The organism is Nostoc sp. (assembly GCF_036917235.1).
GTDB lineage: Bacteria > Cyanobacteriota > Cyanobacteriia > Cyanobacteriales > Nostocaceae > Nostoc.
This window is the reverse complement of the sequence record NZ_JBALDU010000028.1, coordinates 1-87,221: the sequence shown is the minus strand read 5'-3', so window position 1 is coordinate 87,221 and position 87,221 is coordinate 1. Positions and strand designations below refer to the sequence as shown.

General features: G+C 41.1%; 80 protein-coding genes, 1 tRNA gene and 3 pseudogenes. 57 read left to right on the top strand and 27 right to left on the bottom strand.

Going from position 1 to position 87,221, the window contains the following annotated elements; translation table 11 throughout:
- The coding region (locus V7K44_RS08915; RefSeq protein WP_334930635.1) for a tetratricopeptide repeat-containing protein at positions 1 to 399 on the top strand (399 nt) is incomplete at its 5' end.
- A gap of 770 nt (positions 400 to 1,169) precedes the next feature.
- On the opposite strand, the gene V7K44_RS08910 is transcribed toward V7K44_RS08915, so the two are convergent.
- Positions 1,170 to 2,933 (bottom strand): Rieske (2Fe-2S) protein, encoded by a 1,764-nt coding sequence (locus V7K44_RS08910; protein WP_334930633.1) that lies wholly within the window; start codon positions 2,931 to 2,933, stop codon positions 1,170 to 1,172.
- Positions 2,934 to 3,560: 627 nt separating this feature from the next.
- Here V7K44_RS08910 and V7K44_RS08905 point away from each other — a divergent pair.
- Entirely contained in the window at positions 3,561 to 5,216 is a 1,656-nt protein-coding gene (locus V7K44_RS08905; protein ID WP_334930630.1) for a metallophosphoesterase family protein, read from the top strand.
- A 196-nt stretch (positions 5,217 to 5,412) separates the two neighbouring features.
- On the opposite strand, the gene V7K44_RS08900 is transcribed toward V7K44_RS08905, so the two are convergent.
- Complete coding sequence (locus V7K44_RS08900) at positions 5,413 to 6,345, bottom strand: serine hydrolase (protein ID WP_334930628.1); 933 nt, start codon at positions 6,343 to 6,345, stop codon at positions 5,413 to 5,415.
- A gap of 9 nt (positions 6,346 to 6,354) precedes the next feature.
- Between V7K44_RS08900 and V7K44_RS08895 the strand changes: the two genes are divergently transcribed.
- The 3 genes from V7K44_RS08895 (at position 6,355) to V7K44_RS08885 (ending at position 9,617) form a co-directional block, all read left to right on the top strand.
- Positions 6,355 to 7,059 carry a C40 family peptidase gene (locus tag V7K44_RS08895; RefSeq protein ID WP_334930626.1) on the top strand — a complete coding sequence of 235 codons (705 nt, stop codon included), beginning with the start codon at positions 6,355 to 6,357 and terminating at the stop codon, positions 7,057 to 7,059.
- Positions 7,060 to 7,073: 14 nt separating this feature from the next.
- Positions 7,074 to 8,087, top strand: coding sequence for a glycosyltransferase family 2 protein (locus V7K44_RS08890; RefSeq protein WP_099103749.1), 1,014 nt, complete (start codon positions 7,074 to 7,076; stop codon positions 8,085 to 8,087).
- Between the two features lie 255 nt (positions 8,088 to 8,342).
- Positions 8,343 to 9,617: an MFS transporter gene (locus V7K44_RS08885; RefSeq protein WP_334930624.1), complete on the top strand. Its 1,275-nt coding sequence runs from the start codon at positions 8,343 to 8,345 to the stop codon at positions 9,615 to 9,617.
- Positions 9,618 to 9,656: 39 nt separating this feature from the next.
- On the opposite strand, the gene V7K44_RS08880 is transcribed toward V7K44_RS08885, so the two are convergent.
- Positions 9,657 to 9,730: transfer RNA gene (locus tag V7K44_RS08880), tRNA-Arg, on the bottom strand.
- A gap of 34 nt (positions 9,731 to 9,764) precedes the next feature.
- Between V7K44_RS08880 and moaC the strand changes: the two genes are divergently transcribed.
- The gene (moaC, locus tag V7K44_RS08875; protein WP_334930622.1) at positions 9,765 to 10,274 is read left to right on the top strand and encodes a cyclic pyranopterin monophosphate synthase MoaC; all 510 of its coding nucleotides are present in this window, start codon (positions 9,765 to 9,767) and stop codon (positions 10,272 to 10,274) included.
- Positions 10,275 to 10,376: 102 nt separating this feature from the next.
- On the opposite strand, the gene V7K44_RS08870 is transcribed toward moaC, so the two are convergent.
- Positions 10,377 to 11,090 (bottom strand): Uma2 family endonuclease, encoded by a 714-nt coding sequence (locus V7K44_RS08870; protein WP_334930620.1) that lies wholly within the window; start codon positions 11,088 to 11,090, stop codon positions 10,377 to 10,379.
- Positions 11,091 to 11,214: 124 nt separating this feature from the next.
- On the opposite strand from V7K44_RS08870, the gene V7K44_RS08865 reads away from it, so the two are divergent.
- The 3 genes from V7K44_RS08865 to V7K44_RS08855 all read left to right on the top strand — a co-directional run bounded on the left by V7K44_RS08865 (position 11,215) and on the right by V7K44_RS08855 (position 12,395).
- Positions 11,215 to 11,472: a hypothetical protein gene (locus V7K44_RS08865; protein ID WP_292731724.1), complete on the top strand. Its 258-nt coding sequence runs from the start codon at positions 11,215 to 11,217 to the stop codon at positions 11,470 to 11,472.
- 119 nt (positions 11,473 to 11,591) lie between these two features.
- Positions 11,592 to 11,900, top strand: coding sequence for a DUF3181 family protein (locus V7K44_RS08860; RefSeq protein WP_334930618.1), 309 nt, complete (start codon positions 11,592 to 11,594; stop codon positions 11,898 to 11,900).
- Between the two features lie 279 nt (positions 11,901 to 12,179).
- Positions 12,180 to 12,395 (top strand): acetyltransferase, encoded by a 216-nt coding sequence (locus tag V7K44_RS08855; RefSeq protein WP_334930616.1) that lies wholly within the window; start codon positions 12,180 to 12,182, stop codon positions 12,393 to 12,395.
- Positions 12,396 to 12,679: 284 nt separating this feature from the next.
- Here the strand turns inward: V7K44_RS08855 and V7K44_RS08850 are convergent, their stop codons facing one another.
- Positions 12,680 to 13,162 (bottom strand): ABA4-like family protein, encoded by a 483-nt coding sequence (locus tag V7K44_RS08850; RefSeq protein WP_334930614.1) that lies wholly within the window; start codon positions 13,160 to 13,162, stop codon positions 12,680 to 12,682.
- Positions 13,163 to 13,272: 110 nt separating this feature from the next.
- On the bottom strand, positions 13,273 to 14,313 hold the full coding sequence (cobW, locus tag V7K44_RS08845; RefSeq protein ID WP_334930612.1) for a cobalamin biosynthesis protein CobW: 1,041 nt from the start codon (positions 14,311 to 14,313) through the stop codon (positions 13,273 to 13,275).
- A gap of 107 nt (positions 14,314 to 14,420) precedes the next feature.
- Here cobW and V7K44_RS08840 point away from each other — a divergent pair, with 107 nt between their 5' ends.
- Both V7K44_RS08840 and V7K44_RS08835 read left to right on the top strand, forming a co-directional pair.
- The gene (locus V7K44_RS08840) at positions 14,421 to 14,849 is read left to right on the top strand and encodes a tetratricopeptide repeat protein (protein ID WP_334930610.1); all 429 of its coding nucleotides are present in this window, start codon (positions 14,421 to 14,423) and stop codon (positions 14,847 to 14,849) included.
- An 8-nt stretch (positions 14,850 to 14,857) separates the two neighbouring features.
- Positions 14,858 to 15,694, top strand: coding sequence for a tetratricopeptide repeat protein (locus V7K44_RS08835; protein WP_334930608.1), 837 nt, complete (start codon positions 14,858 to 14,860; stop codon positions 15,692 to 15,694).
- Between the two features lie 180 nt (positions 15,695 to 15,874).
- On the opposite strand, the gene V7K44_RS08830 is transcribed toward V7K44_RS08835, so the two are convergent.
- Positions 15,875 to 16,591, bottom strand: a complete 717-nt coding sequence (locus V7K44_RS08830) for a biliverdin-producing heme oxygenase (protein WP_334930606.1) — start codon at positions 16,589 to 16,591, stop codon at positions 15,875 to 15,877.
- Positions 16,592 to 17,162: 571 nt separating this feature from the next.
- On the opposite strand from V7K44_RS08830, the gene glmM reads away from it, so the two are divergent.
- The 3 genes from glmM to pnuC all read left to right on the top strand — a co-directional run bounded on the left by glmM (position 17,163) and on the right by pnuC (position 20,596).
- Positions 17,163 to 18,635: a phosphoglucosamine mutase gene (gene glmM / locus V7K44_RS08825; RefSeq protein WP_334930604.1), complete on the top strand. Its 1,473-nt coding sequence runs from the start codon at positions 17,163 to 17,165 to the stop codon at positions 18,633 to 18,635.
- A gap of 273 nt (positions 18,636 to 18,908) precedes the next feature.
- Entirely contained in the window at positions 18,909 to 19,937 is a 1,029-nt protein-coding gene (locus tag V7K44_RS08820; protein WP_334930602.1) for an AAA family ATPase, read from the top strand.
- 11 nt (positions 19,938 to 19,948) lie between these two features.
- Positions 19,949 to 20,596 carry a nicotinamide riboside transporter PnuC gene (gene pnuC, locus V7K44_RS08815; protein WP_334930600.1) on the top strand — a complete coding sequence of 216 codons (648 nt, stop codon included), beginning with the start codon at positions 19,949 to 19,951 and terminating at the stop codon, positions 20,594 to 20,596.
- A gap of 273 nt (positions 20,597 to 20,869) precedes the next feature.
- Here pnuC and fdhD read toward each other — a convergent pair whose 3' ends face one another.
- Entirely contained in the window at positions 20,870 to 21,709 is an 840-nt protein-coding gene (fdhD, locus tag V7K44_RS08810) for a formate dehydrogenase accessory sulfurtransferase FdhD (RefSeq protein WP_334930598.1), read from the bottom strand.
- A 143-nt stretch (positions 21,710 to 21,852) separates the two neighbouring features.
- On the opposite strand from fdhD, the gene V7K44_RS08805 reads away from it, so the two are divergent.
- Both V7K44_RS08805 and V7K44_RS08800 read left to right on the top strand, forming a co-directional pair.
- Complete coding sequence (locus V7K44_RS08805) at positions 21,853 to 23,034, top strand: serine hydrolase domain-containing protein (RefSeq protein ID WP_334930596.1); 1,182 nt, start codon at positions 21,853 to 21,855, stop codon at positions 23,032 to 23,034.
- Between the two features lie 276 nt (positions 23,035 to 23,310).
- Positions 23,311 to 23,760 (top strand): orange carotenoid protein N-terminal domain-containing protein, encoded by a 450-nt coding sequence (locus tag V7K44_RS08800; protein WP_334930595.1) that lies wholly within the window; start codon positions 23,311 to 23,313, stop codon positions 23,758 to 23,760.
- A gap of 303 nt (positions 23,761 to 24,063) precedes the next feature.
- On the opposite strand, the gene V7K44_RS08795 is transcribed toward V7K44_RS08800, so the two are convergent.
- The 5 genes from V7K44_RS08795 to V7K44_RS08775 form a co-directional block, all read right to left on the bottom strand.
- The gene (locus V7K44_RS08795) at positions 24,064 to 26,286 is read right to left on the bottom strand and encodes an FdhF/YdeP family oxidoreductase (protein ID WP_334930593.1); all 2,223 of its coding nucleotides are present in this window, start codon (positions 26,284 to 26,286) and stop codon (positions 24,064 to 24,066) included.
- Positions 26,287 to 26,888: 602 nt separating this feature from the next.
- Positions 26,889 to 27,194 carry a hypothetical protein gene (locus V7K44_RS08790; protein ID WP_094352832.1) on the bottom strand — a complete coding sequence of 102 codons (306 nt, stop codon included), beginning with the start codon at positions 27,192 to 27,194 and terminating at the stop codon, positions 26,889 to 26,891.
- A gap of 287 nt (positions 27,195 to 27,481) precedes the next feature.
- Positions 27,482 to 29,701 carry a CHASE2 domain-containing protein gene (locus V7K44_RS08785; RefSeq protein ID WP_334930591.1) on the bottom strand — a complete coding sequence of 740 codons (2,220 nt, stop codon included), beginning with the start codon at positions 29,699 to 29,701 and terminating at the stop codon, positions 27,482 to 27,484.
- Between the two features lie 112 nt (positions 29,702 to 29,813).
- Positions 29,814 to 30,563, bottom strand: a complete 750-nt coding sequence (locus tag V7K44_RS08780; protein ID WP_334930589.1) for a DUF928 domain-containing protein — start codon at positions 30,561 to 30,563, stop codon at positions 29,814 to 29,816.
- Between the two features lie 245 nt (positions 30,564 to 30,808).
- Complete coding sequence (locus V7K44_RS08775) at positions 30,809 to 31,486, bottom strand: Mo-dependent nitrogenase C-terminal domain-containing protein (RefSeq protein ID WP_334930587.1); 678 nt, start codon at positions 31,484 to 31,486, stop codon at positions 30,809 to 30,811.
- 230 nt (positions 31,487 to 31,716) lie between these two features.
- On the opposite strand from V7K44_RS08775, the gene V7K44_RS08770 reads away from it, so the two are divergent.
- The 7 genes and pseudogenes from V7K44_RS08770 to V7K44_RS08740 all read left to right on the top strand — a co-directional run bounded on the left by V7K44_RS08770 (position 31,717) and on the right by V7K44_RS08740 (position 36,109).
- A complete protein-coding gene (locus V7K44_RS08770; RefSeq protein WP_334930585.1) occupies positions 31,717 to 31,848 on the top strand; it encodes a hypothetical protein in 132 nt (43 codons plus the stop codon).
- Between the two features lie 24 nt (positions 31,849 to 31,872).
- Entirely contained in the window at positions 31,873 to 32,973 is a 1,101-nt protein-coding gene (locus tag V7K44_RS08765) for a glutamate-cysteine ligase family protein (protein ID WP_334930583.1), read from the top strand.
- A 537-nt stretch (positions 32,974 to 33,510) separates the two neighbouring features.
- Positions 33,511 to 33,867 carry a hypothetical protein gene (locus tag V7K44_RS08760; protein WP_334930581.1) on the top strand — a complete coding sequence of 119 codons (357 nt, stop codon included), beginning with the start codon at positions 33,511 to 33,513 and terminating at the stop codon, positions 33,865 to 33,867.
- A 398-nt stretch (positions 33,868 to 34,265) separates the two neighbouring features.
- Positions 34,266 to 34,805, top strand: coding sequence for a Dps family protein (locus V7K44_RS08755; protein WP_334930579.1), 540 nt, complete (start codon positions 34,266 to 34,268; stop codon positions 34,803 to 34,805).
- 313 nt (positions 34,806 to 35,118) lie between these two features.
- Positions 35,119 to 35,236 (top strand): annotated as a pseudogene (locus V7K44_RS33150) (ChaB family protein); the annotation flags it as partial.
- A 365-nt stretch (positions 35,237 to 35,601) separates the two neighbouring features.
- Positions 35,602 to 35,835, top strand: coding sequence for a hypothetical protein (locus tag V7K44_RS08745; RefSeq protein ID WP_094352841.1), 234 nt, complete (start codon positions 35,602 to 35,604; stop codon positions 35,833 to 35,835).
- Positions 35,828 to 36,109 (top strand): hypothetical protein, encoded by a 282-nt coding sequence (locus tag V7K44_RS08740; RefSeq protein WP_334930577.1) that lies wholly within the window; start codon positions 35,828 to 35,830, stop codon positions 36,107 to 36,109. The genes V7K44_RS08745 and V7K44_RS08740 overlap by 8 nt, the downstream gene beginning before the upstream one ends.
- Positions 36,110 to 36,377: 268 nt before the next feature.
- Here V7K44_RS08740 and V7K44_RS08735 read toward each other — a convergent pair whose 3' ends face one another.
- The 5 genes from V7K44_RS08735 to V7K44_RS08715 form a co-directional block, all read right to left on the bottom strand.
- Positions 36,378 to 37,595: a glycosyltransferase family 4 protein gene (locus tag V7K44_RS08735; protein ID WP_334930574.1), complete on the bottom strand. Its 1,218-nt coding sequence runs from the start codon at positions 37,593 to 37,595 to the stop codon at positions 36,378 to 36,380.
- A 93-nt stretch (positions 37,596 to 37,688) separates the two neighbouring features.
- Positions 37,689 to 39,245, bottom strand: coding sequence for a hybrid sensor histidine kinase/response regulator (locus V7K44_RS08730; RefSeq protein WP_334930572.1), 1,557 nt, complete (start codon positions 39,243 to 39,245; stop codon positions 37,689 to 37,691).
- Positions 39,245 to 45,226 carry a hybrid sensor histidine kinase/response regulator gene (locus tag V7K44_RS08725; RefSeq protein ID WP_334930570.1) on the bottom strand — a complete coding sequence of 1,994 codons (5,982 nt, stop codon included), beginning with the start codon at positions 45,224 to 45,226 and terminating at the stop codon, positions 39,245 to 39,247. The genes V7K44_RS08730 and V7K44_RS08725 overlap by 1 nt, the downstream gene beginning before the upstream one ends.
- A 451-nt stretch (positions 45,227 to 45,677) precedes the next feature.
- A complete protein-coding gene (locus tag V7K44_RS08720) occupies positions 45,678 to 46,313 on the bottom strand; it encodes a response regulator transcription factor (protein ID WP_334930568.1) in 636 nt (211 codons plus the stop codon).
- Positions 46,310 to 47,146 (bottom strand): S1C family serine protease, encoded by an 837-nt coding sequence (locus V7K44_RS08715; protein WP_334930566.1) that lies wholly within the window; start codon positions 47,144 to 47,146, stop codon positions 46,310 to 46,312. The genes V7K44_RS08720 and V7K44_RS08715 overlap by 4 nt, the downstream gene beginning before the upstream one ends.
- A 56-nt stretch (positions 47,147 to 47,202) precedes the next feature.
- On the opposite strand from V7K44_RS08715, the gene V7K44_RS08710 reads away from it, so the two are divergent.
- Positions 47,203 to 47,502 carry a hypothetical protein gene (locus tag V7K44_RS08710; RefSeq protein WP_334930564.1) on the top strand — a complete coding sequence of 100 codons (300 nt, stop codon included), beginning with the start codon at positions 47,203 to 47,205 and terminating at the stop codon, positions 47,500 to 47,502.
- A 38-nt stretch (positions 47,503 to 47,540) separates the two neighbouring features.
- Here the strand turns inward: V7K44_RS08710 and V7K44_RS08705 are convergent, their stop codons facing one another.
- Positions 47,541 to 48,452, bottom strand: coding sequence for a S1C family serine protease (locus tag V7K44_RS08705; protein ID WP_334930562.1), 912 nt, complete (start codon positions 48,450 to 48,452; stop codon positions 47,541 to 47,543).
- 138 nt (positions 48,453 to 48,590) lie between these two features.
- On the opposite strand from V7K44_RS08705, the pseudogene V7K44_RS33145 reads away from it, so the two are divergent.
- The 8 genes and pseudogenes from V7K44_RS33145 to V7K44_RS08670 form a co-directional block, all read left to right on the top strand.
- Positions 48,591 to 48,653: pseudogene (locus V7K44_RS33145) on the top strand (pentapeptide repeat-containing protein); the annotation flags it as partial.
- A 106-nt stretch (positions 48,654 to 48,759) separates the two neighbouring features.
- A complete protein-coding gene (locus tag V7K44_RS08700) occupies positions 48,760 to 49,608 on the top strand; it encodes a uroporphyrinogen-III synthase (protein ID WP_334930561.1) in 849 nt (282 codons plus the stop codon).
- A gap of 109 nt (positions 49,609 to 49,717) precedes the next feature.
- Complete coding sequence (locus tag V7K44_RS08695; protein WP_334930559.1) at positions 49,718 to 50,029, top strand: ferredoxin; 312 nt, start codon at positions 49,718 to 49,720, stop codon at positions 50,027 to 50,029.
- Between the two features lie 25 nt (positions 50,030 to 50,054).
- The gene (locus V7K44_RS08690) at positions 50,055 to 50,258 is read left to right on the top strand and encodes a hypothetical protein (RefSeq protein WP_334930557.1); all 204 of its coding nucleotides are present in this window, start codon (positions 50,055 to 50,057) and stop codon (positions 50,256 to 50,258) included.
- A gap of 81 nt (positions 50,259 to 50,339) precedes the next feature.
- Positions 50,340 to 50,846 carry an endonuclease domain-containing protein gene (locus tag V7K44_RS08685; RefSeq protein WP_334930555.1) on the top strand — a complete coding sequence of 169 codons (507 nt, stop codon included), beginning with the start codon at positions 50,340 to 50,342 and terminating at the stop codon, positions 50,844 to 50,846.
- 60 nt (positions 50,847 to 50,906) lie between these two features.
- Positions 50,907 to 51,596, top strand: coding sequence for an SDR family NAD(P)-dependent oxidoreductase (locus V7K44_RS08680; protein WP_334930553.1), 690 nt, complete (start codon positions 50,907 to 50,909; stop codon positions 51,594 to 51,596).
- A gap of 34 nt (positions 51,597 to 51,630) precedes the next feature.
- On the top strand, positions 51,631 to 52,407 hold the full coding sequence (locus tag V7K44_RS08675) for a class I SAM-dependent methyltransferase (protein WP_334930551.1): 777 nt from the start codon (positions 51,631 to 51,633) through the stop codon (positions 52,405 to 52,407).
- 106 nt (positions 52,408 to 52,513) lie between these two features.
- Positions 52,514 to 53,212, top strand: a complete 699-nt coding sequence (locus V7K44_RS08670) for a glutathione binding-like protein (RefSeq protein WP_334930549.1) — start codon at positions 52,514 to 52,516, stop codon at positions 53,210 to 53,212.
- A gap of 146 nt (positions 53,213 to 53,358) precedes the next feature.
- Here V7K44_RS08670 and V7K44_RS08665 read toward each other — a convergent pair whose 3' ends face one another.
- Complete coding sequence (locus V7K44_RS08665) at positions 53,359 to 53,580, bottom strand: hypothetical protein (protein WP_334930547.1); 222 nt, start codon at positions 53,578 to 53,580, stop codon at positions 53,359 to 53,361.
- Between the two features lie 44 nt (positions 53,581 to 53,624).
- Here V7K44_RS08665 and V7K44_RS08660 point away from each other — a divergent pair, with 44 nt between their 5' ends.
- From V7K44_RS08660 to V7K44_RS08635, 6 genes are all read left to right on the top strand, one after another.
- A complete protein-coding gene (locus V7K44_RS08660; protein ID WP_334930545.1) occupies positions 53,625 to 54,929 on the top strand; it encodes an O-acetylhomoserine aminocarboxypropyltransferase/cysteine synthase family protein in 1,305 nt (434 codons plus the stop codon).
- A gap of 109 nt (positions 54,930 to 55,038) precedes the next feature.
- Entirely contained in the window at positions 55,039 to 56,118 is a 1,080-nt protein-coding gene (gene metX, locus V7K44_RS08655) for a homoserine O-acetyltransferase MetX (protein WP_334930543.1), read from the top strand.
- A gap of 445 nt (positions 56,119 to 56,563) precedes the next feature.
- On the top strand, positions 56,564 to 57,853 hold the full coding sequence (locus tag V7K44_RS08650) for a glycosyltransferase (protein ID WP_334930541.1): 1,290 nt from the start codon (positions 56,564 to 56,566) through the stop codon (positions 57,851 to 57,853).
- 542 nt (positions 57,854 to 58,395) lie between these two features.
- On the top strand, positions 58,396 to 58,656 hold the full coding sequence (locus V7K44_RS08645; RefSeq protein ID WP_334930539.1) for a hypothetical protein: 261 nt from the start codon (positions 58,396 to 58,398) through the stop codon (positions 58,654 to 58,656).
- Positions 58,649 to 59,068: a retroviral-like aspartic protease gene (locus tag V7K44_RS08640; protein WP_334930537.1), complete on the top strand. Its 420-nt coding sequence runs from the start codon at positions 58,649 to 58,651 to the stop codon at positions 59,066 to 59,068. Before V7K44_RS08645 ends, V7K44_RS08640 begins: the two co-directional genes overlap by 8 nt.
- A gap of 21 nt (positions 59,069 to 59,089) precedes the next feature.
- Positions 59,090 to 60,796: an N-acyl-D-amino-acid deacylase family protein gene (locus V7K44_RS08635; protein ID WP_334930535.1), complete on the top strand. Its 1,707-nt coding sequence runs from the start codon at positions 59,090 to 59,092 to the stop codon at positions 60,794 to 60,796.
- Positions 60,797 to 60,852: 56 nt separating this feature from the next.
- Here the strand turns inward: V7K44_RS08635 and V7K44_RS08630 are convergent, their stop codons facing one another.
- Both V7K44_RS08630 and V7K44_RS08625 read right to left on the bottom strand, forming a co-directional pair.
- Positions 60,853 to 61,167 (bottom strand): helix-turn-helix domain-containing protein, encoded by a 315-nt coding sequence (locus V7K44_RS08630; protein ID WP_334930533.1) that lies wholly within the window; start codon positions 61,165 to 61,167, stop codon positions 60,853 to 60,855.
- A gap of 4 nt (positions 61,168 to 61,171) precedes the next feature.
- Positions 61,172 to 61,513 (bottom strand): type II toxin-antitoxin system RelE/ParE family toxin, encoded by a 342-nt coding sequence (locus tag V7K44_RS08625; RefSeq protein ID WP_334930531.1) that lies wholly within the window; start codon positions 61,511 to 61,513, stop codon positions 61,172 to 61,174.
- 330 nt (positions 61,514 to 61,843) lie between these two features.
- Here V7K44_RS08625 and V7K44_RS08620 point away from each other — a divergent pair, with 330 nt between their 5' ends.
- The 13 genes and pseudogenes from V7K44_RS08620 to V7K44_RS08560 all read left to right on the top strand — a co-directional run.
- Positions 61,844 to 62,947 (top strand): hypothetical protein, encoded by a 1,104-nt coding sequence (locus V7K44_RS08620; protein WP_334930529.1) that lies wholly within the window; start codon positions 61,844 to 61,846, stop codon positions 62,945 to 62,947.
- Positions 62,948 to 63,393: 446 nt separating this feature from the next.
- Positions 63,394 to 63,699, top strand: coding sequence for a hypothetical protein (locus V7K44_RS08615; RefSeq protein ID WP_334930527.1), 306 nt, complete (start codon positions 63,394 to 63,396; stop codon positions 63,697 to 63,699).
- A gap of 343 nt (positions 63,700 to 64,042) precedes the next feature.
- Positions 64,043 to 64,465 carry an Mpo1-like protein gene (locus V7K44_RS08610; RefSeq protein WP_334930525.1) on the top strand — a complete coding sequence of 141 codons (423 nt, stop codon included), beginning with the start codon at positions 64,043 to 64,045 and terminating at the stop codon, positions 64,463 to 64,465.
- Positions 64,449 to 65,453: an aromatic ring-hydroxylating dioxygenase subunit alpha gene (locus tag V7K44_RS08605; RefSeq protein ID WP_334930523.1), complete on the top strand. Its 1,005-nt coding sequence runs from the start codon at positions 64,449 to 64,451 to the stop codon at positions 65,451 to 65,453. The genes V7K44_RS08610 and V7K44_RS08605 overlap by 17 nt, the downstream gene beginning before the upstream one ends.
- 261 nt (positions 65,454 to 65,714) lie before the next feature.
- Positions 65,715 to 66,455, top strand: a complete 741-nt coding sequence (locus tag V7K44_RS08600) for a hypothetical protein (protein ID WP_334930521.1) — start codon at positions 65,715 to 65,717, stop codon at positions 66,453 to 66,455.
- Between the two features lie 5 nt (positions 66,456 to 66,460).
- Positions 66,461 to 67,513, top strand: a complete 1,053-nt coding sequence (locus V7K44_RS08595) for an aromatic ring-hydroxylating dioxygenase subunit alpha (RefSeq protein ID WP_334930519.1) — start codon at positions 66,461 to 66,463, stop codon at positions 67,511 to 67,513.
- Between the two features lie 176 nt (positions 67,514 to 67,689).
- The gene (locus tag V7K44_RS08590) at positions 67,690 to 68,595 is read left to right on the top strand and encodes a ferritin-like domain-containing protein (RefSeq protein WP_334930517.1); all 906 of its coding nucleotides are present in this window, start codon (positions 67,690 to 67,692) and stop codon (positions 68,593 to 68,595) included.
- Positions 68,596 to 68,642: 47 nt separating this feature from the next.
- On the top strand, positions 68,643 to 69,848 hold the full coding sequence (locus tag V7K44_RS08585; RefSeq protein ID WP_334930515.1) for a P-aminobenzoate N-oxygenase AurF: 1,206 nt from the start codon (positions 68,643 to 68,645) through the stop codon (positions 69,846 to 69,848).
- An 18-nt stretch (positions 69,849 to 69,866) separates the two neighbouring features.
- Positions 69,867 to 70,151 carry a 2Fe-2S iron-sulfur cluster-binding protein gene (locus V7K44_RS08580; protein WP_334930513.1) on the top strand — a complete coding sequence of 95 codons (285 nt, stop codon included), beginning with the start codon at positions 69,867 to 69,869 and terminating at the stop codon, positions 70,149 to 70,151.
- Between the two features lie 32 nt (positions 70,152 to 70,183).
- On the top strand, positions 70,184 to 70,576 hold the full coding sequence (locus tag V7K44_RS08575; RefSeq protein WP_334930511.1) for a deaminase domain-containing protein: 393 nt from the start codon (positions 70,184 to 70,186) through the stop codon (positions 70,574 to 70,576).
- A gap of 14 nt (positions 70,577 to 70,590) precedes the next feature.
- A complete protein-coding gene (locus tag V7K44_RS08570; protein ID WP_334930509.1) occupies positions 70,591 to 71,055 on the top strand; it encodes an SMI1/KNR4 family protein in 465 nt (154 codons plus the stop codon).
- A gap of 162 nt (positions 71,056 to 71,217) precedes the next feature.
- Positions 71,218 to 71,463 carry a type II toxin-antitoxin system Phd/YefM family antitoxin gene (locus V7K44_RS08565; protein ID WP_334930507.1) on the top strand — a complete coding sequence of 82 codons (246 nt, stop codon included), beginning with the start codon at positions 71,218 to 71,220 and terminating at the stop codon, positions 71,461 to 71,463.
- Positions 71,460 to 71,581, top strand: a pseudogene (locus V7K44_RS08560) (type II toxin-antitoxin system VapC family toxin); the annotation flags it as partial. The gene V7K44_RS08565 and the pseudogene V7K44_RS08560, both read left to right, overlap by 4 nt.
- 26 nt (positions 71,582 to 71,607) lie before the next feature.
- On the opposite strand, the gene V7K44_RS08555 reads toward V7K44_RS08560, so the two are convergent.
- Positions 71,608 to 72,900: a hypothetical protein gene (locus V7K44_RS08555; protein WP_334930505.1), complete on the bottom strand. Its 1,293-nt coding sequence runs from the start codon at positions 72,898 to 72,900 to the stop codon at positions 71,608 to 71,610.
- A 131-nt stretch (positions 72,901 to 73,031) separates the two neighbouring features.
- On the opposite strand from V7K44_RS08555, the gene V7K44_RS08550 reads away from it, so the two are divergent.
- The 4 genes from V7K44_RS08550 (at position 73,032) to V7K44_RS08535 (ending at position 77,296) form a co-directional block, all read left to right on the top strand.
- A complete protein-coding gene (locus tag V7K44_RS08550; protein WP_334930503.1) occupies positions 73,032 to 74,066 on the top strand; it encodes an aromatic ring-hydroxylating dioxygenase subunit alpha in 1,035 nt (344 codons plus the stop codon).
- Between the two features lie 352 nt (positions 74,067 to 74,418).
- Positions 74,419 to 75,171 (top strand): sterol desaturase family protein, encoded by a 753-nt coding sequence (locus tag V7K44_RS08545; RefSeq protein WP_334930502.1) that lies wholly within the window; start codon positions 74,419 to 74,421, stop codon positions 75,169 to 75,171.
- Complete coding sequence (locus V7K44_RS08540; protein ID WP_334930500.1) at positions 75,168 to 75,776, top strand: acyl transferase; 609 nt, start codon at positions 75,168 to 75,170, stop codon at positions 75,774 to 75,776. The genes V7K44_RS08545 and V7K44_RS08540 overlap by 4 nt, the downstream gene beginning before the upstream one ends.
- Complete coding sequence (locus V7K44_RS08535; RefSeq protein ID WP_334930498.1) at positions 75,776 to 77,296, top strand: GH3 family domain-containing protein; 1,521 nt, start codon at positions 75,776 to 75,778, stop codon at positions 77,294 to 77,296. The genes V7K44_RS08540 and V7K44_RS08535 overlap by 1 nt, the downstream gene beginning before the upstream one ends.
- A 113-nt stretch (positions 77,297 to 77,409) precedes the next feature.
- Here the strand turns inward: V7K44_RS08535 and V7K44_RS08530 are convergent, their stop codons facing one another.
- Positions 77,410 to 77,757, bottom strand: a complete 348-nt coding sequence (locus tag V7K44_RS08530) for a hypothetical protein (protein WP_334930496.1) — start codon at positions 77,755 to 77,757, stop codon at positions 77,410 to 77,412.
- Between the two features lie 80 nt (positions 77,758 to 77,837).
- Positions 77,838 to 79,322: a CIA30 family protein gene (locus tag V7K44_RS08525; protein ID WP_334930494.1), complete on the bottom strand. Its 1,485-nt coding sequence runs from the start codon at positions 79,320 to 79,322 to the stop codon at positions 77,838 to 77,840.
- 229 nt (positions 79,323 to 79,551) lie between these two features.
- Here V7K44_RS08525 and V7K44_RS08520 point away from each other — a divergent pair, with 229 nt between their 5' ends.
- Positions 79,552 to 80,352: an RMD1 family protein gene (locus tag V7K44_RS08520; RefSeq protein ID WP_334930492.1), complete on the top strand. Its 801-nt coding sequence runs from the start codon at positions 79,552 to 79,554 to the stop codon at positions 80,350 to 80,352.
- A 48-nt stretch (positions 80,353 to 80,400) separates the two neighbouring features.
- Positions 80,401 to 80,559, top strand: a complete 159-nt coding sequence (locus tag V7K44_RS08515) for a hypothetical protein (RefSeq protein WP_334930490.1) — start codon at positions 80,401 to 80,403, stop codon at positions 80,557 to 80,559.
- On the opposite strand, the gene V7K44_RS08510 is transcribed toward V7K44_RS08515, so the two are convergent.
- Both V7K44_RS08510 and V7K44_RS08505 read right to left on the bottom strand, forming a co-directional pair.
- Positions 80,532 to 86,000 carry a trifunctional serine/threonine-protein kinase/ATP-binding protein/sensor histidine kinase gene (locus V7K44_RS08510; RefSeq protein ID WP_334930488.1) on the bottom strand — a complete coding sequence of 1,823 codons (5,469 nt, stop codon included), beginning with the start codon at positions 85,998 to 86,000 and terminating at the stop codon, positions 80,532 to 80,534. The genes V7K44_RS08515 and V7K44_RS08510 overlap by 28 nt on opposite strands.
- A gap of 285 nt (positions 86,001 to 86,285) precedes the next feature.
- Positions 86,286 to 87,221 (bottom strand): WD40 repeat domain-containing protein (locus V7K44_RS08505; protein WP_334930486.1); only part of this gene is annotated, 936 nt, incomplete at its 5' end.

Sequence of the window (87,221 nt, the reverse complement as noted above, 5' to 3'; positions counted from 1 at the left end):
TCCCAAGGCAGATACAGCGAAGCCGAACCCCTTTTAATCCAAGCTTTGGCACTCTGGCGCAAGCTGCTGGGTGAAGAACATCCATCTGTCGCAACTAGTCTTAACAACCTAGCGGGACTCTACCGTTCCCAAGGCAGATACAGCGAAGCCGAACCCCTTTTAATCCAAGCTTTGGCACTCTGGCGCAAGCTACTGGGTGAAGAACATCCAGATGTCGCAACTAGTCTCAACAACCTAGCGGGACTCTACGACTCCCAAGGCAGATACAGCGAAGCCGAACTCCTTTACATCCAAGCTTTAGATATTTTGAAGCGACAGTTAGGGGTGAATCATCCCAATACTCTTGCTTGTCGTGAAAATTTAGCAAATTTGCGCGATCGCCTCCCCCCACCACAGTAAAATTTGACTTTTCGGCAAAGCGTACCATGTTAAAAATTAGATTTGCGTAGGCGTAGCCCGCCGCAGGCATCGCCTAAATTCGACGCTTCGTTTTCTAAAACTGATCCCTCTCCTAAAACTGATTAAACTACATCAAGAGCGATCGCTTCTTGGCAAATCTTTAAGGTATTACTGATAGAAAATGTCCCAGCTTTAACCCAAGTAAAATCCAGTCTTCCAGCGTTGGGCGTAATTCATCCTCGAATAGACTACAGAGGGATACAAATTTACAGGTTTTGTGCTAACTATACCGTGATAAAACTGAAAAGCGCGTTAGCGTTCGTGTACCGTTCCAAAGAAAAGGTATCGCTTAGACTGAAATTCATCTTGAATTAAGTAAAAATGCTTGATTACTTATTCAAAAGCAGCTTTTACTTTCTCAAAAGCAGCTTTTAATCTCGCATTTTAGTGTTTTCCACAAACAAAAGCAGGTTTTAATCTCGCATTTTAGTGTTTTCCACAAGCAAAAGCAGCTTTTACTTCTTCAAAAGCAGGTTTTAATCTCGCATTTTAGTGTTTTCCACAAACAAAAGCTGCTTTTGCTTTCTCATTTTAGTGTTTTCCGCAAGCAAAAGCAGCTTTTACTTTCTCAAACCCCAGTTTGCTTACTCATTAGAGTAATTCACGCATTCATTTTGGTATATCATTGAGCCGAAAGAAAAGCGTAGGCGTAGCCCGTCGTAGACATCGCTCTAGAAAATAGGATACAGTTCAAATTCTCCACTATCCGGTCACGATTCTTCAAATAAGCGATCGCCCTGATGTAAACGTTCCGCAATTTGATAAGTTTGTCCTTGAGATCGCATTGTCGGAGAATGAGCGGCTAAATACCGAGATGCAGCCACTAGTATATGAATTCCAGCCGAAGTTTTACCGAGGAAAGAATACTGACGAAAAGCAGCTTCCATTTCTTGAATGACATGAAAATCACGGTTTTCTCGCAGCATCAATTTTCCCAGTTTTGCCATCAGTTTTTCAGCACTACCACCACTGTATAAATAATTAGCAACTAATTGCCCTGTCTGGTTTACTTGCTGCTGACGGTTTAATAAATCTGGTAGCTGCTGGAGTAATTGTTCGGGATTTTCTACGATTTCTTTGGGTTCTGGTAGCCGTGCTGGTGGGACATTCAAAAAACGATTTAAATATACACTCATCGCCGCATCAAACACTCCTCTTAGTAGTTCGACTGTTGGTACTCTTCGTAAAGCTTGATGTACGGCATTGGCAAACGTAAATGGATGATGGGCTGAATTCCAATCTCCAAAGTCATTATTAGTGTGGAAACGAGCTACTCGTAATGCTGCTGTATAAGTAACTACACCAGCTAATTGTTCCTCAGTACAACCTGCTTTCAGTGCATTCAATAGCGAATCTGCGATCGCTTGTGGGTCTTCACCTAATAAAATTGGTATTAGTTCATCTGCTTGCGACCAACTTCCTTGTCGAGATTTTCCCACACTTAATACAGTCGGTAATTGCTCAAATGCTGACTCTAATATTGCCACCAAATCTACAGGGTAACGCCAAGAGTTGGATTCTTCCATCCGAGAGGCATTGGCTAAACCCGAAACTAGGCTAGCCAGAATTGATTCTGCTGCTTGCCAATTTATAGTATCAAGTGCTTCTAATGCTTTATTGATAAAATCAACCGTATGCCCAACATCAAGATAGCGACGATCTGTAGCAGCACAGAAAAGCATATCTGCTATTTGCCTTGAATTAGCTCCTGAACGAACAGCAGATACTAAACATCTTTGTGCCGCTTCCGCATCCCGTACCTGAATAAATTGGCGAAACCAGCTTTTGAGAGTCGCCAAATCTACTTTCGAGTTGGGTAATGGGTGAACAACAAACTCTGGTGGCGCACCCGCACTATCATTAGCTACTGCTGACAGTCCGTGGAATAAAGCACGAGGTTTGTCTTCTACATCAAGATAAGGTAGTAGATTCATCATACAGGTATGGATAGTCAAACCTGTACTCCAACCCGCTTTGTTATAACGAGTGCCAAATTCTAGCCCCATGAGAAATGGTTCTGTCGGGTTCACTCCTATATCTAAAAGTGCCAGCGTTGATTTTGCAATCACTAAAGAAATATTCTGCTCTAAACCGTCTTGCAGACGTTGGCGATGGTGAGTATGAGGGTTAAGTGGTGGTGCTAAATTTACCCAAACTTCACCATCACGGATTTCTACCGGGAAACAAGGAACATCATCTGCCCACGAGTCAAAGGTTCCACCACTAGCAAGGTCAAAGCGGGCATAATGCCAAGGACAGGTAACAATACCATCTTTGCAAGTGCTTCCTTGTAAAGGAAAACCCATGTGAGGACAACGGTTATCAATTGCGTAAACTGTATTATTTGAGTAAAACAAAGCAATCGTATGTTTTTCCTTATGGACTAATAAACTGCCTGCTGCCTGAACTTCTGCGAGTTGAGCAACACGGATATAATCGTCTGTTTTCTTCGCACCTTCAAATATTTGAGTCATCTAATTGCACGTAGGTAAATGTCAAAACCCTTATTTCTACTCTGGCAAAGTTTTTCAAATTTGAGCATTTATGCATTCTAATTTTTGTTAACTTATACCAATTCTAAAAATAAACATTTTTTGGAATTGGTATAAGTCGCTATTCCTCAGAGGATGTCTGAGAAGTATCAAATATTTCTTGATCCCCCCTAACCCCCCTTAAAAAAGGGGGGAATAAGAGTCTTAAAGTCCCCCTTTTTAAGGGGGATTTAGGGGGATCTCCAAAAGTTAGATGTATACAAAAAAACTTTTCATCTCATGTCCGCTTGATTACTTACTAAACCCCAAGAACCCCACCCCGCCAAAACTATGCTTTGTCTCCCCTCCCGAAGAGCGGGGAGGGGCTGGGGGTGGGGTGCAATGACTATGGGAATCACAACTAATTACCCGAACATGATATCAGACATCCTCTCAAGGGTTTTCGGCACATTTCTTATAATAAAATGCCTTCAATCGGTGAATACCCTAAAATTTGGTATGTTACTCATGCTCAGACGCTTACACAGCCGTAAAATTTTCTCAGTAGTTATGCTTGTGCTTGTTATATGCTTTACTCTGGTAAGTGTGCGTTCATTTGGGCAAACAATTATGACATCAGCACCCCAACTACTCACCGACCCATTTTTGCAATTGCCAACAGCAACTTCAGTGCAAGTAGTTTGGTTTACTGAATTTGCTGGTGTTAATCACACAGTAGCCTACGGTGAAAATCTCAAACAAACTGCTAGGGCAAGTACTACCAAACTCAGTCGCACGCGTGAAGACCAACAATCAAGAGTTGCAAACCAAACCGAAGACGGACAACTTTATCAAAAGCCTGTCCAACGTGACATTTGGCGACATGAGGCTGAGGTAACTGGGTTAACTCCTGGTGTGCGGGTTAACTATCGTGTCACGAGTGTGCAAGAAGACGGCAAAAGTGTTGACAGTGATGTTTTCAGCCTTGCAGCTACCCCCAAATTAGATACACCACTAAAAATTCTACTTACCTCAGATCATCAATTAAAACCGATGACAGTAGCAAATCTGCAAAAGGTGGTAGAAACAGTTGGACGAGTTGATGGCGTGTGGTTTGCCGGTGATTTGGTCAATGTTAGCGATCGCGCCTCAGAATGGTTTGATGATAATGTTGGTGGTGCTTTGTTTCCTGGTTTACAAGGTCGTGCTAAATATGAAATAGCCCAGGATGGTGTTAAAACAACCTACACAGGTGGACAAATAATTCAACACGCACCCATGTTTACTTGTATTGGCAATCATGAGGTGATGGGGCGCTTTGCCAGGACGGGAAGTTTAAATGATGAATTTGATGATACAATCCCCCGTGTCGTTGCTCAAAAAATTTACCCAGATAAATCTTTAATCGATAATTCTTTTAATACTAATACCTACGAAGAGATTTTCTCTTTACCAAAAAGTAAAGAGGGTGGAAAAAGGTATTATGCAGTTAGTTTTGGTGATACGCGTTTGGTGGTACTGTACGCTACCAATATGTGGCGGACTCCCAAGTTAAATGCAAAGCATAAGGGTAGATATCTAGAAGCTGAAAAGGATTTAAATAATCCTGAAAATTGGGGTTATGGACAGGTAATTTATGAGCCAATTGCTAAAGGCAGCAAGCAATATAATTGGCTAGAGTCGGAACTTAACAGCCCTGAGTTTCAACAAGCAAAATACAAAGTTGTGATGTTCCATCACCCACCCCATACTTTGGGTGATAATATAGTTCCTGCTTATACAGAGCCAGTACAGATAATTGAACGGGATAGCAACAATATCAAAGCAGTGCGTTACGAGTATCCCAAAGACGCAGATTATATTATCCGCGATGTTGTCCCAATACTTGAAGCAGCTAACGTGCAATTGGTATTTTATGGGCATTCCCATTTGTGGAACCGCTTTATTAGTCCCAGTGGAATGCACTTTCTGGAAACATCTAATGTAGGTAATACTTACGGCGCTGCTTGGGGTGATAGAAAGCGAGAAGTACCAATTGGATATCAAGAGGACTATGTTAAGCTTGGCGATCCCAATGGGTTAGAACCGATAGTGCCAACAATTGCCCCCTTGCTGGGTGAAGATGGAAAGCCGATGCCTTATATTGCGAGTAATGATATTACGGTTTTTAGTATCTTTGATACTGGGACAGGTACGATAAGTAGTTACCGTTTTGATACTCGCAAGCCTGATTCGGAAGTCTTGAAGTTTGATGAATTTAAGTTGAAATATAGCAATCCTATTTGATTTGTGAAAATAGTTAGCTTTAGATCCCCGACTTATTAAAAAAGTTGGGGATCTTGTTGTTCAAGACGGTTCAGTTAAGGCTAAATTTATTAAAGTCCATTTTTTAACGAACCGCAGTAGACGCTTTGCGGCTTCCCGCAGGGTGGCGCAGAGAAAGCAGAGAGAAGAAAGAAAGGCTTAATCTAAGTAGTATGGATTATAAATTGCTTATAGCTTCGGCAACTAGTTTAGAAACAAAGGGTAAAATATCCCGACTCTTAGCTTGGGCTTTCCCTTCAGTAAATACCACTAAGAGGTAAGGGCGCTGTTCTGGTAATTCAATATACGCGGCATCATGGTGAACTTGACTTGTCCAACCTGCCTTTGACCAAATTTGAGCATTTTTAGGGAGTCCACCGCCTAAAAAACCTGCTACCTGATCTTCGTCTCTGTCAGTGGGCAAATCGTTGAGAGGACGTTTGAGTAAAGCCATCATGGCTTGCGATCGCGCACTTGAAACGGCCACTCCACCTACAATACTATGCAGTAACCTAGCGATCGCATTTGTGGTCAACATATTGCGATTTTCTAGTAACTCCCCCACAAATGCCCGTTCTCGTCCATAAGGGCCCTCACTCCAAGTTTTTTGACAGACGTTAATCGTCTCCATTTCTTCCCAACCCAAAGATTGGTAATAGCGGTTAACAATATTACGCTGATATTTCCAGGTTTCAAAGGGGCCGGTTGGTAATTGTGGCCCTGATGTGGTGCCACTCAAAATATCCACAACCAAGCTGGTAGCATCATTACCAGAATCGACAATCATATCCCGCAAAGCTCGCTCCAACTCCTTGGAGGTTTGACTCATGCCTTTTTCTAACCATTCATTTACCGCCACCAAGTAAAATAGCTTGACTACACTGGCGGGATAAATCCGCTCAACACCCCGATAAGTGAAACCACGAACTGGGTGATCCCAAAAAGCGTTGGGAGTCAGCGCCCCACCAGTATTTACTCGCACTGGTGGATCGTAAACAACCCAAGTCAAGGCAATTTGGTTACGTGCTAAGGTCGGAAATGCTGCCCAAGTTGCATCTAAAATGCCATTACCAAGATTTTCGAGTTGTTCGTCTTTATTAAAAAAAATCATTCTCTAATAATGTCCTTTAATCTAAAATCCAAAATCCAAAATCCACAATCAGGGGAGTATCAGTGTTTAGCTGACCTGAATTTATATGATTCTCCTGAATGTACGCGTTTAGCAACTCAAGCTGCATCTGGGAGACATTTGTGGGTAACATCAAATCATCAAAATTCGGCGGTTGAGGTGTATTTATGTGAAGATGACTATCTGGGATGGGTATCTGTTTCAGATTTTGATTCATTACAATCTGCTACTGTACCTTATCAGGCTGCAACATTTTCTGAATCGGAGATTAAAAAACTCCCAGCAGAGATTATCGCCTTTACCCAAAATGCGATGCAACAATCAAATTATTACCTTTGGGGTGGTACAGTTGGGCCAAATTATGACTGTTCTGGGTTGATGCAAGCGGCGTTTGCTTCGGTGGGTATTTGGCTACCTAGAGATGCCTATCAACAGGAAGGATTCACTCAACCAATTACAATTGCAGAATTAGCAGCCGGGAATCTGGTATTTTTTGGAACTAGCCAAAAAGCCACCCACGTCGGGCTTTATTTGGCGGATGGTTATTATATCCATAGTTCTGGGAAAGAGCAGGGACGGAATGGGATCGGCATTGATATTCTCTCGGAACAGGGAGATGCGGTTAGTCAGTCGTACTATCAGCAGCTGCGAGGTGCTGGTAGAGTTTTTAAGAGTTACGAACCACAGAGACGCTGAGGGCGCTGAAACTTATGAGGAGTGGGTTGATTTCCGAAAGGAGTAGTGAGGAAAATGGGGCGATTTCAGCAATTGTCCCAGATGTTTCAGTGGTAGTACCAATACATGACGAGGTGGAGAGTTTGCCACTTTTACTAGAAGCGATCGCCTCTACTTTATCTTCTAGTCAGGTAAATTATGAAATCATTTGTGTGGATGATGGTTCTACAGATGGTTCTGGGGATTTTCTCAAAGAACAGGCGCAAATCCGCACTGATTTAAAAGCGGTGATTTTGCGTCGCAACTACGGACAAACTGCGGCGATGGCTGCTGGATTTTATTATGCAGTCGGTAAAGCGATCGTGACTTTAGATGCCGATCTCCAGAACGATCCGGCTGATATCCCCATGTTATTAGCAAAGCTGGATGATGGTTACGATTTGGTGAGTGGCTGGCGGCAAAAACGCCAAGATGGGGCTGTAAATCGGTTACTTCCTTCCAAAATTGCCAATTGGCTAATTCGCCGCACCACTAGCGTGAATATTCATGATTATGGTTGTTCGCTGAAAGCCTATCGTGCAGAACTGCTAGCAGATATGAACCTCTACGGAGAATTACATCGATTTTTACCCGCTTTGGCGTACATCGAAGGAGCTAGAATTACCGAAATACCTGTACGTCATCATGCCCGTCGCTTTGGTCGTAGTAAATATGGAATTTGGCGGACATTCCGGGTATTGATGGATTTGTTAACCATTCTGTTTATGAAAAAATTCCTCACCCGTCCGATGCACGTTTTTGGACTGTTGGGCTTGATTTCAATGTTTTCGGGCACTGCGATCGGAATTTACTTGACTTTCGTCAAATTAGCTTTAGGTGAGATGATTGGCAATCGCCCCCTGCTGATTTTAGCAGTTCTGCTGCTACTAACGGGAGTGCAGCTGTTTTGCTTCGGACTTTTAGCAGAATTGCTCATGCGTACATACCACGAATCCCAAGGACGGCCTATCTATCGAGTGCGAGAGGTGGTAGCAAAAAATGTTAAGTAACGTAACAATAGTAGTCATTGGTCATTGGTCATTAGTCATTGGTCATTAGTAAATAATTAAGAGTAGACCTCTTGCATAAATCAAAAATAAGAAAGAACCCCACCCCCAACCCCTCCCCGCAAGCGGGGAGGGGTTGGGGGTGGGGTGTTAGGGACTTTTGCAAGAGGTCTAGTAAATACTGGTTGGCTCTAGACAAATGACAAAGGACAAATGACAAAAGACAAATGACAAAAAACTAGTTAAATTGCATCTACCTTGAAAGCATTTAATACCTTTGACGCCCAACTGCGGCGCAGCCTGCTGATTTTATTTACAGCAGGTTTATTATTCTGGTCGAGCATATCTTCGCTTTTACCAACTCTACCGCTTTACATTGATGATGTGGGCGCAAGCAAGCAAGAAATTGGTCTTGTTATGGGCAGTTTCGCCATTGGGTTATTGCTATCTCGCCCAATGCTGGGACGATTAGCCGATGAACGTGGTCGCAAAATTGTCTTGTTGATTGGTACGATCGTAGCGGCGATCGCACCCTTTGGTTACTTGGCAACCCGATCTATTGGGTTATTAATCCTGGTGCGGATTTTTCACGGCATTAGTGTTGCTGCTTTTGCCACTGGCTACAGTGCCTTAGTCGCAGATTTAGCGCCTACTGAAACTCGTGGTGAAATCATTGGGTACATGACCCTAGCAACTCCCCTTGGTTTAGCAATTGGCCCAGCCTTGGGAGGGTATTTAGAAGCTACAAGTGGTTACGGAATATTATTTCTGTTATCCACCGAATTGGGTTTTGTCGCCTTCTTAGGGATTTTACAAGTTACGAATCCGCCAGTGCAAACGCAGGAGCAAACAGAGGGAGAGGATGTCTACGACGGGCTACGCCTACGCAACTTTTGGCAAATTTTGGCCAGTCCACGGGTGAGAGTTCCAACTATAGTTATGTTGCTGGTTGGTTTGTCTCTCGGTGCTGTACATACCTTTGTGTCGTTGTTCCTCAAATCCACTGAGGTGGACTTCAATGGCGGACTATTTTTTACAGCTGGGGCAATTTCTAGTTTTAGTATCAGGGTATTTGCTGGTAAGGCAAGCGATCGCTTCGGTCGTGGTTTGTTTATTACCTTTGGGATTTTTTGCTACGTTTTAGCGTTAATACTGCTGTGGCAGGCTTACAGCCCGATCGTTTTCTTACTGGCTGCGATCGCTGAAGGTGCTGGTGGTGGTACACTGATCTCGATGATGATTACCATGATGGCAGACCGTTCGCTGCCGCAAGAACGGGGGAAAATATTTGCTATATGTATAGCTGGACTTGATTTGGGAATTGCGATCGCTGCTCCTCTTTTGGGTATCATCGCCGAACTTGTGGGCTACCGCGATATGTTTGGCTACGGCGCTGCGATCACTTCCCTAGCACTTATCCTCTTCCTCACCCGTTCGAGCAAAAACTTATCCAACTCACTGCGCTTTGCACTAGGTCTAGCTCCAGATGCCTACGCCTTGAAAAACTTAAAAGTTAGGAGTGATGAAATTTAACTCATCACTCCTAACTTTCAACTCTTAACTTTTTGAAAACGGGCGAGGAGGGATTCGAACCCCCGACACCGTGGTCCGTAGCCACGTGCTCTAGTCCACTGAGCTACACGCCCTCACCGACAATCTATATTAACACGTTCTAACCAAATGGCGCAAGATAATTTTCCAGCTAATTTTGCCAACTTAACCCATCTAGATCCCCAAGGACAGGCACAGATGGTTGATGTGTCTGATAAAGCACCTACCATTCGCCAAGCAGTAGCCGCTGCCAAGGTGCGAATGCTGCCAGCCACCTTCGCCGCCATTCAAGCCGGAAATGTGCCAAAAGGCGATGTGTTGGCAACTGCAAGATTGGCTGGGATTATGGCAGCCAAGCAAACAGCCACTTTAATTCCTCTGTGTCATCCGTTGCCTTTGCAAAAAATCGCAGTCGAAATCACACCCGATCCCCAACTACCCGGTTATCAAATTCAAGCCACAGTCAAAACTAAAGCTGAAACCGGTGTAGAGATGGAAGCCTTAACTGCCGTTTCTGTCGCTGCTTTGACTTTATACGATATGGCCAAAGCTTTAGAAAAGTCGATTCAAATTGAATCAATTCGTTTAATAAGTAAGAGTGGCGGGAAATCTGGAGATTATTCGCCGGCGGAGTCATAAGCTAGCTATTGGGCATATTAGGTGACAGATGATAGGTGACAGGTGATAGGGAATAATCTGTACCCTGTAACCTGTACCCTATTTCCTTCTTCATCTCCCCAGTTATGGAAGATTGTCAGGATCAATGCCGAGATTACGCAAATATGCTGCTAACTGTTCAGCGCGTTGGCGTTCTTGTTCAGCGCGTTGACGTTCAATTTCAGCGCGTTGACGTTCTTGTTCTACCAATAACTCAGCCTGTTCAGCCCGTTGATTGAGTTCCAGAGAATTCAAAAATCTCTGTCCATCTGGACGGTAAATTACTAACTCCCCTTGCCCCGTTTGAAATCTAATTCCCAAGTGGGGACTGAGCCAACTATCCATTTGCCATAGCTTATTCAAATGGTTGTTTTGCCGCAACCAGCCATCTAATTGAAAACTTTCAGGGTCGTATAAATAGTATTCTTCAACACCATAAGTATCGTAAAACTCCAGCTTACGCTCCATCTCCTTGGTATCATTACTATAAGAAAGAATCTCAAAGACTACTTGTGGTGGAATATTATCTTCTTGCCACTGACGATAGGAACGACGTTTTCCCTTTGATCTACCAAAGACAACGATCACATCAGGTGCAGTCGGTGTAATCAGCCGAGAACGGACAGGATACCACAGCAAATCTCCTGCAATCAAAACATTGTCATTATTAGCAAACAGAATCTCTAAATTCTCCTTAATCAGGACAATCCAACGATATTGCTCTGTATTGTCTGCCATTGGTTTGCCGTCGCTATCTGGATAGAGGAGATCGGGGTCTATTTGCTCAAAGATCGTCATCGGATTTAACCCACAGGCTCTTGACTTTCAATTCAATTATGACTGGTTCTAGAAGTCTAATCGCAACGACTGCACTAAAAACCTTAGAATGAGTAAGGTGTATTTAAATCTGTAACAAATATTTATGCCTCCTCGTTGGCCTCGCAAACCCGATCGCAAAGACCCTGATTACCGCAAGATTGATGACCGGATGAATTTTGCTGTCCATGTAGCGATCGCTGCTACTATAAATTCTGGCTTATGGTTTTTTCACATCTTGAAAAGCACTACCTGGGACTGGCTGCCGTTGTTTACTGCAAGTTGGACAGGCATAGTATTAGTGCATTTGATCTATATTAGTGCGATCGCAAATTACAGCGAAACTCCACCTAAATCCACCTGAAGATGGACTGCTGATGCTGGGGCGATTGTAACCTGTGGTAGTAGAATCAGCCTATTAATTGAGCGATAATGTAAAAAAGCCTGAGATTTCGCACTCTTTCTTAACGTAGGGTTATTTTTATGGCAAAGACTAACACCACAGAACTACTGGAAGCCCTAGCAGCTGAAATTGGCGAAAATGTCTACATAGACATTGCCAAATGGCATCTTTATTTATCTAATGCCAAACTGCACACCCTTGTTGCAGAACAGTTGTATCCCTTAATTACTTCCAACAATGTAAGTGAAGATCGAGTTTCAAAAGTCTTGAAATCAATTACAGTCAAAATTGGCGGCGGTAGAAGCGAACTTCCTTTAAGTGATTTACTGCCAGTGCAATGCCAAGTAACATTAGTTGATATTTTAGAAAAATATCAACGCGAAATCTAATATCTACAACCAAGATTATTTTAATTAGACAATTTTATCGGTCAGTATTTCCTGATTTGATTTGAAATGCTGAATTGAGGATTAATTTGTTGTATCAATTTTATAAAGATAAAAATCACAGAGACACATAGATGAATTTTGTGTAATTTATGTATGCATATCTGTTAAAAATTTCCTTTAACAATTAAGGAATCTCAACCTTCTAAATTGGTTGAGACGAGAATGAGTTTATCTTAAACTTGCTCTTAACTTTCATGCTAACTCATTGAGGCAATTTCTATGCTTTTACAAGTCAAAGATAGTGGCGAATTGGTAAAAATTCTTGAAATTCAGGAATTAATTGACCCGAATACTGATATTGTTCAGGCAAAAGATCAAGAAGGTCAAGAAGAACAGCAACCTGAAACTTTCAAAAAACAAAATCTTGTTTTTCCTTCAGGTGAAGTTCTACCACGCTGCTGGATAGATGCTAACTATAGACACGACAACGGTTAATGATTTTAAAATGAGATAATTGGTAATGGAAGTAAACTATTAGCAATTATCATTAGTAGGGTTGCACAGATGTGCATACGTGTCAACTTAAGCCGAAAACTATATCGGACAGGCGTTTTGCAAATTTCTCACGCCCTGATCCCCTAACCCCTTCTCCCAAAGGAGAAGGGGAATTGAATGTCTAGCTCCCCTCTCACGGATGGGAGAGGGGCTGAGGGCAAAACGTTGTCACCAAAGGGGTTTAGCGTTAAGTTGACACCTATGACAGATGTGTGGCCCTATTGCTATGTGCCAGTTGATGGTATTTCTTGTTCTGCTAATGTCGCCTTTTCATTCTGCTGAAACTTCGGGAAAAATCTCTTAGTAATCCAGTCAGTTAAAATGTGAGACAGTAATCCCAACGGCCCAGCGAACAAAGATAAAGCCAGAGAGTGAATTGTCCAAACACCTGTTTTTTGCCCTTCCCAATAAATCCAGCGGCCGACAAATAAATCCATCACTAAAAAATGAATCCAACCTGTTGCCGCAGCTGTTTCATCTGTAAAAAACCGTGCAATATCAGCTAATTGAGGATTCGATAAAGCTTGAGCATTTTCTGGAGTAATGCTGTTAATAAACAAATATAAATATGTTCCTGCTAAAAGCACAAAGGGTAGATATGATGACATTATCCACCGTGTGACTTTCCAGTTTGGCAATAAAATCATCAACGCCCAAAATGGCAATACGAAAAGATTAGCAACGTTAAATAGTTGAGAAATCGTCATATTTTTGCAAAGTGAAGAATTTTTGTTTTGAATTAACTAATTATTCATAACTAGTAACTCTCGGGAGAAAGATCCCCGACTTCTTAAAGAAGTCGGGGATCTGGATATACTTATAAAGCTACAAGCTGTGATTCGATCTCTGAAGAATTCAAATCACGTCCGATGAAAACTAAGCGCGTTTGCCTAGCTTCTTCTGGTTTCCAGGGGCGATCGTAAAATTTATCAAATCGAGTTCCCACGCCTTGCATCACTAAGCGCATGGATTTATTTGGCACTGCAACAAAGCCTTTAATCCGGTAAATTTCTTGTTGTTGTACTAATGTTTGCAACTGCTGTTGAAGTTTTTCTGGATCAAAGGTACGATTTAAAATTAAATTAGCTGAAGTAATTTCGTCGTCGTGATTGTGGTCTTCTTCAGTATCGTGATGACTAGGACGAGAATCTAAATTGTCTTCAACTGCGGCTTGAAATCCTAATAATATAGATGCGTCTAGTTGAGAACGGTCACTCTCGACAATTTTCACCACTCTGGGCAACTCTTGCTTAATCAATTCCTCAACTCTGGCTTTTGTCTCGGCATCTACCAAGTCAATTTTATTTAACACCACCAAGTCTGCACAAGCCAGTTGGTCTTCAAACAGTTCTTGCAAGGGTGTTTCGTGTTCTAGATTATCATCAGCTTGTCGCTGGGCTGCGATCGCATCTGGATCGCTAGCAAATGTTCCCGCTGCAACCGCCGCACAATCTACCACCGTAATCACTGCATCCACAGTGGCGGCGTTGCGAATTTCTTGCCAGCGAAAAGCCTTCACCAACGGTTTTGGCAAGGCTAAACCAGAGGTTTCAATCAAAATGCAGTCGATGCTATCTCGCCGCTTAATTAACTCTTGCATCGTCGGGTAAAACTCTTCCTGCACGGTGCAGCATAAGCAGCCGTTGGTTAATTCAAAGATATTAGTGTCACCCTCACCATCTTCGGGGCAAATTTGACAAGATTTTAACAATTCGCCATCAATACCGAGTTCGCCAAATTCATTGACTAAAACGGCAATACGCCGTCCTTCGTTGTTTTGTAGCAGGTGGCGAATTAGGCTGGTTTTTCCACTACCCAAGAAGCCTGTGATCACTGTGACAGGAATTTTCGTAGCCATATTTTTGCCTGATTTACTCAGTATGGTAAGTTTTACGGGTTACAAACTTAAATACTGAGATTAAGCTTGGTTTGAAGATTGACTTAGTTATTTTAAGCTGAAAGTCTATGGTAAACCGGAAAATATTGCCGTTTTTGTTGAGTTTAGGTTTGGTTTTAATTCCTCAAATCAGTGTGGCACAAACGGTAGAGGAATTGGAACAAAAAGCAACATCTGCCGAAGAAGTGAAAAATTATGAAGAAGCCGCTAATATTTGGCGGAGTTTCATTCAGAGGGATGCCAAAAACAGTTACGCTTACGTGAAGCTGGCAGATGTTTTGTCTTCCCAAGGCAAGATTGCAGAGACGATCGCTACCTATCGCCAAGCTTTACAATTAACTCCTGATGGGGGCATTTATCTCAAATTAGGGAATTTTCTGGCAGAAAAGGGACGAACCACTGAAGCGATGCCTGCGGCAAGCCGCTTCGCGTCTACGCAGCTTACCGTCAAGCCATCAAACTTGATCCTAAAAATGATAGCAACTACATTATTTTAGCTAGGAAATTGCAGGAAGTTGGCAGCATAGAGGAAGCATTAGTGGCTTATCGTCAAGCAGTTAAACTGAGTCCTGATTCCAGTAATTACTACTATTTAGCCGAGACTCTATTCAAAATAGGCAAACGAGAAGAAGCGATCGCAGCTTATCGCGAAGCCATTAAACTCGATGAGAATGGTTATCTTTGGTCTGACAACGCTTATGATAAGTTGGGTGAAATCTTGGAATATTCAGAAGCAGTAGCTATCTATCGCCAATTAACTAAAGATGACCCCAATAGCAAGGTTTTTTATAAAAAGTTGGCTGAACTTTCATTAAAGCGCGGCTTTGTGAACGAAGCGATCGCAGCCTACCGCCAACAAATTAAAATCGAGCCTGACGCTTCAACATATACAGAACTGGCCGATGTCTTGATGAAACAAGAAAAACCAGAAGAAGCGATCGCTTTTTACCGTCAAGCGGCTGCCAAAGAACCTACGGATTATTATTACAGTAAATTGAGTGAAGCACTCGCTCAACAGGAGAATCTAGATGAAGCTTTGGGAATTTGCCAAAATGTGATAAAAACTGGTGAAGGCAGTTATGACACTTGCTCCAATATAAATTTGCCACTTTACAAGCAAAAAGGCTTTACTGCTGTCATGGCTTTTTATCAGCCGCTAGCGAATATGATTCCACGTCGCAAAATGGCTGAACTTTACATCAAACTTGGCCGAGATATTTCCTATGGTGAATCTGGTGATGGCTCAAAACAAGAGGCGGCGGCAGTTTTTCGGGAAGCATTAAAAATAGATCCAGAAAACACTGATGCTAAAGATGCTCTCAAGAATTTAATTGCTTCTTAAACATAATTGAGGGGCAATCTCCCCATGCTTGCTTTCACATCTCAAAAGCAGTCACAAGGCTATTGCCCCTAAATATTTTGAGCATTTTTCGCTCTTTCGCCAGAAACACCTATGAATTATCCTTCATCAGGCTATCTGGACTTATGACTCCACACACCATACTCCGCAATCTCAACACGGTTACTCAGCTGTGACGAGTTCAGTACTACCACGTGTACGACGCCGTGTAAGACTATTATACAGCATCACACCGATCGCTTTGATCAAATTACCTTCCAATTCCTGGAACAGCTTCATGTTCGTGCCAAAGGCGGCGTTAGCTTCATCAACGATGCGATCGGTTGCCGCCTCGTCAAGGGGTAATTCATCCAAAGTTTGCCGATATTTAGTTTTGAATGCCTTCTCATCAGTAATTTCTGGAAACTCATAAAAGGCTGTGCCTTGTCCGTCAGACAAATTCATTGCTGTTACAGCAATATTTTTGAGAATTTGTCCCCCGGATAAGTCACCTATGTAACGAGTGTATGAATGGGCGATTAACAATTCCGGTTCTGTAGCAGATATTTCTCGGATGCGTTGTACATAAGCTTCACCTGCGGGAGATAGTTTGATTTGCTCTCTCCAGTTTGCACCAAAATAATAACTCAGGTCTTGCTCTAAGCTATGCTTGCGGTTTAGCTGAGGAAAGTTAATTTTAGAAACTATTGGGTGCTGGCGGTGCTTTTCTATTTCCTCTTCCATCGCTGAGTAGACGAAGTAGAAGTTAGCAACTAGTTTCCGGTAAGAGTTTTTTTCTACTACTCCTTTTAAAAAGCACTTGACAAAACCTACATTTTCTGCCATTGTGTGGGCTTTCTTAGTGCCTACACGTAATTTGGTTGCTAAATTGCTGCTCATGCTAAATTTCTCAACTTTAAAAAGTTAACTGCCGAGTTTTGATTCACTAACGGCTAAATAAAGCCATTAAAACGTTACCTTAAAACTATTTGATGAGAATTTATATTAAAATTTTTTAAGCTGCAATGAATCTGTCGTTTTTTACACAGCAACAAGGCTAAGAGAACAGAATTTTAGATTTCAGTATTTGGATTTTTTGTTGTTATTAGCTGAATCTTGCTTTCATTCTCAGCTTGGGTGAAAAATTTCTTGTGAAGTGAAAGTAATATTTATTACATATTTACTTAGTTATAGCATTGTCAAGTGTGAACTAATACCGATAAAAATCAAAACGAAAATTGTCGGCATAAAAGGAATAATTAGCTAAGATGTGGAGACTTTACTAATAACGTAAAAACCAATACTGACTTTATCAAAGATTTACAATTTCAGAAAGAAAAATTCAGTATTATTACGTAAATAGAGATCGATCTAGAATGAATTTCTAAAGAGAAAAAGCATGTCAAAATTGCTGAATAAAGTCTTAAGTGCTATTTATTTTTCAGTGTGATTGTGTGGAGTGTTTAAAAATATGGTTTCATCTATAACTCGGACATCGGGCATTTCTGGGGGTTCTACTTCTGAAGTTGAGGGATTGGGCAAAGGGATTGAGAGCAGTTTTGGACTGAATTTAATCCCACTACCAGCAAATCCCTTATTTGGCACAGATGGGATTCGCGGGCGAGTGGGAGAATTACTGAGTGCGCCTCTAGCATTGCAAGTTGGTTTTTGGACGGGGATCGTTTTACGTAACCATGCTACTCAAGTAGGACCAGTCATTCTCGGACAGGATTCTAGAAACTCCAGCGATATGCTGGCAATGGCTTTGAGTGCAGGGTTAACAGCAGCGGGGTTAGAGGTTTGGTATTTGGGATTATGCCCCACTCCTTGCGTTGCCTATCTCACCAGTATCAGTGATGCCATCGGCGGAGTGATGATTTCTGCCAGCCACAATCCTCCAGAAGACAATGGAATTAAGGTTTTTGGTGGCAATGGTGGGAAGTTACCGCAAATATTGCAGGCAGAAATTGAAGCGGGACTGCGTGGCAAGATATCACCGATCGCTAGAGTCAGTAATTGCGGACGGCATTACTCACGTTTCGAGTTAGTGAAAGATTATAGCTCGGCGTTGAAAAAACCCTTGAATGGTGCCCTAAATCTTCAGGGAATGAAGATTGTTTTAGACTTGGCGTGGGGTGCAGCAGTTGGGTTAGCACCATCAGTATTTACAGAAATGGGGGCAGAGGTAATCTGTTTGCATAACGAGGCAGATGGCGATCGCATTAATGTTAACTGCGGTTCCACGCACCTAGATATTTTGGCAGCAACGGTACAAGAACACAACGCCGACATCGGCTTTGGCTTCGATGGCGATGCCGATCGCGTCTTAGCAGTAGACAATACAGGCAGGCAAGTTAACGGCGATTACATTCTCTATCTGTGGGGACGGCACTTACAACAAAACCAACAATTGCCAGACAACCTGATTGTATCTACAGTCATGGCCAACTTAGGCTTTGAGAAAGCTTGGCAGCAAATTGGTGGTAACTTAATTCGTACCGCAGTTGGCGACCAATACGTGCAAGCCGAAATGCAGCGCACTGGGGGAATGTTAGGTGGCGAACAATCAGGGCATATTCTTTGCCGTCACTATGCCGTAACTGGAGATGGTTTGTTAACAGCATTACACATAGCATCTTTGGTAAAAGAGGCGGGTGTTCCCTTGAGCGAATTAGTAGATCGAAGCTTCCAAACCTATCCACAATTGTTGCGCAACGTGCGCGTTGTCGATCGCGATCGCCGTTTGGGATGGCAAGATTGTCAACCTGTGCAACAAGCGATCGCTCTTGCTGAAGCTGCAATGGGCGATTCCGGTAGAATTTTGGTTCGTGCCTCTGGCACAGAACCAGTCATCAGAGTAATGGTGGAAGCAGCCAATGCCGAACTCACCAACTACTGGACAAATGAACTAGTTTCACAAGTACAGCAGCATCTAATGGACTAAGTTAGCTAATATCTCATCTGAATTCTAGTATCGCTAAAGATGCGAGAAATCGCCGTCTCTACAAAAGACTAATTATTGTAGAGACGGCGTTTATTTTTTAATTCCGCCTTGCGATACTAGATCGATAAGGTGAAGGGATTTCTGTACTCTTCTTTTGAACCAAGAAAAAACTTAGCAATTCCTGAACGAGCTTCCTTTTCAGGCATAAACTCTTTTTTAATCAATATTTCCTGACCATTGATTACTTCTTTTTTAGAGTAATAGATATCTATAATGACTGGTAAATGCGGACTCACACTAGGTAAATACGCGCCTCTCCATAAAGGGCATCAATTGGTGATTGAAACAGCCTTAGCAGAGATGGATGAGGTACTTGTGATGATTTATGAGTGTCCAGAAGTGACTGCTATTCCTTTAACAGTTCGAGCGAATTGGCTGCGTCAAATTTATCCACAAATTCAGGTGATTGAAGCGTGGGATGGCCCAACTGAGGTTGGTGATACTCCTGAGATTAAGCAAAAGCACGAAGATTACATTTTGAAACAATTAAAATCCAAAAAAATTACCCACTTTTATTGTAGTGAATTTTACGGTGAACACGTAAGTCAGGCGCTGGGGGCAGTTAATCGGCTCGTAGATTGCGATCGCCAAACTTTTCCAATTTCTGGAACGCAAGTAAGAAGAGACGCTTACGCATTTCGCGAGTATTTACATCCTGATGTGTACCGCGATCTGATCGCCAATATTGTTTTTCTGGGCGCTCCTTCGACTGGTAAAACCACGATTGCATCACAATTAGCTAAAGAGTTTAACACAGTATGGATGCCAGAGTATGGGCGCGAGTATTGGGAAAAATATCAAATTAATAGGCAACTTTCGCTCTCGCAACTTGTGGAGATTGCCAAAGGGCATTTAGAACGTGAAGAAGCCTTATTATTGCAAGCAAACCAGTATTTATTTACAGATACTAATGCATTGACAACCTATCAATTCTCTTTATATTACCACAAAACTGTTGCCCCAGAGTTAGCAGAACTTGCCCATCAAGCCATGTCGCGCTATGATTTAATATTTCTTTGTGATTCAGATATCCCTTACGATGATACCTGGGATCGTTCTGGAGAGGCAAATCGTAGTATATTTCAAAAACAGATTCAGAGCGACTTAATTATTAGAAAAATTCCATTTTTCCGCATTTGTGGCGATATAAATGCACGTATTAGTATGGTTAAAAAAGTAGTGTCATGCTACCAAAAGTATAGTAATTTAGGAGATTTATTTTTCAAAAAAAATATTTTATAAAGTGTATTCAAATGGTTGAATTTTTGAGTATCAATACTATCGCCTTCAATCTTATGGGATATCCCATGAGTTATGTAGAATTCTTGGGAACGATTTTTTCTGTATGGTCGGTGTGGCTAATTTCTCAGAGAAAGATTCTGACTTGGCCTGTTGGGATAGTCAGCGTATTGCTATACATGGTACTTTTTTATCAAATCCGTTTGTATGCGGATATGTTAGAACAAGTCTATTACTTAGTTATTAGTGTGTATGGTTGGTGGAGATGGATTACACCTGAACCTGATACTGGTAAAGTTTTACAGGTTCGATATAGTCCACCGCGTAAAATTGTTTTAATTGCAGCAATTACAATAGCAGTTTCATTTGCAACGGGAGCTTTGATGAGTAAAATTCACCTGTTACTCCCTGCAATATTTCTAGAGAAAGCTTCTTTTCCTTATTTAGATGCACTCACAACAATCATGAGTTTTACTGCTATGTGGCTCATGGTACAAAAAAGGATTGAAAGTTGGTATTACTGGATTATTGTTGATGTTATTGGTATTTGGTTGTATTACGTTAAAGAAGTTAAATTTGTTGCTTTTCTTTATGTAATTTTTTTGTTCATCGCAATTAACGGCTCAATATCTTGGCTCAAGACAGCTAAAATACAGGATTGAAAACCCCTGTATATCTGGTGGCGTGGCAAGCTTAAAATGATGCATGAAATGTAGGTTGGGTTTCGCGTTGCTCAACCCAACATTGATCCGTCGTGTGTTGGTAATACTGTTCGGTTAAGGCAAGAGACGCGATTCATCGCGTCTTTGTGATTTATAATTTTCATCAAAAAACCTTAACCGAACCGTATTAGGAGTGTTGGGTTTCGTTCCTCAACCCAACCTACAAATTTGTTTGCAACAATTTAGCCTCGCGACGCCACTACGAAAGTGTTATTAAACAGCGTTTATTCTTTGTAAACCAGTATAAATATTGAACCGTTCACCGCGTAGGAATCCAATTAAGGTAATCCCAAATTCCTTGGCGACAGACACCGCCAAACTACTAGGAGCGGAAACAGAACAAACAATAGGAACCCCAGCAGTTGTAGACTTTTGCAAAATCTCAAAACTAGAGCGTCCACTAACTAAAATAATACAATTATTTAAAGGCAATTCGTCACTGAGCAAAGCTGTACCAATCAATTTATCCAAAGCATTATGTCGCCCAACATCCTCCCACAGATTTAACAGTTGTCCTTGAGTATCGAAGATAGCCGCAGCGTGTAAACCCCCTGTAGCAGTAAATATACCTTGAGCAGCCCGGAGTTTATCTGGTAGGCTGTATACGATCGCAGGTGTTACCGTTGGGCCAGAAGGAATCACTGGACATCCCCGCAGACGTAAAGCTTCAAGGCTAGCTTTACCACACACCCCACAGGCGCTACTAGTGTAGAAATGGCGCTCCAAAGGCTGTAAGTTTGGAATCAACCCATCCCGCAGTTCCACATTTACGATGTTATGGCGCTGCTCACCATCTACCAATTCATCTACGCAGTAACTAATACGTCGGATATCTTCTCTGTGGCTAACGACTCCTTCACTGTAGAGGAAACCAGCAGCTAGTTCAAAATCTGCTCCTGGTGTTCGCATTGTTACAGCTACCGTCTTCTGGAGAGGGAGGAGGCGAATTTCTAAAGGTTCTTCGGTAGTGAGTTGGTCTAAACGCGATCGCATTTTACCATTTTCCACAACCCAGACAGTGGCTTTGGTCTTGCTTTTAGTTGGCATTTTCATATTTATGAGAGTTGGTGACTTTAAATTTTGATCCTAATCTGGGAACAAAGTAATGCTATTTGTATATCAGATGTCAGGTTGATGCTCACCAACTACTTTGTGCAGTCGAGCTAGATTGCCTCGGTTTCTGTTTAGTAAGTAAAATGAACCTAAAACTTTTGGCTTTCAGCAAAATTTTATTTGCAATAGTCTTTGTAATTTCCCTTGGTTTTACAGGATATTTAGTAGCTAATAACATTAGTCAGAGAGTAATTGAAAAATCTCTTGCTAAACAAGTGATTTCTACCTCCACCGTAGGAAAAAGTTCTCAACTACAGAAACTTTTAAATGAGATAGTTGTAGAACAGAAAATCCCTGGTGCGGTAATGTATATTACTACACCTAAAGGTTCTTGGCTGGGAGCATCTGGTGTCAATAACTTGTCAACTAAAACCAGGATGAAACCCACAGATGGCTTTTCTATTGCCAGTATGAGTAAAACTTTTATGGCCGTGGTTGTGCTGAAATTAGTGGAGCAAGGGAAGATAGAATTAGATCGGGCGATCGCAACCTACTTACCAAGAGACATCAGTCCTCATATTGTCAACAGCGAAAAAATTACAGTTCGTCAACTGCTCAACCATACCAGTGGTGTTGCTGAATACCTAGATACAAAAGAATTTATTCAAGCTACAGCGAAAAGAAGCCGTTCACAGCCTTGGACAGCTAGAGAAGCGATTCGGTATATGTATCAAGAAGAACCAAAGGCAAATCCTGGAGAAAAATTTATTTATACTGATTGCAACTACATTCTTTTGGAACTGATTGTTGAAAATATCACTAGGGGAACTCTCGCCCAAGCAATCCGCAGCCAGATTTTAAAACCATTAGGATTAAAACATACCTTCACGGAATTGCGCGAACCGACAATTGGAGAAGTCGCTACAGGTTATAGCGATCGCAATAAAGATGGTAAGCTAGATAGCTACGCCGAAGTCAATGATGGCAATGGTTTGGGAGATGGTGGATTAGTTTCAACAGCAGAGGATTTAGCCAAGTTCGCCAAAGCGTTATTTGTCAAAAAAACCTTACTTTCCTCAAAGATGATGAAAGAAATGCTGAAATTTAAAGATAATGGCGCAAGCTACAGCTATGGTTTGGGTGTAGAAAGGTTTTCATCTCCTTTAGCAAAAGCAATTGGGCATAGTGGTATAGCTTATGGCTTCGCAACATTGCTGGCATATTTACCCAGTGAGAATACCACTATAGTAGTGTTGCTAAACAATCAGAATGTCGATCTTAAATCAGTAGCTAGGACAGGTCTGGAAGTTGTTGAGAATAAATGATAGTAATTATAAGCGTACTATAATCAGGAATCTTTTTAAGCGATCGCTTAAAGTCACAGACGTTACTTAGCTTTCATATACATCAAAGCAGGCATTTTTGTAACTAGCAACTTAAGTTATTTATATCTGTCTTATGTAGTGATCCTATCCCTACCCTAAGTAGGGTTATCCATTTTCATTTGGTCGTTAAGTTATATGAAGGTACTGAAAGCACATTTTCTTAGTTACTTGGTAACTAAGGAAACCAAAACAGCCTTAACTTAGTTGGACTTTTTTATGACTTACACAATTGATGAAGCAACAAAACCGGCTTTAGAAAGTTTTCAACGCTTTGATGTAGATACTCAGCTAGCCCTACTTTGGTTCGGTTATTTGGATCTTAAAGAGCAGCTACAACCAGCACCTCCTCAAAGCGTTGAAGCTCTTGCCAAAGCAGTGTTTGACAAATTCCTGGACTTGTCTAAAGAAGAGCAACTGCAAGCACAACGCGACATTATTAATGGTGCAGCTAACGATATCAGCCAAACCTATAATAGTCTAAGTCCCAATGCCAAATTAGACGTTTGGTTTCTGCTGGCACAAGGAATGGAGGATGGAAGCATAATTCCAGTGCCCTCGGACTATCAACTTCCTGGTGAAACGGATGAATTTATCGCATTGATCAAAAATCTAGAGTTTGAGCAACGCATTAATTTCATGTTGAGTGTAGTGGAAGCGATAGGTTAGGAAGTCTAAGAACTCTCAATGAGTATCTAAAATTGGGGATAACTGAAAGTAGCAAATTAAGTTAGACCTGGCTGTTTTTGCTCTACTTTAATAGTGGTTAACTCAGAACTACCGCAGAGATGCTGATCTTTGCGGTAGTCTTGATGCAAATTTTATCAAGTCCACTTGATTACTTATTAAACTCGAAGAACCCCACCCCCGCCAAAGCTATGCTTTGTCTCCCCTCCCCGCTTGCGGGGAGGGGCTGGGGGTGGAGTGTATTGACTGTGGTTAGCATAACTAATTATGCGGGGATGATATGATTCAGATTTTTTCCAAGCGCACGATCGCATTATAATCGGGTACACCTTCTAGCGATCGCTTACTTTTATCTAGTAGCACATTCCCTTCTGGCCAATGTACTTGCAAGTTTCCTGACTGAATTGGGGCAATGTAGACTTGACATAACAACTCGCCTAAATCATTCTTAAGAATGACGCGATCGCTATCTTTTAAACCCAACTTTGTTGCATCAGCAGCATTCATTAGCACCGCCTCTCGCATCGCCCCAGTAATTGCATCCTTGCGTTCCTGCACCATACTATTAAATTGTTTGCCTCGGCGGGTTGCTAATAAAAAATAGCCTTCTGGTAATTCTCTCTGTCGTGGCAATAATACGCCAAAGTGTGCTTTACCATCGGCTGTAGGGAAATTCCAACCAAAGCACAAATGTGAGCCACCATATTGAAACTGATCGCCAGCCTGCTGTAAGTGTTGAATACCTGCATATTGGGGGACGACTTGAGCAATTTCTTGACGAATAGCAGCTGTGTCAGCAAAAGCCAGCTTATCTGCCAAATCTGGTTTTACCCGCCTTGCTAATTCTAAAAACACTTCCCACTCTGGACGCGCTTCTCCAATGCGCGGCCCCGGAATCTCTGGACTGAAAATTACCCGGCGTTCGGTGTTCGTTTCTGTGACTCCTCCTGGTATTTCGTAGCGAGTCGTCGCAGGTAAAAGCACCACAGTATCGGCAGGTTCCACCAACATTTGGCTGGAGAGAACAATGTCTATATGTACCCGTAGCGGTATTTTCTTCAGCGCCGCTTCCACATAATCCGGTTCTGGCAGCACTTCTAAAAAATTACCACCCACAGAAACCAACACATCTATTTCCCCCTGATGTGCGGCATTAATCATTTCTGGAGCAATTAAACCTTTACTTGCCGGCACTTCAAAGCCCCAATGTTGACTCAATTGGGCAGCATTTTCTGGGGTAATAGGTTTACCACCAGGAAATACTGTCGCGTAACATCCCATCTCTGCACCACCCTGCACCCCAGAGTGACCGCGAATTGGCATTAAACCACAACCTTCCCGACCGACAAAACCTTTGGTAAGAGCTAAGTTAATGATACTTCGCACATTATCTTCACCGCATTCATGTTGAGTAATGCCCATACTCCAAACAAATACGGCTTTATTCGCTTCTTTGACCATTTTGGCAAAAGCGTACATTGACTCGCGGGATGTCCCAGAAAGCCGCTCTAATTCTTCCCAAGATTGGCTTTCTAACGATGCTTTGAGTTCAGCAAAGCCACCTGTGTATAAATCTATAAATGACTGGTCTACCCAATTGTTAGCAATTATATGTTTAATAGTGCCATTTAAAAATGCTATATCCCCGCCCATGTTGATTAAGAAGAAGTCTTCGGCAAACTTTGTACCGAAAACGGCACTTTCTACAATTGAGGGAACCCAGTAGCGCTCCATTCCCGGCTCACGGTAAGTATTAATAACTACAATCTTTGTGCCAGCTTTTTTAGCATAATGGAGATACTTGACGGTAACAGGCTGATTGTTAGCAACATTGGAGCCAATAAAGATTAATAAATCAGTACCAATCCAGTCTTTATAAGAACAGGTTGTAGCCCCTGCACCGAGAGCAGCTTTCAGTCCTGCTGTACTGGGAGAATGGCAAATGCGGGCAGCGTTATCAATATTATTGCTTCCCATTGCCCGCACAGCTTTTTGGGTAGCATAATAAGTTTCGTTGACAGTACCGCGACTGGTAACATAGAAACTGAGACGGTCTGGTGTAGTAGTGCGGATGCGATCGCTAATTACCCCTAAAGCTTCATCCCAGCTCACACGACGAAAGCCTTTTTCCCCTCGTTGACGAATCATCGGGTAAGGGAGTCTTCCCAAGTCCCGTAATTGGGCACTTTTTTGCTTTTGTAACTGCGAGACATCTGCCAATAGCACAGGGTCAAAAGCTGGCATCGTATTCATCCGCAACAACCGCAACCGGACATTGCAGAGATGAATCCCATCTAAAGTCCAATCCTTCATCCCGGTTGTTCCGAGAGCGCAACCATCGCAGACACCTTTATCGAGAATATTCCACGCATAAGTTAGTTTGTCACGAGACAGCCAAATTGCCCGAAATACCTCCCAAAAGTTGTTAGGGTACTGTTCGCCAATGCCGAAAGGCTTCCAACTTGCCCAGTGCTGGGGTGTCCAGTGTTTTTTGGGTTTGGGTAACATGATGCAGTGTGTGTGAGTTCCTGGATTCTCTTAGGCTATCGTTTTGATTACGAAATGAGTAGCAGACAGTTAAAAATCGTTCGGCGTTGCTGAATATGCCAAAAGGAGAAATAAAAAGCTGCTTTTGCTTGCTGAATATACCGAAATGAGGCATAAAAAGCTGCTTTTGCTTGCTGAATATACCAAAATGAGAAATAAAAAGCTGCTTTTGAAGAAGAAAAAGCTGCTTTTGCTTACTGAATATACTGAAATGAGAAATAAAAAGCAGCTTTTGAGACAGTAAAAGCAGCTTTTGAGAAAGCAATTGCAGATTTTGCTGATTGAATTTAGTCAAAAGATGAAGTTTAGGTAAGTTATTGAAAGCATTCCTTATAATTTCGATGCTTAAGTCAGGTTTTATCCTTGAACACAAGTTACGAATAAATACTTTTAACTTTTTTTAGTCCGGGAGTAGTAAGCATAAAATTATACTTTAATATGAAAAAAGAAAGGCGATCGCCCCAACAGATAATATTTTATAAATCTTTAAAGCAGTAGTTGAAATAAAAATCCCTGCCACAGACAGTTGACAGGGATAGCAGTTTTGAGATATTGGTTGTCTCTTAGCTAACAAAATCTTTGTGGGCAGCGACAAGCATCTGAGCTTGTCTTAAAACGTTTCCGAATAAATAAAAAGGAATCTGCCAAGCTGCAACGGTAACTTCTTTGACTATATCTTGTACACTAATTGCAATTAATTCATGCTCTGGCGGCTCTCCCTCAACTGTACCAGACCAAGTAAAAGCTAATAAGAAATCATCGTCTCCAGGCAAGGATGCAATCAAACATTCTTCTGGTGTTGGTTCGCAAATAATTCCATAATCATTTGCAAGTTCTACTAATCTTTGAAATTTGTTTCCGTTTGTCATTTGTTCTTAGGATGTAATTGAATCTCAGTTTTAGAAGAAATCATATTTTTAACTCCAGAACTCAAGTGAGTTGCTTCATAGCAGAAATTACGAATTATTAATTATTCGTTGAAAATTATGAGTTATTGGAGTTGGATCGGGCTTAAGTCCAAAATCTTACCGCGATCGCCTGGTTGTATCAGCAAGAATTGTTACTGTTTTAGAAAAAGCTAGACTACCTACTTTTTCGGTTTACCCTATTTACATACACCTCCCTTTGTTACCATTTCAAGATTGATGCCTTAATCTCACCCTAGCTGACGCAGTGCATTGAGAATTGCGTCAGCTTTTGGGGGAACTGCTGTAAACCGAAGCAGAAAAAGATGCTCGTCAACATGAGACTGTTCGATCACCTTGGCGTAGATATCTTCTTCTGTAGCCATTTCTGCTTCAATCAATAACTTGAGTTTGAGATTACTTAAGAGTTCTAAATAATGTGGCGATCGCAGCTGCGCTCCTTTTTCTGAGAGGCTAATCAATTCCCCCATAAATACTGTTCCTACTGTATGTTTCCCCTGCAAAATGGAGTATTCTACAGGCACTTTTTGAGTGAGAACGATCGTTTCTTCATCATATTTAGGCAAGAATAAATTATATTTACCGCCAATGCCACGAATTTCACAAATTGTCACAGGGTGTTTTATACCCTTGGGTTCTATTTGTAATTGCCCAGCAATTTGTAGGTCAATATTGGCATCCTTACAGGTATTTTCAGAAATTAAAATTTGTCCTCCCACTGTATAAGATTCAATTCGAGCAGCCAAATTAACATGACTGCCAATGACTGTATATTGAGCGCGTTTTTGAGAACCAACATTTCCCGCCACAGCCTCGCCTGTATTAATCCCAATTCCCATTTCCAAGATTGGGAAATTCATTTGCTGATTTTGTTCATTCACTTGCTGCATTGCCAGTTGCATGGCAATAGCACAAGCGATCGCTCGTTGGGAATCATCTTTGCGACTAATTGGCGCACCAAAAATCACAAAAATACCATCACCCATAAACTCATTAATCGTGCCTTTATACTGGTTAATTACATCTGTCATTGTTCCCAAATAAAGATTCAAAATCTTTACTACTTCTTCCGGGGGCAATTGTTCGGAAATAGCCGAAAATCCTCTTAAATCAGACACGAGAACCGTAACTTTTCGGCGTTCTCCCCCTAGCTTTAACCCAGAAGGAGTTTCGAGGATATTGGCGACGATTTCATCAGTTAGATAGCGACCGAGGGTTTTCCGCATCTCGGTAGCACTTTGAGCAATATACTGAGTAAGTGCGATCGCAGAACCGATAAATGCCAGCAGTGAAGGTACAACAGGAATCCACCAACCAGCCAAAAACGCCAGAAAACTACCACCAATTAAACCGCCACCCGCCAACAAAACACTAACAGCCATGAGGTTTTTCTGGTTGCTACTGTGCCGTTGCAGCCAACACAAGCTAGCACCAATAATTGACCAAATCAAAATCAATAGCCATTCTAGCGGCTCAGGTAAACACTTAATCGGTGGACGACCTTCCATTGCCGAACTTAAAATTTGACTAATCAAATTAGCATGAATTGTTACACCCGCCATTCGTTCTGGGTCAGTCAAGACATTACTGCTGTAAGGCGTATAGAATAAATCTTTCAAACTCTCGGCGGTAGCACCAATTAATACCACCTTATCTCGCATTAAATCTCGTGGGATGCGGTTCTCTTGCACTTCGGTAAGAGAGACTTTAGTAAATTGCTGTATCCGTCCTCGGTAATTCAACAGCACTTGATAACTTCCAGCATCGGCTCGGACGTAACCTCCATCATTAGCTTCAAAAATCGGGAAAACACCCCGATTTAACTGCAAGTAATTAGAGTTAATTGCCGATGGCTTGGCAGTAATACCTTCAGGTTTCAAGTACAACAATGCCAGTTTTAACCCAAAGCTTTCCAGAATCTCATCATTATTTAAATTTACGTACAATAATGCTCGCCGAATTTTGCCATCTCCATCTATGGGTAAATCATTCGACCCAATTTGATTAAGTTTCTTCAGTTCTGGAGATGAATCAACCGCCGAACTATCAATCGTATCAGAGACTTTTTGGACTCCAATCAAATTAGGAGTAGACTTAAAAACCTTAAGTAAATCTTGATAACCGGGATTCACGGGTAAATCACGATAAATATCTAAACCAATCGCTCTAGGTTTTTGCTGTTTGATTTTCTCTAACAAACTAGCAAGTTTTCCATCAGGCATAGGCCACTGTCCCTGCTTGCGGACATCTGCCTCATTAATCTCAACTATGACAATGCGGGTATCAGCCGGCTCTTGTGGACGGAGGAGAAAAAATTGATCTAGTGCTGCCAATTCCAACAATTGCAGTAATCCAGTCAAGCGTATTGCAATCACCAGAGCTGTAATATTGGGAACAGCAAGTAAAACACCCCGCCATTGCCAGATGTGCGGTTTCAGCTTTGCCCACATAATATTTAGTGCTGAGTGCTGTTAGCGGATAGCTAGGGTTTAGCCCGTGCTGAGTTAGGAGTTTGGAGTTTGGAGTTTTCCCAATGCCCAATACCCTTTTTTAATTTTGTGGTTAATTCTTAGATGTGCAACAATCAATCAATGGTTCCGAAGCGATCGCATTCAAACCTACAGACTTGAAAAATTGTCTCCAATCGAGCCTTGCTTTGAAATTATTTGGCTCAGTCCGGCGTAGCTGCACCAAACTAGTCAGCGCTTCATGCCAAATCCCAGCTTCTGCATAGATGGTGGGCAACTTGTATAAATTTGCCTTTGCTAACGCTTGCGACAAGGTTGCTTCTGGCTGAGTGCGTTCCACCCAACCATCTACAGTCGGATTTTGACTAGAGTCTTGAGTATCACAAACAATTGTTAGATACCAGTGATAAGTTTTACCTACAGCAAGTGCAGGGGCATTGTCAGGAAGTTTAAAGCTAATAATTCCCGGTTTATTTGGAAGTGTAAAAGAGGTTTCATAAAATACGTTCTGATCTTCAGTCAAGAGCAGAAACTTGGCTGTTTTGAGTTGAGATGGAGGTATATACCAGAAAAATGTTGGATGTTGAGCAAATGTCAGCCCTAATTTATCTGGGGGTATTAAGGGAACGATCAGTTTTTTGCCTGTTAGACAAGAGCTACCACGGGTAGAACCACCAGCACTTGCGGGAGGTTTTCCCCGCTGTGGTGGCTTAAATGTTTGACTAATTTGCCAAGTTTTATTGGCATGGTACGACTGAGCTTGTACCTGTGCTGTTAAACCAGAAAGCAAATACAAAGGTAAGGAAAAGGGTACAAAATATAGAGATGGTTTAATCCCTTTCATATTGATAATGCCTGAGTTCTAGATTAGTCAGGTGAATAAATCAAGTATTCCCAAAAGCAGAGTCAGATTTTTCACTCAACTACAGAACTATTTATTGGGCATTGGTGAAGAGGCAGAGGGGCAAAGAGGCAGGGGGGAAAAACTTACTGCAACTTATCCTCGGTAACAGAGCGTAGCCGTACCCCTCCGGGGAAGCAAGCTACGCGCAGCCTCTCGTAGAGAAGTGCTGCTCCCCTGCTCCCCACTCAAATATATGGTGAAACATCTTCACCGCATTTATCTGCTAAATAGGAGAGAGCGCGGAAACGTAAGCCTACCAGTTGCTCATATAACGGGTTAATTTTACACATCGGTGGTATATGCACAATCTTGCGTCCAAATAGGGTGACATCACGCTCAAAGGGGCACTGGGCGGGAATCATTTTACACAAAAAGCGGGCTACTCTTGGGTCTTGGATATCTAGCCCATCGAGCCAGTCTTGCAGAGGGTGTAGGGCATTAATTTGACGCTTTGTCAGCCCAGTGCTGGCGATAGTGGGGATAATTTGCTGTGGGTATTCCAGAGTTTGACGAAGGGCTTCCAGTAACTTCTCTGGCTGTTCCAAAGCTTGACAGAACTGTTGCAGAACCTCATCTTCGCTGGGAGAATAAGTACCATCTGCGATCGCTACCATTATCGCTGTCCTTAAGAAATTTTCTGCGGCTGGTGTACCTTTACCCAACGCTGCGGCTAATTCCTCTGCGGTAATTACCTCTAGTGAATCGAATTTAATTTTAGGAGCTAATTCATTTTCGGTGATGCTGGCAATTAATTCCTGTTCTTGGTCATCAAAATTACCATCAGCCCAAGCAATAGTAAGCAGTCCACGCAACCAAGCGGCAATCTGTTCGTTGCTGTAGGGGGATTGAACGGTACTTGTCATAAACTCACGTCTCAAGCTTTCCTCAGTCACTACTACGCTACCCTAAGCAGTGACTATGAAGATAGTAGAAGCAACACAGAAAAATAAATCAGAGAAGTTTTCAAATCGCAACAGTCGGTCTTAAGGTAAAATCCATTTGTACCGTTATTGAGAATCTTTCTACTTAAAGTGAATTCGATTGGACTATCTCAAATATTTATAAGGTTCAAGACTGTAATTTGCGCTACAGAATGATGGAGTTTTCTAAGTATGCGAACCTGCCAGCTAAATATCGCCGACGCTTTTCTCTAATGAATCGTTTACTGATGTTACTTGCTTCTCTATGGAATTGCGATCGCTTGGCATTAGTTAAATTAGGTTAACTCTAAAAAATTAAGGTATATATAATGTTTTTCTTTGGCATTGAACATGAAGTCGCTTTCTTGAACAATGAGGGAAAGTTTGCTGATTTTTCTCATACCAAATTTTCTGATTTCAATCAAATTATTGCAAGGCTACCTACATACCCCAGTGACTATCCTCAACTCCGCGTCGGCGATGCGGGTATTAAGATGAAGAGATGGTACATTGAGGGATTTGAAAGATTTGTAGATTCTGATGAAGTGATAGATTGTCATGTTAAAGGTATTGAAATTAGAACAACTATCCATTCTAATATTCAAGGCGCTATTACTGAATTATCAGAAAGTTTTGACTTGTTACGTAAGGTTGCCGCTGACTTTGGCTTATCACCAGTTTTGGTTAGTTTCAATCCCTACAATCCAGCTTTTGAGCCTCAACCCCCATTAAACAATTATGAAATCAAACAGCTAGAAGCTTATCCTGACGAACAAACTGCGAATATTCACATGGTATCTTATGGACCAGATTTAAATATTTCAGTGGCAGATTTGTCAACTGAAGATGTAATTGATATTGGCAGAAAGTTAACTTATTACAGTCCCTATATCGTTCCTTTTAGTTATAGCTCTCCCTTTTATAATGGAGATTTATGGGATGGACTATCGGTACGAACATTTATCAGAACTGGAAAAAGACCAGCAACTCTGGTTTTTGTTCAAAAAGAAGAACAACTGATTAATAGCATACCTGCCTTAACAAAAATTGCCCGCATTCCGGCGGAAGTGGGACGCATCGAATTTAAGGCTTGTGATAGCTGTGATGATTTTTTTATCTACGCAGCTTTGCTGACATTATTGAAAGGTTTGGTATTAGATAAAACCTTGCCCAGTAGAGCAACTGTACCCGATGCAGCCTTACACCAACTTTCCGCAAAAGAAGCATTTGACAACGAAGATATTTTTGAGAATGCCACAAAAGTCTTACAAGCAGCCGAAGTTGCTTTGGGAGACGATTCAGATGTTCATTATTTGACACCATTAAAAGTGCTACTGGCAAAGCGAAAAACAAGATCCCATGAATTAATAGAAATGTTCCATCGGGTAAGTTCAATAGAAGAGGTAATAAGGCAGACTTATCAAGTTTAAAGAAAAGATTTATTTTTCTCCTTTTATGAAAGGAGATTAAGGAGAATCTTTATATAAATTGATCCTTTACAAATTTACTCTCAGGTGCATAGCCATTAAAATCCTTTGAATTGGATAAAGTCGAGCTAACTGAACATAAATAGTAGAGCCATTACTCTGCCAAAACTAGATTAAGTCGATATACCTAGAGGCTGATTTTATTGCAACTAAAGATACAGCAAACTTCATTCTACAGATTGATGCAGACCTTAGCTTTTTCAAAGTAAAAGTGTAAACAGGGAACCTGAAACGAAGAACTTCAATTATGAAATCTAATGATTTTGCTAAAAAATTAAGGTGGTATTTGCTTATTATCCCTTACTAATCCAATGCAGAAAGGCAAAATAAATTTCTTCGTCAGGTTCGTTTTTCAATAACTTCTAAGTTGAAGCGGAGCTCGCCAGTTTGATTATTGCTTAAAATTGTTAAGTAAAGGTATATGCTTCGCTCTTTTAGTGTAAAATTCTGCGTTGTTAAAGCTGTTATCGAGGATTTCAAATGAAGACAATTGCTTCTGTTTTATCTATTTTCCGTCCAGTACGTTTTCTTGTAGTGGCTTTTACTTGCGCCCTAGTATTATTCTCTAATGCTTTTCCTGCTTTTGCAATTGATAGTTACCAAAGTAACCCCACCGAAGGTACTACACAACTGCTTGACATTCAGGCCAAAACTGATGAAGCCGCTAAAGAACCACCACTAGGATTGAAAAAGACTCAAAAGGAAACTAGCGAAGGGCTTAATGAGGTTCAAGGATCTGCTGATATTGACAAGCAAAAGAGTCCTGAAAATTCTCAGGGTGCAAAATCTGTGGAAGAAAAAGCAAATAATTTGTTAGACAAAATTACAGGTAAGTAACAGAGTTAATACCTTAGTAATTTTTCATTAATAATGGGTGATTGCGTAAAAGCAATCACCCATTATTATTTATATTTATTATAGTAATATCTCTATTTTTTTAGCTGATAAAAAGTAAGGATACATAGCTAATTGATATTGATATAGCGGTTCTCAGTTGAGTGAGGTACAAGAACCCCACCCTGCTCCCCTCTCGAAGAGCGGGGACTACGATCTACCTCATGTGATTAGTAAACGCTATAAATTATCTATCGACCGAATAGTACTACCTATTAAGGCATAGGTATAATTATGTAATATAATAATTAATCTAAACTCATAATGTTTCCTTTGGTTGATGTGGATTGTATGGAAAATTTGGCAAATTAATAGATAAGTTTGCTTAGGGATGGAAAATAATGCGTGCGATAAACATTGGTTTGACCGAAGAACAGCGTCAAGGTGTAATTAATCTGTTGAATCAAGATTTGGCAGATGCCTATTTACTGTTGGTGAAAACCAAAAAGTACCACTGGGATGTCGTTGGCCCTCAGTTCCGCTCTTTGCACCAGCTTTGGGAAGAACACTACCAAAAGCTGACTTTAAATATTGATGCTTTGGCAGAGCGGGTTCGTGCTTTGGGTGGTTATCCAGTTGGCACATTGGAGGGATTTCTCAAGCTTGCTACCCTCAAGGAACACGCTGGTAATGTTCCCACTGCAACAGGAATGGTAGCTAATTTAGTGGACGATCACGAGCAGGTTATTCGTAATTTGAGAGACCATGTGGATCAGTCTGGTGAAAAGTTCCACGATCAGGGAACTGCTGACTTTTTAACTGGACTACTCGAACAGCATGAACAGATAGCTTGGATGCTCCGTTCATTTATTGAAGGCGAGGCACTAGACTCAGATGGTAGAAAGCCAGCAGAAGGGGCTAAGACTCCTGTAGGTGTATAGCTGATAACGTCTGAGTTGAAGATGACTATCTCTGAAACTAGTTACAAGCAGGAATCAACCCTGCTTTTAACTAGTGTGAAAGGATTAATCTGCTTGCATCTAACTCTTCACGATGCCAATTTTGGATTTTGGAATTGAAAATTGGTTAGTGCGCCAACACAACTAGACGCTAGTCGCCTCAAGTTGGGAGACGCATCCATGCGACTAGATCCTTTATGTCGGGGAACCTGTCAACCGTGTGGTTCCCCTTTATAAGTGCAGTCAATCTAAAATCCAAAATTGATTGGTCATCTTTATTGCAAAAACAACATAGGGGATGCCAGAAGATAAAGCGGCTGATCTACCAAACTCGCTTAAAAGCTGGCGAATTTTTCATGATCGCAGAAGTGCCGAGCGATCGCATCGGCGAGTTTCAATTACTGCTCGAAAGTGTGCTGGTGGCGAAGAAAACTACGTTTTGCCCTTTTTCCCAAAACCCGACAAGTATTGAGATATCAGGGATTTATAACAAATAAATTATCTAATATTGTGGGGTGGGCTTTGCGGCTTACCCCACAAAAAGTAAGTATATTGGCAATAATATTGAAATATTTGTACATATTTATACGTATTATGACAAGCGATCGCACTTAAATATAAATTGCCTACTCTGGGACTAGTTTGCATAATTTCGGATACATTACCGCAAATGCGCTGATACTTTAATTTCCCCTCTTCATAAATTCCGCAAAAACACCGTTACGCTATTTCTGCTTGTGATCAAAACTTAGAGCATCCAGTTTATTAGGGCGGATTTATGACCAACCCTGTAAAGACGGTTATCCAAGTCAATCTGGAGATGGCTCTAGAAGTAGCTCAAGAATTGGAGCAAGCTCCATACACTCAACTCGGTGCTTATTGTTTGGAAATTTTACGGGAAATCGGATGTGCTGGTACTGAACTCCCTGTTAACTTACAAACTCGCGATCAGCAGCTAAACTTCATTACAGGCTTTGCATCTTATGCTTTTGGGGAGGTACAAAGTGTATAAAGCATTAATCGATGATATATTTTCTGATTACGAAGATACAGAAGAAACTACTTTTCCTGCTACAGATGAAGATTTGTTAATCTTAACAGAAAAATTTTTAGGGTTTGAAATTCCCTCAAAGGTTTTCTTACAAGCTATAGCCATTGCTGATTATGACGGTGCAGCTGCTTTTCGCTATGTTGATAATTATTTGATTACTCTCAAGAATAAGAATAAGCGTAAGCAGAAGAAATTACTTGTGTTAGGTTGTTCGACTAGATTTGACAATAATTGACGTGCTTATTTCCCAGCTAACTAAAAACCAATACGATTTAGATAAGATCATTTGCACAACCGAATAGAGACGTTGCAATGCAACGTCTCTACACATATTTGTCACACAGAGACAAGAAAGAAGAATTAGAAATTATCTAGAGTTAGTGGTGAGAGATTTTTGAATACAAGCATTTTTAATGTGTGCTAATTACGAACTACGAACTTGCACTGAGCGTAGCCGTTGGCGCAGCCTCTCATAGAGAAGTATTACGAATTACAAATTAGTATTACTCTCTCCCAAGACAAACTTGTTCATAGCTTTTACCAGCAATATCCCAAGTGAATTCTTTTTCTACCAGTTCTCTGCCATTGTGAGACAATTCTGAACGCAGATGTGGACGATCGAATAGTTGACTAATAGCGGTGACGTACTCTGCTGGTTTATTGGCTCGTAATGCCCGTAATGGATGACTAGCAGCATCTACAGCTAATCCCTCTAAGCCGCGATCGCTGGCTACTACAGGTATACCAGCTGCCATTGCTTCTAAAGTTTTATTTTTAATACCAAACCCAGTCCGCATCGGTACAACGCAGATGGTGGCTTGATGTAAATATTCTGCCATCGAAGGTACACGCCCCAGCACATTAATTCCTGGTTTTTTATCAAGTGCTAAAACTTCTGCCACTGGGTGAGAACCGACAATATCGAAAGTTGTATCGGGATATAATTTTTGGATTTCTGGCAAGACTTTGTTGCTGAAAAAGCAGACAGAATCAATATTTGCTAAATTATCCATTGCACCAATAAAAATTAGGCGATGTCCTCCGGGATCGGTGGTACGGTTAGGGAAAGAAACTAAATCTACGCCATTGGGAATAACTGTAATTTCACTATTGGGGTTAAATTGTTGTAGTTGAATTTTATCTTCTTCTGTTGTTGCCACAATTGCCGAAAATTTAGCGCAGTAGTTTTGCTCGTAACGCCGCAAAAGTGGCAGATTAATTTTGTCTCTGAGTGAATTTTCGGAAATGCCTGTTGCTAATTGGTTCTGACAGCTAGCGTAAACAGAACTATGAACATTAACGATAGTTTTTAGTTGTTTCTGAAAATGTGGCTGCACATAAATTTCATTGACGCTATGTTCGCAGGTAATGACATCACATTTTCCCGCTTCCACCCAGCTATTAACCCATGTTTGCATCTCAACTGAGTAGCGGTTAAGTACACTTGGCGGTGTTCCCTGCTGCAAAAATCTCCCAAATCGCTGTATTTTCTTGAATATTCCGGTGGTTCGAGAATCTGGCGGGCGTTCAAAAATAACTAGATTATCTACACAATCGCGTAATCCTGCTACTTCTGCGTCTGTAACATCGCTCTCGCGTTGAGTCGCGAGGGTGACATTATGGCGTTGACTCAAGTACTTAAGTAAATTAAATGTTCTAACTTGGGTTCCTCCGCGCGTTGGTGGGTAGGGAAAGGTGGAAGATAGCATTAAAATGTTCATACAAGCGATCGCTCAAATGTGATACATACACCATGACTTGATTGGAGGCTGTATGTCATCATTTGATTAGACTCGTTTTCAAAAGTTTTTGGTTTAGGCAAAATAGAACGGTGCAGCCACAGTCAATTCTAAAGGGTGCGATGCCTCCGGCGGGCGGTTACGCCATCGCATCGGAATTTTAATCATAAACTCTGTTCCCTGACCAGGTGCTGAAAGACACTTTATTTCACCACCATGTTTGGAGACAATAATTTCCTGGCTAATCGACAAGCCTAAGCCCGTACCTCTACCTACGGGTTTTGTTGTAAAGAAGGGGTCAAATAGGCGATCGCGTACTTCCTCTGTTATACCGGGGCCAGTATCCCTAATCCTAATAGTCACAAACTTATTGTCAGTTACTTCAGTACAAATCCAAATTGTACTGCGGCAAAAGTAAATTTCTTGGGGCGATCGCTCTTTATCGTACTCCTCTAAAGCATCAATTGCGTTCGCCAGTATATTCATAAACACTTGGTTGAGTTGTCCTGCATAACACTCTACAAGCGGTAGGTCGCCATAGTCTTTAACGAGTTGAATACCTAGTTGGTTAGAACTGGCTTTAAACCGATTGTGCAAAATTAGCAGCGTGCTATCTAGCCCAGCGTGAATATCCACCGGCTTCATTTGGGTTTCATCCACGTGTGAAAAAATCCGTAACGACTGAATAATCTCGCGGATGCGGTCAGCCCCAACCTTCATCGAACTCAGCAATTTAGGTAGGTCGTCACTCAGAAATTCTAAATCTATCGCCTCAGCTAGTTGTTGAATTTCAGGTAGCGGTGAGGGAGTGTACTTAGCATAGAGGTTCAAGAGGTCGAGCAAGCCTTGGGTATATTCATAGGCGTGAGTCAAATTCCCATAAATAAAGTTGACGGGATTATTAATTTCATGAGCGACACCCGCCACCAATTGTCCCAGACTGGACATTTTCTCACTATGAACCAGTTGACTTTGAGTTTCTTGAAGTTGGCGAAAGGCAAGTTCTAGCTGATTGGCTTGTTCTCGATAGCGTACTTCTGATTCTTGCAATGCTTGCTCTGTCAAAATGCGCTCTTGGATTTCCTGTTGCAGCAGCTGATTAGATTCTCCAAGTGCAGCCGTTCTTTCTTCCACCCGTTCTTCTAACTCAGATGTCAGTTTTAAGAGGGCGTTCTCTGCCTTAGCCCGCTCTTGAATCTCCTGCTCTAGATGCACATTTTGCTCTTGCAGTCTTTTAGTCAGATTTCGGATGCTTAAATGGATTTTGACACGGGCTAAAACTTCTTCATGCTGAAGCGGCTTAGTGATGTAATCCACCGCCCCAAGATTCAACCCTCTGACCTTATCCACCGTCTCAGAAAGCGCCGTCATAAAGATTACGGGGATGTCTTTAGTTGATTCTTGAGCTTTCAAGTGTTCACAAGTTTCAAACCCATCCATACCAGGCATGAGTACATCTAACAAAATTAGATCGGGGAGAGCATATTCGACCTGTTCAATTGCATCCTCGCCATCCTGCGCTACTAAAACTTGGAAGCCAGAATCAGCCAAGAAATCAAATAACACTCCTAAGTTTGTCGGGTTGTCATCAACGATTAAGATAATGCCATTTTCGATGTTTAAAATACTCATTAATTTACTCCTAAATTTTTTAAAATTTCACGAATTTTTTTCACTTGAAAACCTTTAGCTAATTGACGCAACTCTAAAGCAAAAGGTGCATATTTAACATCTATTTCTTCTAAGTGAGTAACTCGCTCAACAATACCTTTTAGATCGCCTTTCATTGCTAAATTCAACAGAGTTGCAATTTCGTCTGCCGAGGGAGCTACCAATGATTGCTGAGAATTTTCTTCTTTGTTACCTTTAGATACTTTTTCACCATCTTCATAAATCCATTCCAGTTCTAAGTGATACTGTAACTTTTCTAAAAGCTCTGTTATGCGGATGGGCTTAGGTAGAAAATCATTGCAACCCGCCTCTCTACTTTTGTTGAGATCGAAATCAAAAACGCTAGCAGAAGTGCCAATTATTATTACATTCTTTAGTTCAGGCGATCGCCTAATGCGACGTGTAGTTTCAAAACCATTCATTTGAGGCATCATCAAGTCCATTAAGATACAATCTGGATTTAATTCAAATGCCTTATTGAGACAATCTTGACCATCTACTGCTTCTATCATTTCAAACCCTAAAGGCGATAGCATCTTAACCAAAATTGTACGATTTTCTATTCTGTCATCTGCTACGATAACTTTCCGCTTCTCGCTTTTAAAACTTTGGATATTTCGTTGTTCTTTTTTGATAACATCAGCGTATTTAGAAACTTCAGATAAATCTAAATCAAAGAAGAAAACACTCCCTTTTCCTAAGTTACTCTTTACCTGAATTTCGCCACCCATCATCTGAACTAATTGGCGGGTAATTGCCAGTCCCAATCCCGTTCCTTCTGCTTTGCGCTCGCGATCTCCTACCTGCTGGAATGGCAAAAATATCTCTTCTAATTGCTCTGGTGCCATGCCAATTCCTGTATCTTCCACCTGAAACCGAATTTTACCTTCCTGATAGCCGACTTTGAAAGCCACGCCTCCAGTTTCAGTAAACTTAACGGCATTACCCAGTAAGTTAATCAAAGCTTGCCGCAACCGTTTTTCATCAGCTTTGACACCTGTAGGAAGTTGAGTAATCTGTTCAAAAATTAAGCAAATACCTTTTTGTTCCGCGCGGATACGGCAGATTTCGGCAATGCCTTCGAGAAATTCTGGAAAATGAAAATCCGTTAGGTGGAGTTCCATTTTTCTCGCTTCAATTTTAGAGAGGTCTAAAATGTCATTGATTAGGTTCAAGAGGTGATCGCCACACTGATGAATTATATTTACACCATCTTTTTGTGAGTTAGTTAAACTTTTTTCACGCTTGAGGATTTGGGCATAACCCAAAATGCCATTAAGTGGTGTTCTCAGTTCATGGCTCATATTAGCGAGGAAATCACTTTTAGCACGGTTGGCTGATTGGGCGATTTCTTCTGCTTTTTGCAGATGCACATTTTTTTCTTGTAACTCTAAAGTTCGCTCTTGTACTTTGGCTTCTAAGTTAGTGTTGGCTAATTTCAAGTCTTTATAAAGACGAGCATTTTCAATGGAAATTGCCGCTTGAGAAGATAACAGTTGTAATACTTCTAAGCGATCTGATGTAAATGCGCCAATGGTGAGATTATTTTCTAAATAAAGGACGCCACTAAGTTTTCCTTGATGGATAAGCGGTGTACATAAAACCGATTTGGGTTGATGGGTGGCGATGTATGTATCTGTGGTAAATGTTCCTTCACGAGTTGCATTACTGAGGACAACATTTTCTTTAGTTCGGGCTACATAGTTAATCAGTGAAATTGGTAGCTGCGGACTCGTTGATACTGGTATTCCTTGTAGCACAGTTATATCGTTTTTGTCTGCTGCTCCTGATGCTTCTATTAGCAAGTCTCCTGATTTTTCTAAAATTAGATAGCCTGTTTGAGCGCCAGCATTCTCTAGTACAATTGTCATTAATTTAGCGAGTAACTTGCCCAAAACTATTTCACCAGAAAGGGCTTGAGATGCTTTCATAACTGTGGCTAAATCCAGCGAGTCGGAAGCATTTTCATCCGTATAGCTGATCATCCGAGTCGCATCATTACTGACGGTTTCTCGCTTTGATATCCGAAATAGTTGGGGATATCTTTTTTCCAAGTCTTTGACTTTTGCCTTCGCTCCCCAGCAACCATATCCATAGTAGGCATCGTTGAGATAGGTATTAGCAACTTTCTCTCTCCCACAAGCAAAATAGAATTCTGCTGCTAGTTCTAAGGCTAGGGCTTCTTCTTGAATATATCCATGTTCTTTGGCTCCAGTTATTGCTCGATCGTAAAACGCGATCGCTTTGGCATCTTGTTGCAATACTCGTGCTTTTTCTGCTTCCACTAAATCGTACTTATGCTGATAGTTGGCAGGAGAATGCAACGCCCATTGCTTCATTTTTTTCTGCTGCGCTATCACTTGGCTAAAATATTGTTGGCGTAGCTTGCCGCCGTAGGCATCGCTTTTTGATGCACTGGGATACAAAGCCAGGAGAGTCAGAGAGGAGTAGAATTTATGTTCGGCTCTATACATCAACCCTCGTCCACCTTGTTCGTATTTTTCTGCCAGCAAGGCATCCTCAGCAGCGCGATCGTAATTTTTAAATAAATAACCCAGAATCAGTTTAGAAACATAGATAGGATAAATAGCCATATAATTATTGCTATTTATCAGAATTGGCAACATTTTATTTTCATCAAAACTTTCGCCAATTAATCGATATGGCTCTGCCGTTTTTTTAATTAAATTTAAACCTGTTTGTCGAACTATCTTAGCATAAATAATTTGAAATTCTTGTTTGGTTCTTTGCATCAAAGCAATATAATGCGCCTGTTTCTGGAGAGCTATTTCTAGATTTTCACCGATAAAAAACAAATGCGTACAATAAAAACAAGCCGAATAAGAAGCATATTCTAAATCTCCTGTTTCTAGCCCTCTTTGTACACCCTCAATTAACGGTTCTATAGTATTAATAGCTGGTTCTTTCCAATGCCTGATAAAATAATTAAATGTTTCATAGATTTTCGCCGTCATTTCCTTAGCATTGAATTGATTTAACAGCTTTAAGCCTAGCTGACCGAATTGATAACCAGAATCCATGTCTTCAAAAGCGCCACATAGCAACATTCCATAAAGTACATACGTATAAGCTGACAAAGGAGAGTTTCCATCTTTGAGACAGAGATTGGTCATTTTAAAAACGACCTGGGGATAAAGTTCGGGATCTGCAATATAAACTGGAGGAATCAGATTGCTCAAAACTCGCAGTGCGGCTAATTTATAAACATCAGTCATTTCTGGCAATTCTGTTAAATCCTCAATTCGTTTTCCTCCTAAATTCAATCTAGTCAGTCTTGTTGGGGGTTTTTCTGATAAAGGCAAACCTAGCATTTTCAGCACTTGCAATCCGGTATTTAACGCAGCTTGCATTTGGTTTTTAGCAATATAAAACTGCATTTTTGTCTCGTATACCTGGACTCGATCGAGTAGGGTTTTTGCCTGTGATAAAACTACATCAGAAAGTATTTCTGCTCGCTCAAAATTAGTGTTGAGAAATTCTACTGCTGCTGTTTCTACATAGAGATTGAGTGTCATGTCATACTGACACTGCCAACTATCTGCCGCAAGAAGTTCCAAACCTACATTTAAATATTTAACAGATGATTCATACGCTGTTGCTGCTTTTGCTTTCTGTCCAGCTATAAGATTGAGTTGAGCTAGTCTATCTTTTTGAGGCTGTTGGGTAATGAATTCAGCACCAACATTAAGTTGGTTGACAATTTCAAAAATGTTTTCTTCAATGTCCATTTCCGAGGTATGTTTGAGTAGCAATTCACCGATTTTTAGGTGAGTCTGTTTTTTCTGATCATCTGGAATGAGAGAATAAGATGCTTGCTGCACCCGGTCGTGTAAGAACTTATAGGTAATGGGTGATGGGTGATTAGTAATAGGCGATCGCCTGTTCTCAGTCTCCATTTGTTCTGAGTCGAAAACGAGCGGTGTTTTGTAGGAATTGTTGAGGGGTAAAACCAAACCTGATTGCAGAGCTTCCCACAAATCGGCTGCTGTTTCTGACTGAGATGTTTTATTAATCATCGCCAACATATCTAAAGTAAATTTGTCTCCAATACAGGCGGCAAACTTTAACACATTCTGTGTTTTCTCAGACAGCTTTTGAATTTGACTGACCATCAATTCAACGACATTATCAGTTATATTAACTCCCTGAATAAACTCAATATTCCATTGCCAAAAACCGCATTCAAAGTTAAAGAATAACAAGTTATCCTGACAAAGAGATTTGAGTAACTGAGTTAAGAAAAAGGGGTTGCCTTGGGTTTTTGTAAAAATTAATTCAGCTAACGGCTTTACCTTTAAAATCTCACTACGAAGAGTATCGGCTACTAACTGGTTGACGTGAGCGATATCCAAAAGCTGGAGGATAATGTTATTTACGATCGCACCAGTATTTTGAATCTCCTCCAAGGTCTGAATCAAGGGATGAGTGGCACTTACTTCGTTATCTCGATATGCACCAATTAGCAATAGATACTGGCTATCTGGGTCGGTCATAATTAACTGGATAAGCTTGAGGGAAGCTGAATCCGCCCACTGTAAATCATCCAGAAACAAAACTAGCGGGTGTTCGGGTTGACTAAATACATGAATGAATTGTTGAAATACTCGATTAAATCGGTTTTGTGATTCTGATGACCCTAATTGAGGAATTGCTAGCTGCGGGTCAATAATGCGTTCTAATTCGGGAATAACGTCTATAATCACTTGACCATTGGAACCTAGGGCATCTATTAGTTTTGATTTCCAAATGGCGATTTGTTCATCGGTTTCTGTTAGCAATTGCCGCATCAAATCTTGGAATGCTTGAATTAGGGAAGCAAAAGGAATATTCCGCTTGAACTGGTCAAATTTACCGGAGATAAAATAACCCCGCTGGCGCACAATCGGTTTGTGAACTTCGGAAACTAAGCACGATTTACCGATGCCTGAGTAACCAGAAACTAGCATCATTTCTGTACTACCAGAACTGACGCGATCGAATGCTTCTAACAAAGTAGCAACTTCTATTTCCCGTCCGTAGAGTTTTTGCGGAATGGAAAATTGGCTGTATGAATCGAGTTGACCGACAATAAAGTGGTAAATCTCGCCATCCGTCTGTAATTGAGTCAGACAGGTTTCTAAATCGGCTTTTAGTCCTAGAGAACTTTGATATCTATCTTCAGCAGTTTTAGCTAACAATTTCATGACAATATCAGAAACCGCTGAAGGAATTTTGGGATTGAACTCTTGAGGCGTTATTGGGGTTTTGGCTATATGGCAATGAACAAATTCCAGAGGGTCAGCGGCATTAAAAGGCAGCGAACCTGTCAGCATTTCATAAAAGGTAACGCCTAAAGAATAGAAGTCGGTACGGTAATCAATTGATCGATTCATTCGTCCGGTTTGCTCCGGTGACATATAGGCGAGAGTGCCTTCTAATAAATTGGGATTGCTAATGCTTTGATTTTCTTTTTCTAACCGCGATGCAATACTGAAGTCGATAATTTTAACTTGCCCGGTTTTTGGGTTAATAACGATATTGTCAGGTTTAATATCTTTATGAATAATCTTGGCTTGATGCAGTTGAGTGAGAGTGGATGCTAGCTGAATGGCTATTGTGATAAATTCGGTTAGTGATAATTGGCGATCGCTAATATACTTTTTCAGAGATTCTGCACCAAAGTCTGCCAAAATGAGGGCTAGACCGTTATGATGATTTTCTAAAGCTAGAGACTTGACAATTCCTTCTATATATACTAATGTCTGCGATATTTTATATTCATGTCTGAGTCGCGTCAGTTCTTCGAGGCTGGGATACTCGGCTTTCAGGGCTTTAACGATCGCAAGCGTTTGATCTGACTGCTTGGAAGCGCGATAAACAACGGTATTCACACCTTCATGCAGAGCTTCAATAAAGTTGTAACCGGGAAGGACAGGTATCATTTTTCTAAGGCTGGAGTAGTACGATGAACTGGGTATGAGGCTAATGAACGTTATCCACAACTGTCAAATAAAAGGACAATCAGGTGCTTTCTTTAGCATTCCCAACCAGCCCAAAATTTCTCTAAGGCTAAATAAAGCTCAACATTTGGAAATATAAGCTTGGGTTAAAGGTTATTGGTCTTTCCAGACGCGATAAATCGCGTCTCTACATCTGGGTTTTGTTGCTCATTCTGAACTGTATAGACGCTGCGCTATCTGCTTTTCGGTCAGAATACCCAGATGAATGGTGACTTCTGTATTAGACGAATGGCACAAATGCAAAATTCGCCCTCATCCCCCAACCCCTTCTCCCAATTTTGGGAGAAGGGGAGCCAATTTCAAAGTCCCTCTCCCAAGCTTGGGAGAGGGATTTAGGGTGAAAGCTCATTGATTCATACAAGAAGTCTAAAGATCAAAGCATAATCAAACCTAGCCGCACACCCACAGCAACAGCCTCGGTGCGGCTGGAGACACTGAGCTTTTGAAAAATGGATGAAAGATGAAATTTGACGGTATGCTCAGAAATATGTAAACGTTTTGCGATCGCTTTATTTCCCAATCCTGAGCCAAGCATTCCTAAAACCTCTATCTCGCGTGGTGTCAAGCTTTGTACGGGATTCGTTACCACTTTTTCGCGGATAGACAGTAATTCTACAGCATCCGGGTGCAGCACCAGTAAACCAAAAGCGATCGCTTCCACAGCCGCAACAATTTCTGACTCTGTTGTACTATTACTGGGCAATATCCCCCGGATACCAGAACGTAACGCCGTCTCTAAGTCGATGCTGTCGAGTTCTTCAACAATGACGATTATTCCTAATGGATATTGCTGTTCTTGAATAACCAGCAATTTTTCCCACACCGCTTGTTGAAAATTACCGCTCAAATCTACCAGCACCACATCCGGCTGTAATTGCCCAACTTCACTTGCCAATACATCCAAATCGGATGCACTCCCCACAACCGTCAACCGAGGATTGGTAGTCACCACAGTTGATAACCCTGCTCGCACCACAGGGGAAGTAGCGACCACCATCACCCGGATCATGTCGCCTCCACAGCAGTTTTATCGGACTGCACGGCAACATAAATCACGAATTGCTGTCTACCGCGTAGGAGTTGTAGCGGCACAGATCCTTTACTTTCATGGAGATATTTGCTTAAGTCATTCATGCTAGTGAATAATCGCCCCGAAACTCCAATTAAAATATCGCCGATTTGTACACCAGCATTTTCTGCTGCACTGTTAGGTAGAATTGACAACACCAATAAACCCAAGCTACGCCTACTTAAAAGCACAGGTTGCAGTGTAACTCCCAGTTGCGGACGACTATTTCCCTGTAAAAAACGCTCAACGGTGTTGCTGGGAACTGCCACAGCCAAACCATTAACAATCATCGTATTAATTCCCACGACAAGACCTTGACAATCGGCAAGTGGCCCCCCAGAATTACCAGGATACAACTGCAAATCGGCCATAACTGCTCGTGGATTATTTGCATGGATAATTCCAGTTGTCACAGCCCCACTGTCAGCAAAGGGATTACCCACCGCTAAGACTAATTCACCCACGCGTAGCGCTTCAGAATTACCGATAGTTGCAGCAGTTAAATCAGTGGCAACAATTTTCAGGGCTGCTAAATCCTGCTGTGGATCGAATTGTGTACGCACCGCATCAAATATCCTTCCGTCTGCCAATTCCACAGTTGCGCGGTTGCTGGTTGCGACATGGGCATTAGTGATAATTAGTCCGTCAGGTTGCCAAATTACACCAGAACCGACTCCCAGAGAGCCGCTTTTTACTTTGACAGTGCGATCGCGTAGTTTAGCAGCTACCTCTGTCAATTCAGCAGCGATGTTAGTTAATGTTGTGTTTGCCATGTTATACAGTTTTTGAGCGTGTCAAAGTAAAATCAATCAAACGTTCGAGCAAAAAGGTGCAACTTCCGAGTTCAGAGGCTCAACGTTCGAGTAAAAAGGTGCAACTTCCGAGTTCAGAGGCTCAACGTTCGAGTAAAAAGGTGCAAGTTCCGAGTTCAAAGGCTCAACGTTCGAGTAAAAAGGTGCAAGTTCCGAGTTCAGAGGCTCAACGTTCGAGTAAAAAGGTGCAATTTCCGAGTTCAGAGGCTCAACGTTCGAGTAAAAAGGTCGAAGTTCCGAGTTCAGAGGCTCAACGTTCGAGTAAAAAGGTGCAAGTTCCGAGTTCAGAAGCTCAAATGAATAGAAAATTTAGATAAATCTTGACACAGCTAGTTGAACCTATCCCAAATTGGGATTATTCTTCTTTAATAGGTCGTTCGCCAACTGCGATCGCTAACTCAATTAACACTCCACCCCGGACAACTTGGACGTTGACAACTTTACCAATGCGATCGCTATTATTGAGCAGCGCTAACACATCACCTGTATCGCCCACAGTTACGCCATCGAACGTTACCAAAACATCGCCAAGCAGTATACCTGCATTGTCAGCAGGCCCCGCAGCCTCAACATTGACAACAATTACCCCAGTTGCCGAACTTAAATTGAGAGCAGTTTTCAGATTATTTGGTAAACGTACAGGTTGCATCCCCACACCCAAGTAGCCCTTAGAAATGCGTCCTTTTGCTACTAATTGGTCAACCACGCGATCGACAGTCGCAGTGGGAATTGTCAGAGCAGTACCACGCCGCCCCGATGTATTCATACCTACCACAAAACCAGCAGCATCTACGAGCGGCCCACCTGCAAAGCCAGAGTATAAGGTGATGTCTGGGCGGATAAATTGGTCAATATTCCCACCATTCATACTCCGCCAAGCACCGCTAACCACACTCACTGCACCCATAGCTGCCCTTAAGTCACCTTCGCCACCTCTTGCCAGTCCTAGTACCAGATGACCAACTTTGAGCGTTTTAGCATCGCCAACTTTGGCCACAGGTATTTCTGCATTTTCTAGTTTAAAAACAGCTATATCGGTGCTAGAGTCATGACCGACGAGTGTTACTGGTGCAGTGCTACCATTTGATAAGGTAATCGTGATATCGTCATAGCGCTGGAGGCACTCATCAGAGGTAACAATGATACCATTACGCCAGTGAATGCCACTTGGGGAAACACGAGTACCGCCATTTACCGCAACTACAGCACTTCCAGCTTGTTCTACGGTGTCAGCTAAACTGTTGGACAAAGCCAGTAATGAAGACATAAGATTTTTGTGCAAACGTTCTTAGATGTTCATATAGTGCCGTTTTATCAACACAGATGACATCGGAAAAATGGGGAGTAATTCACCCTAGAAAAATGGCTAGGATTTATATAAGCTCTTGGCGTTGCTGAATGTAGAGCTAATCTTACTGGCGCTAATTTGTGTAGTGCCAACTTGAGAGGTGCTAATTTGAGCGAGTAGGGAAGGGGTTGGGGGTTAGGTCTGTATTGAACTCAACTGAAAACCGCTATAAATTAAGCAACGCCCATTATAAGGTGGAATAGCCATGAAATGAAAGATAAACAAATTGCACACCCAATCAAGAGAAATCAACCTGCTCACACCATCTAGAGAATTACCTCTCTATGGCAAAAGAATTTTAGTAACAGCACCGAGAAATTATGCTTATAGGTTATCCGAACAAATCATCAAACAAGGTGGTTTACCTATTCTCATGCCTACTATCGAAACCTGCTATTTATCAAACTACACTCAGTTAGATGCCGCTTTAGCCGATATAAACAAATTTGATTGGATTCTCTTCACAAGTCGAAACGGAATCACAGCATTTTTTCAGCGTATAAATGATTTGAATATTCCTATATCTGTAGTAGAAAAATGTCACTTATGTGCATTAGGAAAAGATGCAGAAAGCTTATTGTCTTTTTGTGGCAAGGTAGATTTAATCCCAACAGAATCTAGCCCAGCCGGAATTGTAGCTGAATTAGCGAAAATTCCGCAAATTCACGAGAAAAAAGTGCTGATCCCGGCTCCAGAAGTTGTGGGTTTGTCTGAACCTGATGTTGTACCCAATTTGATTACGGATTTGCAGAAATTGGGTATAGAAGTAACTCGCGTACCCACATACATTACACAGGGTTTAGATAAAACTATCTATGGTATGGAATTAAACCTGATGCGTAAAGGAATTATTGATGTAATTGCCTTTAGTAGCACAGCGGAAGTAGAAAGCTTTTTGACAATGGTCAACTCGCAAAGCGATTACGAACATTGTGTTATTGCATGTTTTGGCCCTTATACAACTGCTAATGCCCAAAAGTTGGGTATGAATGTTGCTATCGTGGCTAGAGATTATAGTTCATTTGAGGGATTTGCTGAAGCGATCGCAACATTTTTTACTCTTACTTGCGATTAAAACTAAGCGTCTCAAGATGTAAAATAATCAACCAGATTTCACTCTAGACTAGCTGCACATAAACCCGTAGTATCGAAAATGGAGTTTATATTGAGTTAGGAATTTTTACATGGCAACTTACAAGGTTACATTACGTATCCCAGAAGGTGAAAACGCAGGTGAACACGTAATTGAAGTCCCTGATGATGAATATATCCTAGAGATCGCTAACGAGGAAAATGGGCTTGACTTGCCCTATTCCTGTAACGCTGGTTCTTGCTCTACCTGTACCGGGAAGCTAATTTCAGGTACAGTTGACCAATCAGATCAGAACTTCTTAGACAACGATCAAATTGACGAAGGATGGGTTCTTACCTGCGTTGCCAGGCCCACTTCTGATTGCGTTATCGAAACCCATCAAGAAGAAGCGCTTAACGCTTAAGAAGGGGTAAGGGTTAAGGGGATTAGTGTCATACTTAAGCCCTAACCCTTTTCAAATCTTGTTTCTCCGGCTGAAAATGCTGCTCATTGGGTTGCTGCCTCCGTTGCTGGCAGTAGAAGCCGTCCATTGTATGCGTTACTTTAAAAAAGGTGTAGAAATTAAGCTGCGATCGCAAATTGGTTTCGATGTGCAGCAACTTTTTGGTAATTTGCATTGTCTGAAAGATTAACCAAAACTTACAACCGTTCTAAGTCTGGATAAAAAAGGGGAAAGATAAGGGGACAGATGAGTTTGTTGTAGGTGCAGAATTATGGAATATCAGCCCTCACCCCAACCCTCTCCCTTGGGGAGAGGGAGTCAAGAAAAAGAGGAAGAAGAGAATAAATATCCACAAGATTTATCTTGTTCCCCTCTCCCAGAGGGAGAGGGGCTAGGGGTGAGGGCGGAAATTGCTAAATTAGCTGGTAGTAACCGACAAATTCCGAAAGTATTATTAGAACGCGCCCGCAAGTTAAGAAAACAACAAACGCCAGCAGAAGAAATATTATGGGAATATTTAAGAAATAGACGTTTGTTAAATACAAAATTTCCCAGACAACATAATATTGGTAGATATATCACTGATTTTTATTGTCACGAAAAATTACTAATTATTGAATTAGATGGTAGTATTCATGCAAATCAGCAGGCTGAAGATTTTATCAGAGAAAACTGGTTAAAATCTAATCACTTGACTGTGATTCGCTTTAGTAATGAGCAAATATTTAATGATATCGAGTTAGTTTTACATACAATTGCTCAAGCCCTCATCCTCTAACTCCTTATCCCCAAGGGAGCAGGGGAACTAAAATTTTGCAGGATCGGGAGAATTGAATTTATGGCAACAACAGCTTTAATTGTCGGTGCAGGTAATGGACTGAGCGCTTCTTTAGCTCGCCTATTTGCCAAAGAAGGATTCACCGTAGCTTTAGCGGCTCGCCAAATTGAAAAAATTACTCAATTGAGTAGTGAAATTGGCGCAGTTAGTTTCGCCGCTGATGCCTCAAAGCCAGATGAAGTAGAACAGTTATTTATTGATGTTGACAATAAAATCGGTTCCCCGAATATTGTCGTTTACAATCCCAGTTTCCGGGTGCGGGGGCCTCTTGTCGATCTAGACCCTGGTGAAGTGGCAAAAACCTTAGATGTCACTGCTTATGGTGGCTTTCTTGTGGCTCAAGCTGCTACCAAAAGGTTTTTACAACTTGGTGGTGGTGCTATATTTTTTACTGGAGCCTCAGCCAGTGTTAAGGGTTATCCTCTGTCCGCTCCCTTTGCAATGGGTAAATTTGCACTACGCGGTTTGGCTCAGAGTATTGCTAGAGAATTAGCACCAAAGAATATCCATGTGGCGCATTTCGTGATTGATGGAGCAATCAGATCCGCAGACCGCCAAGATCCAGTAGATAATCCTGATAGTACTCTTGACCCGGATGCGATCGCTCAAACTTATCTCAGTATTCTCCGCCAACCTCGCAGTGCTTGGACTTATGAAGTAGAACTACGTCCGTGGGTAGAGAACTTCTAACCTAAACAATTGTTACAAAAATAGTTTTGTAGGTATGAAAATTGATTTTGGTGCAACTGCTACTGATTACGCAAAACACCGCGCTGGTTTTCCCAGTTCATTATTTAACAAACTCTCTGAATATGGTATAGGTTTACCAGGGCAGAATATTGTTGACCTCGGCACCGGAACAGGAACACTAGCGCGGGGCTTTGCCGATAGAGGTGCTGATGTCATTGCCATAGATCCATCAGCCTCACTTTTAGAACAAGCGAGACTGTTAAGCGAAGCTGTCCAACTGAAAGTAGATTATCGAGTCGCAACTGCCGAGCATACCGAGTTACCAGACGCCAGTGCGGATGTGGTGACAGCTGGACAGTGTTGGCATTGGTTTGACCGTCCACTTGCTGTCCAGGAAATTACTCGTATATTGAGAGTAAATGGCTTGCTCGCGATCGCACATTTTGATTGGATACCCTTAAAAGGTAATGTAGTTCAAGCAACGGAACAACTGATCAAAGCTCATAATCCCGTGTGGAATTTGGACGGCGGTAATGGATTGTATCCTCTGTGGTTACAAGATATTGGCGAAGGAGGATTCCGAGAAATCCGCACATTTTCTTATGATGTATTTGTCTCTTATACACACGAAGATTGGCGGGGACGAATTCGGGCGAGTGCTGGTGTGGGAGCCAGTTTGACACCAGAAAAAGTAGAAGTATTTGACCAGGAATTGGCAACATTGCTCGAAACACAATATCCTACACCAATTCTTCAGGTTCACCATAGAGTTTGGGCTGCGATCGCAAAAGCACCACAATCTAATTCGTAATTCCTAATGGGCTTCGCCCCGCTACGCTAACGTAATTCGTAATTAAGAGATGTCTGTAACGCACTATTAATCTACAAAACAATCGCGCAATTTTAGGAAAATAACCATGATTGAACTTTACTATTGGGCAACTCCAAACGGTCATAAAATCACAATTTTCTTGGAAGAAGTCGGCTTACCATACACCATAATTCCTGTGAATATCGCGGCTGGGGATCAATTTAAGCCGGAATTTCTGAAGATATCTCCTAATAATCGTATGCCTGCGATCGTTGACCACGAGCCAGCAGATGGAGGTGCGCCAATTTCGGTATTTGAGTCTGGCGCAATCTTGCTATATTTGGCAGAAAAAACCGGGAAATTAATCCCCCAAGATTTACGAAATCGTACTCAAGTTTTAGAATGGTTGTTCTGGCAAATGGCAGGATTAGGGCCAATGGCGGGACAAAATCATCACTTTAGTACTTATGCTCCCGAAAAGATTGAATATGCCATTAACCGCTATGTAAATGAGACGGGACGCTTATATGCAGTGCTAAATAAGCAACTAGCAGATAAAGAATTTGTGGCTGGCGATTATTCCATCGCCGATATTGCTGCTTATCCCTGGATTGTGCCGCATGAACTCCAAAGTCAAAACTTAGAGGATTTTCCTCATGTTAAACGCTGGTTTGAGACAATAAAAGCGCGTCCAGCAACAATTCGCGCCTACGAAAAAGCCGAAGCATTCAAAACTGAAGCGCTCGATCCAAATAAGTTACGAGAATTGTTATTTAACCAGTCGGCGAAGACTATTCAGCCTTGAGCCATTTGAATTGTCTTATCGAACAGAATTCAGGAGTCAGGAGTCAGAATTCAGTTGGGTATTCTGTATGACACAACAACGTGCGGTAGTTGAGCGCAGTCGAAACTCAGTGTATTGCTGGTGGATAGCGCAGCGTTAGCGAGTTTTCAAGCGTCACGAGCGTCTTGATTCTGAGCGGAGGCGGAGCGTCTCCGGCTCCGCTCCTGAATTATGGCTTCTGAATTCTTCTTCAACAGTGTGGCGATCGCTAAGTGAGTGAGTAAGTTATACCAAACTTGTTGTGCTAAAGATGAGGAATCCTGGGCGCAACCAGTTAAAATACGGTAAGCCTTGCCAATTACCGTTGATTTATCCAAAACAAGGCTCAATTATTATTAATTGTTTGTATAATTGGAAACTCAAATAACTGCTTATGTCAGAACAATATCGTTTTGAAACCCTGCAAGTTCATGCTGGACAAGAGCCGGCTCCTGGAACGAATGCTCGTGCTGTACCAATTTACCAAACGACTTCCTACGTTTTTGACGACGCCGACCACGGAGCGCGGTTATTTGCTCTCCAGGAATTTGGCAACATTTACACCCGCATCATGAACCCGACGACGGATGTATTTGAAAAGCGGATTGCTGCCTTAGAAGGAGGTGTAGCAGCATTAGCAACCGCTAGTGGGCAAGCAGCGCAATTCTTGGCAATCAGCACCATCGCTCAGGCTGGGGATAATATTGTTTCCACTAGTTTTCTCTATGGTGGAACATATAACCAATTTAAAGTTTCCTTACCACGCTTAGGCATTAAAGTCAAGTTTGTTGAGGGAGATGACACAGAAAGTTTTCGTCAGGCGATCGACGATCGCACGAAAGCATTATACGTTGAAACCATTGGCAATCCTCAATTCAACATTCCCGACTTTGCCGCTTTAGCTCACATTGCCCACGAAAATGGCATTCCTTTAATTGTGGATAATACCTTCGGTGCTGGTGGGTATTTAGCTCGGCCAATTGAACATGGTGCAGATATAGTAGTGGAATCTGCAACTAAATGGATTGGTGGACATGGTACTTCCATCGGTGGCGTAATTGTCGATTCGGGTAAATTTGACTGGGGTAACGGCAAATTTCCTCTATTTACTGAGCCAGCACCCGGCTATCATGGGCTAAATTTCCAAGAAGTCTTTGGTCCCGGTGGTTCCTTTGGTAACATTGCCTTTATTATTCGCGCCAGAGTCGAGGGATTGCGAGATTTTGGCCCGTCCTTGAGTCCATTTAACGCCTTTCTGTTACTGCAAGGATTAGAAACTCTCTCTTTACGTGTAGATCGTCATGTGAGCAATGCCCTAGAATTGGCTCGGTGGTTAGAGCAACAAGAGCAAGTATTATGGGTTAATTATCCCGGACTTCTCAATCACCCACATCATGAACGGGCGAAAAAATATCTTCGGCATGGCTTTGGGGGAGTTTTAAACTTTGGCATCAAAGGTGGACTGGAGGTGGGTAAAGCTTTTATTAATCATGTGAAATTAGCGAGTCATTTAGCAAATGTTGGTGATGCGAAAACTCTCGTTATTCATCCTGCTTCCACAACCCATCAACAGCTAAGTAATGACGAACAGCTTTCAGCAGGTGTGACACCCGATTTGGTGCGAGTATCAGTGGGAATTGAACATATCGACGACATCAAAGAAGATTTTGAGCAGGCATTCCAGCAAGTTAGGAGTTAATAAATGGGGAATGGGAAATGGGGCATTGGGCATTGGTTATTAATTCTTCTCCCCCTGCTTCCCCTGCTCCCCCTGCTTCCCCTGCTCCCTCATCTCCCCACTCCTAGATATGATCTACTCAGACTTCATCTCACCGCAAACCCAGTTTTACCAACTGACGATGCCATTTCAATTAGAAGGCGGCGAAACATTAATTGGGGTTCAGGTTGCTTATCGCACCTGGGGACAGTTAAATGCTCAAGGCGATAATGGGGTACTAATTTGTCATGCCTTAACTGGTTCTGCTGATGCTGATGATTGGTGGGAACCTTTGTTTGGTTCGGGAAAAGCCTTCAATCCAGAACGCGACTTTATTGTATGCAGCAACATTTTGGGAAGTTGTTACGGCACAACTGGGCCAACTACTATCAACCCTATAACGGCAAACCATTATGGCGTATCCTTCCCTAAGATTACAATCCGAGATATGGTTCACCTGCAAGCTGCACTACTAGAATACCTGGGTGTTCAATCTCTGCGGTTAGTAATTGGTGGCTCACTCGGTGGGATGCAAGCACTGGAGTGGGCGTTGTTATATCCAGAAAAAGTGAAAGGAATTGTACCCATTGCTGTTTCTGGCAGACATTCAGCTTGGTGTATTGGATTAAGTGAAGCCCAAAGACAGGCAATTTATGCCGATCCAAACTGGCAAGGAGGGAACTACACTTTGGATGCGCCCCCAAACCAAGGATTGGCTGTGGCCCGAATGATGGCGATGTCTACTTACCGTTCTTGGGATAGTTTTACAATTCGCTTTGGACGCGAGTATGATACATCTGAGCAGTTTACTATAGCCAGTTACTTGCAGCATCAGGGTCAAAAGCTGACAGAACGGTTTGATGCTAATACTTACATTACCCTCACCCACGCAATGGATCGCCATGATGTTGCACGCGATCGCACCAGTCCTGATTTGTCAGATTATGAATATATTCTGCAAAGCATCCAGCAACCGACTTTAGTTGTCGCAATTGATTCTGACATCCTCTATCCTCCAGTAGAACAACAAGAATTGGCAAATTTAATCCCTAATGCTCAACTGGCATGGCTGAAGTCAACCCACGGACATGATGCATTTTTAATTGATATGGCTGTATTGAATGAATTGCTGATCTCTTTTCGGCAAAGTTTAGATTTCTCAGCTTCCTAACTCGATAATCTCATTTTGTAGTTTTGTAGGGTGTGTATCGCGTCAGCGTAACGCACCGTCAGTGCAGACCTAAGCTGGGTGGAGCGGAGCGCAACCCAACATATATCAGGATGTTGGCTTTGGCAAAGCCTCCACCCAACCTACATTTTTTTATAGAGTGGCGACAGTCGCGGGAGTTGAGGTTTTGCGACAGCGCCAACTAAAAGATAGTGTACCAGATTTGCGATGGACAGCAGTGCTGTAAAAACTCCAAGATAAATGGACGATTCAATCGCTGCATTTCTCCTCCAATTTACTGGATAACCCAGTGTTGAATGCTGCTCAACAATTGGGGGCGAATTCTAGCAGTTGCAGCAGGTGTAGGCGGTTTCCTTCTGGGAGCAGCGACGATGCTATTATTACGTCGCAGGACTAAGCCACGAACCGAAAGGATATAGCAAATAAAGTGGGAATAAGTACTTATCAGCCCAGTAAAAATATTAGTTTTCATCGCCGTCTCAAAGCAACCATAGTAGTTTTATTAGTTTGGGGTGGCGTGAGTTTGCTGCACTGGCTACCAGAAACACAATGGTTGATGCTGGGATTAACGGCAGTCCTGACTGTGCAAACATTACAGATGCTGCTATCAAAACCAGTGGCGGCAGTGATGGAGAGTGAGATTTATTTACCGCCAGTCTCGATTTTAGTTCCGGCTAAAAATGAAAGTTCAGTTTTGGCTAATCTAGTTTACAGCTTATGCCAATTGAATTATCCTAGCGATTCCCTAGATATCTGGATTGTTGATGATGGTAGTACCGATGAAACTCCCCAGATATTGAAGGAATTACAAACTCAATTCCCAGCTTTACAAGTTCATCGACGGGAATCAAAAGGTGGTAAATCAGGGGCATTGAATGCGGTGTTTCCCTTTACCCAAGGGGAGATTATTCTAGTCTGCGATGCAGATGCTCAATTAAGAGCCAATTTTCTCCAGCAAACAGTACCTCTGTTTCAGAAGCAAGCGATCGGTGCAGTGCAAGTGCGAAAATCGATTTCTAATGCTAATACCAACTTCTTAACCCGTTGTCAGCAGATGGAAATGTGCTGTGATAGCTTTTTACAAACCCATCGCATTGCTATTGGTGGAATGTCTGAACTACGGGGTAATGGGATGTTAGTTCGTCGGGAATTGTTAGAAAAGTGTCAAGGTTGGAATGAGAACACTGTCACCGATGATTTGGATCTTTGTTTCAAACTCTATTTAGCAGGTGCAGAAATTGAGTTTGTTACAGTTCCATCAATTCAGGAAGAAGGCGTAACTACCTGGGAAAAACTTTGGAATCAACGCTGTCGTTGGGCTGAAGGTGGCTATCAGCGTTACCTAGATTATTTCCCGCAAATTCTTACTTTAGGTTGGGCGAAACAAATTGATTTACTATTGTTTTTTCTCTTGCAATTTCTTCTGCCAATTGGACTAATCCCTGATTTACTTTGGACAATATTTTATAGCCATCATCCTGTTCTGTTTCTACTCCAGACACTACTCAGCATCATTCTGACTATTGCTTTTATTGCTGGACTTTACCAATTTCAAAATTTACGAGGATGGTCTTTAGTTTCGGCAACAATTCAAGGGTCATTATACATGATGCATTGGATTCCTGTGATGATTGTGACGACTTTAAAGATGTGTGTGCAAAGGGAGCGATCGCACTGGGTAAAAACTGAGCATCGTGGTGGAAGAAAGTATGATTGAAGAATCAGATAATCTTATAAAAAAACATAAGAAATACTTTATGTTAATTGGAGTAAGTAAACATCGAGAATATAGATGATACAAACAAGCGTCAGAATAATTTAAATAATCTATATTTAATGCTGATAAATTATTAAGCAGAGCAGGGTTTCCTCTTAAAATAAAGGTTATCAATGATCTTAATGGACGTTCTGAAAATAATCAAAATATCTAATTTTTTTAAATTTAAAGAAACCAAATGCAAAAAAAAATAAATATAAAATTTATTTTCAGTTTTATCAAGAACACAAATAAAATTTGCTGAGATTATCAAAATGGAGAATCATGTTAGTTTGTAGCACCTTAGATTCCTGATGGTGCGGCGCTTGGTGACAACACACCCTATTAAATTTCTTAACATAACTTGAAATATTAATGCCGACTTACTTACTGGAAGCAGAGGTTATTGGTAGGTTGATAATTATTCAAAGACAAGCGATCGCGCCATTTCCAATAAACTCCCAGTCTATAATGGCAATAAACTCCCATTTGAGAGTAACAGTATGCCTCTAAATGAACTGCTTCCTGCTGTTAGTCAACTATCACACCAAGACAAGTTACGCCTTATACATTTTCTATTGCGAGAGGTTGCTAGAGAAGATGGTTGCGAGTTAGAACCAACCGATGAACAAGATCGAGAAAACTTACTCCTAGAGCAACTAGCTTCTACTGAAGCAGTTGTCTGGTCTCCCTATGAGGCTTACGAAGCTGCTGAAACATTGTCTGAACTTATTAAGGCAGCAAAGCAGGAAGGAAATGCTTAATAGCAAAAAATTTCCTTTTATTGAGCGGAACAATAGTTTCGGTATACCAAGTACAATGCCCTATTTGCCATTAATGTTGACCTACAGAAACCGGTCTTTGGAAGTTATGGCATTACTGGATACAGGTGCAAGTGTCAATGTCTTACCTTATGAAATTGGTCTGCAATTAGGAGCAGTTTGGGAAGAGCAAAAAGTTCCAGTCCAGTTAAGCGGTAATCTGGCTCCAATGGAAGCACGCGGTTTAGTGCTATCAGCTACAATTGCCGAGTTTTCACCCGTTCTTTTGGTATTTGCTTGGACAAAATGCAGGGAAGTACCTCTGATACTTGGACATACAAATTTTTTTGCAGAGTTTGATGTATGTTTTTACCGCACAGATTTAGCTTTTGAACTACATCCAAGAAAATCATAGCGGTTAGAAAAAACAAACATCATGTTAGATTTGCTGATTCAAAACGGGTTAATTTTCGATGGCTTAGGTTCTCCACCTGTTCGCGGAGATATCGGCATTCAAGACGGCCGCATTGTCACCCTTGCACCCTCGTTAACTACCCCAGCGTGTGAAGTGGTTGATGCATCTGGGTTATGGGTGACACCTGGATTTATAGATATTCATACTCATTACGATTTAGAGTTAGAAATTGCACCAGGATTGAGTGAATCAGTGCGTCATGGCGTTACCAGCGTGGTTATTGGTAACTGTAGCTTGTCTGTTGCGATCGCAGAACCCCAAATCTTAGCTGATATTTTTCAGAGGGTAGAGACACTTTCCCATCGGCTGATTGCAAAATGGCTACAAAAGTCGGTTTCCTGGCAGACACCAGCAGAATATTTACAGCATTTGCAACAGTTACCCCTTGGCCCCAATGTTGCCCCAATGTTTGGACACAGTGCCTTACGCGCTCATGTAATGGGGTTAGAACGCAGCTTAACCGTTCAGCCGACAAAATTTGAACTAAAACTTATGCAGCGCATAGCCAGAGATGCAATAGATGCTGGCTTTATTGGCATTTCTATTGATATGTTTCCCTGGCATCGGATGAGTGGAGAATGGCAAGGCTGTACAATTCCTTCTCAACACGCTAAATTTAAAGAATATGCAATGTTAGCAGATTTGTGTCGGCGGTGCGATCGCGTTTTTCAAGTCACACCCAACATACAACGACTTACTTCCTTTGTAGAGATTCTGCGGATGGGTTCAGGGATTGGACAAAAACCACTGCGGCTAACAGTCCTCTCAGCCTTAGATGCCGTACATGATCGCAAACTATGGCGAATATTTTCCCCTCTACTTTTTATTTGGAATCGGCTTCTAAATGGGAATGTGCGCTTTCAAACCCTAACCGAACCCTTCACCATTTACTCTGATGGATCTGTGACTCCCTTATTTGAAGAATTCTCCACAGGCGCACAACTCAATGGCTGTCAGTCACCAGAAGAAAGACAACAACTATGGGCATCGGAAATATTTCGTCGTCAGTTTCGTAAAGAATGGCTGAGTAAACGACATAAATCATTCCATCGCCAGTTAGATTTGATGGAAGTTATTCATTGTCCTGAAGCAAGTTGGCAAGGCTTAAGTTTTGCCCAAATTGCTCGTCAAAAGCAACAAGAACCAGTAGATTTATTTATCCACGCATTACAAAAATACGATACAGACTTACGCTGGATGGCGACAGGAGCAAACGATCGCCTAAAACCCCGTTTAGCCATGATGCAGCATCCTCATATTTTGCCTGGTTTTACTGATGCTGGCGCTCACGTGCGTAACCTGGGCTACTATGATGGAGCTTTGTCTTTGCTCAAACAAGCAGTTACAACGAAGTTCCTTTCACCAGAAGCTGCGATTTGCCGCGTTACCGGAGAACCTGCTTGTTGGTTTGGTCTTGATACGGGAGTTATCAAAGTTGGTGCGAAAGCGGATATAGTTTTACTCGATCCCAATGCTTTAAATCAGCCAATTAGCCCGCAAGTGCAGATATCAGATCCCGTTTTAGATGGTGAACCTCGGATGGTTAAGCGTGGTTCGGATGAGATTGTGCAAGGGGTTTATATTAATGGGGTTCGGGTTGTTTGTCGGGGTGAAGTGAGCGATCGCTTGGGGCGTGAAAAATTGGGAAGTGTTTTGTTTCCTGCTTGAATTATTTTACGCAGAGACGCAAAGATGAGGTTTGAGAGTTTAGGATTGAATTGCTTTTATCCCACATCAGCAATAACTTGCCCAATATCTTGAGGAGTTGCACCTGTTGCTAACATTGCCCGAATCAACAATTCAATTGATACTGAAGCATCGCCATTTTCAGCTTTAGCAATTCGAGGTTGGCTGGAACTAATCTTAGCAGCAAGTTCACTTTGAGTCATCAATTTTTGCCGACGCTCCTTCAAGTTTTGGCTGAGAGCTAGCTTAATTTCAACAAGGATAGTTTCTTCGGGTGTTAACTCCAAAAAATCTGAAACTGTGCCAATTTTCCAGCCTTTAGATTCCAAACGTTCTTTCTTAGCTTGATCCATTGCATTACTCCTGTTGATCCGTATCATATTTGCTCAGGCGCTTTTTGCAAACCTCAATTACTTTCTTGGATGTTGTTCTCGTTGTTTTATTAAAGACTTCAACAATCAAGATTGCATCGTCATCAATTCGATAAATAATCCTCCAGTTTTTATCTGCATCTCGAATACGTAATTCATGACAGTGAATTCCTATACTTGACATAGGGCGCGAATGTGGCAACCCAAGAGATTCACCTTCCTGTAATTGTCTGAGCAGAACACCCGCTTCGATGCGTGCTTCTTGACTGAAAGGTGGGGTTTTAACTTCACCATGCAGCCAAACTAAAGGCTTACTTTGATCTCCCATACTGTATTTATATCATATCTGATATATCAATATAATATACTTATGAAAAGGAACTTATATTAATAGGATTCAGGTTGTTTGCGCGGGTAAGGTGAGCGATCGCTTGGGGCGTGAAAAGTTGGGAAGTGTTTTGTTTTCTGGGTGAATTAGACATCTCCGGAAAAGATTTAGTTACCTTAAATTTACATACAGATATTACGGAAATTAAGCCTCTCTCCGCTTCGGGGAGAGGTTTGGAGATGGGTCTTAATTGATTTTCACTTAAAATGTTTGTAATCCTTCGCCTAGCTAAATTGGTTAGTGTGATATACAGAAAATTTCCGTATATTCTTGAAACATTCTTATGAGCCAATAACCTTAAAGACTGCCAACTTTGACTGGGAAAGCTATCCTAGAGAAAATAATCGCAAAACTCAAAGCATGACTGAGCAGGAACTAGAACAGGAAAATCTTGTAAAGCAACAGAGGTTTTGCTCATGGTGTGGCTTAAGCCTTGTACCCTTAAGTAGTAATGTAAGTTGCTATGTCTCAAGAAGCTGTACAGAGTGTGGCAAAACTATCTACACTCCACCAACACCAGCAGAAAATGGACAAGGTTTAGTTGTCAATGCGGGAGAATCTCTTCATGTTCTAATGGAGCCTTTTTCACTTAGCCCTAGACGAAGAGGGTTCTTTACTAGAAATGGTCTTTTACTAACAGTCAGAATGCTTTTAGCGGCGGTTGAGCCAAAATCAGAAGCAGAATTAGAAACTTTACTAAAGTTTTATAAAGATAAAGCAGAACTCTTTCTCAAAAACAGTCCTTTATTAGATGGAGTAGATTGGGATGATGAAAACCATGCAGATGAAATTTGTATTCGTCTGACTCAAGATAAAGATCGAAGAGAGTTTTTTGCTTTTAAAATGTTTGTACTATCCCAGATTGCAGACCAGGCTATTATAGAAAACAATGTTCGTCAAACAGCATGGGCAATGTACCACATCACTATGGCGCATTGCTTTTTTGAAATGGGAGATTTTGATTTTGAGGAAACTTTGTGGCAAGGACATCAGGCACACGTTTTTTTAGCCAAAGTGCAAGACGCATCTGTGCAAACGCCAGCCCAAGCTCAAGCAATTGAAAAACTGCAACCATTATTTGAGAGACAAACTGAAGTAACTTTGCATACTTGGGTTGAAGATGAAAAGCCAATCGGGGAGCGTATTGGGATCTATGGACTACCAGAAGAAACTCTAAGAGCAATGGCGAAGTATCATCTCAATCAGTTTGAGCGTAAAAGACAAGAAGCACTGCAAGCAAAGGAGTATAAAAGAAAAGAGGAAGAAGCCAGACGGCAAGAGCGAATCGTTTGGAATCCAGTTTTGATCGCTTGCATAAGTCTAGCCACTGCAATTCTTGTATCTCTGGTAAATAAGTTTATACCTCCTCATTAAAACTGCAAAGGTTATCTGCTGCTAGTGCGTTTAACCCTTATCTGTAGAGCAATGCCTACGGCCATCGCTGCGATCGCTTTATTCAGCAATTGTGCCTCACCGATAATCACTTCTCAATAACTTGTAAAATTTAAATAGCAAAAAATTTCTTTATGCTTATTTTTATGAATGTAAAACTTCAGACCGACGAAGATAATTTACAGGAAAGCACTAGTATAAATATAAAGAAAGAAACAGAAAACGAAAAAGTTCTATGTTCTCATTGTCAGCGCACTGCTACGAACGGTATTAAATGTAAAGGTATTTGTGTAGCTGACAATGACTATTAACGTATAAATTCTATTACTCGCTGGTAAGTATGATTGTTTTAGTTTATCTGGGAGGCTAAAACCATCAATAGTATAAATTAAGGGGATAGTTTGGATCAAAAGGAATCATAAGTTGCCGTGAAGGAAAGCATCTACATTGAAACCAGCATTTTAGGTCACTTGACCGCCAGAGCAACAGACAACCTCATTCTTGCTGCCAACATCAAGATCACACAAGACTGGTGGAATGAAAATCGTAGTTTATTCATTCTCTATGCTTCAGAAATTGTTGAGGATGAAGCAGCTAAGGGAGATCCAGCGATCGCATCTCAAAGGTTGAGTATGTTACAATCCTTGATGATTAAATCCAGCGCAAGTTATCACAAATTAGCTCTGAACTTGGATATGTTTTACCAGTTATTTGTACAACTTATGAATTCATAGGATATAATCAGGAAACTTAATCATGTACAAAAACGAAATAGTTGAAGAAATTCACAAGTACAGAGAAGATTACGCTCAATCATTTCAATATGATTTGCAAGCTATATTTAACGATTTACAAAGAAAACAAACGGAACACAAAGATAGACTGGTAAGACTCCCAATCAAGCGGGGGTATAACAAATCACTGAATCAAAATGCAAGCTAGATCATCCTTATTAATGTAGGCAGCAGACTCAATAAATCAGTCTTGATTGTCATCCGCTTTTGAAGACAGTAGTCTTGAACCTTTGTTTGTAAGGCGACAATCCCATACGATATCTGAGGAAACTCACATCTTTTCATGAGTGAGATCAACTATAATCCTAAACAAAAGGTAAGAAATCGAATTAATCATCAAATTCTGGATCATCCTTTTACAGACTATTGGGATATTTTTATTCTTAAACATCAACATCCAATTAATATTACTCTACACATTCTAGGAATATTCTTTTTTTATACTTTACTTTTTTATACTTGGAAGTTGCAAAACTTTTGGTTGCTCTTGGGCTTACCGATAACTCAATTGGTGGGATTAACCGGACATTTTTTATTTGAGCGTAGCCATATTGATTTACAAGATGCTGTATTTTCTTGGCGGGCTTCTTATTGTTTAGGTAAAATGTTATTTAGAATTTTAACGGGTAAATATCAAGATGATATTCGCCAACGACAAGAAATATTAAATAATTATCTATCAAACAATTATGCAAATATTCAATAACTGGAATGTAATTGCTAAGGGTTGGTATATTGCCTGTCATAGCCATGAAATTCCTAAAAAAACAGCAAAATCTGTAGAAGTATGCGGTCATAAAATTGCCATTTTTAGAGGTGAAGATGGGCAAATACGGGCTTTGGATGCTTACTGCCCTCATTTAGGAACAGATTTAGGAATTGGGAAGGTTGATGGTAATTGGATTCGTTGTACATTTCATCATTGGGCATTTGATGAAACAGGGCTTTGTCAAAATATTCCCTGTCAATCAGAAATTCCTGCTCAAGCTAAGTTACAAGCTTATGCAACAGAGGAAAAGTATGGATTTATCTGGATTTATCCAGATGCTAAAGCACCAGAGGGAGTGGCTGATTTTGATGAATTGAAGGGAAAAGAAATTGTTGCACAAGCTGATATTGCATTTGAAAGAAGTTGTCATCATCATATTTGTATGATGAATGGGATTGATGCTCAACATTTAAAAACAATTCATCATTTAGATATCAAAATAGATTTGTCGCTACATCGCAGCGAATTAGGGACACAAATAGACTTTACAATGCGAGGAAAATTCCCTCAAACTACTTGGAGAGAAAAGTTAGGTCAAAAATTTCTTGGTTCTACATATCAGTATTCAATGCGTTATGCTCATGGTTGCATTGGCTTGTTAACAATGATGAAAGATGTTAGGCTTTTTCCGCCACTGTATATGATATATGCTTATACTCCAATTGCACCTGGAAGAACGAGAATTCAACCGATTTATGTAACTGAAAAACGTCAAGGTATTATAGGGTATCTGCTTAATCAGTTTTTGCTATTCTGTACTCGCTTGGCTTACTATATGCTTAGAGATGAAGATGGCAAAATTTACGATAATATTCGCTTTAATCCAAAGTTACTCCTTAGTATTGATCAGCCATTAGCTGAATATATGAAGTATGTGAATCAGCTAGAACTGTCTCGATGGTCAAAAAATAGGGGTGTAGAATAGTAGGTTGGATTAGCGATCGCGTAACGCAACAAAAGCTTTGGTAATGTTGCGTTTTGTTTCTTAATCTAAATACATCTTAATTATTTTGTAGAGTAGGCGATTTCCATCAACTCTATATTGAGAAGGTGCAAGATGTGAATACGGAATTGTAGCGTAAATAACCATTCTGGAATCTGTCACATTACACCGTAAATTTACCATAATGGTCGATAAAGTTTTAATTAAATATAATACAAATCGAGTTTAGGTAATTTCCGCGCAATGAAGAGTTTGCTGATTCCTGTTGAAAATTTGCAACAAAGCGATCGCATCGCCATGTATGCGTTGCTGCAAAATCACTTCCAAGGCATAACCTGGGATGGGTTTCTAGTCGATCTAGAGCGCAAAAACTGGGTTTTGTTGTTGAGAGATGAAACATCCAACGCACTCAAAGGATTTTCAACTTTGATGTTATGCCAAAAGACTTTTTTGGGAGAACAAATTAGTGTGGTGTATTCAGGCGACACTATTGTTGATCCTAGTGCTTGGTCGAGTACAACACTACCACGTAGTTGGATTGCTGCCATCAATTTTCTGCGTCAACACTATGCAGAAAAGAAACTTTACTGGCTGCTAATTTGCTCTGGTTTTCGCACTTATCGTTTTCTCCCTACTTTTTGGCAAGATTTCTATCCACGTTATGATGTTACAACACCTGCGGATGTTAAAAATCTAATGGGGAATTTAGCACGCGAATACTATGGTAGTTTGTACCAAGAAGCAACTGGTATCGTCCATTTTCAGCATCCCCAAATTCTTCGTGAGGGTTTGATTGAAATCCCCCCAGGAAGACAGACTAATCCCCATATCCAGTTTTTTGAAGAAAAAAACCCAGGTTATCGATTCGGGGATGAATTAGTTTGTTTAACTGAAATTAACTATGACAATCTCACTCGTGCTGGAAAACGGATGTGGGAGTCAGAATCATCGTTAAAATTTGTGCAAGATTGTGTTCTTGTTTAACTTTTATGGTATCTACAAACCTACAATCAAACTTTAATAATCCAACTCAATTTCTAGAGGGATGGTACTGGGCATTACCATCAAAAAAATTAAAAATTGGCATGGTAAAAGCTATAAATTTGCTAGGTAGGAATCTGGCAATTTATCGGGGAGTTAGTAGTCAGGTAGTAGCTGTAGATGCTTATTGTCAACACATGGGCGCTCATTTAGCAGAAGGGAAGGTAGAGGGTGATGGAATTCGCTGCTTTTTTCATAATTGGAAGTATGACAGTCGCGGAATTTGTGTAGATGTTCCTTCTCTGGGAAAACCGCTACCTGTGTGTATTAAAACTTGGCACACGGCGGAAAAATACGGCATGATTTGGGTTTGGGTGGGAGAAGAAAAGCCAAGTTCGCTGCCTTTTGTACCAGAGTTAGAACAGGCAGATTGCGATCACATATTGGGGACTCGGTTTGTCAAAAACTGCCATCCCAATGTCTTGCTAATTAATGCGATTGATGCTCACCATTTCAATACAGTACACAATCTGCCTTTAGAGATTGTATTTGATTCTCGCAACCTCAACCCCAATGCTATTACCTTCAGCAACACTACACGAGGAGGGGATGATTCTTGGTTAATTCGCCTGATTCGTCCTCTATATCGCAACGAAGTTACTTATAGTATGTGTTACTGGTATGGCAGCACTGGCACTGTGACGCTAGGGCCGGATTTTCTGCACTTCTATATTATATTTACGCTGCGAATGATAGAAGGTGGAAAAACTGAAGGGCAAACAATTCTTGTAACTCCTAAGCGTTCGGGGTTTTGGGGATGGGTTTTAAATCGTGGTTTGTTATGGTTAACTCAGCAGGTTGGTAATTACTTTGCAAAAGGTGATACGCAGGTATTTCAGACAATTCAGTTTGATTTGAAAACTCCTACTAAAGCAGATCAATCTATTCTGGAATTTATTCAGCACGTTAATTATCAGAAAGCTTTAAGCTGGGGAACTTGGGACACTGTTAACTATCCAAATATTCAAACTTTAGCAACACCTAATACTAATTTGCTATGAAAATGCAGTTAATTATTAAATGAACCGCAAAGAACGCATTCGCGCAGCGTCTCGTCAGAGAAGAAGGCAAAGGTAAGACAGTTCTAAAAGGTTGTGCGTCAGTCCCGTGAGTTTGTGAAAAATTGGCATATCCTCGAATAATATACCCTGAATTCACTTTAATTGAGCAGAAAAACATGGATTATAAATATAATATTCTTGGTTTTGATCTACCACACACAAATTCTCATGATAGTTTACGACGGATATTAACAGCAGCATTACCCAATCATAATAATTATGCTAAGTACCCACAATTAAATTATTGGGATGCTGAATTTTTTAATTTACAGAAAGTCAAAACTTTTCAAGAATCTAATATTACGGAACAAACTGTTATTCTAGAACTTGTCAACCGCAGCCTGTTAGAAGAATCATATTTCATTGAGAAAGCAGGCGTTGGCTACATGGCAAAAATGGTACTGTTAGCAGAAACAGTTGAAGAACGAATTCTTTATGGATTGTTTACGGCTGATGAAGCTACCCACCTTCACCAAATTAGCCATTTTTTACCAGAAATGGAAGTAACTAGCACGGACGATCCGTTTTTGCGCTTACTATCAGAAGTGGTTGAAAGTGCAGATAAAACAGTTTTATTGTTTGTGCTGCAAGTCGTTTTAGAAGGATGGGGTTTAAGCCATTATCGGCGTTTAGCTAAGGAATGTCGCCATCCAGTTTTAACAGAACTTTTTTCCAGTTTTTTACAATCTGAATCCCGCCATCACGCTATGGGAACTACCTTGTTTAACCAAACTTCTATTTCTGCATCCAGTCAAACAACAATTCTCGATATATTGGCACAGTTTTTACTTATGGTACAGGTGGGGCCGCAAAGTGTACTAGCAGCAGTTGAACAAGTAAAGGGACATCTGACGCGATCGCAAAAAATCCAAATTCTAGAAGAACTGGATACTGAAACCCACAGTGGAACGCGATTACAAATATTGCGATCGCTTATGGGGATAAAATCAGCCCAGTCTATCCTGCAAACTTTGGAAGAACGCGGAGCCTTTCAACCCCTCCCCGCCCATCGATGTGTGTAATCAATATCAATCTTATCTCTGCATCTCTGCGTTAAATCAAAACGGATATGGAAAAAACTATTCATCGCAAATTACAAATTAACCACACTCGCAACAAACAGCAAGACCATACTGCTTTAATGGATGAAGCTGTCACCAAGTTTTGTTATGAAGATTGTCAAAACGAGTATTGGAATCCAGAAGAGTTTTCCCTGTTATATGGTACACCTTTATGGGAACAGTCCAGCCAACATCAGCGTATAATTTTGAACCAACTTTATTGGGTAGCTTACTACTCACAAATTGTTTCTGCTGAAATTGCCACTATCTTTTTCAATCAAACCAGTGCAGCCGGACTTTACGCTCAAGAAGATTTCCGCTTAATCTGCGATACATTAGATTTGGAATCTTGCCAAGAGCGATCGCACATTAACGCCTTCCGCACAATTGCTAAACAGGTTGAACAAGCGTTATTTGGGGAACTTATCTTTACCTACCCCATGCGCGGCCCCTTTACAGAAACAATGGTTTATGCTGACACCAATGCCCTAAAAACCTGGTGGAAAAAAATTCAACTTCAATACTTTGGGTTGATTTCTGCTAATAATACTTTTTTGGCTTGTCAGTATTTTACAGTTCGGGGAGTGCGGACACTAAACGGCAAGTTAGTACAGCATAAACTCAGCAATTATTATCAAAAACATTCTCATCCTGAAGCTGCACCAATTCCTGCTAAAGTCTCTTATTATCACTTTATGGATGAAAGTTTTCACTTCAATAGTTCGACAATTATATCTCATGATGTTGTCACTTGCCTTAAGCCACCGACTGCTTTTGAGCGACTGGTAGCTAATTTAGGATTGCTGGGATGTCAGCGCGATCATTTTCATTTTTCGGCTGCGATTAACGGGATTTTTTGGTACGATCCGGCGCTGTATAGTAAGATTTATCAGGTGTTGCGATCGCCTATTTTTGAGATGAGTGACAAAGATGCTAAAGAAATGATGCGGCGTTGTTTTACGGAAGAGTCAGAAGGGTTACATCGCAGTTTTTTAACTCATCAGGAAGCGATGAAATCTTATCAGGTCTATGTTGGAAATCTTGATTATCTTTGGCAACGTAATCGGGATATGTCGCTGATGGCTACTAATTCAATTTTTCGATATTTGGCAACTCAACAAAGGGCTTTTCAAAGTTTTGAAAACCGAGGGGATTTATTTTTAGCTCACGCAGAGACGGAGAGGGGCAGAGAGGAATGGAAGAGCGTTGCTTAGGTAAAATTGTTGCGTATTATGCCTGAATTATGTAATATATCGTTTCCGGGAAGTGATTTTGCTTCTATCACTTTGGAATGTCATAAAAATTTGTCTGAACATCTGACGATTAATAATTCACCTGTTTTATTTGGTTGTCGGACTGGTATTTGTGGCACTTGTTTGGTTGAGATTATTGGCGATATTCCTCCTTCTCAACCTGATGAACAGGAAATGTTGGAAACTTTAGCACCTAATAATCCTCATGCACGGTTAGCTTGTCAGATTAATGTTACAGGTAATGTTGAAATTCGTAAGATTTAGATGGTGATTTAAAATCAATAAAAAGAACAAGTATGGATTGGTTAAAGTGCGTCGCAGAAATTCGTAAAACTTGTAACGTGCCAGCACCAGCCCGAAATGTTGCTATTGCTAGAGTCTGGATAGATGAGACGTTTTCCGAGCTATTCGCCTTTAGTGGTAAGCTGTTGCGAGAGGGAGCGGTTGATGTACCGACTCAACCGATGTTTAAAACCTTTGAAGTTACCGGACACCGAAGAGACTTAGATTCAGAATACAAAATATTAGAAGCTATTGCCCAAAAATATACAAATAATAGAGAAGTAAAGGGTAAGATTGAGTTATTCACCGAGAGAGAGCCATGTGATTCGTGTGAGTATGTCATTAAGCAGTTTAGACAAACTTTCCCGAACATTCAGCTAAATGTACATCACGGAAACATTGCGTAAAGGAGTCGGTATAAATGTTAATTCGCAATTTACCCGAACCACTTCAGCTTATTTTTAACGAGAATCAGCCTTCGCCATGTTCAGATTTGGAAATAATTCAATTTGAACGACAAAATGGTATTACTTTGCCCAGTAATTACAAAGATTTTCTCAAAATGATGGGGCATGGTGCAGGTAAGTTTTTGCGTGGTTCAGATTGCTTCTACCAGCATCTACCGCAAATTCAAGAATGGGCTAAACAACTTTTGGAAGAAAATGATTTTCCTGAAGCTTTACCAGAGGATGCTTTTGTATTTTTCATGCACCAGGGTTATCAGTTTAGCTTTTTCAGGCTTTCAGAAGGTGATAACCCACCAACTTACTCATATTGCGAAGGGCAGGAAGAGCCTTATTTTGTTAAAAGCCATGATACGTTTAGTGACTTTCTAGCGGTGGAAATAGACCTTTATTTAAAGTCTTTGATGTCTCTAGCGAGTTAGATATTTAGCACATAAAATTGACATCAGTTTTCTTTTTACCCAAGACTGTTTAATTTGTACCAACGAAAAGCAAATTAATAAACTTTATTTCGCGGTAATGTTGAAATTTGCAGGCTGGAAGGATGAATTGGTTAAACTCAATTTAGAGACTTAGATAAAATCATGGAAACTGTAAATATCCATCAAGCTGAAACGAATCTCTCACAGCTTTTATTGCGGGTAGAGCATGGAGAAGAAATCATTATTTCTGACCAAGGTATTCCTATTGCAAAGTTGGTTCCGTTTCGCACCTCATCAAATCGCCGCGATAGTTTAGGACAGGATAAAGGGCGTTTTGTAGTGCCAGAGGACTTTAATACTCCTTTACCGGATGAGATGTTGGCAGCATTTGAGGGCGGTGAGGAGTGAAACTTTTGCTAGATACGCAGTGTTGGTTATGGTGGTTTGCCCAACCAGAGCGAATGAGGAGGCGATCGTACACATTGCCGATGAAACCAATGAATTGTGGCTCTCAGTTGCCAGCATTTAGGAAATAGGGATAAAAGTTGCTATTTACAAAACAGTGGACTCTGATAGTATAACCATCTCTGAGATAAATCGCATTAAAGGCACTTCTTTCAACAAAGCTCGTTCATCCACAAAAGGTTTGTATTTCTTTAACTCATTTTCCTTACTATGTACAAGAGCATTGCGAGTAGAGTAAATTCTTTTAGTTAATTGTCGCAGTATCTGATCGATATCGGCATTTTCTAGATTTAGAATAGCTCCTCCAGAAAAGGATACGCTATTGGCACAATAATAATTTATTAAATCCTCGTCATATTCATTAAGTTTTGCTACTAGCTCTGGAATATTTATAAATTTAGCTAAACACAAGCGCAAGGCTTCACTTTCGCTGAAAGTAATAGTTTCACTCCGAATTTGCAAAGACTTTTTGATGACATTGACTAATTGTCCTATATCTTTCTTTCTTTTATAAGAGAACCCAGGATGAGTAATATGAATTTTTACTGTTTCTAACAATTCATCATTAAATAAATCCTCAAAAAAATGCTCTAAAACATGATAGTAAGATAGAAACTCTACCACTGGATTGTCAGTTGAAACTGCAAGTAAATAATGATGGATTAAATCATCATTATATAAACGACGTGGCGGATCTATTTCTTCGACTACAGAGGAGCGTCGCATTCTTGTTATTCGACTACGACGAGACATATCCTCAATTGATCTTTGAGGGACAAAAGCCAGGTCAAAGTTGTAACCAAGTTGAAATAGAAATGCATAAATAAGCTGTGAGAAACGTTTAATATTAATTCTATTATTAGACGTGATTTTAAGAGTAGTAAGTTGAGATGATGTAAAACGCACAAAATCAAATATTGATAATCTTGAATTGCTCTCCTCCAAAAATTTCTTTACCCTATTAGGAGTTATTATCATCCCTAACCCATAATCTCTAAAAGATGACTCCTGAGAAATATTTGTCAACAACCAAACTAAATATTCATCACTGCAATGGGATAACTCATATATTATTCCTCCTTCGACATCGTTTATCTCAAGCTTATCTTCTCGAAACCGTCGGAAAGGAAGTGATGACTCCTCTCTAACAACAACTTCACATGAAAAATCATCAAATAATGTGGTTTCGTCATAAATTTCCTTAGCCTTGATATTTTTAAGAATTTGCTTGATGTTCTCAATATCAGCATTAACCTTGACATCTTGAGCAAATTGACGGCGTGGAACTATTTGATAGATACCTTCGCTCTCTATAACAGTGCATCTAGATGCTTTAGCTAGCAGATCGATGATAAATTGAGAATCAAAATCAAATTTCATTATTGTGTTATACCCTCACCTAACTACATACAAATATTTGGTTACTGTGTGCAGTATTCCCGAAATATGAATCAGTCTAACAATCTTTTAGATTGACTTTTTATTCCTAATACTCTTTCATTACATCTACTATGCAATTTGCAGATTTCTGGTATATTGTCGCACTCAGTGAACAGTTACAAGCCAACAAGGTATTACCACGCACCGTTTTAGGAGAATGGTTAGCGATATTTCGCGGTGAAGATGGACAACCCGTAGCTTTGCGCGATCGCTGTTTACACCGCAATAGCCGTCTATCAACAGGTAAAATCTGTGATGGTGCTTTACAATGTCCCTATCATGGTTGGGTATATGACGGGGTTGGAAACGTTATTGCAGTTCCAGCCGAAGGAGATGATTTCAAACCTTCCCCACAGCGTCGAGCCAAGTGTTACGCTACCAAAGAACAAGATGGCTATGTTTATGTGCGGTTAGCTGATACGCCAAGCGTTGCCCCAAGTATTGAGACTGAAACCTTTTCTATGCCTCACTATGGACAAACCGGATGGGAGACGGTGCGGGTAATTAACCGTTTTGCTAACAATGTTACTAATTGTGCAGAGAACTTTATTGATATTCCCCATACGGCTTTTGTTCATCCTGGTGTTTTCCGTACTTCCCGCCAACAAAAGTTAGAGATGACTGTAGAACGCTGCAATGGTTCGGTTTTGGTGGAGTATCGCAACGAAAACAGTAATTTGGGATGGTACAGCCGTTTTCTGAATTTGCAGAATGCAGAGATTAAACATAGCGATCGCTTTTATATGCCAAATATTACCTCTGTAGAGTATAAAATGGCACGCAATCGTCATTTGTTCATTACCAGTCAATCTATTCCAGAAACTGATAATTCAACTCTCGTTTACACCGATGTCACCTATAACTACGGTATTTGGAATAAATTAGCGCGTCCCTTTGTGCGGTGGACTGCTCAACACATTATCCGCCAAGACGTGGAAATTTTGGGTATTCAGGGTGAAGCGATCGCTAAATACGGGACACAATTTTATAATACGCCTGCGGACACAATTCATATATTTGTAGAGTCAATTATAGCGGCTATATCTCGTGGAGAAGATCCGCGTTTATTGCCAAATCAATCAGTAGAAGTTACATTTTGGGTTTAAAAATAATTCGTAATTACCCCCCTTAATCCCCCCTTGTAAAGGCAGGGCTGATTCATCCCATTTCAAACAGGATTTGTCAAGATGTTTAGCAAGAAAATTGTAAGTAAGCATGACGAAGAGATGAACATTTAAGCACTGAAATATCAGTAAAATAGTTGGTTTCATCGGTACGCCAGGAACAAAATAACTAATTTTTAATCGCTAGAACCCTTGATTTTTAAAGCTCTTTAGGGAATGAATCAGCCCTGCCTTGTAAAGGGGGGAGATTAGAAAATCCGGTTCCCTCCCCTTTATAAGGGGAGGGTTAGGGTGGGGTAAAACCCATGTTTAAAATCAGTGTGAGTAATCAAAAGTGGAAATACAAAGCTTTGCACAATTACTAATTTTTAGTACTTTTATCGGATTAGTTGGTTGGACTATTACCAATCAGGTTGGACTAACTCAACTTAAAATAAAAACTCGTGAAGACTGGTTGCTAGACAGTACAGGATTAACGATTCAAGGAATTTTGATTCCCTTACTACAAGCTACTTTAGTTTATTCGCTATATCAATATTTATTACCTGTGCAACAAGGAAGTTTAAAAATATCATTAGTACCGACTTTTATTATCAGTTTTGTTATAGTTGATTATTTATATTATTGGAATCATCGTTTATTACATACTAAATTGTTGTGGAAAGTTCATCAAGTCCATCATACTGTTACTCAGATGGATGTATTAGGAACTTCTCGCAACACACTTTGGACAAGTTTGTTAATTATTTATTTATGGATACACACCTTATTTATATTTCTGTTAGCCGATCCCACAGGTTATTTACTTGGAGTCAGTCTAACTTCTGCTTTAGATTTATGGCGACATAGCCGCTTAATCATTCCTGGAAATAGCAGGCTATATCAACTTTTATCTTCTTGGTTAATCTTACCACAAGATCATGCTTGGCATCATTGCAGCGAAATCCACAATTATAACTATGGGGCTAATCTGAAAATTTGGGATAAGTTACATAGAACATATTATGAAAGCGAAAATTTGCCATCTATAATTGGAATTACAATTTCATTAAACTTGTTCCAAAAACTTTTATTCCCATTTTCATGACAGTTATCAGCAAAATTCTTTCGTTTTTCCCCACCTTTATATTATTGCTAACTGGTGCAGCAATAATCTACCTCGCTTATTCACCCAACATCTTTAGTATTCTGGCGGTGTTGCTTTCTATTTATGGGCTACCAGTGCTAGTTTACCGCTTGCATGAATTGGTTTATCCTGTGCGCGAGGGTATTAGTTATCTACTAGGTGAAGAATATAGTCCTTGGTGGGGTAGTCATCAAATCCAAGTAATTTATATTGCAATTCCGGTGTTGGAAGCAGTGCTGCGACTGATTCCGGGGGTATTTTCCTGTTGGTTGCGATTGTGGGGTGCTAAAGTGGGGCGAGATGTATACTGGACAACAAGATTGGAGATTGCCGATCGCAGTTTATTAGAAATTGGCGATCGCGTCGTTGTCGGGCATGGTGTCGGTATCTATTGCCACATCATTAAACCCCGCAAGCAAAATTTAATGTTGTATGTCAAAAAAGTCCAGATTGGCAGCAATGTTTTTGTGGGGGCTGGATCTAATCTTGCTCCTGGTGTAGTCGTTGCTGATGGTTCTTATTTACCAGCAGCTACCAAGCTTTATCCTAATCAAAAGGTGCAATAATGCGTCCGATTATTCAGCTTTTTGGGCAAATCCTCGCGCCAGTTGCGAAGCGATTTTATCGAGCTTTGGATAACCCATTAATGCAGACATCTGTAAAAAGGGAAATTTGCGATCGCCTAATTAAAAGCGAGTATGGTAAAACCTTGGGGATTCATTCTGTAGACGATTGGCAACGTGTACCAATTGTAGATTATGATGCGCTCGAACCCTACTTAAATCAAAAACAGCAGCAAATTGCCCTCACACCAGAACCTATTTTATTCTATGAAAAAACCTCTGGTAGTAGTGGGGCGGTGAAATTGATTCCTTATACTCAATCTTTACGGCGATCGTTTAATCAGATGTTCTGTGTATGGGCGCATGATTTGATTGTAAATGGCCCGAAATTTAATACAGGCAAGATTTATGCTTGTATCTCGCCACAATTAGATGTAGCTGATAATCAAAGTTTACAGAACGATTTAGATTATTTAGATGGCTGGTTGCGTTGGTTTTTGCGTCCTTGGTTGGTGATGCCAAATAAACTTAATCAACTGCATGATGCGAATTTGTTTAAACATCAACTAGCTTTGGCATTATTAGAAGCTGAAAAACTAGAAATTATTTCTATTTGGAGTCCTAGTTTTCTACAAGTAAATTTAAAATATATTCAAGAAAATCAGGATTTATTGCAAACGGAATTACACAACCGGATATCACATCATCGGCTGCAACTCCTCTGCGAAAGTAATATTCCCTGGATGCAACTCTGGCCAAATTTGAAGCTGATTTCTTGCTGGGATAGTGCCAATGCAGCAGATCAAGCTCAGGGATTACGATCGCAATTTCCAGGTGTATTAATTCAAGGTAAGGGACTACTAGCAACGGAAGCCCCAATAACGATTCCTTTGATTGTCGCTGGGGGATGTGTGCCAGTTCTCGATGAAGTATTTTTCGAGTTTGAGGATGAGGCTGGTTCCTTGTATGGTTTGCATGAACTCAATACTGGCAAGGAATACACGGTTATTTTATCGCAGAAAGGGGGATTATATCGTTATCGAATTGGCGATCGCATCCGGGTAACTCATTACTATCGCCACACTCCCTGTTTACAGTTTCTCGGACGACATCAAGCCGTTAGCGATTTGGTGGGCGAAAAGTTGCAAGAAACCTTTGTAAATAACGCTCTGACTCTGTTGAACTTGCAAGAAACTAATTTTAAAAGCTTAATGCCAATTGCCGATCCTCCCCACTATATTTTATTACTAGACTCGGCAAAACAAACCCCAGAAATTATTGCCGAACAACTGGATTTAGCTTTATCAGAATCATATCATTACCAGAGAGCTAGAGCTATCGGACAACTTGCACCACCACAGGTTTTAATCTCTAATCAAATTCCTGAAGTGTTAGTTTCCCATCGTATCCGCACTGGAAGTATTTGGGGAGGTATTAAGCATCCAATTCTGGCAACATCACCTATTAGCAATGAACTTTTACAAGAATTGAAGTTGCAAATTGCCGTCAAGACGAAAGACTGATTATTGTAGAGACGGCGATTCATCGCGTCTCTTGCCTTAAATAGTACAACTGTCTTCGTTTTTAATTTTTAATTCCGCTTGCCGTACTAGCCTTTTTAAATTTGATTAAATATTTAGCGTGATTCTAATTTAGCAACTCGCTCCTCTAATTTATTAACTTGTTGCTTCAATTCAATTACTAAAGTTGCAAGTCGATCAAACATCGGATCTTGGTGTGCTAAGTTCCTTCTAGAACCAGTTGACTGTCGTGGGGTAAGTGTTGTTCTTGGGGATGGAGACTGCCGGGTTCTACCTAGCTGAGACTCTAGCTGATTTAACCGCGACTCAATACGATTAAAGTCTGCTTCCAGGTTGTAGATGCGCGACTCTACTTGCTGCGATGAGGCAGTTCTGGAAAAAAAACTGCCCCAGATAATTGTTACTAAAATCCCGGCGATTACTAGCACCTTGATTTTTTTCATATCAATAGCTGACTTGTTAGAACAGTCTATCTAAGTAGACTTGATTGAGATAATTTACAGACTAAAAATCTGTAGATATTTCATCTTTTATCCGGTTGTAAGTTAGAAAATAAACTCTGCCAATTGATATTGACAGTATTTTCTCCCTGTTTAACCTCAAATGTGACGTTAGATGCTATTCCTAGTTTTAGCGCTTGCACGCAAAGTTCTGCCACATCCTCACGGCTGATTTTGCCTCTAATATTATCACCTTGCTCAAATATTAATTCCTTACCCCCTGCGTCTTCAGTTAAAGCACAAGGTCTAATAATTGTATAAGGAATTCCGCTTTCTTTTAAACTATCTTCTCCCTTCAACTTCCAAGTTAAAATTCCTCCCAATTGATCGTTTAATTTCACTGCTGGGGGTTCTTCATCTAAATTAATGCCAGGGCGGCCGGGACGAGTTACTCCTGCTGAACTGACGAGGATAAATTGTGGTAAAGTTGTCCCGCCATAAGCTTTAATTGATTCCAACTGCAAAGCAAAACCACCTGGGGAAAATTTGGGATTTAAAGCGCCATCATGTTCAAATTTGCTCAACATCAGTTGGAATGAACAAATTCTACTTTGCTCAATTGGCGGCGCATCTTTGACAACTTTTGCCCGAAAGACGGGAATCAAATCTGCAAAGGGAATCTCAATATCTATCCAGGTATTAGCTACGGTATCGAAAGAATAGCTATAGCCAACACCATCCCATGTTGTATCTGTCCGCAGAAAGATTTTATAGCGTTGACCGTCACCTTTGACACGCAATTTCACACCTTCATAACTAGATAAGTTGAAGGGTGGATCAAAATTCTTAGTTCTGATAGAAGCAAATCCGCCAGAGTTAGCAGTGGAAACATTACCTGCAAATAAAGCTGCATTTTCTACTAATTGGATATTACTGGCACTCACGCCACCCATAACGACATCATCCAATGCTCCCCAGTTATCTTTTAATTCTGCTGATGGCTTGGTGAAATCAAATATTAGTTGTTCCTTTGCTTGGGGTAGATATTTTGCCGCTGCTTCAACTAAGTTTTTGACTCCTTGATATTCTACATTTTCGGGAGTGTCACCAACAATTTCTGGCTGGTAAAATTTAACACCTTGATAATATTTAGCTCTGTCTGCTGTGTCTCCCTCAACTGGTTGTACGCGTACTGCTGTACAACAAATTACAGCTTGGATATCAGCCATAACTAAAGGAGTTAAAGTTTCTGGTTGCGTGATATCCGCAACTACTAAATCGATATCATTACCAAGAATTGACCGCGCTTTGTCAATGTCTCGAACTAGGGCGCGAACTTTATAACCTTGTTGGAGCGATCGCTGCACGACTCGTTTACCGACACCACCTGTTGCACCTGCTACTAATATTACACCCACGTTGCTTCCTCCATTGGGTCTATATTGATTATCCTTAGGACGACCTTGGATTAACTGCTGTACCCAGTTAAGGAAAGGAATTACCTCAAAGTAAGTCAGGGTTTCGATAAACCTGCCTAAGTCCCATTGAGAACGATTTTTGTTAGTCATATTTGCGTCCTCATAACTTTATTTACTCTAACAATTTTGGAGGGAGTGTCATTCAATTACTTGAAAAGCGCTGTAATTTATTCAGGGCGCAAGAGTATCTAAAACAGGGTATGGGGTGTAGGGGAAAGACGAAATGGTAAGCTGAGATTGTAGTTATTTCTGACAACAGGCATAAATTACTATCGCTCCCAGAGCAGTAAAGCAGGCAGAATATAGCTTCCGGGCAACAATGCAAAAACTCCTTTTTAATGACAAAGATAGATTTAGAGCGCAGGCCCTATTCCTTGGTAAAGGTATTAATTTACAGACGCTGGAGAATTACGTTTGCTTGGCGAGTATGCCAGTATTGGTTAAAGTCGGTGAAGAAGGCTACGCAGTACTCTTGGGCTATGGTGCAGTTGTCCTGTTTAATCTTGAGCCTGTAGAAAAGGTAGCCTTTTTGACGAAACTATCCTCTCAAATTAGCGGCCCTTTTGCCAACCCGGAAACAGAAGAGGTGGAAGTTCATCTCAGTATTAGTGAGAGTGAACGAGCTAAAGAAGGAAAAATTTTACTGCATGAATTGAGTATAGAACGCTTGCAAATAGTGGCTGATATTCTCGCCAAAAGTGTTGTACTGTCTCACTATGAAACCAGCCTAGCGACTGTATTCGATCAAATTGAACCGTTTGCAGCTAGTCTTCAGCGTGAAAACAGGAGTAGACAAAAAAGCCGAGAATTACTACGTCAACTTGGGACTACCCTATTAGTTCAACATAAGATTGTGGGTCAAGTAGAAATTATCGATAAGCCGGAGTTACTCTGGGAAGCCCCACAGCTAGAAAACTTATATCTGCGCTTGGAAGATGAATACGAAATCCGTGAGCGTCACCATGCCCTGGAACGTAAACTAGAGCTAATTGCCCAAACCGCCCAAACGGTGCTGGAGTTCATGCAGCATAGCAGTAGTCAGCGAGTAGAGTGGTATGTGGTGATTTTGATTGTGGTAGAGGTTTTACTGTCACTTTATGACATCCTTTTCAAAGGCTAATGCTAGATTTGGGGTTGTGAGGGAGCGATCGCAACTACTCAAAATTCAGTGGTAAAAATCGCTCCTCAGAGCGACACTATTAATGAATTGCAAGCTCGGCTACGAACTGAAACTAGGCAGAAAAAAGCAGCGATCGCCTTACTTGATAATACTAAGTTGAAGTATCAACAGTTACTAACTTACTGGCAAACTGGAATACGGATTTGAAACTCCGCTCCCTCGCCGGGTTCTGAAGTGCAAGACAGTGAACCACCATGTTTTTCGGTGACAATTTGGTAGCTAATCGACAAGCCCATACCTGTTCCTTTACCCACAGGTTTTGTGGTGAAGAAAGGATCGAACAAGCGTTGCCGAACAGGCTCTGGTATACTCATCCCATTGTCTGCAATCCGAATTTCGACTTGATGAGCATTAATTTGTTCAGTATGAATAGTAATAGTTGGAATTTTTATTTGTCCTTGATTGTCTGTTAATGACTCTTCTAAAGCATCAATAGCATTACTCAACACATTCATAAATACTTGATTTAGCTGTCCTGCATAGCATTCCACTTGGGGCAGATTGCCGTAATGTTTAATAAGCTCAATACCCGGACGATCTGACTTTGCTTTGAAGCGATGTTGCAGAATCATCAGGGTACTTTCAATGCCCTCATGAATATTAACGGCTTTAATTTCGGCTTCGTCCATGCGTGAGAAAGTTCGCAGAGAAGCGACAATTTGGCGAATTCGGTCTGCCCCAACCCGCATAGAAGACAGTAACTTGGGCAAGTCTTCTAGTAGAAATTTTAGATCCATTGCTTCTACTTCTTCCTGAATCTCTGGATGGGGAGATGGGTAATGTTTCTGGTAAAGTTCCAGCAGTCTCAGCACCTCTTGGGTATAGGTGTTGGCATGAGTTAGGTTGCCAAAGATAAAATTGACTGGATTATTGATTTCGTGGGCAACGCCAGCTACTAGTTGCCCTAAGCTTGACATTTTTTCGGTTTGCACAAGTTGAGCCTGGGTTTGTTGGAGTTTGTGCAGGGATTGTGCAAGTTGTTCAGCTTTTTCTCGCTCGCGCTTTTCGGATGCTTGGAAAGCTTCATTTTTAGCTTCGAGTTCTTGTGATTTGGCTTCTAGTTGTTGCGAGTAAACTTGCAGATTGGTGTAGAGACGAGCGTTGTCGATCGCAATGGAAATCTGTGCTATCAGCAGACTCAGCACATTCACCCGTTCTGGAGTAAAAGCACCAGAAATGAGATTATTTTCCAGGTAAATAATACCAGTAAACTTGCCAGAGTGAATTAGCGGCAAACACAAAATTGACTTGGATTGGTAAGTGGTGATATAAGCATCAGCCGCAAAACGGGAGTCTTTAACAGCATTGTCTAAAACCAGATTGTTTCTGGTTCTTTCGACATAATTTAATAAGGCAACCGGGAGTAAGAGGGAATTAGTTTTATCTTCTGTGTTAACAACAACGCTAACCTCCTTACCCATAACTATTCCCGTCGCTTCTAACATCCATTGATTCTCGTGCTTGGTAATAAAGTAACCTTGTTGAGCGCCAGCATTTTCGACCACAATCTTCATCAATTTTTCGAGTAGCTGAGTTAGCACCATTTCTTCTGACAGCACCTGTGCAGCTTTCATCACTGTCATGAAGTCGAGAATGTGAGCGCCTCCTGTAGTAGTAGAGCTTGTTTGAATAGTGTGTAGGTAATTCGTTTCTATTTTTTCTGTGTTTGACCGCAAAATTAATTGCGGATAGCGTGATTCTAAATCTTTGACTTTAGCAACAGCACCCCAATGGCTATAGGCGTAGTAGGCATTAGTCATGTAGATTTGAGCAATCGTTTCTTTACCCCATGACAAATAAAATTTGGCTGCGAGTTCGTGAGCGATCGCTTCTTCGTTGATATACTCGTTTTCTTTAGCAAGTGCGATCGCCTTGTCGTACATCTCGATCGCTTCGATTTTTTCGCCTAAAACTCGATGCCGTTCTGCCTCTACCAAATAGAATTTGTGTAAATGATTCATTGGGGCATAATCCGCCCATTTTTGGATTTTTTCTTGGTTAGCTTGGACGCGATCGCGGATGGCCTTTTGCTCTGACTCTGAGCGATCGCGATAGACCGCTAGCCGTACTAAAGAATCATAAAAATTGAATAGAGGAACAAGGGGCATTCCTACCACTGCATCTAAATACTTCTCCGCTATAGCGAGATTCTCAATCGCTTCCGAGTAATTTTCAAACCAATAACAAAGCAAAAATTTGTTCAAATATATGTAGCCAACTCCCCCATTGTCGTTTGCTTGCTGGTGGAGTGGCAACCTTATATGTTCATCGCAGGCTTCACCCTTGAGCAGGCAGGGATTTGCATTTTTTCCCAGTAGATTTAAGGTAGCCTGCCAATAGATTTCTATATAATAAAGCGCTGTTTCTTGCTTGGTTTTATGAATAGCATCTCTGCTTCTTGCTATTTCTCTTTCAAGGACAGTTAGTTCTTTACCGCTAAAGTAAGCTAAACAGGAGTACTGGAATAAACTATATCCTGCATATTCTAAATCTCCTGTCTCCATTCCGCTAGAGTGACCTGACAGCAAAGGCTCTAAGCTTTCTTTCAGATGCTCTTTCCAATGTCGGATAAATAGATTTACGATGAAAACTGTCTTGGCTTTGATTTCTTGAGCATTTAACTTTGACACTAGATTTAAAGCCAACTGACCAAATTTATAACCTGAATCAATATCTCCCACAATGGCACAAAGAAGAAAACCATAATTGGCATAAGCAAAGGGAGAAACGGCAGCATTACCATATTCGACGGATAATTGTACTTGTTTGCACACCGTCAAGGGCAACAGTGTAGGAGCAACAATATATGCAGGAGCAAAGATACTTGACAAAAGTCTAATGGCTGCTAATTTATAGCGATCGCTCATTTGAGGTAGCTCAATTAAATCCTCAATTCGCGTTCCACTCAAAATTGCCGCAGTGTCCGCCAATCCTTGCCCAATATCTGACGCGTTCGGTTCTTGGGGAAACTCCACCCCTAACAGCTTTAAAACTTGTAGCGCTGTGTTAACCGCTTCTAGCAGCCTGTTCTGTGCCATATAAGCTTGCATCTGGACTTCATACACTTTAATTTTGTCCAGTAGCGTCACAGTACGGTTTTGGACGATCTCAAACAATCTCTGCATTTCTTCAAAATCACCGCTCAAAAAAGCTGCCTCTGCCGCTTCTGAGTGCAGTGCTAATGTCAGTGCATATTCACACTTCCAGCTTTCTTCTGCTAACAGTCCCAAACCAACTTGCAAATATTTGATGGCGGAATCGTGGGCTGTGGCTGCTTTTGCTCTTTGACCTGCAATGAGATTTAGTTCTGCAAGTTGATATTTTTCTGCTTCAGATATCAGTAAATCAGTACCATAATTGAGTTGATTAACTAAAGCAAATATATTTTCTTTGCGTTCTTCTGGTGTCGTATTTTGCAGCAGTAATTGACCAATTTTTAGATGAGTTGCTTGCTTGCGATCGTTGGGAATCAGAGAATAGGCCGCTTGCTGTACTCGGTCATGTAAAAACTTGTAATCAACCTTGACATCAGTTAAATTAATTCCGTCAGATTCTTCCTGACTAAACACTAAGGGAATTTTGTAGTCCTGACTTAACGGCAGAATTAACCCAGCTTGCAGGGCTGACCACAATTGCGCCGCAGTTATTAGAGAAGATGCTTCGTTGACGATCGCTAATACATCTAAGTTAAAAGTATTACCAATACAAGCAGCCAGTTTAAGAACTTTTTGCGTTTCTAATGACAGTTTGCGAATATTTCTCGCTGTCAGTTCAACAACATTCAGGTCAGTAATGCCGATCGCTTGAATATGTTGAATATTCCATTGCCACACCCCGGAATGGAAGTTGTATGTTAGCAAGTCTTCTTGGTGTAGGGTTTTCAGCAGTTGCGTTAAGAAGAAGGGGTTCCCCCCGGTTTTATGGAATAGTAATTCTGCTAGTGGCTGAATGTGTTCTATGAGATTCAATGTATCGCCAATTAATGCTTCCACATCCCTTAACTGCAATGATGACAAGACGATGTTATTCACCAATGCACCAGAGGATTGAATTTTGGACAAACTCATCATCAATGGATGGGTGGGCGAAACTTCATTATCACGGTATGCCCCGATTAGTAATAAATATTTGCGCTCAGTATCCGTCATCAATCGCTCAATTAAGTTCAGTGATGCCGAATCTGCCCACTGTAAGTCATCCAAGAAAACAACTAAGGGATGGTCTTGGTTCGTGAATACCCCAATGAATTGCCCAAAAACGCGATTGAAACGATTTTGAGATTCTGCGGCTCCCAGTTGTGTAACAGGTGGCACAGTTCCAATAATTAGTTCGACTTCTGGAATCACATCAATAATGACTTGCCCGTTTTCTCCCAATGCGGTTAACAGTTTCTCTTTCCACACTTGGATTTGGGCTTCGCTTTCAGTTAGTAATTGCCCAATCAAAGATTGGAATGCCTGAATCAACGATGCATAGGGAATATTGCGTTTGAATTGGTCAAACTTGCCTGCAATGAAATAACCCCTTGCCCCCACAATCGGTTTATGAACTTCATTGACGACACTCGTCTTGCCAATGCCCGAATAACCAGAGACGAGCATGAGTTCGCTGCTACCTCCTGCCACACGCTCAAATGCAGTCATTAATGTTGCTACTTCTGCTTCGCGTCCGTAGAGTTGTTGTCCAATCAAAAAATGCCCAGATTTGTCCCGTCTTCCTGGTACGAAGTTTTCAATCTTGCCAATCACTTGAAGTTGAAACAAGCATTCCTCTAAATCCGCTTTCAGTCCCCAAGCGCTTTGATACCGCTCCTCTGCTGTTTTCGCTAACAGTTTCAAAATAATTGCGCTAATCGCCTCTGGCACATCTTCCAGAACACGACACACGGTTTCGCTACAGGGTGCGACTGGCATTTTGGCGATGTGACAGTGAATTAACTCCATCGGGTCACTAGCATAAAATGGCAGCGTACCTGTTAGCATTTCATACAAGGTGACACCCAACGAATAAAAGTCGGTGCGATAGTCGCACACTCGGTTCATTCTGCCTGTTTGCTCAGGCGACATATAGGCAAGTGTACCTTCAAGCAAATTAGGATTGCTCAAAGTAGGATTTTCTCGATCGAGGCGCGAGGAGATACTGAAGTCAATCAGTTTGATTTCCCCTGATTCAGGATTAATTAAAATATTGTGCGGCTTAATATCTTTATGTATAATTTTTTGGGCGTGTAGCTCTCCTAAAGTCTGTGTCAAATTAATCGCCACCTTGAGAAAAGTAATCAAGGTAGTTTTTTGAGTTGTAATCATTTCTTTGAGCAAGCAACCTGGAATATCTTCCAAAATTAAAGCCAAACCATGCTGATAATTCTTTAACTCGTAGGCTTTAACAATGCCAGGAATTCGCAGGGACTCAATGATTTGATATTCGTGGCGCAGTCGAGCAATATCTTCCAGGGGGGGATGTTCGCACAGAAGAGTTTTAATCACTACAGGGACATTATCGGTTTCTCGCCGTCCACGATAAATGACGGTTTTACTACCGGAGTGAAGGGTTTCGAGGAGTTGATAACCAGATAAAGTTGCTGTCATTGTTTTTTCTTGCAATAATAAGCATTCTTAATATGCCCATGCAAGTTTAGCTTTGTAACATTTGTGACGAAAATAAGCAGATTTTTACGATATGTTACATAAATAATTTGGAACAAAAGTGTATATTATTACTTGATTCTTACGGTATCTCGCATATTTCTGACCTGTGATAAAGTAACGCTTATCAGATCGCAGCGTTTAAAAATTCCAATCAATGATGCGATTGCTCTATACTTTGACTTCCGCCTTGCGGTACTAGTACAGTTAAACAAACCGTAGTCCGAGTTATTGGTTCTCTGTGGGTACTGATTGCCAAGCAAGACCATGTTTCCAGTGCGATGTGAAATTAACTTGAACTACTTGGTTAAAGTCCTCCAAAGCTGCTGAAAAAGTTTTCTCTTTTAGCTTTGCTGCACCTTGGTTATTCAACTGTTTAGGGCATTGTGGATTCCATACATATTTTTGACAAGTTTCGTGGGCAATTTCTACATCACTGCCATTTTCAGGATTTTGAAAGACGGGATGATAATGTAACCTGTTGCAGCAAACTTGCAACCATTCTTGCCACCCACATTGCCACAAGCGGACTGTTCCATCAAGACTACCACTGACAATCAGTTTACCATCAGGGCTAAAAGCTGCGGAATTTACCCAATACTCATGCCCGCGCCAAGGACTACCAATGGGGTTGCCGTAAATATCCCACAAGCGCACTGTCAAATCATTGCTGGCACTGACAATCCACTGACCATCTGGGCTAAAGGCGACAGAATTAACTTCTTTTTCATGCCCGCGCCAAGGTTGACCGATAGGGTTGCCGTGAATATCCCACAAGCGGATTGTAGAATCATTGCTGGCACTGATACAGAATTTCCCATCAGGGCTAAAGGCGACAGAATTGACTTCTTTTTCATGTCCGTGCCAAGGTTTACCAATGGGGTTGCCGTGAATATCCCATAAGCGCACTGTCGAATCATTGCTGGCACTAATAATCCACTGACCATCAGGGCTAAAGGCGACAGAATTGACTTCTTTTTCATGTCCGTGCCAAGGTTTACCAATGGGGTTGCCGTGAATATCCCATAAGCGCACTGTCGAATCATTGCTGGCACTAATAATCCACTGACCATCAGGGCTAAAGGCGACAGAATTGACTTCTTTTTCATGTCCGTGCCAAGGTTTACCAATGGGGTTGCCGTGAATATCCCATAAGCGCACTGT

Bases quoted from the DNA above. Each gene is read 5' to 3' on its own strand.
- V7K44_RS08660 (WP_334930545.1), top strand. From the start codon at position 53,625: ATGTCAGAACAATATCGTTTTGAAACCCTGCAAGTTCATGCTGGACAA.
- V7K44_RS08865 (WP_292731724.1), top strand. From the start codon at position 11,215: ATGCCTCCTCGTTGGCCTCGCAAACCCGATCGCAAAGACCCTGATTAC.
- V7K44_RS08800 (WP_334930595.1), top strand. From the start codon at position 23,311: ATGACTTACACAATTGATGAAGCAACAAAACCGGCTTTAGAAAGTTTT.
- V7K44_RS08695 (WP_334930559.1), top strand. From the start codon at position 49,718: ATGGCAACTTACAAGGTTACATTACGTATCCCAGAAGGTGAAAACGCA.
- V7K44_RS08795 (WP_334930593.1), bottom strand. From the start codon at position 26,286: ATGTTACCCAAACCCAAAAAACACTGGACACCCCAGCACTGGGCAAGT.
- V7K44_RS08670 (WP_334930549.1), top strand. From the start codon at position 52,514: ATGATTGAACTTTACTATTGGGCAACTCCAAACGGTCATAAAATCACA.
- V7K44_RS08595 (WP_334930519.1), top strand. From the start codon at position 66,461: ATGGTATCTACAAACCTACAATCAAACTTTAATAATCCAACTCAATTT.
- V7K44_RS08850 (WP_334930614.1), bottom strand. From the start codon at position 13,162: ATGACGATTTCTCAACTATTTAACGTTGCTAATCTTTTCGTATTGCCA.
- V7K44_RS08590 (WP_334930517.1), top strand. From the start codon at position 67,690: ATGGATTATAAATATAATATTCTTGGTTTTGATCTACCACACACAAAT.
- V7K44_RS08830 (WP_334930606.1), bottom strand. From the start codon at position 16,591: ATGAGCAGCAATTTAGCAACCAAATTACGTGTAGGCACTAAGAAAGCC.
- V7K44_RS08705 (WP_334930562.1), bottom strand. From the start codon at position 48,452: ATGTCTTCATTACTGGCTTTGTCCAACAGTTTAGCTGACACCGTAGAA.
- V7K44_RS08905 (WP_334930630.1), top strand. From the start codon at position 3,561: ATGACATCAGCACCCCAACTACTCACCGACCCATTTTTGCAATTGCCA.
- V7K44_RS08605 (WP_334930523.1), top strand. From the start codon at position 64,449: ATGCAAATATTCAATAACTGGAATGTAATTGCTAAGGGTTGGTATATT.
- V7K44_RS08725 (WP_334930570.1), bottom strand. From the start codon at position 45,226: ATGATACCTGTCCTTCCCGGTTACAACTTTATTGAAGCTCTGCATGAA.
- V7K44_RS08820 (WP_334930602.1), top strand. From the start codon at position 18,909: ATGACTGGTAAATGCGGACTCACACTAGGTAAATACGCGCCTCTCCAT.
- V7K44_RS08600 (WP_334930521.1), top strand. From the start codon at position 65,715: ATGAAGAGTTTGCTGATTCCTGTTGAAAATTTGCAACAAAGCGATCGC.
- V7K44_RS08735 (WP_334930574.1), bottom strand. From the start codon at position 37,595: ATGAACATTTTAATGCTATCTTCCACCTTTCCCTACCCACCAACGCGC.
- V7K44_RS08525 (WP_334930494.1), bottom strand. From the start codon at position 79,322: ATGACTAACAAAAATCGTTCTCAATGGGACTTAGGCAGGTTTATCGAA.
- V7K44_RS08770 (WP_334930585.1), top strand. From the start codon at position 31,717: ATGATGGAGTTTTCTAAGTATGCGAACCTGCCAGCTAAATATCGCCGA.
- pnuC (WP_334930600.1), top strand. From the start codon at position 19,949: ATGGTTGAATTTTTGAGTATCAATACTATCGCCTTCAATCTTATGGGA.
- metX (WP_334930543.1), top strand. From the start codon at position 55,039: ATGATCTACTCAGACTTCATCTCACCGCAAACCCAGTTTTACCAACTG.
- V7K44_RS08780 (WP_334930589.1), bottom strand. From the start codon at position 30,563: ATGAAAGGGATTAAACCATCTCTATATTTTGTACCCTTTTCCTTACCT.
- V7K44_RS08685 (WP_334930555.1), top strand. From the start codon at position 50,340: ATGGAATATCAGCCCTCACCCCAACCCTCTCCCTTGGGGAGAGGGAGT.
- moaC (WP_334930622.1), top strand. From the start codon at position 9,765: ATGGCGCAAGATAATTTTCCAGCTAATTTTGCCAACTTAACCCATCTA.
- V7K44_RS08530 (WP_334930496.1), bottom strand. From the start codon at position 77,757: ATGAAAAAAATCAAGGTGCTAGTAATCGCCGGGATTTTAGTAACAATT.
- V7K44_RS08785 (WP_334930591.1), bottom strand. From the start codon at position 29,701: ATGTGGGCAAAGCTGAAACCGCACATCTGGCAATGGCGGGGTGTTTTA.
- V7K44_RS08855 (WP_334930616.1), top strand. From the start codon at position 12,180: ATGCTTTTACAAGTCAAAGATAGTGGCGAATTGGTAAAAATTCTTGAA.
- V7K44_RS08895 (WP_334930626.1), top strand. From the start codon at position 6,355: ATGTCCTTTAATCTAAAATCCAAAATCCAAAATCCACAATCAGGGGAG.
- V7K44_RS08860 (WP_334930618.1), top strand. From the start codon at position 11,592: ATGGCAAAGACTAACACCACAGAACTACTGGAAGCCCTAGCAGCTGAA.
- V7K44_RS08805 (WP_334930596.1), top strand. From the start codon at position 21,853: ATGAACCTAAAACTTTTGGCTTTCAGCAAAATTTTATTTGCAATAGTC.
- V7K44_RS08625 (WP_334930531.1), bottom strand. From the start codon at position 61,513: ATGGGAGATCAAAGTAAGCCTTTAGTTTGGCTGCATGGTGAAGTTAAA.
- V7K44_RS08840 (WP_334930610.1), top strand. From the start codon at position 14,421: ATGGTAAACCGGAAAATATTGCCGTTTTTGTTGAGTTTAGGTTTGGTT.
- V7K44_RS08910 (WP_334930633.1), bottom strand. From the start codon at position 2,933: ATGACTCAAATATTTGAAGGTGCGAAGAAAACAGACGATTATATCCGT.
- V7K44_RS08610 (WP_334930525.1), top strand. From the start codon at position 64,043: ATGAGTGAGATCAACTATAATCCTAAACAAAAGGTAAGAAATCGAATT.
- V7K44_RS08790 (WP_094352832.1), bottom strand. From the start codon at position 27,194: ATGACAAACGGAAACAAATTTCAAAGATTAGTAGAACTTGCAAATGAT.
- V7K44_RS08580 (WP_334930513.1), top strand. From the start codon at position 69,867: ATGCCTGAATTATGTAATATATCGTTTCCGGGAAGTGATTTTGCTTCT.
- V7K44_RS08900 (WP_334930628.1), bottom strand. From the start codon at position 6,345: ATGATTTTTTTTAATAAAGACGAACAACTCGAAAATCTTGGTAATGGC.
- V7K44_RS08890 (WP_099103749.1), top strand. From the start codon at position 7,074: ATGAGGAGTGGGTTGATTTCCGAAAGGAGTAGTGAGGAAAATGGGGCG.
- V7K44_RS08535 (WP_334930498.1), top strand. From the start codon at position 75,776: ATGCGTCCGATTATTCAGCTTTTTGGGCAAATCCTCGCGCCAGTTGCG.
- cobW (WP_334930612.1), bottom strand. From the start codon at position 14,313: ATGGCTACGAAAATTCCTGTCACAGTGATCACAGGCTTCTTGGGTAGT.
- V7K44_RS08585 (WP_334930515.1), top strand. From the start codon at position 68,643: ATGGAAAAAACTATTCATCGCAAATTACAAATTAACCACACTCGCAAC.
- fdhD (WP_334930598.1), bottom strand. From the start codon at position 21,709: ATGAAAATGCCAACTAAAAGCAAGACCAAAGCCACTGTCTGGGTTGTG.
- V7K44_RS08550 (WP_334930503.1), top strand. From the start codon at position 73,032: ATGCAATTTGCAGATTTCTGGTATATTGTCGCACTCAGTGAACAGTTA.
- V7K44_RS08565 (WP_334930507.1), top strand. From the start codon at position 71,218: ATGGAAACTGTAAATATCCATCAAGCTGAAACGAATCTCTCACAGCTT.
- V7K44_RS08755 (WP_334930579.1), top strand. From the start codon at position 34,266: ATGCGTGCGATAAACATTGGTTTGACCGAAGAACAGCGTCAAGGTGTA.
- V7K44_RS08765 (WP_334930583.1), top strand. From the start codon at position 31,873: ATGTTTTTCTTTGGCATTGAACATGAAGTCGCTTTCTTGAACAATGAG.
- V7K44_RS08675 (WP_334930551.1), top strand. From the start codon at position 51,631: ATGAAAATTGATTTTGGTGCAACTGCTACTGATTACGCAAAACACCGC.
- V7K44_RS08715 (WP_334930566.1), bottom strand. From the start codon at position 47,146: ATGGCAAACACAACATTAACTAACATCGCTGCTGAATTGACAGAGGTA.
- glmM (WP_334930604.1), top strand. From the start codon at position 17,163: ATGGTTTCATCTATAACTCGGACATCGGGCATTTCTGGGGGTTCTACT.
- V7K44_RS08760 (WP_334930581.1), top strand. From the start codon at position 33,511: ATGAAGACAATTGCTTCTGTTTTATCTATTTTCCGTCCAGTACGTTTT.
- V7K44_RS08720 (WP_334930568.1), bottom strand. From the start codon at position 46,313: ATGATCCGGGTGATGGTGGTCGCTACTTCCCCTGTGGTGCGAGCAGGG.
- V7K44_RS08510 (WP_334930488.1), bottom strand. From the start codon at position 86,000: ATGACAGCAACTTTATCTGGTTATCAACTCCTCGAAACCCTTCACTCC.
- V7K44_RS08640 (WP_334930537.1), top strand. From the start codon at position 58,649: ATGCTTAATAGCAAAAAATTTCCTTTTATTGAGCGGAACAATAGTTTC.
- V7K44_RS08570 (WP_334930509.1), top strand. From the start codon at position 70,591: ATGTTAATTCGCAATTTACCCGAACCACTTCAGCTTATTTTTAACGAG.
- V7K44_RS08630 (WP_334930533.1), bottom strand. From the start codon at position 61,167: ATGGATCAAGCTAAGAAAGAACGTTTGGAATCTAAAGGCTGGAAAATT.
- V7K44_RS08645 (WP_334930539.1), top strand. From the start codon at position 58,396: ATGCCTCTAAATGAACTGCTTCCTGCTGTTAGTCAACTATCACACCAA.
- V7K44_RS08730 (WP_334930572.1), bottom strand. From the start codon at position 39,245: ATGAGTATTTTAAACATCGAAAATGGCATTATCTTAATCGTTGATGAC.
- V7K44_RS08575 (WP_334930511.1), top strand. From the start codon at position 70,184: ATGGATTGGTTAAAGTGCGTCGCAGAAATTCGTAAAACTTGTAACGTG.
- V7K44_RS08870 (WP_334930620.1), bottom strand. From the start codon at position 11,090: ATGACGATCTTTGAGCAAATAGACCCCGATCTCCTCTATCCAGATAGC.
- V7K44_RS08520 (WP_334930492.1), top strand. From the start codon at position 79,552: ATGCAAAAACTCCTTTTTAATGACAAAGATAGATTTAGAGCGCAGGCC.
- V7K44_RS08775 (WP_334930587.1), bottom strand. From the start codon at position 31,486: ATGACAAGTACCGTTCAATCCCCCTACAGCAACGAACAGATTGCCGCT.
- V7K44_RS08680 (WP_334930553.1), top strand. From the start codon at position 50,907: ATGGCAACAACAGCTTTAATTGTCGGTGCAGGTAATGGACTGAGCGCT.
- V7K44_RS08555 (WP_334930505.1), bottom strand. From the start codon at position 72,900: ATGAAATTTGATTTTGATTCTCAATTTATCATCGATCTGCTAGCTAAA.
- V7K44_RS08745 (WP_094352841.1), top strand. From the start codon at position 35,602: ATGACCAACCCTGTAAAGACGGTTATCCAAGTCAATCTGGAGATGGCT.
- V7K44_RS08635 (WP_334930535.1), top strand. From the start codon at position 59,090: ATGTTAGATTTGCTGATTCAAAACGGGTTAATTTTCGATGGCTTAGGT.
- V7K44_RS08540 (WP_334930500.1), top strand. From the start codon at position 75,168: ATGACAGTTATCAGCAAAATTCTTTCGTTTTTCCCCACCTTTATATTA.